Annotated in this window: 103 protein-coding genes and 1 pseudogene (1 of these 104 cut by a window edge); 50 read left to right on the forward strand and 54 right to left on the reverse strand. The window is 72.2% G+C overall.

Annotation, left to right across the window (positions count from 1 at the left end):
- Together nth and purC are read left to right on the forward strand one after the other, a co-directional pair.
- Window positions 1–611: the 3' portion of an endonuclease III gene (nth, locus tag LXM90_RS25475; RefSeq protein ID WP_376738865.1), read on the forward strand. The gene continues 277 nt to the left of window position 1, outside the view; 611 of the gene's 888 nt are visible here — the last part of the coding sequence; the start codon falls outside the window, past its left edge; its stop codon occupies window positions 609–611.
- Window positions 612–852: 241 nt separating this feature from the next.
- Window positions 853–1,647, forward strand: a complete 795-nt coding sequence (gene purC / locus LXM90_RS25480; protein WP_010684691.1) for a phosphoribosylaminoimidazolesuccinocarboxamide synthase — start codon at window positions 853–855, stop codon at window positions 1,645–1,647.
- A 6-nt stretch (window positions 1,648–1,653) separates the two neighbouring features.
- On the opposite strand, the gene LXM90_RS25485 is transcribed toward purC, so the two are convergent.
- From LXM90_RS25485 to LXM90_RS25500, 4 genes are read right to left on the reverse strand one after another with little or no spacing between them, the layout of a single operon-like run.
- On the reverse strand, window positions 1,654–3,288 hold the full coding sequence (locus LXM90_RS25485) for a glycosyltransferase (RefSeq protein WP_020092485.1): 1,635 nt from the start codon (window positions 3,286–3,288) through the stop codon (window positions 1,654–1,656).
- Complete coding sequence (locus LXM90_RS25490) at window positions 3,285–5,408, reverse strand: glycosyltransferase (RefSeq protein WP_020092486.1); 2,124 nt, start codon at window positions 5,406–5,408, stop codon at window positions 3,285–3,287. Before LXM90_RS25490 ends, LXM90_RS25485 begins: the two co-directional genes overlap by 4 nt.
- On the reverse strand, window positions 5,320–5,997 hold the full coding sequence (locus LXM90_RS25495; RefSeq protein WP_026604815.1) for a hypothetical protein: 678 nt from the start codon (window positions 5,995–5,997) through the stop codon (window positions 5,320–5,322). Before LXM90_RS25495 ends, LXM90_RS25490 begins: the two co-directional genes overlap by 89 nt.
- 23 nt (window positions 5,998–6,020) lie before the next feature.
- Window positions 6,021–6,554, reverse strand: coding sequence for an invasion associated locus B family protein (locus LXM90_RS25500; RefSeq protein WP_026604816.1), 534 nt, complete (start codon window positions 6,552–6,554; stop codon window positions 6,021–6,023).
- 186 nt (window positions 6,555–6,740) lie between these two features.
- Between LXM90_RS25500 and LXM90_RS25505 the strand changes: the two genes are divergently transcribed.
- Complete coding sequence (locus tag LXM90_RS25505) at window positions 6,741–7,115, forward strand: hypothetical protein (RefSeq protein WP_234081197.1); 375 nt, start codon at window positions 6,741–6,743, stop codon at window positions 7,113–7,115.
- A 29-nt stretch (window positions 7,116–7,144) separates the two neighbouring features.
- Here the strand turns inward: LXM90_RS25505 and LXM90_RS25510 are convergent, their stop codons facing one another.
- From LXM90_RS25510 to LXM90_RS25520, 3 genes are all read right to left on the reverse strand, one after another.
- Window positions 7,145–7,879 carry a M48 family metallopeptidase gene (locus LXM90_RS25510; protein ID WP_020092490.1) on the reverse strand — a complete coding sequence of 245 codons (735 nt, stop codon included), beginning with the start codon at window positions 7,877–7,879 and terminating at the stop codon, window positions 7,145–7,147.
- A 66-nt stretch (window positions 7,880–7,945) separates the two neighbouring features.
- Entirely contained in the window at window positions 7,946–8,497 is a 552-nt protein-coding gene (locus LXM90_RS25515) for an A24 family peptidase (RefSeq protein ID WP_042669679.1), read from the reverse strand.
- A gap of 207 nt (window positions 8,498–8,704) precedes the next feature.
- Window positions 8,705–8,869, reverse strand: coding sequence for a Flp family type IVb pilin (locus tag LXM90_RS25520; RefSeq protein WP_012320434.1), 165 nt, complete (start codon window positions 8,867–8,869; stop codon window positions 8,705–8,707).
- Window positions 8,870–9,167: 298 nt separating this feature from the next.
- On the opposite strand from LXM90_RS25520, the gene LXM90_RS25525 reads away from it, so the two are divergent.
- Window positions 9,168–9,662: a pilus assembly protein N-terminal domain-containing protein gene (locus LXM90_RS25525; protein ID WP_020092492.1), complete on the forward strand. Its 495-nt coding sequence runs from the start codon at window positions 9,168–9,170 to the stop codon at window positions 9,660–9,662.
- Window positions 9,663–9,775: 113 nt separating this feature from the next.
- Complete coding sequence (locus LXM90_RS25530) at window positions 9,776–10,423, forward strand: RraA family protein (protein WP_020092493.1); 648 nt, start codon at window positions 9,776–9,778, stop codon at window positions 10,421–10,423.
- Here the strand turns inward: LXM90_RS25530 and LXM90_RS25535 are convergent.
- A complete protein-coding gene (locus tag LXM90_RS25535) occupies window positions 10,399–11,313 on the reverse strand; it encodes a LysR family transcriptional regulator (RefSeq protein WP_020092494.1) in 915 nt (304 codons plus the stop codon). The genes LXM90_RS25530 and LXM90_RS25535 overlap by 25 nt on opposite strands.
- Window positions 11,314–11,432: 119 nt before the next feature.
- On the opposite strand from LXM90_RS25535, the gene LXM90_RS25540 reads away from it, so the two are divergent.
- Both LXM90_RS25540 and LXM90_RS25545 read left to right on the forward strand, forming a co-directional pair.
- A complete protein-coding gene (locus LXM90_RS25540; protein WP_020092495.1) occupies window positions 11,433–12,596 on the forward strand; it encodes a mandelate racemase/muconate lactonizing enzyme family protein in 1,164 nt (387 codons plus the stop codon).
- Window positions 12,597–12,649: 53 nt separating this feature from the next.
- Window positions 12,650–13,324, forward strand: coding sequence for a metallophosphoesterase family protein (locus tag LXM90_RS25545; RefSeq protein WP_020092496.1), 675 nt, complete (start codon window positions 12,650–12,652; stop codon window positions 13,322–13,324).
- A gap of 132 nt (window positions 13,325–13,456) precedes the next feature.
- Here the strand turns inward: LXM90_RS25545 and LXM90_RS25550 are convergent, their stop codons facing one another.
- The 8 genes from LXM90_RS25550 to hemA all read right to left on the reverse strand — a co-directional run bounded on the left by LXM90_RS25550 (window position 13,457) and on the right by hemA (window position 20,309).
- Window positions 13,457–13,840: a DUF423 domain-containing protein gene (locus LXM90_RS25550; RefSeq protein ID WP_020092497.1), complete on the reverse strand. Its 384-nt coding sequence runs from the start codon at window positions 13,838–13,840 to the stop codon at window positions 13,457–13,459.
- Window positions 13,837–14,490 (reverse strand): ribosome biogenesis GTP-binding protein YihA/YsxC, encoded by a 654-nt coding sequence (gene yihA, locus LXM90_RS25555; RefSeq protein WP_020092498.1) that lies wholly within the window; start codon window positions 14,488–14,490, stop codon window positions 13,837–13,839. The genes LXM90_RS25550 and yihA overlap by 4 nt, the downstream gene beginning before the upstream one ends.
- A 13-nt stretch (window positions 14,491–14,503) precedes the next feature.
- A complete protein-coding gene (gene yidC, locus LXM90_RS25560) occupies window positions 14,504–16,354 on the reverse strand; it encodes a membrane protein insertase YidC (protein ID WP_234081200.1) in 1,851 nt (616 codons plus the stop codon).
- Entirely contained in the window at window positions 16,344–16,964 is a 621-nt protein-coding gene (rnpA, locus tag LXM90_RS25565) for a ribonuclease P protein component (RefSeq protein ID WP_234081202.1), read from the reverse strand. Before rnpA ends, yidC begins: the two co-directional genes overlap by 11 nt.
- Window positions 16,965–17,043: 79 nt before the next feature.
- On the reverse strand, window positions 17,044–17,178 hold the full coding sequence (gene rpmH / locus LXM90_RS25570; protein WP_007558110.1) for a 50S ribosomal protein L34: 135 nt from the start codon (window positions 17,176–17,178) through the stop codon (window positions 17,044–17,046).
- 168 nt (window positions 17,179–17,346) lie between these two features.
- Entirely contained in the window at window positions 17,347–17,892 is a 546-nt protein-coding gene (locus LXM90_RS25575) for an adenine phosphoribosyltransferase (RefSeq protein ID WP_012320444.1), read from the reverse strand.
- Between the two features lie 70 nt (window positions 17,893–17,962).
- Window positions 17,963–18,760: an inositol monophosphatase family protein gene (locus tag LXM90_RS25580; protein ID WP_026604817.1), complete on the reverse strand. Its 798-nt coding sequence runs from the start codon at window positions 18,758–18,760 to the stop codon at window positions 17,963–17,965.
- Window positions 18,761–19,040: 280 nt separating this feature from the next.
- Entirely contained in the window at window positions 19,041–20,309 is a 1,269-nt protein-coding gene (gene hemA, locus LXM90_RS25585; protein WP_026604818.1) for a 5-aminolevulinate synthase, read from the reverse strand.
- Between the two features lie 347 nt (window positions 20,310–20,656).
- On the opposite strand from hemA, the gene LXM90_RS25590 reads away from it, so the two are divergent.
- On the forward strand, window positions 20,657–20,836 hold the full coding sequence (locus LXM90_RS25590) for a hypothetical protein (RefSeq protein WP_081636463.1): 180 nt from the start codon (window positions 20,657–20,659) through the stop codon (window positions 20,834–20,836).
- Window positions 20,837–20,922: 86 nt separating this feature from the next.
- Complete coding sequence (gene murA / locus LXM90_RS25595) at window positions 20,923–22,212, forward strand: UDP-N-acetylglucosamine 1-carboxyvinyltransferase (protein WP_020092503.1); 1,290 nt, start codon at window positions 20,923–20,925, stop codon at window positions 22,210–22,212.
- 48 nt (window positions 22,213–22,260) lie between these two features.
- Here murA and LXM90_RS25600 read toward each other — a convergent pair whose 3' ends face one another.
- Window positions 22,261–22,653 (reverse strand): hypothetical protein, encoded by a 393-nt coding sequence (locus tag LXM90_RS25600; protein WP_020092504.1) that lies wholly within the window; start codon window positions 22,651–22,653, stop codon window positions 22,261–22,263.
- 188 nt (window positions 22,654–22,841) lie between these two features.
- On the opposite strand from LXM90_RS25600, the gene LXM90_RS25605 reads away from it, so the two are divergent.
- The 4 genes from LXM90_RS25605 to LXM90_RS25620 all read left to right on the forward strand — a co-directional run bounded on the left by LXM90_RS25605 (window position 22,842) and on the right by LXM90_RS25620 (window position 25,615).
- Window positions 22,842–23,288 (forward strand): DUF2948 family protein, encoded by a 447-nt coding sequence (locus LXM90_RS25605; RefSeq protein WP_020092505.1) that lies wholly within the window; start codon window positions 22,842–22,844, stop codon window positions 23,286–23,288.
- A gap of 21 nt (window positions 23,289–23,309) precedes the next feature.
- On the forward strand, window positions 23,310–24,605 hold the full coding sequence (gene hisD, locus LXM90_RS25610; protein WP_020092506.1) for a histidinol dehydrogenase: 1,296 nt from the start codon (window positions 23,310–23,312) through the stop codon (window positions 24,603–24,605).
- 10 nt (window positions 24,606–24,615) lie between these two features.
- Entirely contained in the window at window positions 24,616–25,098 is a 483-nt protein-coding gene (locus LXM90_RS25615; protein WP_020092507.1) for a UPF0262 family protein, read from the forward strand.
- 106 nt (window positions 25,099–25,204) lie between these two features.
- Window positions 25,205–25,615, forward strand: coding sequence for a low molecular weight phosphatase family protein (locus LXM90_RS25620; protein ID WP_234083060.1), 411 nt, complete (start codon window positions 25,205–25,207; stop codon window positions 25,613–25,615).
- A 93-nt stretch (window positions 25,616–25,708) separates the two neighbouring features.
- Here LXM90_RS25620 and LXM90_RS25625 read toward each other — a convergent pair whose 3' ends face one another.
- Window positions 25,709–26,035, reverse strand: a complete 327-nt coding sequence (locus LXM90_RS25625; RefSeq protein WP_020092509.1) for a hypothetical protein — start codon at window positions 26,033–26,035, stop codon at window positions 25,709–25,711.
- 103 nt (window positions 26,036–26,138) lie between these two features.
- A complete protein-coding gene (locus tag LXM90_RS25630; protein ID WP_020092510.1) occupies window positions 26,139–26,813 on the reverse strand; it encodes a transglutaminase-like cysteine peptidase in 675 nt (224 codons plus the stop codon).
- 250 nt (window positions 26,814–27,063) lie between these two features.
- On the opposite strand from LXM90_RS25630, the gene LXM90_RS25635 reads away from it, so the two are divergent.
- From LXM90_RS25635 to LXM90_RS25655, 5 genes are all read left to right on the forward strand, one after another.
- Complete coding sequence (locus LXM90_RS25635) at window positions 27,064–27,633, forward strand: c-type cytochrome, methanol metabolism-related (protein ID WP_234081204.1); 570 nt, start codon at window positions 27,064–27,066, stop codon at window positions 27,631–27,633.
- A gap of 158 nt (window positions 27,634–27,791) precedes the next feature.
- Window positions 27,792–28,994, forward strand: a complete 1,203-nt coding sequence (locus tag LXM90_RS25640; RefSeq protein ID WP_020092512.1) for an FIST signal transduction protein — start codon at window positions 27,792–27,794, stop codon at window positions 28,992–28,994.
- Window positions 28,991–30,337, forward strand: coding sequence for a hybrid sensor histidine kinase/response regulator (locus tag LXM90_RS25645; protein WP_020092513.1), 1,347 nt, complete (start codon window positions 28,991–28,993; stop codon window positions 30,335–30,337). The genes LXM90_RS25640 and LXM90_RS25645 overlap by 4 nt, the downstream gene beginning before the upstream one ends.
- A 221-nt stretch (window positions 30,338–30,558) precedes the next feature.
- Window positions 30,559–31,986 carry an MFS transporter gene (locus LXM90_RS25650; RefSeq protein WP_020092514.1) on the forward strand — a complete coding sequence of 476 codons (1,428 nt, stop codon included), beginning with the start codon at window positions 30,559–30,561 and terminating at the stop codon, window positions 31,984–31,986.
- Window positions 31,987–32,054: 68 nt separating this feature from the next.
- Complete coding sequence (locus LXM90_RS25655) at window positions 32,055–32,852, forward strand: SDR family NAD(P)-dependent oxidoreductase (RefSeq protein ID WP_020092515.1); 798 nt, start codon at window positions 32,055–32,057, stop codon at window positions 32,850–32,852.
- 342 nt (window positions 32,853–33,194) lie between these two features.
- Here LXM90_RS25655 and LXM90_RS25660 read toward each other — a convergent pair whose 3' ends face one another.
- A complete protein-coding gene (locus LXM90_RS25660; protein ID WP_012320460.1) occupies window positions 33,195–33,554 on the reverse strand; it encodes an SWIB/MDM2 domain-containing protein in 360 nt (119 codons plus the stop codon).
- Between the two features lie 243 nt (window positions 33,555–33,797).
- Between LXM90_RS25660 and LXM90_RS31945 the strand changes: the two genes are divergently transcribed.
- The 3 genes and pseudogenes from LXM90_RS31945 to LXM90_RS25670 all read left to right on the forward strand — a co-directional run.
- The gene (locus LXM90_RS31945; protein WP_020092516.1) at window positions 33,798–33,920 is read left to right on the forward strand and encodes a hypothetical protein; all 123 of its coding nucleotides are present in this window, start codon (window positions 33,798–33,800) and stop codon (window positions 33,918–33,920) included.
- Between the two features lie 49 nt (window positions 33,921–33,969).
- The gene (locus LXM90_RS25665; protein WP_042669689.1) at window positions 33,970–34,455 is read left to right on the forward strand and encodes a DUF2721 domain-containing protein; all 486 of its coding nucleotides are present in this window, start codon (window positions 33,970–33,972) and stop codon (window positions 34,453–34,455) included.
- A gap of 118 nt (window positions 34,456–34,573) precedes the next feature.
- Window positions 34,574–35,004, forward strand: a pseudogene (locus LXM90_RS25670) (PRC-barrel domain-containing protein); the annotation flags it as partial.
- A 29-nt stretch (window positions 35,005–35,033) separates the two neighbouring features.
- Here LXM90_RS25670 and LXM90_RS25675 read toward each other — a convergent pair.
- Window positions 35,034–35,441, reverse strand: a complete 408-nt coding sequence (locus LXM90_RS25675) for a hypothetical protein (RefSeq protein WP_026604823.1) — start codon at window positions 35,439–35,441, stop codon at window positions 35,034–35,036.
- Between the two features lie 339 nt (window positions 35,442–35,780).
- Here LXM90_RS25675 and LXM90_RS25680 point away from each other — a divergent pair, with 339 nt between their 5' ends.
- The 7 genes from LXM90_RS25680 (at window position 35,781) to LXM90_RS25710 (ending at window position 44,398) form a co-directional block, all read left to right on the forward strand.
- Window positions 35,781–36,608: a PRC-barrel domain-containing protein gene (locus LXM90_RS25680; RefSeq protein WP_234083061.1), complete on the forward strand. Its 828-nt coding sequence runs from the start codon at window positions 35,781–35,783 to the stop codon at window positions 36,606–36,608.
- Window positions 36,605–37,981: an MFS transporter gene (locus tag LXM90_RS25685; RefSeq protein ID WP_020092521.1), complete on the forward strand. Its 1,377-nt coding sequence runs from the start codon at window positions 36,605–36,607 to the stop codon at window positions 37,979–37,981. The genes LXM90_RS25680 and LXM90_RS25685 overlap by 4 nt, the downstream gene beginning before the upstream one ends.
- Window positions 37,982–38,185: 204 nt before the next feature.
- Entirely contained in the window at window positions 38,186–39,955 is a 1,770-nt protein-coding gene (locus LXM90_RS25690) for an ABC transporter ATP-binding protein (protein WP_026604824.1), read from the forward strand.
- A 308-nt stretch (window positions 39,956–40,263) separates the two neighbouring features.
- Window positions 40,264–41,193: a glutaminase gene (locus LXM90_RS25695; RefSeq protein ID WP_020092523.1), complete on the forward strand. Its 930-nt coding sequence runs from the start codon at window positions 40,264–40,266 to the stop codon at window positions 41,191–41,193.
- Window positions 41,194–41,294: 101 nt separating this feature from the next.
- Window positions 41,295–42,704, forward strand: coding sequence for an MFS transporter (locus LXM90_RS25700; RefSeq protein ID WP_020092524.1), 1,410 nt, complete (start codon window positions 41,295–41,297; stop codon window positions 42,702–42,704).
- A 76-nt stretch (window positions 42,705–42,780) separates the two neighbouring features.
- Window positions 42,781–43,332 carry a Uma2 family endonuclease gene (locus LXM90_RS25705; protein ID WP_020092525.1) on the forward strand — a complete coding sequence of 184 codons (552 nt, stop codon included), beginning with the start codon at window positions 42,781–42,783 and terminating at the stop codon, window positions 43,330–43,332.
- Window positions 43,333–43,384: 52 nt separating this feature from the next.
- Entirely contained in the window at window positions 43,385–44,398 is a 1,014-nt protein-coding gene (locus tag LXM90_RS25710) for an adenosine kinase (RefSeq protein WP_020092526.1), read from the forward strand.
- Between the two features lie 54 nt (window positions 44,399–44,452).
- Here the strand turns inward: LXM90_RS25710 and LXM90_RS25715 are convergent, their stop codons facing one another.
- The 9 genes from LXM90_RS25715 to LXM90_RS25755 form a co-directional block, all read right to left on the reverse strand.
- Window positions 44,453–46,135 carry a methyl-accepting chemotaxis protein gene (locus LXM90_RS25715; RefSeq protein ID WP_026604826.1) on the reverse strand — a complete coding sequence of 561 codons (1,683 nt, stop codon included), beginning with the start codon at window positions 46,133–46,135 and terminating at the stop codon, window positions 44,453–44,455.
- 189 nt (window positions 46,136–46,324) lie between these two features.
- Entirely contained in the window at window positions 46,325–47,296 is a 972-nt protein-coding gene (locus LXM90_RS25720) for an NADPH:quinone oxidoreductase family protein (protein WP_020092528.1), read from the reverse strand.
- A 55-nt stretch (window positions 47,297–47,351) separates the two neighbouring features.
- A complete protein-coding gene (locus LXM90_RS25725; RefSeq protein ID WP_020092529.1) occupies window positions 47,352–49,439 on the reverse strand; it encodes a hybrid sensor histidine kinase/response regulator in 2,088 nt (695 codons plus the stop codon).
- 220 nt (window positions 49,440–49,659) lie between these two features.
- Window positions 49,660–52,818 carry a DNA polymerase I gene (gene polA / locus LXM90_RS25730; RefSeq protein WP_103984978.1) on the reverse strand — a complete coding sequence of 1,053 codons (3,159 nt, stop codon included), beginning with the start codon at window positions 52,816–52,818 and terminating at the stop codon, window positions 49,660–49,662.
- 22 nt (window positions 52,819–52,840) lie between these two features.
- Complete coding sequence (locus LXM90_RS25735) at window positions 52,841–53,200, reverse strand: DUF86 domain-containing protein (protein WP_026604827.1); 360 nt, start codon at window positions 53,198–53,200, stop codon at window positions 52,841–52,843.
- On the reverse strand, window positions 53,181–53,477 hold the full coding sequence (locus LXM90_RS25740; protein WP_020092532.1) for a nucleotidyltransferase family protein: 297 nt from the start codon (window positions 53,475–53,477) through the stop codon (window positions 53,181–53,183). Before LXM90_RS25740 ends, LXM90_RS25735 begins: the two co-directional genes overlap by 20 nt.
- Before the next feature lie 60 nt (window positions 53,478–53,537).
- The gene (locus tag LXM90_RS25745) at window positions 53,538–55,019 is read right to left on the reverse strand and encodes a UdgX family uracil-DNA binding protein (RefSeq protein WP_234081206.1); all 1,482 of its coding nucleotides are present in this window, start codon (window positions 55,017–55,019) and stop codon (window positions 53,538–53,540) included.
- Window positions 55,019–56,230 (reverse strand): putative DNA modification/repair radical SAM protein, encoded by a 1,212-nt coding sequence (locus LXM90_RS25750; protein ID WP_020092534.1) that lies wholly within the window; start codon window positions 56,228–56,230, stop codon window positions 55,019–55,021. Before LXM90_RS25750 ends, LXM90_RS25745 begins: the two co-directional genes overlap by 1 nt.
- 76 nt (window positions 56,231–56,306) lie before the next feature.
- Window positions 56,307–56,852 (reverse strand): regulatory protein RecX, encoded by a 546-nt coding sequence (locus LXM90_RS25755; RefSeq protein WP_020092535.1) that lies wholly within the window; start codon window positions 56,850–56,852, stop codon window positions 56,307–56,309.
- A 224-nt stretch (window positions 56,853–57,076) separates the two neighbouring features.
- On the opposite strand from LXM90_RS25755, the gene LXM90_RS25760 reads away from it, so the two are divergent.
- The 3 genes from LXM90_RS25760 (at window position 57,077) to grpE (ending at window position 62,057) form a co-directional block, all read left to right on the forward strand.
- A complete protein-coding gene (locus LXM90_RS25760) occupies window positions 57,077–58,495 on the forward strand; it encodes a TAXI family TRAP transporter solute-binding subunit (protein WP_020092536.1) in 1,419 nt (472 codons plus the stop codon).
- A 51-nt stretch (window positions 58,496–58,546) separates the two neighbouring features.
- Complete coding sequence (locus LXM90_RS25765) at window positions 58,547–61,339, forward strand: [protein-PII] uridylyltransferase (RefSeq protein ID WP_020092537.1); 2,793 nt, start codon at window positions 58,547–58,549, stop codon at window positions 61,337–61,339.
- A 103-nt stretch (window positions 61,340–61,442) separates the two neighbouring features.
- Window positions 61,443–62,057 (forward strand): nucleotide exchange factor GrpE, encoded by a 615-nt coding sequence (grpE, locus tag LXM90_RS25770; RefSeq protein ID WP_026604829.1) that lies wholly within the window; start codon window positions 61,443–61,445, stop codon window positions 62,055–62,057.
- A gap of 18 nt (window positions 62,058–62,075) precedes the next feature.
- Here the strand turns inward: grpE and LXM90_RS25775 are convergent, their stop codons facing one another.
- The 3 genes from LXM90_RS25775 to LXM90_RS31950 all read right to left on the reverse strand — a co-directional run bounded on the left by LXM90_RS25775 (window position 62,076) and on the right by LXM90_RS31950 (window position 63,534).
- Entirely contained in the window at window positions 62,076–62,447 is a 372-nt protein-coding gene (locus LXM90_RS25775) for a hypothetical protein (RefSeq protein ID WP_020092539.1), read from the reverse strand.
- Window positions 62,448–62,632: 185 nt separating this feature from the next.
- A complete protein-coding gene (locus LXM90_RS25780) occupies window positions 62,633–63,370 on the reverse strand; it encodes an outer membrane protein (protein ID WP_020092540.1) in 738 nt (245 codons plus the stop codon).
- Between the two features lie 35 nt (window positions 63,371–63,405).
- A complete protein-coding gene (locus tag LXM90_RS31950) occupies window positions 63,406–63,534 on the reverse strand; it encodes a hypothetical protein (protein ID WP_020092541.1) in 129 nt (42 codons plus the stop codon).
- A gap of 474 nt (window positions 63,535–64,008) precedes the next feature.
- Between LXM90_RS31950 and LXM90_RS25785 the strand changes: the two genes are divergently transcribed.
- Both LXM90_RS25785 and LXM90_RS25790 read left to right on the forward strand, forming a co-directional pair.
- A complete protein-coding gene (locus tag LXM90_RS25785; protein WP_020092542.1) occupies window positions 64,009–64,854 on the forward strand; it encodes a DUF6502 family protein in 846 nt (281 codons plus the stop codon).
- A gap of 11 nt (window positions 64,855–64,865) precedes the next feature.
- Complete coding sequence (locus tag LXM90_RS25790) at window positions 64,866–66,200, forward strand: DUF5666 domain-containing protein (protein ID WP_020092543.1); 1,335 nt, start codon at window positions 64,866–64,868, stop codon at window positions 66,198–66,200.
- Between the two features lie 195 nt (window positions 66,201–66,395).
- Here the strand turns inward: LXM90_RS25790 and ada are convergent, their stop codons facing one another.
- Complete coding sequence (gene ada, locus LXM90_RS25795; protein WP_234083063.1) at window positions 66,396–67,460, reverse strand: bifunctional DNA-binding transcriptional regulator/O6-methylguanine-DNA methyltransferase Ada; 1,065 nt, start codon at window positions 67,458–67,460, stop codon at window positions 66,396–66,398.
- A gap of 178 nt (window positions 67,461–67,638) precedes the next feature.
- Between ada and LXM90_RS25800 the strand changes: the two genes are divergently transcribed.
- On the forward strand, window positions 67,639–68,625 hold the full coding sequence (locus LXM90_RS25800; protein ID WP_020092545.1) for an alginate O-acetyltransferase AlgX-related protein: 987 nt from the start codon (window positions 67,639–67,641) through the stop codon (window positions 68,623–68,625).
- 147 nt (window positions 68,626–68,772) lie between these two features.
- Here the strand turns inward: LXM90_RS25800 and LXM90_RS25805 are convergent, their stop codons facing one another.
- Window positions 68,773–69,519 carry a YebC/PmpR family DNA-binding transcriptional regulator gene (locus tag LXM90_RS25805; RefSeq protein ID WP_020092546.1) on the reverse strand — a complete coding sequence of 249 codons (747 nt, stop codon included), beginning with the start codon at window positions 69,517–69,519 and terminating at the stop codon, window positions 68,773–68,775.
- 229 nt (window positions 69,520–69,748) lie between these two features.
- Between LXM90_RS25805 and LXM90_RS25810 the strand changes: the two genes are divergently transcribed.
- Both LXM90_RS25810 and LXM90_RS25815 read left to right on the forward strand, forming a co-directional pair.
- Window positions 69,749–70,789 (forward strand): SDR family oxidoreductase, encoded by a 1,041-nt coding sequence (locus LXM90_RS25810; protein ID WP_103984977.1) that lies wholly within the window; start codon window positions 69,749–69,751, stop codon window positions 70,787–70,789.
- A 34-nt stretch (window positions 70,790–70,823) separates the two neighbouring features.
- Window positions 70,824–71,798, forward strand: a complete 975-nt coding sequence (locus LXM90_RS25815) for an MBL fold metallo-hydrolase (RefSeq protein WP_020092548.1) — start codon at window positions 70,824–70,826, stop codon at window positions 71,796–71,798.
- Here LXM90_RS25815 and LXM90_RS25820 read toward each other — a convergent pair.
- Genes LXM90_RS25820 through LXM90_RS25835 form a run of 4 tightly spaced genes read right to left on the reverse strand, consistent with a single transcriptional unit; the run spans window position 71,759 to window position 75,187 of the window.
- Window positions 71,759–72,547, reverse strand: a complete 789-nt coding sequence (locus tag LXM90_RS25820) for an HAD-IA family hydrolase (protein WP_020092549.1) — start codon at window positions 72,545–72,547, stop codon at window positions 71,759–71,761. The two genes, LXM90_RS25815 and LXM90_RS25820, sit on opposite strands and share 40 nt — an antisense overlap.
- Window positions 72,541–73,227 (reverse strand): ribulose-phosphate 3-epimerase, encoded by a 687-nt coding sequence (gene rpe / locus LXM90_RS25825; RefSeq protein ID WP_020092550.1) that lies wholly within the window; start codon window positions 73,225–73,227, stop codon window positions 72,541–72,543. Before rpe ends, LXM90_RS25820 begins: the two co-directional genes overlap by 7 nt.
- A 20-nt stretch (window positions 73,228–73,247) precedes the next feature.
- On the reverse strand, window positions 73,248–74,108 hold the full coding sequence (locus LXM90_RS25830) for a phosphoribulokinase (protein WP_012320495.1): 861 nt from the start codon (window positions 74,106–74,108) through the stop codon (window positions 73,248–73,250).
- Window positions 74,109–74,131: 23 nt separating this feature from the next.
- On the reverse strand, window positions 74,132–75,187 hold the full coding sequence (locus LXM90_RS25835; protein WP_020092551.1) for a class 1 fructose-bisphosphatase: 1,056 nt from the start codon (window positions 75,185–75,187) through the stop codon (window positions 74,132–74,134).
- A gap of 182 nt (window positions 75,188–75,369) precedes the next feature.
- Here LXM90_RS25835 and LXM90_RS25840 point away from each other — a divergent pair, with 182 nt between their 5' ends.
- Window positions 75,370–76,317 carry a LysR family transcriptional regulator gene (locus tag LXM90_RS25840; RefSeq protein ID WP_026604832.1) on the forward strand — a complete coding sequence of 316 codons (948 nt, stop codon included), beginning with the start codon at window positions 75,370–75,372 and terminating at the stop codon, window positions 76,315–76,317.
- Window positions 76,314–77,558: an NAD(P)/FAD-dependent oxidoreductase gene (locus LXM90_RS25845; RefSeq protein ID WP_020092553.1), complete on the forward strand. Its 1,245-nt coding sequence runs from the start codon at window positions 76,314–76,316 to the stop codon at window positions 77,556–77,558. The genes LXM90_RS25840 and LXM90_RS25845 overlap by 4 nt, the downstream gene beginning before the upstream one ends.
- 336 nt (window positions 77,559–77,894) lie before the next feature.
- Here LXM90_RS25845 and LXM90_RS25850 read toward each other — a convergent pair whose 3' ends face one another.
- From LXM90_RS25850 to LXM90_RS25860, 3 genes are all read right to left on the reverse strand, one after another.
- Window positions 77,895–79,136 carry an MFS transporter gene (locus LXM90_RS25850; RefSeq protein ID WP_020092554.1) on the reverse strand — a complete coding sequence of 414 codons (1,242 nt, stop codon included), beginning with the start codon at window positions 79,134–79,136 and terminating at the stop codon, window positions 77,895–77,897.
- Window positions 79,137–79,217: 81 nt separating this feature from the next.
- A complete protein-coding gene (locus LXM90_RS25855; RefSeq protein WP_020092555.1) occupies window positions 79,218–80,132 on the reverse strand; it encodes an amino acid ABC transporter substrate-binding protein in 915 nt (304 codons plus the stop codon).
- Window positions 80,133–80,249: 117 nt separating this feature from the next.
- Window positions 80,250–80,885, reverse strand: coding sequence for a glutathione S-transferase family protein (locus tag LXM90_RS25860; RefSeq protein WP_020092556.1), 636 nt, complete (start codon window positions 80,883–80,885; stop codon window positions 80,250–80,252).
- Window positions 80,886–81,080: 195 nt separating this feature from the next.
- On the opposite strand from LXM90_RS25860, the gene LXM90_RS25865 reads away from it, so the two are divergent.
- The 4 genes from LXM90_RS25865 (at window position 81,081) to LXM90_RS25880 (ending at window position 85,591) form a co-directional block, all read left to right on the forward strand.
- Entirely contained in the window at window positions 81,081–81,461 is a 381-nt protein-coding gene (locus LXM90_RS25865; RefSeq protein ID WP_020092557.1) for a response regulator, read from the forward strand.
- Window positions 81,462–81,533: 72 nt separating this feature from the next.
- On the forward strand, window positions 81,534–83,507 hold the full coding sequence (locus tag LXM90_RS25870) for an AI-2E family transporter (protein ID WP_026604833.1): 1,974 nt from the start codon (window positions 81,534–81,536) through the stop codon (window positions 83,505–83,507).
- A 132-nt stretch (window positions 83,508–83,639) separates the two neighbouring features.
- Window positions 83,640–85,259, forward strand: a complete 1,620-nt coding sequence (locus tag LXM90_RS25875; protein WP_020092559.1) for a hybrid sensor histidine kinase/response regulator — start codon at window positions 83,640–83,642, stop codon at window positions 85,257–85,259.
- A 17-nt stretch (window positions 85,260–85,276) separates the two neighbouring features.
- Complete coding sequence (locus tag LXM90_RS25880) at window positions 85,277–85,591, forward strand: hypothetical protein (protein ID WP_020092560.1); 315 nt, start codon at window positions 85,277–85,279, stop codon at window positions 85,589–85,591.
- Between the two features lie 51 nt (window positions 85,592–85,642).
- Here the strand turns inward: LXM90_RS25880 and LXM90_RS25885 are convergent, their stop codons facing one another.
- A complete protein-coding gene (locus tag LXM90_RS25885; RefSeq protein WP_026604834.1) occupies window positions 85,643–86,533 on the reverse strand; it encodes a ketopantoate reductase family protein in 891 nt (296 codons plus the stop codon).
- 20 nt (window positions 86,534–86,553) lie between these two features.
- Window positions 86,554–89,637: an FAD-binding and (Fe-S)-binding domain-containing protein gene (locus LXM90_RS25890; RefSeq protein WP_020092562.1), complete on the reverse strand. Its 3,084-nt coding sequence runs from the start codon at window positions 89,635–89,637 to the stop codon at window positions 86,554–86,556.
- A 124-nt stretch (window positions 89,638–89,761) separates the two neighbouring features.
- On the opposite strand from LXM90_RS25890, the gene LXM90_RS25895 reads away from it, so the two are divergent.
- The 6 genes from LXM90_RS25895 (at window position 89,762) to rpmG (ending at window position 95,202) form a co-directional block, all read left to right on the forward strand.
- Window positions 89,762–90,100, forward strand: coding sequence for a hypothetical protein (locus LXM90_RS25895; protein WP_020092563.1), 339 nt, complete (start codon window positions 89,762–89,764; stop codon window positions 90,098–90,100).
- 137 nt (window positions 90,101–90,237) lie between these two features.
- A complete protein-coding gene (gene rnr, locus LXM90_RS25900; protein WP_234081208.1) occupies window positions 90,238–92,559 on the forward strand; it encodes a ribonuclease R in 2,322 nt (773 codons plus the stop codon).
- A gap of 23 nt (window positions 92,560–92,582) precedes the next feature.
- Complete coding sequence (locus LXM90_RS25905) at window positions 92,583–93,047, forward strand: DUF983 domain-containing protein (protein ID WP_020092565.1); 465 nt, start codon at window positions 92,583–92,585, stop codon at window positions 93,045–93,047.
- The gene (locus tag LXM90_RS25910) at window positions 93,004–93,747 is read left to right on the forward strand and encodes an NUDIX hydrolase (protein ID WP_020092566.1); all 744 of its coding nucleotides are present in this window, start codon (window positions 93,004–93,006) and stop codon (window positions 93,745–93,747) included. Before LXM90_RS25905 ends, LXM90_RS25910 begins: the two co-directional genes overlap by 44 nt.
- A 50-nt stretch (window positions 93,748–93,797) precedes the next feature.
- Window positions 93,798–94,928, forward strand: coding sequence for an MFS transporter (locus tag LXM90_RS25915; RefSeq protein WP_020092567.1), 1,131 nt, complete (start codon window positions 93,798–93,800; stop codon window positions 94,926–94,928).
- Between the two features lie 106 nt (window positions 94,929–95,034).
- Complete coding sequence (gene rpmG, locus LXM90_RS25920) at window positions 95,035–95,202, forward strand: 50S ribosomal protein L33 (RefSeq protein WP_020092568.1); 168 nt, start codon at window positions 95,035–95,037, stop codon at window positions 95,200–95,202.
- A gap of 390 nt (window positions 95,203–95,592) precedes the next feature.
- Here the strand turns inward: rpmG and LXM90_RS25925 are convergent, their stop codons facing one another.
- The 5 genes from LXM90_RS25925 to LXM90_RS25945 all read right to left on the reverse strand — a co-directional run bounded on the left by LXM90_RS25925 (window position 95,593) and on the right by LXM90_RS25945 (window position 103,418).
- A complete protein-coding gene (locus tag LXM90_RS25925; protein ID WP_020092569.1) occupies window positions 95,593–96,510 on the reverse strand; it encodes a LysR family transcriptional regulator in 918 nt (305 codons plus the stop codon).
- Window positions 96,511–96,586: 76 nt separating this feature from the next.
- Complete coding sequence (locus LXM90_RS25930; protein ID WP_051123735.1) at window positions 96,587–98,248, reverse strand: OFA family MFS transporter; 1,662 nt, start codon at window positions 98,246–98,248, stop codon at window positions 96,587–96,589.
- A 217-nt stretch (window positions 98,249–98,465) separates the two neighbouring features.
- The gene (locus LXM90_RS25935; RefSeq protein ID WP_020092571.1) at window positions 98,466–99,152 is read right to left on the reverse strand and encodes a hypothetical protein; all 687 of its coding nucleotides are present in this window, start codon (window positions 99,150–99,152) and stop codon (window positions 98,466–98,468) included.
- Window positions 99,153–99,463: 311 nt separating this feature from the next.
- A complete protein-coding gene (gene acnA / locus LXM90_RS25940; RefSeq protein WP_020092572.1) occupies window positions 99,464–102,163 on the reverse strand; it encodes an aconitate hydratase AcnA in 2,700 nt (899 codons plus the stop codon).
- A 436-nt stretch (window positions 102,164–102,599) separates the two neighbouring features.
- A complete protein-coding gene (locus LXM90_RS25945; protein WP_026604836.1) occupies window positions 102,600–103,418 on the reverse strand; it encodes a hypothetical protein in 819 nt (272 codons plus the stop codon).
- A 129-nt stretch (window positions 103,419–103,547) separates the two neighbouring features.
- On the opposite strand from LXM90_RS25945, the gene LXM90_RS25950 reads away from it, so the two are divergent.
- Window positions 103,548–104,948, forward strand: coding sequence for a leucyl aminopeptidase family protein (locus LXM90_RS25950; protein WP_020092574.1), 1,401 nt, complete (start codon window positions 103,548–103,550; stop codon window positions 104,946–104,948).
- Window positions 104,949–105,055: 107 nt separating this feature from the next.
- On the opposite strand, the gene LXM90_RS25955 is transcribed toward LXM90_RS25950, so the two are convergent.
- From LXM90_RS25955 to LXM90_RS25965, 3 genes are all read right to left on the reverse strand, one after another.
- A complete protein-coding gene (locus LXM90_RS25955; protein ID WP_020092575.1) occupies window positions 105,056–106,228 on the reverse strand; it encodes a M20 aminoacylase family protein in 1,173 nt (390 codons plus the stop codon).
- A gap of 99 nt (window positions 106,229–106,327) precedes the next feature.
- Entirely contained in the window at window positions 106,328–106,789 is a 462-nt protein-coding gene (cueR, locus tag LXM90_RS25960) for a Cu(I)-responsive transcriptional regulator (RefSeq protein WP_020092576.1), read from the reverse strand.
- On the reverse strand, window positions 106,786–109,260 hold the full coding sequence (locus LXM90_RS25965; protein WP_205833351.1) for a heavy metal translocating P-type ATPase: 2,475 nt from the start codon (window positions 109,258–109,260) through the stop codon (window positions 106,786–106,788). The genes cueR and LXM90_RS25965 overlap by 4 nt, the downstream gene beginning before the upstream one ends.
- A 174-nt stretch (window positions 109,261–109,434) precedes the next feature.
- Here LXM90_RS25965 and LXM90_RS25970 point away from each other — a divergent pair, with 174 nt between their 5' ends.
- Window positions 109,435–110,046, forward strand: coding sequence for a glutathione S-transferase family protein (locus LXM90_RS25970; protein WP_020092578.1), 612 nt, complete (start codon window positions 109,435–109,437; stop codon window positions 110,044–110,046).
- Here LXM90_RS25970 and LXM90_RS25975 read toward each other — a convergent pair.
- Together LXM90_RS25975 and LXM90_RS25980 are read right to left on the reverse strand one after the other, a co-directional pair.
- Window positions 110,028–111,299: an ATP-binding protein gene (locus LXM90_RS25975; protein WP_020092579.1), complete on the reverse strand. Its 1,272-nt coding sequence runs from the start codon at window positions 111,297–111,299 to the stop codon at window positions 110,028–110,030. The genes LXM90_RS25970 and LXM90_RS25975 overlap by 19 nt on opposite strands.
- A 19-nt stretch (window positions 111,300–111,318) precedes the next feature.
- Window positions 111,319–112,407 (reverse strand): lysylphosphatidylglycerol synthase domain-containing protein, encoded by a 1,089-nt coding sequence (locus LXM90_RS25980; protein WP_020092580.1) that lies wholly within the window; start codon window positions 112,405–112,407, stop codon window positions 111,319–111,321.
- Window positions 112,408–112,452: the final 45 nt, after the last annotated feature.

The raw sequence follows: 112,452 nt of genomic DNA on the forward strand, positions 1-112,452 counted from the left end.
TCTTCCGCCGCTTCCATGCGGCGGAGCCGGAGCCCAAGGGCGAGCTCCACTACGTCAATCCGTTCACGCTCCTCGTCGCCGTGGTGCTGTCGGCCCAGGCGACCGACCGCGGCGTCAACCTCGCCACCGGCCCGCTCTTCGCGGTCGCCGACACGCCCGAGAAGATGCTGGCGCTCGGCGAGGACCGGGTCCGCGACTTCGTGCGCACGATCGGGCTGTTCAACACCAAGGCGAAGAACGTCGTCGCCCTCTCGCGCATCCTCGTGGAAACGCACGGCGGCGCGGTCCCGGCGAGCCTGGAGGCCCTGCAGGTCCTGCCCGGGGTCGGTGCCAAGACCGCGAGCGTGGTGCTCAACATCGCCTTCGGGGTTCCGCGGATCGCCGTCGACACCCACATCTTCAGGGTCTCGAACCGGATCCCGCTCTTCGTCGGCGCGACGACCGACAAGGTCCAGGCCGGGCTCGAGGCGATCGTGCCGGATGCCTACCGACTCCACGCTCATCACTGGCTGATTCTCCACGGACGCTACACCTGCAAGGCGCGCAAGCCCGAATGCCCACGCTGCCTCATCGCCGACCTCTGCCGCTACCCGTCCAAGACGATCGATTGACGACCGCACGACGACGGCGAGACGCGCGCGCGACGGGTCGCGGAGGTCGTCCCGGGCACGTCCCGACCGGCCTCCGCAATCCCGCCCTGCGGGCTAACGCGTTGTGCTGGAAGCCCGCTTCCGCTAGTTTGGCGGCCGGTCGCCGGGGCCCTCGGGCAGAGGCCGTCCGGCGGCCCGACCTCGCGTCCGGTCGCCGCGCCGCGGATTCCTCCCCATCGTCGCGCATCAGGAGCCTCGGCCCATGGACTTCCTCAAACCACGGTACACGCCTATGAATCGCCGCCGTCGCATCTACGAGGGCAAGGCGAAGGTCCTCTACGAGGGGCCGGAGCCCGGCACGCTCATCCAGCACTTCAAGGATGACGCGACGGCCTTCAACGCGAAGAAGCACGAGGTCATCGACGGCAAGGGTGTGCTGAACAACCGGATCTCGGAGTTCGTCTTCCAGCACCTCAACGACATCGGCGTGCCGACGCACTTCATCCGCCGGTTGAACATGCGCGAGCAGCTGATCCGCGAAGTCGAGATCATCCCCCTCGAGGTCGTGGTGCGCAACGTCGCGGCCGGGTCGCTGGCGACGCGCCTCGGCCTGGAGGAAGGCACGCAGCTGCCGCGCTCGATCATCGAGTTCTACTACAAGAACGACGCGCTGAACGATCCGATGGTCTCCGAGGAGCACATCACCGCCTTCGGCTGGGCGACGCCCCAGGAGATCGACGACATCATGGCGCTGGCGATCCGCGTCAACGATTTCCTGTCGGGTCTCTTCCTCGGCGTCGGCATCCGGCTGGTCGACTTCAAGATGGAGACCGGCCGTCTCTGGGAGGGCGACATGATGCGGATCGTGGTCGCCGACGAGATCTCCCCGGATTCCTGCCGGCTGTGGGACATCAAGTCCTCCGACAAGCTCGACAAGGACCGGTTCCGCAAGGATCTCGGCGGCCTGATCGAGGCCTATACCGAGGTCGCCAAGCGGCTCGGCATCATGTCGGAGAACGAGAAGGTCCAGGGCGGCGGCCCGCGTCTCGTGCAGTAGGCCCGGTCAGGCGCCCGGCCGGCGCAGGGGCGCCGGTCCGGCCTCGGGAAACCCCGCGCGCAGCCGCGCGTGGGTCGAGAGTTCCGGGTCGAAGCCCGGGTGATAATGGGGGTCCTGCACCAGCAGCGACCCCCATCGCGTTCTCAGCGCCGCGATCTCGCGCACGTGGCGGGCCCGGGCCTCTCGGGTCCAGCGGCGGCTCGCCGCCTCGCGGTGATGGAGGACCGCCCCGGGGACCAGGAGCGTGCGGTAGCCGGCCGCGTTCAGGCGCAGGCAGAGATCGACGTCGTTGAAGTCGACCGCGAAGACCGCCTCGTCGAAGCCGCCGACCGCGCGGAACTTCGCCGCCTCGACGGCCAGGCACGCGGCGGTCACCGCCGACACCGTGTGGGTGACGCGCAGGGCCCCGAGGTAGCCGGGGGCATCGCCGGGAAAGTGCCGGTGCCCGTGGGTGACGAGGCCGCCGGTGCCGAGCACGATGCCGCCGTGTTGGATCCGGCCCTCGCCGTCGAGGAGCTTGGCACCGACCGCCCCCACGTCGGGACGGAGGGCCTCCCGGGCCATGCGGGACAGCCAGTCGGGCCGGAAGGCCTCGACGTCATTGTTGACGAAGACCAGCAGCCTGCCGCGGGCGCGGGCCGCGGCGGCGTTGTTCATCGCGGCGAAGTTGAACGGCCCGGGCCAGGGCACGACGTGCCCCCTCCCCTCCCCCTCCAGCGCCCGCAGGTAGGCCAGCGTCTCGGGCTCGCGACTGTCGTTGTCGCAGACGATGATCTCGGTCGACGGCCAGTCGGTGCAGCCTCGGAGGCTCTCGAGGCAGGGGCGCAGGAGATCCAGGCGATCGCGGGTCGGCACGATGAGGCTCGCCAAGGGCCGCTCGTCCGGCAGGGGATGCTCGACCTGCACGAGACCGTCGAGCCCGACGGCCACGCCAACGCCCTCCCGCCCTGTCCGGTCGAGGTGATCGCGCACCAGCGCGTGGTGGGGGACGCGCCCGGTTTCGCCGCCCCGCGTCGCGGTCGAGGCGCCGCGCCGGACCGACAGGATCTCCGGCAGGTGGCCGATGGCGCCGGGACCGAAGCGCTCCGCGATGCGGAATGCGGCCTCGGCGGGACTGCCGGGATCGTCGCCGGGCTCGAGGGCGCCGCGTCGGCAGGCCAGCACGGGTCCGAGATAATCGAGGGCCGCGAGCCGGTCGGCGTCGAAGACCGGCGGCAGAAGCGGCAGCACCGCGCCGCCGGGTCTCTCCTGCACCAAGGCGTCGCCGTACAGCGCCTGCAGGTCGGGCTCGCGCGCGAACGCGGCGGCGATCCGGCCGGGCGCACCGGCGACGAGGACCCCGTCGCCGATCAGGCGGATCGCGTCTCTTGGACCGGCCGGCGCGGAGGGGAAGCGGTCGAGGATCCCGGGCGGCAGGGCGAGCCGATGGTCGATCCCGATCAGGGCGGCGAGCGCCTGCCGGGCGCGCAGGCGCTTACCCGTCACGCGCGCGCGCAGGATCGCGGCCGCCGCCCGGGGATGCGCGAGGAGCTGGCGCGTCGCGCCCACCAGCGCGCGCCAGGAGCGGCGCGACGGTCCGAGATAGGTCGCGGCATCGTGGCCCGACGCGCCGTCCGATGCACCGTCCGACCGCGACGTCATTCCAGGTCCTCGCCGAACGTCGTGACCGACAGGGCGGGGTGGTAGAACGGATCGTGCCGGATCGCGGCCCGCCAGCGCTCGGAGAAGCGGGCGGCCTCCTGCTCGAAGCGGGCGCGCTTGGCCCCGACGGACGGACCGCGGCTGACGGATTCGAGATGGGCCAGCGTCGCGGCCGGCGTCCAGACCGTCTTCCAGCCGGCGGCGCCGAGGCGGAGGCAGAAATCGACGTCGTTGAAGTCGACCGGGAATGCCTCGGCGTCGAAGCCGCCCACCGCCAGATACTTCTCCCGCGCGACGGCGAGGCAGGCGGCCGTCACCGCCGAGACCTCGTGCGCCACCCGCAGCTGGCCGAGATGGCCGGGCGTGTCACCGGGCCGGCGGCGCAGGATGTGGCCGGCCCGGCCGCCGAGTCCGACGACGACGCCGGCATGCTGCAGCGTGCCGTCGCCGTAGAGAAGCTTCGCCCCGACGGCGCCGACCTCCGGTCGGTACGCCTGCCGGACCATGGCCTCGAGCCAGCTCGGCTCCAGCACGGCGACGTCGTTGTTCAGCAGGACGACGATCGTCCCGGACGCCGCGGCGACGCCGGCGTTGACCATCGCGGCGAAGTTGAAGGGCTGCGGGTCCATGAGGATCCGGACGCGCGGATCGCCGCGCAGGGTCGCGTAGTGGTCGAGCACCGCTGGATCGGTGGAGCCGTTGTCGACGATGATCAGCTCGATCGCCGCGTAGGCTGTCTCGTGGAGCACCCCGCGGCAGACGCGGGTGATCAGGTCGAGGCGGTCGCGCGACGGGATGACGACGCTCACCAGCGGCACCGGATCCGGCAGGGGCCACGCGAGGCGAACGGCACCGTCGTGGATTCCGGCGCGGAACACCGGCTGTCCGGACCGGTGCGCGTCCAGGGCCGCGGCCCGGGCCGACGGGTCGAGACCGTCTCCGGCGCTGCGGGCGAGGATCCGCGGGACATGCGCCACCCGCGCGGCGGTGGTCATCGCCGCGATCGCGATGGCCGGCGCGAGCGCGGCCATCGGGCCGACCGGGCGCGCCATGGCCGCGGCCAGCCACGCCCGCGACAGGAGCAGGGGAAACCCGGGATAGCCGGTCGCCAGGGCGAGGTCCGGGCTCCAGTCCGGCTTCAATTGCGGGCGACCGTCGGGGCCGACCGCGTCGCCGTAGGCGATGTCCGCTCCCGACAGGGCCTGGGCCAGCAGCGCCAGGGCCTCCGGGTCCGGGACGTCACCGGGGCGCAGCAGGCACAGGGCGTCCGCCTCGCCGGAAAGTTCGTCGAAGCCGGAAGCCGCATCCCAGGTTCGATGCGACAGCGGCCCGTCGACCGATGCGGGCGGCGTCCCCGCCCACGCGACCTGGATCGACTCGGGGCGGTGCGTCTGCGCGCTCAGCGCGTCGCGCGTGGCCGACAGCGGCGCCGCGTCCTCGGCTCGCGCGAGAACGACGCAGCGGATCCGCAGGGCGGAGGGCGCGACGCGGGCGGGCCGGGTCCGGGCGGCGGCCCAGGCCGGGAACCGGTCCATCGGGGTCACCGCGCAGGCGCCGCGCAGGATGTCGCGGTAGCGCCGTTCCGAGCCGCGGGCGCGCTCGTAGAGGGCGGAGACGCAGCGCCAGGGCCGGCGCAGGAGGCACTGCACGAGCACCTCGACCTCGCGCCGGGCGCCGACCCGCTCCAGGGCGAAGTCCGCACCGGCAGAGAGACGGATCTCCCGGGTATCGGAGGGGATCAGTCCGAGCCAGTGGGCGAGCCCCTGCGCGGCTCCCGGCAGGAGGAAGTCCTGGACCGTCTCGTCAGGCCCTCGCAGGACGCGGAGGATCGGGCGCCGGGGCGCATTCGTCGGATCGCCGGCATAGCTCAGCACGATCCAGCCGGCGGGATGGTCCGGGAGCACGAGGCGGCGATCGAAGACGGGATCGTCCGTGGATTCCAGCCGGAACCGGGTCTTCCGGCCGAGCCAGAGCCTGTCGCGGTCGGTCCGGGCAATCAGCGGGGTCGGATCGCCGAGGCGCGCCGCGGCGTCACTGGGCAGCGTCGCCTCCGCCGGGTGGCGCCGCGGCGACAGCCGGTTTGCGGCGGCGCGGTTTCGCGGCGGGCTTGCCGCCCGCACCCTTGCCGGTCCCGACACCCACCGCGATGTCGTAATCGGCCGTCATGGCGCCCGGAACCTGCAGCTCGTCGGCCACGACCGTGGCGAAGCCCTGCGCCTCTCCGGGCCCGACGATCACGCTGGCCCGCTCGGTGCGGCTCGAGACGGTCTTGCCGTCGTGGCGGATCTGGAACGTCACCGGCACATCGAACCGGCCCGGCGCGCCCGCCGGCCCGAGCAGGACGTTGATCTCGGCGCCCACCTTGACGGTGATCGAGCCGTCCTGACGCCGCGTGCATTCGCGGGCGAGACGGCCGAGGGAGAACTGGGTGCGCACCGTGTCGCCCGCGAGCGCGCGCGAGGCGGCCCCGCCCTCGGCGACCTCGACCGTCGGGCAATAGGCCGGGTCGAGGGCTTCGGGCTGCGACGGCGGCACCGTCGTGCCGCCGTACTTGAACAGGTTGGAGAAGATGTTGCCCTCCTCGGCCCGGCCCGGGGCCGGGGCGGCGAGCGACGCGGCGAGCACAAAGCCGCCGAGCCGGAGAGCGACGGTCCGGCGCCGGGCCATGTCCGGGGACCGCGTGAGGCTCCTGTTCCGATGTCCGATCATCGCACGGCTCCCGAACCGCACCGTCATTTCAGGCTGTCGAACCCGGCCGCGAAGCCCTTCATCGACAGCGGGATGCCGACGCCTTCCTCGGGCGTCTGGAACACGATGAAGGTGGCCTGCGTGCCGTTCTTGAACTGGCGGATCAGCCCGTCATCCATCACGACCTCGGCCACGCACCCGGTGGTGAGGCAGCGGACGAAGCCGGCGCGGCCGATATCCGTCTGGTCGATCTTCAGGCCGAGTCCGGACGGCAGGAGAACGCCCAGCGGCGCCACCACCCGCAGCAGGTAACCGCGATTGTCGGCGGTCTTGAGGACGATGACCACGAGGGTCAGGTTGGGCCTGTCCTCGGCGGCGAGATACTGGACGAGGGCGCACTGCTCGGCCTTCGCGCCGGCCGGCGTCTCGCAGCGCAGCTGCCAATCGTCGAAGGTCTTGCGCACCATGCCCTGAGCCGCGGCAGGCCCGGCGGGCGCCAGTGCCGCCGCTACGAGGGCGAGGAGAACCGGCAGCGCGGCGCGCCGGTAACGAACGAGCCTCGCGTGAAGCGGCACCACCGATCCCTTCGGAACGCTCCGGCCGAGGACCGGCGGGAGCCGTACAATCGGGCGTGTTCCGACCATGGTCCGCCCCGCGCTGTCAAGCGATGCGGGCGCGGTGTTGCGCGTCGGCGCTACCCGTAACGGTTTCAGCGGCCTAGATTGTGTTCGAACACTCCTCCAGCGCCGGATTTTGACGCCGTGATGCGCCCGCTCACTCTCTCGGCCGCCTGCCTGGTGGCCACCCTCGCGCAGGCGGGAGCCCAGTCCCTGCCGGTCGGAGAGACCACCTACATCGAACGCTCGCTGAACCACTCGGACACGCTGGTGATCGAGCATCCGCCCGTGGCGGCGAACCCGTCCGGCCGCCGCAACGGTCAGGCGGCCATCGCCGGCTACTGCAGGGACGGCGGCCTGGTCCGCCGCCGGGACGAGTTCGGCAACCCGGTGATCATCCGCCAGCGGGAGATCTGCGACAGCGTCGCGCCGCGCACCCTCAGCCCCGGGCAGGTCAATCCCCGCCCGAGCTGGCCGGCGGATGCCGTGGCGCGCCAGCGGGTGCTCCGCGTCAAGGGCTGAGGCGGGGCTGATGCGGGTCTGAGGTCGGCTCAGCCGTAGCGATGCAGGCCGGTGCCGTGGCGCTTGAGCCACGCTTCGGCAGCGTCGGTGTTCGGGCAGAGCGCCTGCACCAGCGCCCAGAAGCGCGGGGAGTGGTTCATCTCGCGCAGATGCGCCATCTCGTGGGCGACCAGATAGTCGAGCACCATCGGCGGCGCGAGGATCAGGCGCCACGAGAAGTTCAGCTCGCCGCGGGCCGTGCAGGATCCCCAGCGACTGCGGGTATCGCGCAGCGTGACCCGGACCGGCCGCTGCCCGAGCCGCGCCGCGTAGCGCTCGATCGCTTCGGTCAGGTCGCGCCTGGCCTCGCGGGCCAGGAAGTCGCGGACCCGGCGCGCCACGTGGGCGGCGTCGCACGACACCGACAGCACCGCCTCCCCCTCGACGGACTCGATGCGGACGGGACCGCTCCGGGTGCCGCGCTGGCTGATCCGGTGGGGCTCACCGCGGAGCGGCAGGCTGGCTCCGAGCTCGAAGAGCACGCGGGTCGGCACGCGCGCCAGGCGCGCGGCGATCCACTCCGCGTGGCTCGCCGCGAAGCGCTGCGCCGTGTTGATGGCGGTGCGGCTCGGCAGGGTGATCACGGCCTCGCCGGTGGCGGCCGACACGCGGAGCGTGATGCGGCGCGCGGTCGGCCGCCGACGGAGGGCGATGCGGAGGCTGGCCCCCTCGTGCTGGACCTCAAGATGATCGGGATCGGGGCGACGCAGCAGCGCGAGGGGCATGCGCGACTTCTAGCTGGGCCGGGCCCGGGGCTCCAGATCCCGCGTCTCCGAATCGCCGCGGCGGCCTCAGCTGGCGAGGGCCCGGGTCCAGACGTCGGTCTCGGGGAGGACGAGGAGCGCGGCGGCGGCCAGCGCGATCCCGTACGGGATCCCGGTCTTGGCGTCGTGCAGGTGCAGGGCGAACGGCATGCGCGCGATCCGGCCGGGCAGCGGATGCGTCCGCGCGAACAGGATCGCCAGGGTCAGGGCACCTCCGAACACCGAGGCCACCAAGAGGTAGTCGCCGAGGCCGTCGAAGCCGAGCCACAGGGCGGTGGCGGCCGCGAGCTTCGCGTCGCCGCCGCCGATGACGCCGAAGGCGAACAGCGTGAACGTGACGAGCAGGACGACCGCGCCGGCGGCGCAGTGGAAGCCGATCTCGGTCCAGCTCATCGAGCTCGTCAGGGCCAGCAGCGCGAACCCGGCCACGAGGGCGAGGGAGATCCGGTTCGGGATCAGCATGGTGAGCAGGTCGCTGGCGGCCGCGTAGGCCATCAGGAAGGGAAACAGGATCAGGAGACCGAAACCGGCCGGGCCCAGACCCGCCAGTCCCAGGCTTGCCGTCGCTGAACCGACCATCTCGGCGCCCATCTCGTCGCAGCCTGTCGCGTCACACAATGCGGTCAGCCCCGGCGGAGTGCCGGCCGGTCCGGACCTCGGATGTGCCGGGCGGCGAGCGCCGCCGCGAACAACGGCGATCCCGGCAGGCCGGGAACCCCCGCCTCTCTCCGGATTGCGAGGAGAGGCGGGATGTCTCGAACCTGCCGCAGATCGGACGGGTCTCGATCAGTTCAGGTTGCCGGAGATCTGGCTGAACTTGCTGGTCAGGCTGGTGCCGACCGTCTTCAGGGCAGTGATGATGGCCACGGCGATGAGGGCCGCGATCATGCCGTACTCGATCGCGGTGGCGCCGGACTCGTCCGAAGCAAAACGCGTGAACAGGGTCTTCATAGAGGGTGATCCTTCGATCAACACAGAGCGAGATAAAACTTGCGCGATGCCCGATGAAGAATTTTCAGGTCTCGATCGGCGGCCTGCACAGACTGCCGATTACGCCTTGAAAATCGGTTAAATCGATCCGGCACCGACCTAAAAGGCTGTCTCGCTGCGAGTTTGGTGAAGGTTGGGTTTCACCGATACGGCACAGTGCCGCGACTTGGTCTTGCTTAGCGCTTCCTTCACGGGTTCCGCGCTAGCCTCGGGCCTCGGGTAGGCTCTCTTCGACCACCCGCCGTCTTGAGGAACCCCGATGCGTCGCACCCTGTCGATCGCGGGCCGCGCCGGCCTCGTCGTCCTGCTGACGGGCGCCGCGGCCGCGGCCGGCCAGCCGGATCTCCTGCCCGTCGTGACCGTTCTCGTCGACAACGCCAAGGTGCTCCGCCTGCCGGAGAAGACGTCGACGGTCATCGTCGGGAACCCGATCATCGCCGAGGTGACGCCGCAGAAGAACGGCGTCCTCGTGCTCACCGGCAAGAGCTTCGGCTCCACCAACCTGATCGCCCTCGACAACGGCGGTGCCATGATCGCGGAGACGACCATCCGGGTCGAGGCGTCGCGGGACTCGACGATCACGGTGCAGCGCGGTCTCGATCGGGAATCCCTGTCGTGCACGCCGGGCTGCCAGCCGTCGGTGCAGCTCGGCGACTCGGCCAGCTACTTCGGTGCGACGAGCGGTCAGGCCGATGCCCGTCGCAAGCTCGCGACCGGCGGCGGCGCGGGCACGGTCCCGGCGGCCGATCACTGACCGGGCCGGGGTTCCATCGCGACATCGGCCGCGGCCTGGGGCAGGATCCCCCGGCCCTCGCCGATTCGCCGCGATGCCGCGGGGGCGCTGACGCCAGGGAGACGTCGAGGCCGATGTCCGCCATCACCCGCAATCCGCCGCCGCCCGCCGTCGACCCGGCCGTGCTGGCGGCCTTCCGCGATGTCTCGACGGCCACGATCAGCGACTGCCTGGCGCGGATGCCGGTCCTGGCCGGCCTGCGCCCGTTCCATCGCGGCGGGGCGCTCGTGGGAACGGCCTTCACGGTCCGCGTCCGGAGCGGCGACAACCTGGCCATCCATCAGGCTCTGGAAGAGGTCCGCCCCGGCGACGTGATCGTGGTCGACGGCGCCGGCGACACGAGCCGCGCGCTGGTGGGCGACATCATGAAGGCCATCGCCGAGAGCCGGGGCGTGGCCGGCTTCGTGATCGACGGCGCCGTGCGCGACACGGCGGCGTTCGCGGGCGCGGACTTTCCCTGCTACGCCCGCGACGCGACGCCGCGGGGGCCGTTCAAGACGGGCCCCGGCGCGATCAACGTGCCGGTCTGCGTCGGCGGCTGGACGGTGAGCCCGGGGGACGTGGTGGTCGGCGACGCCGACGGCGTCGTGTCGTTCCCGCCCGGCGACGCGGCCGCCCTGCTCGACGCCGTGCGGGCGCAGGCGGCCCGCGAGGCGGAGGTCCTGGAGCAGATCCGGGCCGGTCGCTACGACGGCCGCTACGCCCGGGTGGCGAAGGCCTGATCCGGCCGGGCGCCCTCGGGCGCCTGCAGGCGCCGCCACAGGGCATCGGCCGCGCCGCCTCGGCCCTCGCGCGTCCGGAACAGCCGGATCTCCACCGGAACGTCCAGCTCCTCCGGGCCTGCCCGCACGAGCTGTCCGCGGGCGATCGCCGCCTCCGCGAGCGTCACCGGGAGCCACGCGACACCGTCGCCCTCCTGGGCCATGGTCATCAGCGTCGCCGCCAAGTGCGACGTGAAGGCCGGCTCGTGGCCGGCCGCCACCCCGCTCGCCGCCAGGATCCGGCCGAGCCCCGAGGCCTCGCCGTAGGCGAGGTAGCGGACCGCCCCGGTCAGGGGCCAGAGCGGCGCCCCTTCGGACGCCGGTGCGCAGAGCGGCACGAGGCTGTCCGCGCCGACGCGGACCGACTCGCAGCGGCCATCGTCCAGGGGCGTGGGGAGGTCCGCGCGGTGGTGGCACAGGAGGAGTTGCACCTCGCCGGCCAGCAGGATCGCCTCGCAGGCCGCCATGCTGTCCGAGATCAGGTTGAGGGCGCCCAGCGTCTCGAAGGGTGCGTGCCGGCGGATCCAGCCGGGAAAGAACGTGAACGACAGCGCGTGCGTGGCCGCGATCGCGAGGCTCGCATCCGCGCGCGCGCCCGCGGCCCGCGCCTCGCGGCACGCCCGGTCCAGGCCCCGCATCAATTCCTCGGCGTGCGGGCGGAAGCCCGTTCCGGCGGCGGTCAGGTGCGCCCCTTGCGCGCTCCGCAGGAACAGCGGCGTCCCGAGCCACGCCTCGAGCGCGCGGATCCGTCGGCTGAAGGCCGGCTGCGTCACGTGCCGGACCTCGGCGGCCCGCGAGAAGGTCCGGTGCTCGGCGAGCGCGAGGAAGTCCCGCACCCAGTCCAGATCCATAGCGCCTCTCCGACAGGACGGGGCCGATGCCGCCCGCGCATCGCGCGCTCCGGAAACGGCATTGGCTGACCGGGGGCCGCCGACGCTATGGCACCGGGACGCACCGGGGAGAGTGAGCCATGCGCATCGTCGACGTCCGCGAGGTCACCAAGCCGATCGCATCGCCGATCCGCAACGCCTACATCGACTTCTCGAAGATGACCACGAGCCTCGTCGCGGTGGTCACCGACGTGGTCCGCGACGGCCGGCGGGTCGTCGGCTACGGCTTCAACTCCAACGGCCGCTACGGTCAGGGCGGCCTGATCCGCGAGCGCTTCCGTGACCGGATCCTGGAGGCCGACCGGGACAGCCTCCTCGTCGATGCGGGCGACAACCTCGACCCGCACCGGGTCTGGGCCGCGATGATGCGCAACGAGAAGCCCGGCGGCCACGGCGAGCGCTCGGTGGCTGTGGGCACCCTCGACATGGCGATCTGGGACGCGGCGGCGAAGATCGCCGGGAAGCCACTGTTCCGGATGCTCGCCGAGCGGAAGGGCGTCGCCGCCGACCCGCGGGTCTTCGTCTACGCGGCCGGCGGCTACTACTATCCCGGCAAGGACGATTCCGCCCTCCGCGCCGAGATGCGCGGCTATCTCGACCGCGGCTACACCGTCGTGAAGATGAAGATCGGCGGCGCACCGCTCGAAGAGGACCGGCGCCGGATCGAGGCCGTGCTCGCCGAGATCGACGGACGGGGCCGTCTCGCGGTGGACGCCAACGGCCGCTTCGATCTCGAGACCGCCATCGCGTACGCCCGGATTCTGCGGCAGTACCCGCTGTTCTGGTACGAGGAGGCGGGCGACCCGCTCGACTACGCGCTCCAGGCGGCGCTCGCGCCCTACTATCCCGGGCCGATGGCCACCGGCGAGAACCTGTTCTCGCACCAGGACGCGCGCAATCTCCTGCGCTACGGCAACATGCGGCCCGACCGCGACTGGCTGCAGTTCGACTGCGCGCTGTCGTACGGGCTCGTGGAGTACCTGCGCACCCTCGACGTGCTGGCCGAGTTCGGCTGGTCGCCCGCCCGCTGCATCCCGCATGGCGGGCACCAGATGTCGCTCAACATCGCGGCCGGCCTCGGCCTCGGCGGCAACGAGAGCTACCCGGACCTGTTCCAGCCCTACGGCGGCTTCCCCGACGGGGTTCGGGTCGAGGACGGCCACATCACCATGCCGGACCTGCCGGGCATCGGCTTCGAGGGCAAGTCGGACCTCATCGCGGAGATGCGCGCCCTCGCGGCGTAGCGCGCCGACCCGGGCGGCCTTGCGGAACGCGCCACCGCGTTGGACGATGGCGCATGGATTCCGGCCCCCTCACCTACGCGATCGGCGACGTCCACGGCTGCGCCGCCCTCCTCGACGCGCTGCTGGAGCGGATCGCCGACCATGCGGGCGACCGTCCCCACCGGCTGGTCTTCCTCGGGGACTACATCGACCGCGGCCCGGACAGCGCCGCGGTGCTCCGCACCGTGAGCCGCCTGAACTGGGCCGAGCCCGAGCGCGTCGTCTGCCTGATGGGCAATCACGAGCGGATGCTGCTCGACGCACTCCAGACGGAGAGCGCGGCCGCGCACTGGATGTTCAACGGCGGCGAGGCGACGCTCGATTCGTTCGGCGCGCGGGATCCTGCCGGCCTGCCCCGGGACACCCTCGACTGGATCGAGGCGCTCCCGACGCTGCACGGTGACGGCGCCCACTGGTACGTGCATGCCGGGCTGCGGCCCGGCACAGACGCCCTCGGCTCGGACGCGCACGATCGCCTCTGGATCCGCGAGCCGTTCCTCGAGGGCGACCACGATTTCGGACGGCACGTGGTCCACGGCCACACGCCGCAGCGGAGCGGGCGCCCGGAAGTGCGCCGGTTCCGCACCAACCTCGACACCGCGGCCGTCTACGGCGGCGCGCTGACCGCCGGGATCTTCTCGGACGCGCAGGGGCCGGCCCTGGAGTTCCTGCAGGTGAGAGCATCATAGGGCGCGACGGCGCCGTCTTTGCGAGCGGAGCGAAGCAACCCAGGGCAGCGCCGCATCGCGCGGCCCGGCGCCGCGTGGACTGCTTCGCTCCGCTCGCGAAGACGCTGGCCCGCGGGCCGCCGGCCGGACCTGTCAGACCCCGCGTCGCGCGGGCACCAGCGCGCAGAGGATCCCGGTGAGCCAGCCGCCCATCAGGGCGAAGCCGCCGGTGGGCGCCGCCATCGGGAAGAGCGCGTGCTGAAGCCATGCGCGCACCGAGAGGTCGCCGCAGAACAGGATCAGGCCGGCGACCAGCAGCCCGGCCGCGACGCGCGCGAGACCGGCCCGGACGAGGCCCGCGGCCCCGAGACCGACCAGCGCCAGGATGGCGGGGGCGTGGAACAGCAGGAACTGCGCCGCCGTCTTCAGCGAGTCCGCCCCGGGGATGTGCGCCGCGGCGGCGCTCAGCGCGACGCCGAGCAGCCCGGCCAGAGCGGCGAGCGCCGCGAGCGCGCGGTCGACACCCGCGAGTCTCACGCGCCGCGCTCCGCCAGGAGCCTAGCGATGGCCGCCCGCAGATCCGGTACGCCGGAATCGTCCCGGCTCGAGGTGAGGATCACCTGCGGGTAGGCGGCCGGCCGCTTGGCGAGCCCCGCCTCGATCCCGGCGATGCGGCTCGCGACCTCGCCCTTCTTGAGGGAATCGCCCTTCGTCAGCACGACCTGATAGCTCACCGCGGCCTTGTCGAGGCCGTCGAGGACGTCGGTGTCGATCGACTTGAAGCCGTGCCGGGCGTCGATCAGCATGAACACCCGGGCGAGGTTGGCGCGGCCCTTGAGGTAGGCGTGAATCAGCCGGGTCCACGCCTCGACCTTGGCCTTCTCGACGGCGGCGTAGCCGTAGCCGGGCATGTCGACCAGCGACAGGCGCTCGCCGATCCGGAAGAAGTTGAGCTGCTGCGTCCGCCCCGGCGTGTGCGAGGTCCGCGCCAGGGTGTTGCGCCCGGTGAGTGCGTTGATCAGGCTCGACTTGCCGACATTCGAGCGCCCCGCGAAGGCGATCTCGACGCCCTCCATGGGCGGCAGCCGGTCGAGGATCTGGGCGGCCGCGTAGAAGTCGGCCGGGCCGGCGAAGAGAAGGCGGCCGGCCTCGAGGAGGTCGGCCGCGTCGTCGTTGGTCTCGCTCACGGCGTCTCGCCCGTCAGCTCTTGGTGGCGGCCGCCTTGGTGCCGCCGCGCTTGAACGTTGTGCGGAGGTTGTCCCACAGCTCCACCTTCACGCCGTTGCGGCGCATGATGACGTATTGCTGGATCACCGACAGGGTGTTGTTCCAGGCCCAGTAAATCACCAGGCCGGCGGGGAACGAGCCCAGCATGAAGGTGAACACGATCGGCATGAATGTGAAGATCTGCGCCTGGACCGGGTCCGGCGGCGCGGGATTCATCTTCATCTGCACGAACATCGTGATGCCCATGATGATCGGCCAGACGCCCAGGTGCACGAAGTCGGGTGCCGGGAACGGCAGCAGGCCGAACAGGTTCACGATGCTCGTCGGATCCGGCGCCGCGAGGTCGCGGATCCAGCCGAAGAACGGCGCGTGGCGCATCTCGATGGTGATGAACAGGACCTTGTAGAGCGCGAAGAAGACCGGAATCTGGATCAGCACCGGCCAGCAGCCGGCGACCGGATTGATCTTCTCCTTCTTGTACAGCTCCATCGTGGCCTGCTGCTGCTTCATGCGGTCGTCCTTGTACCGCTCGCGGATGGCGGCCATCTCCGGCTGCACGGCCTTCATCTTGGCCATGGAGACGTAGGACCGGTTCGCGATCGGCAGGAACAGCAGCTTCAGGCAGAAGGTCACCACCAGGATCGAGACGCCGAAATTGCCGAACAGGTGGTAGAAGAAGTCTAGCGCCCGGAACATCGGCTTGGTGATGAAGAAGAACCAGCCCCAATCGATCATCAGATCGAAGTGCTTGATGCCGAGGTCCTTCTCGTAGTTGTTGATGACGTTGACTTCCTTGGCGCCGGCGAACAGCCGCTGCGTCGCGGTCGCCGAGGCGCCCGCCGCGAGATTCACGGCATCGCCGCGCACGCTGGCTTGGTAGACGTTGGTGGCACCGTCGGTCCGGTCGGTGAAGGCGCCGGTATAGGGCGCGTCCTGATCGGGGATCGCGGCCGCCGCCCAGTACTTGTCGGTGATGCCGACGAAGCCGCCGGTCACGCCGCTCCAGGCCTTGCCCTTGGTGTTGGCACCGCCGTAGGCGCCCTCCTTGGCGAGCTTGTCGTAGGTGAATTCCTGCAGGCCGTCGTTGCCGAGATAGCCGATCATGCCCTCGTGCAGGACGTAGTAGCCCTGGGTATGCGGCTTACCCCAGCGGGAGACGAGGCTGTACGGGTAGAGCGTGATGGCGCCCGAGCCCTTGTTCTCGACCTCGTCGCGGATCGTGAACATGTACTTGTCGTCGACCGCGATGATCCGCTTGAAGACGAGGCCGGCGCCGTTGTCCCAGGTCAGGGTCACGGGCATGCCGGGCGACAGTGTCTTGCCGTCGCTGGTCCAGAGGGTGTCGTTGGTCGGCAGCGGACCGGCATTGGCGCCGACCCAGCCGAACTCGGCGTAGTAGGGCGTCTCGGTCCCGGCCGGCGAGAACAGCACGATCTCGGGGCTCATGGGGTCGATGGTCTCGTGGTAGTTCCTGAGCGAGACGTCGTCGACGCGGCCGCCCTTCAGGGCGATCGAGCCGGAGAGCGCCGGGGTCTCGATCCGGACGCGCGGCGAGCGGGCCAGCGCCGCCTCGCGGGAGACCGGGCCGCCCTGGGCGGTCGGCAGCGTGCCGGGCGCGGGGGCCGCCGGGCCACCCTCCTTCGGGGACGGCGAGGGCACGCCGTCCGGGGTCACGCCCGGGGGCTGCTGCTGCGCGGCCTTGTTCTGCGCCTCGATCTGGCGCTGCTGCTCCATGCGCGGGCCGGCCACGAAGTACTGCCACCCGAGCAGCACCAGCAGCGACAGGCCGATGGCCACGAACATGTTCGTCTTGTCATTGCCCATCAGGGACACCGCCGCACGCGTTCGGAGTGGCAACAGGAACGTCGCCGGCCCCGGGGGACCTGCGCGCGCCTGTGATTCGGGGATCTCTGTCGCACCCCTGCGACGGGCCGATGTCGGCACCGCCGGGTGGGGCCGCCTGCGCGGAGGCGCGGCCGGCTTCGTGCGGGAGAGAGGACGACTGAGAAGTGGCCGTGTCAGGAGCCGGCTTGGAGCGCCGGCCGCCGGATCGACCGGGTGACCTGTCCCCGCGGGGCGCGGCCGGGCGGGTCACCGCGGGAATCGCGCGGCGCAGATCCTCGGCGAGGGCCTCGAAGGAGGCTTCGAGGGCGGGGCGGCGGGCGATCAGCACGATGTCGGCCGGAAGGCCCGCGAGCTCGCTCGGCAGATCGGACGCGACCAACCCCACGGCAGCGCGGAGTCGGCGGCGGATGCGGTTGCGCTCCGTCGCGTGGCCGACACGCTTCGTGATGGTGAAACCGAGACGGAGGCCGGGGCAGACGTCGGGGTTCCGAAGACGCCCCTGCGCGGTCATACGCTCGGTGTGGAAGCGACGCCCCTCGGCTGCCGCCAGGAAGTCGGGTCGTTTCTTGAGCCGCTCGATCGTCGCCATCGATGGTTCGATCCCGGCCGATACCACTTGCCTCGTGGCGCGGATGCGTCGGAGCGTCCGCGCCGGCGAGGATCAGGCCTCAGGCCGACAGGCGCTTGCGGCCATGGGCGCGACGGCGCGCGATGACCTTGCGGCCGCCGGCGGTGGCCATGCGCGCACGGAAACCGTGACGGCGCTTACGGACGAGCTTGCTCGGCTGGTAGGTTCTCTTCATGGCTCAGAGCCTTCAAAGGTCGAGGCGCGCTCGCGGGCAGCTATTGCTGCACCCGACCTTCACGCGTCCTGGTTGTCTGCAAACACGAAGGGCGCCCATGCGGGGCGCCACGTCGCGAGTGGCGGGCTTATGGCGGATGGGCCCCGCGAAGTCAACGTTTCGCGGGGCTCAATGACCCTCGAACTGCATGAGGGTGCGCACCTCGACGCCCAGGTCGCGCAGGCGCTGCGCGCCGCCGATCTCGGGCAGGTCGATGACGAAGCAGGCGGCCACGATCTCGGCGCCGATCTTCTGGAGCAGGTTCACGGCCGCGATCGCGGTGCCGCCGGTGGCGATCAGGTCGTCGACCAGCAGCACCTTGTCGCCGGGCCGTACGGCGTCGACGTGGATCTCGATCTCGTCGGTCCCGTACTCGAGGGCGTAGGCCATCGAGACAGTCTTGTGAGGCAGCTTGCCCTTCTTGCGGATCGGCACGAAGCCGCAGGAGAGCTGGTGGGCGATGGCCCCGCCCAGGATGAAGCCCCGGGCCTCGATGCCGGCCACCTGGTGGATCTGTCCGCCGGCGTAGGGATGCACCAGGGCGTCCACCGCCCGCCGGAAGGCACGCGGGTCGCTCAGCAGCGTGGTGATGTCGCGGAAGATGATCCCCGGCTTCGGGTAATCGGGAATCGAGCGGACCGATTCCTTCAGCGCGACGTGGCGGCGGGCTTCCATGCGTTCGGCCTTCCGTGGGGAACCGCGGGCTTAAAGCAGAAGCCCGACGGCCTGACCAGTCGGTGGCGGCTCAGGCCGCCTGGACCTTCTTGAGGATGGCGACGAGGTCCCGGTGAAGCCCCTCGTTGCCGCAGGCCACCGACCGGGGCGCCAGCGGCTCGGCCGCGCCGTCCGCCGAGGTCACGAAGCCGCCCGCCTCGCGCACCAGGATCACGCCGGCGGCGAAGTCGTAGGTCTGGAGGTCGCGCTCCCAGTAGGCGTCGAGGCGGCCGCAGGCCACGTAGGCCATGTCGAGGGCCGCCGAGCCCATCCGGCGGGTCCCGCCGGCCACCGCCATCACGGCGCCGAGCTCGCGCAAGAGGCGCGGGTGGCTGCCGCGACCGAGATAGGGCGTGCCGTAGCCCACCAGCGCGTCCGCCATGTCCTGGCGGCCGGAGACGCGCAGGCGCCGGTTGTTGAGATAGGCGCCCTTGCCGCGCTCGGCGACGAACAGCTCGTCCTTGATCGGGTCGAAGATCACGCCGGCCACGATCTGGCCCTCGCGCTCGAGACCGACCGAGACCGCGAAATGCGGCACGCCGTGCAGGAAGTTCGACGTGCCGTCGAGGGGATCGATGTGCCAGGTGTGGCTCTTGTCGGTCCCCTCGATGATCCCGTTCTCCTCGAGCACGAGGCTGTAGCCCGGACGCGCCTTCATCAGGGCGTCGCGCAGCACCTCCTCGGCCTTGCGGTCGGCCGCGGAGACGAAGTCGCCCGGACCTTTGCGCGAGACCTGCAGGTTCTCGACCTCGCCGTAGTCGCGGCGCAGGCCGCGCGCGGCCTTGCGCACGGCATCGACCATGACGGTCATGAGGGGTGAGGAGATCATAGGCGGACTTTTCGCGGATGAGGATTGGCGCCGTCGTTACAGGTCGGCGCCGGAAAAGACGAGATGGGGACGGGACATGGAAGCGCTGCGGGCCGCTGCCTCAGCGCGGAGCCGGCGCGGTCAGGCCGGCCTCAGCATACCGCCGCGCCCGTCTTTGCCAGCGGAGCGAAGCAATCCAGGGCAGCAGGCCGGCCGCAGATGTGGCATCCCTGGGTTGCTTCGCTCCGCTCGCAAAGACGGGCGCCCGCAACACGGCCCGGCCGGGACGGCGGCGCGGATCCTACTCCGCGGCCTCGACGAAGACGGTGCCGGCGCGGGGCAGGTCCAGGGCCTGCCAGGTCTCGCCCAGCGCCGCGGCGAGGCGCTCGATATGCGCCGCGTCGTGGAACGGCGACGGCGTGATCCGCAGCCGCTCGGTCCCGCGCGGCACCGTCGGGTAATTGATCGGCTGAATGTAGATCGCGTGGTGCTCCAGCAGATGGTCCGCCGCCGCCTTGCACAGCTCGGCATCGCCGACCATCACCGGCACGATGTGCGTCTCGGTCTCCAGGACCGGAAGCCCCGCCGCGCTCAGCGCCGCCTTCGTGGCCGCCGCCTGACGCTGGTGCGCCTCGCGCTCCGCGCTCGAGCGCTTCAGGTAGCGCACCGAAGCCCGCGCCGCCGCCGCCACTGCCGGCGGCAGCGCCGTCGTGAAGATGAAGCCCGGCGCGAAGCTGCGCACCGCGTCGCAGATCGCCGCCGAGGCGGTGATGTAGCCGCCCACGCAGCCGAAGCCCTTGGCCAGCGTCCCCTCGATCACGTCGACCCGGTGCATGACGCCGTCGCGCTCGGCGATGCCGCCACCGCGCGGGCCGTAAAGGCCGACGGCGTGGACCTCGTCGAGGTAGGTCATCGCGCCGTAGCGCTCGGCCAGGTCGCAGATCGCGCCGATCGGCGCCACGTCGCCGTCCATCGAGTAGACCGACTCGAACACGATCAGCTTGGGCCGGTCGCCGGCCTGCCGCAGCAATTCCTCGAGGTGGGCGAGGTCGTTGTGGCGGAAGATCGTCTTGGCGCAGCCGGAATGGCGCACGCCCTCGATCATCGAGTTGTGGTTGAAGGCGTCCGACAGGATCAGGCAGTCGGGGATCAGCTTGGCGATGGTCGAGATGCCGGCCTGGTTCGAGACGTAGCCGGAGGTGAAGACGAGGCCGGCCTCCTTGCCGTGCAGGTCGGCGAGCTCGCGCTCCAGGTCGACCAGCGGCGAGGTGTTACCGGCGATGTTGCGGGTGCCTCCGGCGCCGACGCCGCAGCGGGCGGCGGTCTCGGTCATGGCGGCGACCACCTCCTTGTGCTGGCCCATGCCGAGGTAGTCGTTGGAGCACCACACGGTGATCTCGGTGGTCTTGCCGTCCGGCTGGCGCCACTTGGCGGTCGGGAAACGCCCCGAGATCCGCTCGATGTCGGCGAACACCCGGTACCGCCGTTCCCCGTGCAGCTGATCCAGGGCCCCGCGGAAGTAGCGCTCGTAGCCGGATCCGGCGCGCGTCGATCCCGCTTGGGCGAGCATCGTGCTGGGCATCCGGGTGACGGTCATCGAGCGTCCTTCGCGTGTTCGGCCGCGCGGGCGACACCGCGTGAGCGGCGTCTCAGGCCCGCGATCGAGGTCCGGCCTCGGTCCAGTCCTTCGCGTGAGGGCCGCAAGATACGCGCGGATCTGGAACTGGTTCAAGGTAAGGTTCCGACATCGCAGCGTTGCATCCGTTGAGAGGCCCGCGTGAACCCGCTAGCGTCCGGCACGTTCTTCCGACCCGAACTTGGCTCCCGCCCCCTGCAACAGCTCATGTCTCCGACCGCAGATGGCTCGTCCGGCGTGGACCGCGCGGCCCCGACCTTGCGGCGACCAAGGGTCGCGCCGTGACAGACTCCAGGGACGAGCGGGCGGAGCGCCTCAAGGCCGCGCTGCGCCAGAACCTGCGCCGCCGCAAGGCGCAGGGCCGCGGGCGGGCCGAAGGAAGACCGTCTCCCGGCGCGGATCAGTCCTGCGCGCGGGAATCGGACGGAAACGGTCCTGATTCCGACAAATCCGGTCTATAGGGCACGGCCAAGCCTGGGCGCTGCCGCGCCCGCGATCAGCACGGCCGGCCGCGCGCCCTCGCGGGTGCGCCGCCCGAGGACACACGATGGACCGCATCCACATCACCGGCGGCGCGCCGCTCAACGGCGTGATCCCGATCTCGGGCGCCAAGAACGCGGCGCTGCCGCTGATGATCGCGAGCCTGCTCACCGGCGAGACGCTGGAGCTGATCAACGTGCCGCGGCTCGCCGACATCGCCGCGCTGACGCGGATCCTCGGCAACCACGGCGTGGACCACATGGTCGTGGGCAAGCGCCCCGGTCAGACCACCGAGACGGGCCAGACGATCCGGCTCACCGCCTCGAACGTCATCGACACCACGGCGCCCTACGAGCTGGTCTCGACCATGCGGGCGAGCTTCTGGGTGATCGCACCGCTGCTCGCCCGGTTCGGCGAGGCCAAGGTCTCGCTGCCCGGCGGCTGCGCCATCGGCACCCGGCCGGTGGACCTGCTGATCATGGCGCTGGAGAAGCTCGGGGCCGAGATCGAGATCGACGCCGGTTACGTCGTCGCCAGGACCAAGAACGGCCTGCGCGGGGCCGAGTTCGCCTTCCCGAAGGTGACCGTGGGCGGCACGCACGTGGCGCTGATGGCCGCCGCCCTGGCCTACGGGACCACGGTGATCGAGAACGCCGCCCGCGAGCCGGAGGTGGTCGACCTCGCGGAGTGCCTGAACAAGATGGGCGCCAAGATCCGCGGCGCCGGCACGCCGCGCATCGAGATCGAGGGCGTGGCCCGCCTGAACGGCGCCCGCCACGAGGTCCTGCCCGACCGGATCGAGACCGGCACCTACGCCATGGCGGTGGCGATGGCCGGCGGCGACGTCGTGCTCAAGGATACCCGGGCCGACCTGCTCCACTCGGCCCTCGACGTCCTGACGACCACGGGCGCGGAGATCACGCAGGTCGAGGGCGGGATCCGCGTGCGCCGCAACGGCGCCGGCATCGCGGCGGTCGACGTCACCACCGACCCGTTCCCGGGCTTTCCCACGGATCTCCAGGCGCAGTTCATGGCGCTGATGACGCTGGCGAAGGGCCAGTCGCACATCCGCGAGACCATCTTCGAGAACCGGTTCATGCACGTGCAGGAGCTGGCCCGCCTCGGCGCGAAGATCCGCCTGGAGGGCGACCTCGCCATCGTCGAGGGCGTGGACCGGCTGAAGGGCGCCCCCGTGATGGCGACCGACCTGCGCGCCTCGGTCTCCCTGGTGATCGCGGGCCTCGCCGCCGAGGGCGAGACCCAGATCAACCGGGTCTACCATCTCGACCGCGGGTTCGAAGCGCTGGAGGCCAAGCTCGGCCGGTGCGGCGCGCAGATCGAGCGCGTCCGGGCCTGAGCGGCAGCGCTCGGTCCGAGCCGGCCGGCGCGCGGCAGCGCCCGAGGCTCAGTCCTCGATCTGCCCGCGCCTGTAGCCGAAGCCGGGGATCTCGCAGCCGCAGGGCGCGTCGGGAGGCCCCGGGCGCACCCTGCACGTGCCGCGGGCCGTCACGCAGACGCTGTCGTCCCACCGGCGCCCGAAGTCGCCGCGCCAGCGCGGGCCGCGCCTGTCGTACGCATCGTCGACTGGCAACGGGGGCGGACGCCAGCCATACCCGTCATCCGCGGGCGGAGGCGGCGGACGCCCGCCGGGCGGCGGTGCGTAGAGATCCCGATCCGGCGCCGGACGACCGTAGATGTAGGGCCGTGCGTCCGGACCGACCTGCGCGACGGCGGGTCCGGCCGCCTGCATCCCGACGGTCAGCACCGCCACAACCGCGCGCTCGGTGAGTGCCGCCATATGAGACCCTGCCCCGGCTCGACCGCCGGCGCGTCTAAACGGCGACGCTGGCCCGAGCCTGTGCCCGGCCGGGATCGCGATCCCCAGACCAGCCGTTGCCCGAACGGGGCCGCGCCGCTACCTACGCCGTGCCGCGGACCGGCCCTCGCCGCCCGACCCGCGCCCCGTATTCCCCGAGGACCCTCTGCATGGAGCTGCTCAGGCTCGCCGCCCTCGACACCGAGGACCTGACCGTGATCTCGGCCCATCTGCAGGACGCGATCCTGCGACCGCAGGACCTGACCTTCCTCGCCGGCGAGCACCGCTTCCTCATGGCGGTGCGCCGCTTCGACTGGACGCCGAGCGCCCCGCCGCGCCGGCGCCTCGCCGGCCTGCACATCGAGCGCGTGCTGGGCGTGAAGAGCCGCGGCCTGAAGCCGGACGATGCGACGCCGATGAGCCTGCTCGCCCTCACCTTCGAGCCGACGGACGCGCCCTCCGGGCACATCGACCTCGTCTTCTCCGGCGGCGCGGCCCTGCGGCTGGAGGTCGAGTGCATCGAGGTCCGGATGAAGGATCTCGGCCCGGTCTGGGAATCGGCGAACCGTCCCGGGCACGACATCGACACCGATACGGCCGCCGGCTCGGCGGCCTGACGCGAGACAGAAGGCTTCCCGATGGTCCGGCTCGACAGCAGCGATCCGAATTTTGCCGCCGCCTTCGCGCGCCTCCTCACGGTGAAGCGCGAGATCGCCGAGGATGTGGACGAGGCGGTGCGCGGCATCATCGCCGACGTCGTCGCCCGCGGGGACGAGGCGCTGGTCGATTTCACCCGGCGGTTCGACCGGCTCGGCGCCGATTTCTCCGCCGCGCAGCTGCGGGTCACGGACGCGGAGATCGAAGCGGCCGTCGCGGCCTGCCCGCCGGACTCGCTGGAGGCCCTGCGCCTCGCCGCCGAGCGGATCGAGAGCTTCCACCGGGCGCAGCGGCCCGCGGATCACCGGGCCACCGACGCCCTCGGCGTCACGGCCGGCTGGCGCTGGACCGCGCTGGAATCGGTCGGCCTCTACGTCCCGGGCGGCACCGCGAGCTATCCCTCCTCGGTGCTGATGAACGCGCTGCCGGCGCGCGTCGCCGGGGTGCCGCGCCTCGTGATGGTGGTGCCCACCCCGGACGGCCAGATGAACCCGCTGGTCCTGGCCGCCGCGCAGCTCTCCGGCGTCCACGAGGTCTACCGGGTGGGCGGCGCCCAGGCGGTCGCGGCCCTCGCCTACGGGACCGCCACGATCGCCCCCGTGGCCAAGGTCGTCGGGCCCGGCAACGCCTGGGTGGCGGCGGCCAAGCGCCGGGTCTTCGGCCAGGTCGGGATCGACATGATCGCCGGCCCCTCCGAGGTGCTGATCCTGGCGGACGGCCACGCCAACCCCGACTGGATCGCCGCCGACCTCCTGGCCCAGGCCGAGCACGACGTGGCCGCCCAGGCGATCCTGATCACCGACAGCGCCGAACTCGCCGGCGCCGTCGAGGCGGCGGTCGAGCGCGCCCTCACCACCCTGCCCCGTCAGGAGATCGCCCGGGCGAGCTGGCGCGATTACGGCGCCGTCATCCGGGTCCGCACCTTCGACGAGGCCGTGCCCCTGGTCGACCGCCTCGCCCCCGAACACCTGGAGATCGAGACGCAGGACGCGGAGGCGCTCGCCGCCAAGGTCCGCAATGCCGGCGCGATCTTCCTGGGCTCGCACACGCCGGAGGCGATCGGCGACTATGTCGGCGGCCCCAACCACGTGCTGCCGACCGCGCGCTCCGCCCGATTCTCGTCCGGGCTGGGCGTGCTCGACTTCATGAAGCGGACGACGATCCTCGCCTGCACGCCGGAGAGCTTGCGGGCGCTCGGCCCGGCAGCGATAAACCTCGGCCGGTCCGAGGGCCTGGAGGGGCATGCCCGCTCCGTCGCGATCCGGTTGAACCTGTGAGGTTTTGGGGATGGCGGAGAAGCAGCGCGGGCCGAACCGCCTCGCGAAGGTGAGCCTGGACGAGGGGTCCATCGCCCGCGGCAATCCGGATCAGGAGCACGAACGGGCGATCGCCCTGTTCGACATCCTGGAGGACAATTCCTTCACCATCCCCGGGCGGGAGGGCCCCTACGCGCTCACGCTCGGACTCGTCGAGAACAAGCTGTCCTTCGCCATCACCACGGTGGACGGTGAGCCGGTGATGACGCACCTCCTGTCGCTCACGCCGTTCCGGCGGGTGATCCGCGACTACGAGATGATCTGCGAGAGCTACTACAACGCGATCCGCACCGCCTCACCGTCGCAGATTGAGGCGATCGACATGGGTCGGCGGGGCCTGCACAACGAGGCGTCCGAGACGCTCAAGCAGCGGCTCGAGGGGAAGGTCGACCTCGACCACGACACGGCGCGCCGCCTGTTCACCCTGATCTTCGCGCTGCACTGGAAGGGTTAGGCGCCCTCCGCGCCGACCGGCGATGGCTGAGCCCGCTCCCGAGCCTCCTCCCGAGCCTTTTCCCCACGCGCCCCCGAAGAAGCGGCGGGTGCAGTCCGTCCTGTTCATGTGCAACTACAACGCCGTGCGCTCCGTGGCGGCGGAAGCGATCGCGCGCGCCTATTTCGGCAAGTCCACCTACGTGCAGTCGGCCGGGGTGCGCTCCGGCGAGCCCACCGACCCGTTCATGGTCGCCGCCCTCGACGAGGTCGGCATCGACGCGAGCCGGCACCGCCCGCGCACCGTGGAGGAGCTGGAGGACTGGGAGGGCCTGAACTTCGACCTGATCATCACCCTCGCGCCGGAGGCGCACCACCGGGCACTGGACCTGACGCACACCCTCGCGGCCGATGTCGAGTACTGGCCGACTCCCGACCCGACGCTGCTGCAGGACGCCTCGCGCGAGCAGCGCCTCGACGCCTACCGCGACGTCCGCGACGGGCTGACCCGGCGAATCAAGGCGCGCCTGAAGGCATAGGCGGCAGGCCCCCGCGACGCTGCCTTGCTGGCCGACCTCACGCGCTTGGCGGAAACGTCCTTTCCCGATGGCCGCTGCCAGGAATCGCCGACGTCAGCCGCGGTTGCCGACCAGCCAAGCGCGCATCCGGCCGGCGAGGAGCGGCCGGGCGCGCCCGACATCCTCGTCGTCGAGCAGCGGCGAGGCCGCGAGGGTCGCGAGATAGGCGTCCTCGGCGGTCCGGCAGGCCCGGAAGGCGGCGTCGGCGGCGAGATCCCGGTCCGTCAGTGCGGCCTGGATCCGGAAGTTGCGGCTGACGCAGTCGCGCCACGCGGCGTGGCGGGCTTCGGTCTCGCTCGCGGCCCGGGCGGTGCCGCAGGCGGCGGCGACGAGGACGACCGCCAGAAGCGGGACCGGCGTCACGTGGCGGGCTCGCGGCATCGTTAAGGCACTCCGTCACCCGACAGAGTGGCGCCGCAGGGTTAGCGATCCGTTAAGGAACGGCGCATGCGGCCGAGGTTCCACTGCTCGCCGCGTGGCTTGTTCACCGGTTTGCGGTGGTGACCGGGGAGGTGACGCCGCCGAGGGAGACCCAGGCGACGGCGTCCTGGCTCTCGCGCTTGATGAACACGTAGCCGGTCTTGTGCCAAGGCAGGATCGCGCTGGTCTTGTTGTCGAGCACCAGGTCGCCCCGGTCGGTGATCAGGGTCAGCACGGCGTGGCCCTCGCCCTTCTCGTCGATCACCACGGTCATGCGCATCGCCCGCCGCGGCAGGCCGGCCTCGGCCAGCATGTGGCGCTTGAGCAGCTGGAAGTCCTCGCAGTCGCCGATGCCGTCCTCGGCCAGGTCCCAGCGGTCGGCCACGTGCAGGTGGTCCTGGTCGGTCATCGGCTCGATCGCCTTGTTGACCCGCCGGTTCACCGACACGATCGTCGCCCAGGTCGCCGGCGTCAGGCTGATCCGGGCCGGCTCGCCCCGGTCCAGCGCGCACTCCGCCGCGTAGGTCTGGCAGAACGTCACCCACGCCGCGATCGGCTTGGCATCGCCCTGCACCCGGGCGCCGGCCTCGGTGGGCAGGCTCGCCAGCGTCTGCGCCTGGGCCGGGGCGGCGAGCCCCGCGACGGCGAGGACAGCCAGGGCCGCCCGGCGGCTCCGGGAGAGCCGACGCGAGGCGGGTCCCTTGACCAGGCCCTGCATCATGGAAACCGCGAACCGCATCGCCGGGACCCAACCGTTAAGCTCTCGTTAACGAAAGCTCTCACGCCGGCGGGCCGGCGGCAATCCGCCGATTAACAAAAGGTTAATGCTGTGCGCAACGCGGATAAGCGCACTCTCGGCCGGTCATCGTGACGCTCACCGGCCGTGCGCGAAAACGTGAAGGCGCCTCAAGGTGTTCTCCGACGAGATCCGCCGTTATCCCGGCACCGCGCCACCAAGAAGAAGCCTGTGGGCGGCAGGAGGAAGACGTATGCGTTGCGTTGCAGACAGAGTGGCCGGCCTCGTCCTGGCCGGGCTCGCAGCGGGAACCCTGGGGATGCTGCCGGCCTCCGCCGCGGCTCCGACCACCGCCCCGCCCGCGACCGACCTGAAGAGCGAGGGGCCGACGCAGCCGGCCAAGGTCCAGGACGGTCAGTACACCGACAAGAACGGTAACCCGACCTACCACGTCACGGACGGCGGCAAGATGGTCGACTGGTACACCATGTCCGGCTACGTCCGATACAGCGCGAACTGCATGGCCTGCCACGGCCCCGACGGGCTGGGATCGACCTACGCGCCGTCGCTGGTCGACGCCCTCAAGGGCATGGACTACGCGCAGTTCGCCGGCATCGTCGTGGGCGGCAAGAGAGACGTGAACGCCTCGCAGGAGTTGGTGATGCCCGCCTTCGGCGAGAACAAGAACGTCACCTGCTACCTGCCGGACATTTACACCTATCTCCGCGCCCGCTCCGACGGGGCGCTCGGCCGCAACCGGCCGTCCGAGCACGAACCCAAGCCCTCGGCCTTCGAGAAGGCCGAGGATGCCTGCATGAAGTGAGCCCTCCCGGTCCGGCTTCCCGCGCGAACCGGACCGGGTCGACACGCCCCGTTGCACCGCTCGATTGCGCACGACATACTCCGCCCAAGACGCTGAAGAGCGGGCGCCAAGCCTGCCGAGGGGGTCGCAGGGGGTGGAACGTGGCTCAAGGATCGGGAGTGCGCCGCCATCTGTGCGGCATCTGGACGGCCTGGACGGACGCGGCCGGGGCCGCCGACGCGGCCGCGGAGGTGGCGCTCGCGGTCGGTGACACCGCCCTGTCGCAGGTCGTCGCGTTCTTCTCCGCCGATTACGATGCCGAGATCCTGGCCCGTGCCCTGGAGACCCGGTTCCCCGGCGTGCCGGTGGCCGGCTGCTCGATGTCGGGCGGCATCGCCCCGGCCGGCGGCCTCGACCGCGGGCTCGTCGTCATCGCGTTCCCGGCCGAGCGGTTCCGGATCGTCTCGACCGTCCTCGACGCCATCGACCACCTCGACGTGGAGCGGACCGCCTCGGCGGTCCGGGCGCTGCGCCGGACCCTGGACCCGCTGGACCGGTGCCGCGATGTCGACGCGGCCGGCACGGGCCACCGCTTCGCCCTGTCGCTGATCGACGGGCTCGCCAACGCCGAGGAGACCGTGGTCTCGGCGATCGCCTGGGCGCTCGACGGCATCCCGATCGTCGGCGGCTCGGCCGGCGACGACCTGCGCTTCCGGGACGCCGTCATGCTCCACGGCGGGAAGATCCACCGCAAGGCGGCGGTCCTGGTGCTCGTCGAGACCGACTTCTCGGTGGAGATCTTCAAGAGCGACAATTTCGAGCCGACGCGGACCAAGTTCGTGGTCACCGCCTCGGACGGCGAGCGCCGCACCGTGCACGAGCTCAACGCCGAGCCGGCGGCCCGGGAATACGCGATGGCGATCGGCCTCGACCCCGAGGGCCTGTCGCCGATGAGCTTCGCCGCCTACCCGCTCGCCGTGAAGGTCGGCGGCGAGTATTTCTGCCGCTCGATCCGGCGGATGAACGAGGACGGCTCGCTCAGCTTCTTCTGCGCGGTGGATGAGGGCGTGGTGCTGACCCTCGCCGAGCCGCGCGACATCGTCGCCTCGACCCGGGCGGAGCTGGCGCGCCTCGACGCCGTGCTCGGCGGCGTCGACCTCATCATCGGCTTCGAGTGCGTGCTCCGCCGCCTCGACGCCGAGAGCCGGCAGGTCCGCCACGGGATCGCCGACCTCTACCGCCGCTACAACGTCGTCGGCTTCGAGACCTTCGGCGAGCAGTACCGGGCGATGCACCTGAACCAGACCTTCACGGGCATCGCCATCGGCAAGACCCTCGCCGCGGGCGCGCCGGCCGCGGCCCCCGCCCCGGCCGCGTCGTGACCCTGCACCCGAACGGCCTCGAGACCGACGCGTCCCTGCACCGGCGGATCGAGAAGCTCGAGCGGATCAACGCCGCGCTGATGTCCCATGTGGAGCGCTCCATGGACCAGCGGGGCAGCGCCTACTCGCTGTTCCAGACGGCGATCATGCTCGAGGGCCGGGTCCGCACCCGCACCGAGGAGCTGACCGGGCTGATGCACCGGCTGGAGCGCTCCAACGAGGCGCTGGCCGCGGCCAAGGAGGAGGCCGAGACCGCCAACCGCTCGAAGACGCGGTTCCTGGCGGCGGCGAGCCACGACCTGCTGCAGCCGGTCAACGCCGCCCGCCTCTCGATCTCGGCGCTCGCCGACCTCGACGTGCCGCCGGAGGCGCGCACCATCGCCGGACAGGTGGAGCGGGGCCTGCAGACCATCGAGGACCTGATCAAGACGCTGCTCGACATCTCGAAGCTCGATGCCGGGATTGTCCGGCCGCAGGTCCAGCCCGTCTTCCTGCCCGACCTGCTGGCGGGGATCGCGGAGAGCTTCGAACCCTTCGCGCAGCGCAAGGGCCTGCGCCTGTCGGTGCACTGCCCGGACCTGACCATCACCAGCGACGTGGTGCTCCTGCAGCGGATCCTCCAGAACCTCGTCTCCAACGCCGTCCGCTACACCCGCACCGGCGGGATCGTCCTGGCGGCCCGGCGCCGGTCCGGCGGCGTCCGGATCGAAGTGACCGACACGGGCTGCGGCATCGCCGCCGAGGAATGCGAGCTCGTCTTCGACGAGTTCTTCCGGGGCGGCGACCGGCCGAGCAGCGGCGAGGAGCCGGGCCTCGGCCTCGGCCTGTCGATTGTCCGCCGCATGGCCCTCGCCCTCGATCATCCCCTGCGGCTGCGCTCCCGGGTCGGCCACGGCACCCGGGTGTCGCTGACGCTGCCCCTGAGCGCGGTCCCGGCCGCCGCGGCGCCGCCCGCCCCGGTGGCGACCCGGCTCTCGGGAGCCCACGTCCTCGTCGTGGAGAACGACGCCTCCACGGCCGACGCCCTCGCGCGCCTGCTCCAGAACTGGGATGCAAGGGTCTCGACCTTCCGCGACCTCGCGGGGGTGAAGGCCGCCGTCGCGGCGGGCGCCGGGGCGCCGGACATCCTGGTGCTCGACTACCATCTCGACGACGGCGCCTGCGGCCTCGACGTGGCCGCCTATCTCCGGGCGCTGCATACCGGGCCGCTCCCGGTCATCGTCACCACCGCCGACCATACCGGCGCGGTCGAGGAGCGCGTCACCGCCGCCGGCGCGGAGCTCGTGCACAAGCCGATCAAGCCGGCCCAGCTCCGCTCCCTGCTGACCTACATGCTGGCCTGAGCCCGATCGGGCGCCGCGACGCGCCGGCTCGCGCCGGATCCGAGCCGCGGGCGTCCGCGGCGAACACTCCCGTCCGCGCCGTGACATAGGACACACGGCACCCCTCGACGGGCCTCCCCGCCTGCGCGACAGGGAGTAGCATCCGCGGCGCGTCCCGTGCCCGGATGTCCCCCCGCCATCGACGTCACGGACCCGCCGGGACGCCGCAGGAGCGCGCACCCATGGCGCAGGTCCCGCACGGTCCGACAGGCAGCCCGCCGGGTCATCCTCAGGGCACCGCGCAGGGGCCCGTCCAGGACGGCCTGCCGCCGCGCGAGCGCGTCCTCGCCATGGCGGCGATCGGGCTCGCCATGACCATGGCGGTCCTCGACGGGGCCATCGTCAACGTGGCGCTGCCCGTCATGGCCAAGGACCTCGCGGTCCGGCCGGCCGACGCGATCTTCGTGGTCAACGCCTACCAGGTCGCCGTCACGGCGAGCCTCCTGCCGTTCGCGGCCCTCGGCGACATCTTCGGCTTCCGGAAAGTCTACCTGCCGGGGCTCGCGCTGTTCGTCGCCGCGTCGCTCGCCTGCGCGGTCGCGCCGAACCTGCCGATGCTGATCGCGGCCCGCATCGTCCAGGGCCTCGGTGGCGCGGCGATCATGAGCGTGAATATCGGCTTCGTGCGCTTCATCTACCCGCACCGGATGATCGGCCAGGGGGTCGCCAACGTCGCGCTGGTGGTGGCGGTGGCCTCGGCCGCCGGCCCGACCGTGGCGGCGGCGATCCTGTCGGTGGCGACCTGGCCCTGGCTGTTCCTCGTGAACATCCCCGTGGGCCTGCTGGCCCTGGCGGTGGCGTCCCGGACCCTGCCGGTCACACCGGCGAGCGGCCGCCCCTTCGACCTCGCGAGCGCGGTGCTCAACGCGCTGACCTTCGGCCTGCTGATCATCGGGATCGACGGTCTCGGCGATCCGGAGGCGCGCAGCGTCGCGATCGTCGAGCTCGCCGCCGCCCTGGTCATCGGCGCGGTGTTCGTCCGGCGCCAGATCCGGCTGCCCGCCCCGCTCCTGCCGGTCGACCTGCTGCGGATCCCCGCCTTCGCCCTGTCGATGGCGACGTCCGTCGCCTCGTTCTGCGCCCAGATGGTCTCCTACGTGGCGCTGCCCTTCTACTTCCAGGACGTGCTGCACCTCTCCAGCACCCAGACCGGCTTCCTGCTCACCCCCTGGCCGATCGCGGTCGCCGCGATGGCGCCGATCTCCGGCCGCCTCGCGGACCGCTACCCGCCCGGCATCCTCGGCGGCGTCGGGCTGGCCATGATGGCCGCCGGGCTCGTCAGCGTGACGCTCCTGCCCGCGGCCCCCGCCACCCTCGACATCGTCTGGAGGCTCACCCTGTGCGGCCTCGGCTTCGGCCTGTTCCAGTCGCCCAACAACAAGGTCATCGTCACCTCGGCGCCGCGCGAGCGGGCCGGCGGGGCGAGCGGGATGCAGTCGACGGCGCGGCTCACCGGGCAGTCGCTCGGCGCGGCCCTGGTGGCGGTGATCTTCGGCCTGACGCACGGGCTCGGGGCCGAGCGGGCCGTCACCATCTCGCTCTCCTGCGCGGTGGCGCTCTCGGTGATCGGCGGCTGCGCCAGCGTCCTGCGGCGGAGTCGGAGCGGCTAGACCGACCCCGTATGCCACCGCGGGCGCGGGACCGCGTTGACGCGACGAGTCACGTGCAGGAGCGTCCCATGGATCTCGATCTCTCCGGCCGGAAGGCCCTGGTCACCGGCTCGACCGGCGGCATCGGCTACGCCATCGCCAAGGAACTCCTCGATCTCGGCGCCGAGGTCGGCATCAACGGCCGCACGCCCGAGCGCGTCGAGGCCGCGCTGGCGAGGCTGCGGGGCGAGGCGCGGGCCGGCCGCGCCTTCGCGGCACCGGGGGATGTCGCGACCGCGGACGGCGTGTCCGCGCTCGTCCAGGGGCTGCCGGTCGTGGATATCCTGGTCAACAACACCGGGATCTTCGAGCCGAAGCCGTTCTTCGAGATCCCGGATGCCGACTGGCAGCGCTTCTTCGACGTCAACGTGATGAGCGGCGTGCGCCTGTCCCGGGCCTACACGCCCGGCATGGCGGAGCGCGGCTGGGGCCGGGTGATCTTCATCTCCAGCGAGTCCGGGATCAATACGCCGACCGAGATGGTCCATTACGGGATGACCAAGACCGCGCAGCTCGCGATTTCCCGCGGGCTCGCCCAGACGGTGGCCGGCAGCGGCGTGACGGTCAACAGCGTCCTGCCCGGCCCGACCCTGTCGGAGGGCGTCGCGGAGTTCATGACGCAGATGGCCGGCGGCGCGGCCGACGCCGACCTCGAGGCCATGGGCCGCCAGTTCGTCGCGGAGCACCGGCCCTCCTCGCTGATCCGGCGCCTCGCGCGGGTGGAGGAGGTGGCGAACCTCGTCGCCTATCTCTGCAGCCCGGCCGCGAGCGCCACCACCGGCGCAGCTCTGCGGGTCGACGGCGGTGTCCTGCAGGGCGTCGCCTAGGATCAGGCAGGGCCCGACCCCGGGATCAGGACCGGTCCGGGCATCACCCGCCGGTCTCGGAAGTGGTGGCCCGGTCGACCAACCCGCGGACGCGGCACCGCGATGGCCCGGCGAGAGCGCGCGAGGAAGCCCGCGATCCAGACCCGTGGATCCGGACCTGTGGACGCGCCCCGCTCCGCGGATCGCCCGAGCCCGCCGGAGCGACCGGCGGCTCTGGATAACGGGCTTTCGCCCGCGGCGCGCCGCGCCATGTCGGCCGGTCGGCCGGCCCGACTGGAGCGTCGCGGAGGCACCTAGAGCCGTCGGCCCAGACGAGACGCCGGACTTGGCTCTAGGTCGTGATCAGGCCTTCAGGTGGGCGGCGAGATGCTTGTTCATCTCGAACATGGAGCACTTGTCCTTGCCGAAGACCTTCTTGAGCTTGTCGTCGGCAACGATCTCGCGCTTGTTCTGCGGGTTCTGAAGATTGTTCTTCTTGATGTAGTCCCAAACCTTGCTGACCACCTCGCCGCGGGGCAGCGGGCTGGTACCGACGATGGCGCCGAGCTCGGCCGACGGCTTCAGCGGCTGCTGCAGAGCGTTGGGCTTGGTGCCGGCCGACTTGGCGGCAGCCGGCTTCGCAGCCTTCGCCGGGGCGGCCTTCTCCGCAGTCTTGGTGGTCTTGGCCGCCTTCGGCGCAGCCTTCTCGGTCTTTGTGGCCATAAACTTCCTCCGGTTCTCGGGCCGCAGGCCGGGGCATGATCGCCCCACGGCCGAGCCAGCATAGCAGCAACTAAGCGGTGCCGCCGCCGTTCCAAGGGGAAATTGCCTTTGCAGCCCCCTCATCCACAAGGCACGCACGAGAATCCCCTGTGGGATCGCCCGATCGACGCCGTGGTGAAGATTATTCGGTCCGATGCCGGGCGCGAAACCTGCTCTTAACAATCCTGCGCGCGAAGTACAGACATGTTCGCCCCGGCCCTCACGCTCGCGCTCCTGCTCGCCACCGGACTGGTCACCGGTCTCGGGTTGGTGATCCGCGCGGAGACGACGGCCTCCGGCACCGCGCCGGGGCGCGGACTGATCTGAGCGACCCGGGATTGCCGCGCCGGTCCGCCGGGTGCATCAGCCCGACCGCATGACCGACCCGATCACCCTCGCGAGCCTGGAAGGGACTGCCCACGTCGTCCAAGTGGCGCTCAGCCCCGTCTTCCTGCTGTCGGGCATCGCGACGCTCCTCAACGTCTTCGGGGCCCGCCTCGCGCGCGTGGCGGACCAGGCCGACCACGTCTCCGGATTGCTGGCGGGGGCCGGCGACGCCGAGCGCGTCCGCCTCGGTCAGCGCCTGGACCGCCTTCACCGGCGCTCCCTCGCGCTCGACGCCGCGGTGTTCCTGGCCGCGCTCGGCGGCGTGGCGACCTGCGGCTCGGTGCTGACGCTGTTCGTGGGCGCGCTGCGCGACAGCACGGTCGCGACCCTGCTGTTCGGCCTGTTCGGCGCGGCGATCCTGTGCACGCTGTGCGCCCTCGTGGCCTTCGGCTTCGAGATGCTGCTGGCGAACCGCTCGGTCCGCGACCGGATCAACCAGCGGCGGGCGAGCGCCGGCATGCCGCCCGACCGCTGAGCGCTCGGTGCGGGTCCGGACCCCGCGCCCCGCCGGCGGAACCGGTCCCGACCGGCGCGCTTAGTGAGCCGAGGGACCGCCGCGCGGGCACGACCCCGCGCGCGAACCGGGAGAGATCATGCCGACGGACCTGCCCAACGAGCGCACCCTGAGAAAGCCCGGCACGCTGGAGCTCGACCCCGCCGCCGGCGAAGGCGTTGCCATCGACGAGACGCCGCGGCTGATCGCGTCCAACAGGGTCGAGGGCACCGCCGTCTACGACCGCAGCGGCCGCCACCTCGGCGTCATCCACAATATCATGGTGGACAAGATCTCCGGACAGGTCGCCTACGCGGTTCTGGCCTTCGGGGGCTTCCTCGGGCTCGGCGAGACCCACCACCCGCTGCCCTGGAAGGCGCTGAGCTACAGCACCGAACTCGGCGGCTACGTGGTCGATCTCGAGCCCGGCGTGCTCGCGGAGGCGCCGAGCCAGGCGGCCGGTTAGGCCCGGCTCGTCGACCCGCGCTGTCGGGCGCGGATCACCCCGCGTCGCGGCGCGCGGACGCTTCGCTGCGGAGGGAGCCCCGGGACGTGCCGGCTCAGAACTTCCCGCCGAGGCCGACGCTGCCGCCCGGCGACAGCATCGGGCCCATCGAGCCGCTGCCGCCGCTGCCGCCGACGGCCGCGTTGCCGCCGTCGAGATCCTCGCGCCGGATGCGGCGCTCGCCGCTGTCGGCCGTCCGCGTGGCGCCGCCGGCGGTCTTGGGAATCGCGAGCTGCCTCGTCGGCGCCGTCTGGAGAGGCTGACCGTCGGCATCGACCGCGGCGTTGCGCGGCTCGCGGTTCGGCAGCGAACCGCGCAGCGACGGCGGCAGCCCGACCTCCGTCGCCGGCATCACGCCTCCGCCTCCGCCGAGCGCCTGACAGCCGGCCACGAGACCGGACAGGGCGGCACCGAGCGCGAGGCCGCGCGCTGCCGCGCATCGCGACGTGGTGAGGGTCGACATCGTGTAGTCCTCGACAGTGGCCACGGTGCCATCCGCGGCTCGCGTGGGTTTATGCGCGGTTGTCTACGCTGGGGATGCGGCGAAAACCAGACAGCGCCGCGGGACGCCGGGGGATGACGCCGCCCCCTCGGACCGTGCGGGCGCCCCGCGCGGCCCGAGCCTTGCTGCGAGGCCGCCACGGTCCATAACTTCGCCCAGGTCCTGCGGCACGACGCCATCCGCGGGCGGGATCCTGCCGGCGGCGGACCCGGAACCGGCCGAATGCGGTCGTGGACGCGCCGGCACGCCGGCGCGGCCCGGCCTTTCCTCAGAGGACGAAGCGTGTTCAGAACCAACCGGATGATCGCGGCCGTGACGCTCGCCCTCTGGGCGTCGGGGGCCGCGGCGCAGGCCCAGGTGAGCGGCAGCGAGGGTCCTGCCGGTCAGGCCGCGCCGCAGAGTCCGGCCGCGCCGCCATCCGCACCGCCGGCCCAGACGCCGGCCCAGACCCCGGGCCAGACGCCGGCCCCGGTACCGACCCCGACGCCACCGCCCGCGGCGACCCCGGCCGCCCCGCCCGCCAGCCCGCCGGCTGCCGCGGGCGCGCCGCCCTCCGCGGCCCAGGCCCAGCAGCAGGGGACACCCGCCACCGTCCTCGACACGCAGGATTACGAGAGCCTGCTCGGCCGCAGCGTGCGCAGCGCCGGCGGCGACGAACTCGGGCGCGTCATCGACATCATCATCGACAAGGAGGGCCATCCCCGCGCCGCCATCATCGATTTCGGCGGCTTCCTCGGTGTGGGAACCCGCAAGATCGCCGTGGACTGGCGCGCCCTTCGCTTCACGCCGGACGGCGGGAAGGAGCGCAAGCTGTCGGTCGCGCTGACCCGCAATCAGGTCCGCGTCTCCCCGGAATACAAGGCCGGCGAGCCGATCGTGGTCCTGGGCCCCGCCAGCCCGGCCGCGCCCGCGGCCGAGGGCGAGCAGGCGGCCGCGCCGACGGCGGGCTCCGCGACGCCGCCGCAGTCGGCCCCGGCCCCGGCCCCGGCCCCGGTCCCAGCCGCGCCGGCGCCCGGCAACGCGGCCTCGGGCGCTGCGGCGCCGGCCGCCGCGACCCCGCCGACCCCCGCCGCGCCTGTGCCCGCGCCCGCGCCCGCCCCGCCCCCGGAGAAGGCACCGGATAAGTGACGGTGGCCCGGTTGAAGGTCAGAACCGCCGCCGCCCCCCGCGAGCGCGACGTGCCCCGGCAGGACATCCGTTCCCGTCCGACCCGCCTGAAGGATCAGGCGGCCGAGGCCGCGCGCGCACCGGCAGGCTCGGCGGTCCACGGCGAACGCGCGATCTCGTCGGCGAGCCGCTACGGCCTCGACGCCTTCGCGTTCTTCGTCGCGAACCTGCAGACCGGGTTCGGCCCGTTCCTGGCGGTCTACTTCTCGCAGGCCAAGTGGACCCAGTCCGACATCGGCTTCGCCCTCACGGTCGGCAGCCTCGTGGCGCTCCTCGGCCAAGTGCCGGGGGGCGCCTTCGTCGACGTCGTGCGCTCGAAGCGCTTCGCCGCCGCCGTGGCGGTCATCGGGATCGCCGGCAGCGCCTTCGCGCTGGCGGTCTGGCCGAGCTTCCTGATCGTGCTCCTGGCGATGGCGCTCCACTCGGCCGCGAGCTGCGTGCTGACGCCGGCCATCGCGGCGATCAGCATCGGTCTGGTCGGGCGCGCCCGGGCCGGCGAGCGCCTCGGCCGGAACGCGAGCTTCGCCGCCCTCGGCAACGCCCTCGGCGCGGCCGGCATGGGCGCCATCGGCTACTACCTGTCGAACGGCGCCGTCTTCTACCTCACCGCCGCCCTCGGGATCCCGACGGTGATCGCGCTGGCGCGCATCCGCGCCCAGGACATCGATCCGGGCGTGTTCAAGGAGCCGGCCCCGGCCCAGGCGGTGCCGGCCTCGACGGCGCCCGCGTCCGGCCAGGACGGCATCCGCGCGCTCCTGACCAACCGCGGCCTCCTGTGCTTCGCGGCCTGCATGGTGCTGTTCTTCCTCGCCAACGCCGCGATGCTGCCCCTCGTCGGCAGCGTCCTGACCCTGCGGGCGAGCGAGACCGCGACCGCGCTCGTGGCGGCCTGCATCATGGTCCCGCAGGCCGTCCTCGCGGTGAGCGCCCCGGCGGTCGGCCGGGCCGCCGAGCGTTTCGGCCGCTACCCGGTGCTGCTGTTCGGCTTCGGCGCCCTCCCGGTCCGCGGCCTGCTGCTCGCCTACACGACCAACCCCTACGGCCTCGTCGCCATCCAGGTGCTCGACGGGATCTCGGCCTCGGTGCTGGGCGTGATGGTGCCGCTGATCGTGTCGGACCTCACCCGCGGCACCGGCCGCTTCAACCTCGCCCTCGGTGCGGTCGGGACCGCCATGGGCATCGGCGCGGCCCTCTCGACCTCGCTCGCCGGCATCATGGCCGACCATCTCGGCAGCCACAGCGCCTTCCTGGGGCTCGCGGTCGTCGGCTTCGCGGCCTTCATGCTGGTGGCGCTGATCATGCCGGAGACGCGCCAGCCGGAGCGCGCGGCCTGACCCGGCGCGGCATCGGATTCGCTTGGGTGTTTCCAAGCCGCTCAAGCGGCGTTCAGGTTCTGCGGATAAAAGCGCGGCGAAGGTGCGAGCCGGTGAAACATATGGCAACGCTCTCGCGTTGCCGCTGCGGGTCAGACTGCGCCCGCGCTGCACTCCGCCTCAGCCCGTAAGCCAAAGCCGCGCGAATACGGAATGGTCACCGCGATGGAAGAGCTGCACCGATACGCCGACAGGCCCTTCGCCTTCGTCGGACGGTATCTCCGGCGCCGCTGGCTGCCGCACCTGGTCATCCTGATCTCGGTGCTCGGCGCCGTCGGCTTCTCGGTCTCCACCGACTACGCCCTGAAGGGCGTGGTCGACGCGCTGACGAAGGGTCCCGGCCCCGACAACACCGTGATCTGGGGCGCCCTGGCGGTCCTGATCGCCTTCATCGCCGCCGACAACATGCTCTGGCGCGTGGCCGCGCTGACCGGCGCCTTCACCTTCGTGGGCATCACGGGCGACATCCGGCGCGACCTGTTCCGGCACCTGACCGGCCACTCCCCGACCTTCTTCTCCGACCGCCAGCCGGGCACCCTGGCGTCGCGGATCACGGCGACCTCGAACGCGATCTTCACGGTCGAGAACATGTTCGTGTTCAACGTGATGCCGCCGACGGTCGCGGCCTTCGGGTCGATCGCCTACATCGCCACCGTCAACCTCACCATGGCGGGCATCCTGGCGGGCGTGTTCGCCGCCGTCGTCGTGCTGATGTTCAAGATGGCCGCGGCCGGCAAGCCGCTGCACCACGACTTCGCCGCCAAGGCCGCCTCCGTCGACGGCGAGATGGTCGACCTCGTCGGCAACATGTCGCTCGTGCGCGCCTTCTCGGCGTTCAAGCGCGAGGGCCAGCGCTTCGAGGGCACCGTCGCCACCGAGATGCGCGCCCGCCGCTCCTCGCTGCTCTACCTCGAGAAGCTGCGCATCGTGCACGCGGTGCTCACCGTGCTCGCCGTGTTCGGCCTGCTCTACTGGGCGATCCAGATGTGGGAGGCCGGCCAGGCGACGAACGGTCAGGTGGTCCTCGTCTGCACGCTCGGCATCCGCATCCTCGCCGCGACTCGCGACCTCGCGGTGGCGCTGGTCGACGCGACCCAGCACACCGCCCGCCTCTCCGAGGCGCTGCACACCCTGCTCCAGCCCCACGACCTCGTGGACCATCCGGAGGCGCAGCCGCTCAGCGGCCAGGGCGCCAAGATCGAGTTCGAGCACGTCGCGTTCAGCTATCCGGACGGGCGCCCCGTCTTCACCGACTTCGACCTCGTCATCGAGCCCGGCCAGCGCGTCGGCCTCGTGGGCAGGTCGGGCGGCGGCAAGTCGACCCTGTTCTCGCTGATCCAGCGCTTCTACGACGTGCAGAGCGGCGCGATCCGCATCAACGGGCAGAACATCGAGCGCGTCACGCAGGAATCCCTGCGCGAGGCCATCACGGTCGTGCCGCAGGACGTCTCGATGTTCCACCGCTCCCTGCGTGAGAACATCCGCTACGGCCGGCCCGAGGCGACCGACGAGGAGGTCTGGCAGGCGGCCGAGGCGGCGCACTGCACCGACTTCATCAAGGCCCTGCCGGAAGGCTTCGACACGATCGTGGGCGATCGCGGCGTGAAGCTCTCGGGCGGCCAGCGCCAGCGCATCGCCATCGCCCGGGCGATCCTGAAGAACTCGCCGATCCTGCTGCTCGACGAGGCGACCTCGGCGCTCGACGCCGAATCCGAGCAGGCGATCCGTCACGCCCTCGCCAACCTGATGAAGGGCCGGACCGTCATCGCGATCGCGCACCGTCTCTCGACGCTGCAGGATTTCGACCGGATTGTCGTGCTCGACGGCGGCCGCATCGCGCAGGACGGCTCGCCCGACAAGCTGACCCATCTCGACGGCTTCTTCCGGGAGCTGATGAAGAAGGAATCGATGGCGATGGCGCTCGCCGCCGCGTGATGATCCTTCTCGCCGAGCGGACGCACCGCAGCCGTCTTTGCGAGTGCAGCGAAGCAATCCAGTGAGGCACGCGATGCCCGAGCGTGGCGCATCCCTGGGTCGCTTCGCTGCGCTCGCGATGACGGTGCGGATCGAGTGACGGCCCGGCGGCCGGCGCTCGCCGGCTGATCATCGCGCGGGCACGGCCGCTCCGGTTCCCACGCCCGCCCGGCACTGCTAGATCACCCCGCGGCCGGACCGGACCTTGCATCGCCTGAGACGTCGCGAACCGGCCCGGTTCCGACGCAACGCGACGCCCGAGCCCGACCGTGCCCGACCTTGCCCACGTCATCCGGGAGATCTCCGAGGAGATGGCCCAGCGCCCCGACCGGGGCGCGGTCGCGGACTACATCCCGGAGCTGGCCCGGGTCGATCCCGGCCAGTTCGGCCTGGCGGTGATCGACGCCGAGGGGCAGGTCTTCACCGGCGGCGACAGCGAGACGCCGTTCTCGATCCAGAGCGTGTCGAAGGTGTTCACGCTCACCCTCGCCCTCGGCATGGTCGGCGACCGCCTCTGGAAGCGCGTCGGCCGCGAGCCCTCGGGCAACCCGTTCAATTCCATCGTGCAGCTGGAGCGGGAGCGCGGCGTGCCGCGCAATCCCTTCATCAACGCGGGCGCGATCGCGGTCACCGACGTGATCCTCTCGGGCCACGAGCCCCGCGAGGCGCTGGGCGAGATCCTGCGCTTCATGCAGTTCCTGGCCCAGGATTCCAGCATCACCATCGACGAGACGGTGGCGGCCTCGGAGAAGCGCACGGGCTTCCGCAACACCGCGCTGGCCAACTACATGAAGTCGTTCGGCGTCCTCGACAATCCGGTCGACTACACGCTCGGCGTCTACTTCCACCACTGCGCCATCGCGATGAACTGCCGCCAGCTCGCGCGGGCCGGACGGTTCCTAGCGCATAACGGCGTCAACCCGTCGACCGGCCACTCGGTGGTCTCGGCCGAGCGCGCGCGCCGCATCAACGCGATCATGCTGACCTGCGGCCACTACGACGGGTCGGGCGAGTTCGCCTATCGCGTGGGCCTGCCGGGCAAGAGCGGGGTCGGCGGCAGCATCCTGGCGATCGCGCCCGGCAAGGCGTCCATCGCCGTCTGGTCGCCCGGCCTCGACGCGGCGGGCAATTCCCATCTCGGCCGCATCGCCCTGGAGCGGCTGACGCAGCGCATGGGCTGGTCCGTCTTCGGCGCCTGACGGCTCCGCCGCGCGGCCCGCGTCGCGCCCCCTTGCGCGCTGCACGCTTCCGCGGCACTGCGCCGGCGGGGCGCCGCGGCGCCGAGACGAGGCTCACCTGCATGGCGACGCGTACGGCAGTCCAGGCTTCCGATGAGGGTCTCGATCCCGGCGCCATCCTGGCCCGTCTCGACCGGCTCCCGGCGACGCCGACGGTCTGGCGCCTCGTGATGCTGCTCGGGCTCGGCTTCTTCTTCGAACTCTACGACCTGCTGTTCACCGGCTACGTCGCGCCGGGCCTCGTCAAGGCCGGGATCCTGACGCCGACGACTCCGGGCCTGTTCGGTGCCAGCGGTGTCGCGAGCTTCGTCGCGGCCCTCTTCACCGGCCTGTTCATCGGCACCATCGCCTGCGGCTGGCTCGCCGACCGGTTCGGCCGGCGGGCGATCTTCACGTGGTCGCTGCTGTCCTACACCGCCGCCAACGTGGTGATGGCCTGCCAGAGCGACGCCTTCGGCCTCAATCTCTGGCGCCTGATCGCCGGGATCGGCCTCGGCCTGGAGATGGTGACGATCGGCAGCTACCTGTCCGAGCTGGTGCCGAAGGCGATCCGGGGCCGGGCCTTCGCCCTGTGCCAGGGCATCGGCTTCACCGCCGTGCCGGTCGTGGCGTTCCTGTCCTACCTGCTGATCCCGGCGGCGCCCCTCGGCATCGACGGGTGGCGCTGGGTGGTGCTGATCGGCGCCTCGGCGGCGATCGTGGTCTGGTGGATGCGAGCGGGCCTGCCGGAGAGCCCGCGCTGGCTCGTCGAGCACGGCCGTCTGGCGGAGGCCGAGGCGGTCCTGCGGCGGCTGGAGGCGCGGATCGCGGCCGAGCACGGCGGCGCGCTTCCCGCACCGGCCGCGCCGGAGCCGGTGCAGCCGCGCGGCGCGTTCCGCGACATGTGGGTCCAGCCCTACCGGCGCCGCGCCCTGATGATGGCGGGGTTCAACGTCTTCCAGACGGTCGGCTTCTACGGCTTCGCCAACTGGGTGCCGACCCTCCTGGTGGCCCAGGGCATCACGGTGACGTCGAGCCTCGCCTACACGGCGCTGATCGCGCTGGCCGCCCCGGTCGGGCCCCTGATCGGCCTCGCCATCGCCGACCGGTTCGAGCGCAAGCACGTCATCGTGGCCGCCGCCCTCCTCTACATCGCTTGCGGCCTGGCCTTCGCGCAGACGCGGGACGTCACCGTCATCGTGGCGCTCGGCATCGGCCTGACGCTGGCCTCGAACGTGATGTCGTACAGCTTCCACGCCTATCAGGCCGAGCTGTTCCCCACGGGCATCCGGGCCCGGGCGGTCGGCTTCGTCTATTCCTGGAGCCGCTTCTCGGCGATCTTCACCGGCTTCGTCATCGCGTTCGTGCTGCGGGAGGCCGGGACGCCGGGCGTGTTCCTGTTCATCTCGGCGGCGATGCTGGCCGCGGGCCTGCTCGTCGGGCTGCTGGGTCCCCGGACGCGGGACGTCGCGCTGGAGAAGATCGCGGGGTGAGGCCCGTGAGGAGCACAGCTCCCGGCAAGCCGAATCCGTGCTAACCTCGGGCATGGTCGCTCAGCCGAGATCCCGGATGACGGTCGACGAGTTTCTCGCCTGGGCCGAGGGGCAGCCGGGGCGATTCGAGCTGGTCGATGGCGAGGTGTTCGCGATGTCACCGGAGCGGGCCGGACATGCGTTGGTCAAGTTCGCAGCACAGACAGCCCTGAATCGCGCGATCAGAGCCTCCGGTGTCGTCTGCCACATGATGCCCGACGGCATGACGGTCCGCATCGACAGCACGACGACATTCGAACCGGATGCATTGGTCTATTGTGGGCCCCGGATGGATCTCGATGCCATCGAAGTGCCGGATCCCGTCATCGTCGTCGAGGTTCAGTCGCCGGGCACACGCGCGGTGGACTCGGGCCTGAAATTGACCCGCTACTTCGGTCTGGAGAGCGTCATCCACTATCTGATCGTGGATCCGGTGAAGCGTCTCGTCATCCATCACCGCCGCGCGCAGGGCGGCCTGATCGAGACCCGCATCGCGACCCGGGAGACGCTGGATTTGACGCCCCCCGGCCTGCGCCTGCCCGTGCCCGAGCTGTTCGCCGACCTCGCGCCCGCCGACGACGGCGCTTGATCCGATCCGAGGCGGATGCCACAGCGGCGCGAACGCGAATCAGGACGCCCGGATGACTGCACCCCTCGATCTCCTCGTGCTCGGCAACGCGATCGTCGACGTGATCGCCCGCACGGACGACGCCTTCCTGTCGGCGCAGGGCGTCACCAAGGGCGCGATGCAGCTCATCGACGAGCCGCGGGCCGAGGCGCTGTTCCAGGCGATGGGACCGGCGACGATCGTGTCGGGCGGCTCGGGCGCCAACACCGCGGTCGGCGCGGCGCTCCTCGGGGCCAAGACCGGCTTCGTCGGCAAGGTCCGGAACGACGAGCTCGGCGGCCTGTTCAGCCACGACCTCAAGGCGACCGGCGTCGACTTCGCCGTCCCGGCCGCCGCCGAGGGGCCGGCCACCGCCCGGTGCTTCGTGCTCGTGACGCCGGACGGCGAGCGCACGATGAACACGTATCTCGGCGCCTGCCAGGGCCTGTCGCCCGACGACGTCGACAAGGCGCTCGTGAGCTCGGCCCGCGTCGTCTATCTCGAGGGCTACCTGTGGGATCCGCCGGCCGCCAAGGATGCGTTCCGCAAGGCCGCTCAGCTCGCCCATCAGGCGGGCAACGCCGTCGCGCTGACCCTCTCGGACGCGTTCTGCGTGGGCCGCTACCGCGACGAGTTCCTCGGCCTCGTGCGGGACGGCAGCATCGACATCCTGTTCGCCAACATGGCCGAGCTGCAGAGCCTCTACGAGACCGACGATCCCGAGGCCGCCGTGGCGGCCCTGCGCGATGAGCGCAACGCCCGCGGCCGGCACCTGCTCGGCCTCGTCACGCGCTCGGCCGACGGCGCCCTGGTGGTTCAGGGCGGCGAGGTCCGGGCCGTCGAGGCGAGCCCGGTCCAGACTGTGGTCGACACGACCGGCGCGGGCGACCTGTTCGCGGCCGGCTTCCTGGCCGGGCACGCCCGCGGGCTCGACAACGTTGCCAGCGCCCGCCTGGGCACGCTCGCGGCCGCCGAGGTCATCCAGCATATCGGCGCCCGCCCGCAGGCGGACCTGGTCGGCCTGGCCAAGGCGCGCGGGCTCCTCTGAGCCGGCGCGCCGGGCGCGCGGCCGGAGGTCCGCGTTTGCGCCGATCCCGCGCGCTCAGGCCGCGCGGACGGTCGCGAGGAAGCGCGTCACCTCGTCCCTGAGGTGGCCGGACCGGTTCGACAGCTCCGAGGCTGCCGTGAGAACCTGATCGGCCGCCGCTCCGGTCCCCTTCGCCGCGTCGGCGACGCCCGTGATGGTGCTGGTGACGTCCGCTGCCCCCTGGGCGGCCTGGGAGACGTTGCGGACGATCTCCTGCGTCGCGGCGCCCTGCTGCTCCACGGCGCTGGCGATCCGCGTCGCCACCGCGCTGAGTTCCTGAACCCGACCGCCGATGCGTCCGATCGCCGTGACGGCGTCGCCGGTGGAAGACTGGATCCGGGCGACGTGGCCGCCGATCTCGTCGGTTGCCCGCGCGGTCTGACCGGCCAGTTCCTTGACCTCCGCGGCCACGACGGCGAAGCCGCGGCCCGCCGCGCCGGCCCGCGCCGCCTCGATCGTGGCGTTCAGCGCGAGGAGATTCGTCTGCTCGGCGATGGTCGAGATCAGGGTCACGACATGACCGATCTGGATCGCCGCCCCGTTCAGATCCTGAACCAAGTGAGCGGTCGCTGCGGCGTCCGCGACCGCCGACTGTGTCAGTTCCGTCGAACCCGCGACCTGGCGGCCGATCTCCTGGACGGAGGCGCCGAGTTCCTCGGCCGCCGCCGCCGCGACGCTGACGGTGCTGGCGGCGCGTTCGGCCGCGCTCGCCACCCGGATGGAGCGATCGGCGGTGTCGGCGGCCGCCTCGTTCATGGCCGAGGCCGTGTCCTGCAGCGCGGCGACGGCGGTCGAGACCGTGCCGATGATGCCGCCGACCGTGCCCTCGAAGGCGTCGGCGATCCGGTGCATGCCGCTCCGCCGCTCCGCCTCGGCCGTGGCGCGGGCCTGTGCGGCGTCGTGTTCGAGCGTGCGCGCCCGGATCAGGCCGTCCTTGAAGACCTGGACGGACGCCGCCATGACGCCGATCTCGTCCCCGCGCTCGGAACCGCCGACGGCCGCGTCGAGGTCGTCGGCCGCGAGCCGGCCCATGGTTCCGGCCAGGGACCGGATCGGGCGGGCGACCCGGTGCCAGACCCACCAGACCGCCGCGCCGGTCAGGAGCAACCCGATGACCGCGAGCGCGACGGTGACGGACCACGCCGTCCGGAACGCGTCCTCGGAGCGCTGGACCGAGACGTTCGTGCCCTCGGCGGTGACCTGGGCGAGATCCGCCAGGGCATCGAAGGCGGCCACGAGCGGCGGGCGGGCGGGCGCGATGGCGTCGCGGGCCGCGTTCCGGTCGCCGCGCCTGAGCGGCGCGAGGATCGCCTCCTGGGCGACGCGATAGACCTTCCACCGCCCCTCGAACGCGTCCCAGAGCGCGCGCTCCCGGGGCGTCGTCGCGCGCGCGCGGTAGCTCTGGAAGGCCTCGGGGATGGACCGATCCATCTCGACGAACTCGGCATCGAGGCCCCGGTTCTCACCGTCGTCGACGGCGACCACCTTGCGGATCGTCGTCGTGTGGTACCGCAGCATCAGGAATCGAATCGTATGGAGATCGTTGTCCTTGCGCACCCAGACGTCGCGGGTCTCCACGGCGGCGGCGTTGATGGCCTGTATCTGCATCAAGCCGACGGCCGAGCTTGCCAGGAAAAGCAGAAATCCGACGATCGAGGGCAGTATCAGCTTCGATACGATACTTCTTCGCAGTCTCATCTCGGGCACCACAGAGAACGACAACGTCGCGTCGGGATGCATGAAGATGAAAGACAGATTTTTCCGCAACCTCTACTGCGGCAGCGATCTGCGCCGCAGATCGGCGCGGAACGCATAGCGCGTCGCCCGCCGACGCCGCGCTGCGGGTCGCGCGCCGATCCGGGCTGAGGCGGGCGGCCGCGCCCCGGGTCAGGGCCGCAGCAGCACCTTGCCCACCGCCGCGCGGCGGGTCAGGAGGCCGAAGGCCTCCGGGTACTCCGCCAGCGGGTAGACGCCGTGGACCTGCGCGGTGAGCCTGCCCGCGGCGACCCAGTCGAGGAGCCGGCGCTGATCGGCCCGGTGCGCCTCCGGCTCTCGGTCCAGGAAGGCGCCCCAGTGGACGCCCTGCACGTCGAGTTCCTTGAGGAGCATCAGGTTCAGCGGCAGCCGCGGGATGGCGCCGGCGGCGAAGCCGATCACGAGGAAGCGCCCGCGCCAGCCGAGCGCCCGCAGGGCCGGCTCCGCGTAGGCGTCGCCGACCGCGTCGTAGACCACGTCGATCCCGCCGCCCGAGATCCGGCGCAGCTCGTCCTTGAGCGTCGCCGGGTCGTAGACCACGCCCGCCTCGGCGCCGTGGGCGCGGGCGACCGATAGCTTCTCCTCCGAGGAGGCGCAGGCGATCACCCGGGCGCCCATCAGCCGGCCGAGCTCGACGGCGGCGAGGCCGACGCCCCCGGAGGCGCCGAGGACCGCCAGCCACTCGCCGGGCCGCAGGCGCGCGCGGTTCGCCAGGGCGTGCAGCGAGGTGCCGTAGGTGATGGTCAGCCCGGCCGCCTGCTCGTCCGGCACGGCGTCCGGCACCGGCGTGAGCCGGGCGGCGTCGAGGGCGATCAGCTCCGCGCAGCAGCCGTGCCCGGCATGGACGATCACCCGCTCGCCCACGGACACGCCCGCGGCGCCCTCGCCCAGCGCCTCGACCACGCCGACCCCCTCGCCGCCCGGCGAGAACGGCAGGGTCGGCTTCACCTGGTAGCGCCCGGCGGTGATCAGCGTGTCGAAGAAGTTCAGGGCCGCCAGCCGCATCCGCACCAGCGCCTGCCCGGGGCCCGGCACCGGGTCGGGCCGCTCGACGATCTCCAGATGCTCCGGCCCGTCGAGCCTCGTGCACAGCAGCGCCCGCATGGCGTCCCTCCTCCCCGGCGTTTCCCGGCCGATCAGGCCCGAACCGACGGTGCGGTCAAGCCGTTCCGATCATCTCGCGGATGCGGGCGCCCAGCACCTCCACCACGAACGGCTTGGTGATGACCTGCATCCCGGCCTCGAGGGGCCCGTTGCCGAAGACCGCGCTCTCGGCGTAGCCGGTGACGAACAGGACCTTGAGGCCCGGCCGCGTGAGCCGCCCGGCCTCGGCCATCTGGCGCCCGTTCATGCCCCCCGGCAATCCGATGTCGGACACCAGCAGGTCGATGCGCACGTCGGATTGCAGCACTTTGAGGCCGGCCGCGCTGTCGGCGGCCTCGATCGCCGTGTAGCCGAGATCCTCCAGCACCTCGGTGACCAGCATGCGGACGGTCGGCTCGTCGTCGACCACCAGCACGGTCTCGCCCGGCGCGGCCCGCGGCGGCGCGCCGACGGCGGCGTGCGCGTCCTCCTCGGCGACCGCGCCGCGGTGGCGGGGCAGGTACAGGCAGACCGTCGTGCCCCTGCCGACCTCCGAGTGGATCCGCACCTGGCCGCCGGATTGCTGCGCGAAGCCGTAGATCATCGACAGGCCGAGGCCGGTGCCCTGCCCCAGGGGCTTCGTGGTGAAGAACGGCTCGAACACCTTGCCGACGATCTCCGGCGCCATACCGCTGCCGGTGTCGGTGACGCACAGCGACAGGTACTGGCCCGGCGGCATGTCGTGGCGCCGGGCGGCGCGCTCGTCGAGCCACGCATTGGCGGTCTCGATCGTGATGCGCCCGCCCTCCGGCATCGCGTCCCGGGCGTTGATGCACAGGTTGAGGAGCGCGTTCTCGAGCTGCGGCGGGTCGACCAGGGCCGGCCAGAGGCCGGGCGGCGCCACGACCTCGACCACCACGGCGGGGCCCACGGTGCGGCGGATCAGCTCCTCCATGCCGGCCACCAGCCGGTTCACGTCGGTGGGCTTCGGGTCGAGGGTCTGGCGACGCGAGAAGGCGAGCAGCCGGTGGGTCAGCGCCGCGGCCCGTTTCGAGGCCCCCTGCGCGGCGTTGATGTAGCGGTCGACGTCCATGACGCGGCCCTGGCCGAGCCGGGTCTGGATCAGCTCCAGCGAGCCGGAGATGCCGGCGAGCAGGTTGTTGAAGTCGTGGGCGATGCCGCCGGTCAGCTGGCCGACCGCCTCCATCTTCTGCGACTGGCGCAGGGCCTCCTCGGCGGCGGCCAGGGCGTCGGCGCGCTCGCGCTCCGCGGTGAAGTCGCGGCCGACGGCGTTGATGACGCCCTCCCCGGGCCGGGCCGCCCAGCTGATCCAGCGATAGCCGCCGTCCCGGTGGCGGTAGCGGTTGTCGAAGCGCGCGAGGCTCGACCCCGCGGAGAGCTGGCGCGCGCCCTCGACGGTGCGGTCGAGATCGTCCGGGTGGACGAAGGCGATGAGCTTCGTTCCGATCAGCTCGTCCGGGCGCCAGCCCAGCACCTCGGTCCACGCTGGGTTCACCGCGGTGATCGTCCCGTCGAACAGGCAGCGCAGCATCATGTCGGACGAGAGCGTCCACAGGGCGTTGCGGTCGGCCGTGCGCTCCTCGACCTGCTGCGCCAGCGTGGCGTTGAGTTGGCGCAACTCGGCCAGGGCGGCCTCCAGCCGGCCCTGGCTCTCCTTGAGGGCGGCGTCCGCCAGGACCCGGCCGGTGGTCTCGTTGGTGAGGATGAACAGGCCGGCGACCCGGCCCTCGGCGTCGAGAACCCGCGAGTACGAGAAGGTCCACCACGTCTCCCGGGCGCCGCGGTCGGTGTCGAGCTGCCACGGCAGATCGACGAAGCGCTCCGGACGGCCCGCCATGGCGGCGTCGATGATCGGTTTGGCCTGATCCCAGGCATCGGCCCAGACCACGTCGAACCGCTCGCCCATCGCCCAGGGCAGCCGCGGACCGAGCAGCGGGAAGTAGGTGTCGTTGAAGAAGAAGTGGAGGTCGGGCCCCCAGGCCAGGATCATCGATTCCGGCGAGTTGAGGACGAGCGACAGGGCCGCACGGAACTCCGCCGGCCACGTCTCCGGAAGCCCCAGGGGATGACCCGACCAGTCGCGCGCGCGGATCATCCGCGCGGCCTCGCCGCCGCCGGAGAGGAAGGGGAAGGGGTCGGTCACGGGCTCTGAGCAATGCAGGTCATGGGCGTACGGCGTATGACCGTCTTCGGCGGCATCTCCAAGCTGCCCGGTCGCGGTTCGACGACGTCGTCTCAGCGCGCCGCCGTCCTCGCGAGCGGAGCGAAGCGACCCAGGGCTACGGGACGTCGGCAAGCGCGGCGCCGACGGGATCGCCTCGCTCCGCTCGCGAAGACGGCCGGCTGAGCCTCGGTCCGACCCGTCAATGCGCCTCCTGCCAGTTGCCCGCCGCGTTGGCCTCGACCACCAGCGGCACCTTCAGGGTCAGGGCCGGCGCCGGCGCCTCCTCCATGACGCCGCGGATGATCGGGATCGTCCGCTCCACCTCGTCCTCGGCCGCCTCGAACACCAGCTCGTCGTGCACCTGCAGCAGCATGCGCGCCCTGAGCTTCTTCGCGGCGAGGGCCGCCTCCATCCGCGTCATGGCCCGCCGGATGATGTCGGCGGCCGAGCCCTGGATCGGCGCGTTGATCGCTTGCCGCTCGACGCTGGCGCGCTCGGAGGGGTTGTTGGAGCGGATCTGCGGGTAGTGGCACACGCGGCCGAACAGGGTGGTGACGTAGCCCTTGTCGCGGCAGCTCTTCTTGGTGGTCTCGATGTAGTCCCGGATGCCCGGGAACTGCTCGAAATACTGCTTGATGAACGCCGAGGCCTCCTCGCGGCCGATGCCGAGCCGGTCGGCGAGGCCGAAGGCCGAGATGCCGTAGATGATGCCGAAGTTGATGGTCTTCGCCCGGCGCCGCAGGTCGGGCGTCATCGCCTTGAGCGGCACGCCGAACATCGCCGAGGCGGTCGCCGCGTGGATGTCGATCCCGTCCTCGAACGCTTTCCGGAGCTCCGGGATGTCGGCCATGTGGGCCAGCAGCCGCAGCTCGATCTGCGAGTAGTCGGCCGAGATCAGCCGGTTGCCGGGCGCCGCCACGAAGGCGCGGCGGATCCGGCGACCCTCCTCGGTGCGGATCGGGATGTTCTGCAGGTTCGGCTCGGAGGAGGACAGCCGGCCCGTGGTGGTCGCCGCCAGCGAGAACGAGGTGTGGACCCGCGCCGTCTCGCGGTCGGCATGGGCCTGGAGCGCGTCCGTGTAGGTGGATTTCAGCTTCGAGAGCTGCCGCCACTCCAGGATCTTCTTGGGCAGCTCGTGGCCCGCCTGGGCCAGCTCCTCCAGCAGGGTCGCGGGCGTGGCCCACTGGCCCGACGGCGTCTTCTTGGCCCCCGGCAGACCCATCTTCCCGAACAGGATGTCGCCGATCTGCTTCGGCGAGCCGACCGAGAATTTCTCCCCGGCATCCTCCTGGATCTCCTCCTCCAGGCGGACGAGGATCTGCGAGAAATCCCCGGACAGGCGGCTCAGCATCTCCCGGTCGACGCGGATGCCGCGCTGCTCCATCCGGGCGATCACCGGCAGCAGGGGCCGCTCCAGGGTCTCGTAGACGGCGACCCGGTGCTCGGCCACGAGGCGCGGCTTCATCATCCGCCACAGGCGCAGGGTCACGTCGGCGTCCTCGGCCGCGTAGGCGGTGGCCTTGTCGATGGCGACGCGGTCGAACGTCACCTTGTTGCGGCCGGTGCCGGCCACGTCCGAGAAGGTGATCGGCTGGTGGCCGAGATGCCGGCGGGCCAGCTCGTCCATGCCGTGGCCGCCCTTGCCGGCGTCGAGCACGTACGAGATCAGCATCGTGTCGTCGAACGGCGCGACCTCGATGCCGTAGCGGGCGAGCACCACCCAGTCGTATTTGAGGTTCTGGCCGACCTTCAGGACGCCGGGGTGCTCGAGGAGCGGCTTCAGCCGGGCGACGGCCTCCTTCAGGGGGATCTGGCCCGGCACCGGCTCGACCACGTCGGAGGGCGCGGCGCCCTCGCCGAACAGGTCGGTGGCGTCCGCCTGCACCTTGGCGGCCTGGACGTGGGCCAGCGGGATGTAGCAGGCCCGGCCGGTGGCGACCGCCAGCGAGACGCCGACGAGGCCGGCCCTGTGGGCATCGAGCGAGTCGGTCTCGGTGTCGACCGCGATCACGCCGGCCTCCTCGGCCTCGGCGATCCAGGCGTCGAGCTGCTCCAGCGACGAGACCGTCTCGTAGGCGGCGGTGTCGAACGGCGCCACGGATTCCGCGGCCCGTGCCGCCACCACGTTGCCGGGTGTCGCCTCGACGGGCGCCCGGGGCTTGGCGGGCGCGTCCGGCAGGTCGAGGTCGGCGAAGGGATCGATCTCGCCGCCCTCCGGCGGGGCGGCGCCCGGCGGTCGCTCGGCCCCGGCGGCCGCGGTCTCGGGATCCGGCGGCACGGAATCGCCGAAGAACGGCACCGCGTCGCTGCCCCCGGCGGCGTTGCCGTAGCCGTGCGGCCGGGCGCCCGGCAGGAGGCGCGGATCGGGCTTCACCGCCTCGGGATCGACGTGCAGCATCTGGGCGATGCGGCGCGTCAGCGTGTTGAACTCCATCGCCTTCAGGAAGCCGACCAGCTTCTCGGGATTGGGCTGGGGCACGCAGAGGTCGTCCAGCGGCACCGGGACGGGCACGTCCTCCATCAGCGCCACGAGCCTGCGCGACAGCTTGGCCTGATCGACGTTGGCGAGCAGCGTCTCCCGCCGCTTGGGCTGCTTGATCTCGCCCGCCCGCTCCAGCAGGGCCTCGAGGCTGCCGAACTCCTTGATCAGCGCCGCGGCCGTCTTCAGGCCGATGCCGGGCACGCCCGGCACGTTGTCGGAGGTGTCGCCGATGAGCGCCAGCGCGTCGCCGATCTGGTTCGGCTGCAGGCCCTCCCACTTGGCGACGATCGCCTCGACGTCGAGGTTGCGCTCGGGCCGGTAGCCGGGCTTGCCCTTGGCACCCGACTCGAAATCGTAGAACCGCACCTGCGGCCCGACGAGCTGCATCAGGTCCTTGTCGGACGAGACGATGATGACGCCCGCGCCCCGCGCCTCGGCCTGGCGGGTGTAAGTGGCGATGAGATCGTCGGCCTCGTAGCGCTCCAGCTCCACCGCGTGCAGGCCGAAGGCGCGCACCGCGTCGCGCATCAGCGGCATCTGGCGCTTCAGGTCGTCGGGCGCGTCCGGGCGGTGGCCCTTGTAGTCGGGGAACATCTCCTTGCGGAACGAGCCCTCCGACTTGTCGAAGACGATCCCGAGATGGCTCGGCATGGTGCCGGCGGCGCCGTCCTGCAGGAACTGCGCGATCTTGGTGCAGAACAGCCGCACGGCGCCGGTGGGCAGCCCGTCGGAGGGGCGCGAATTGTACTTCTGGTCCTGGTTGATCGACTGGAAATAGGCCCGGAAGATGAAGGACGAGCCGTCGACCAGGATCACCTGATCGCCGGGTCCGACGGGCTTGGTCTCGGGGCTCGAGTCGGGCTTCGAGTCGGTCATGGGCTCAGGCGGCTCGGGGCGATCAGGAGTCGGGCGCGCGGTCCAGCTCGGCGCGGCAGGCCGCGACGAGGACGGGCAACTCGTGGTGGACGGTGAGCCAGACGATGTCCAGCGTCACCCGATGATAGCTGTGGCGATAAAAGTTCCCCGCATCCGCGATCTGACGCCACGGCACGGCGGGATATCGGGCTCTCGTCTCGGCGCTCAATCGGCGGCTCGCCTCCGAGATGATCTCCAGGCAGCGCACGACCGCGAAGTGGGTGCGTTCGTCTGCCTCGAACGTCTCGAGCGTGAATCCCGCCACGAAGCGGGCAACGCGCTCCGCGTTGGCGATCATGTCGGCGCAGGCGGCCCGCTCGCGTTCAGAAGGCGGAAATGGCATCGCGCTCCGCGTGCGTGCGAACCCGATCCTTCAGGGCCGCCCGATCCGCCACGTCGACCCGGATCGGAAAGAGATCATCGATGAAGTGGCACAGGCCGACATAGCCGAAGAGACCGCCCACGACGGACACATCGATCTCGATCATCACGTCGAGATCGCTGTCGGCCCGCGCCTCCCCCCGGGCGACCGAACCGAACAGAGCCGCGTGGAGAACGCCGCGGCGGCGCAGTTCCGCCTCGTTGGCGCGCAGGATATCGAGGGCGGCGAGCTTGTCCATGGCGGCGGGACCGGAGGGAATCGGCGGCCGCCAGCATAGCAGAAGCGCGGCAGAGGAGGATCAGGCCGCCAACTCGCGCCCGAGCGCCTCCACCCGGCGCAGGTCGTCCACGAAGGCCGCGTAGGCCTCCGCCTTCGCCTCGTCCGGCAACCGGAGCAGGTAGGACGGGTGGACCGTGATGAAGCCCTGGAATCGGTTGTCGTGCCGGTCGAAGCGGAACGGGCCGCGCGCCCGGGTGATCGGGATCGCCTTGCCGGTCAGCGCCAGCAGGGCGGTCGCGCCGAGCGCCACGACGAGCTTCGGGCCGACGAATTCGAGCTCCCGGTCGAGCCACCACCGGTAATGGCTGACCTCGCCGGCTGTCGGCTTCTGGTGGATGCGGCGCTTGCCGCGCTCCTCGAACTTGAAGTGCTTGACCGCGTTCGTCAGGTAGCTCGCGCCCCGGTCGAGCCCGGCCTCCGCCATGGCGCGGGAGAGCAACTGGCCGGCGGGCCCGACGAAGGGCCGGCCTTGCCGGTCCTCCTGGTCGCCGGGCTGCTCGCCCACGAAGGCCACCGTCGCCCCGACCGACCCCTCGCCGAGCACGGCCTGGGTGGCCCCCGGAACCAGCGGCTCGGTCCGGCGGATGATCGCGTTCAGCTCGTCGAGGCTCTTGGGATCCTGGTCGGCCATGGCGGCGACGGCCCGGGCGGGTTCGCGGCGTGTGGGCAAGGTCGGCTCCCTCTCGATCATGGCTTCGGTTCGCCCGGCCGCCGCCCGGACCAGGGCCGGGATCGCAGCCGTCTCGGGCATGTTGTGCCAGTACTTCTTGGGCATCTCCGCCCGCATCGCCTTCAGGTTGGTGCGGGCCGGGTTGAACGTGCTCTCGTAATAGGTCTGCCAGCCGGCCTCGAAGCCGTCGCCCTCCGGAAGATGGGCGCGGTCGCCGGGCGGCCCCAAAGTCAGGGTCTCGGTGTCCCAGTGGGCCGAGCCCTCGGGCGTCAGGATCGACCAGCGCATCCCGCGGAAGCGGTCGACGAAGAACGGTGCCGCCGCCTCGAGGATGTGGTGGTCCGGCTCGAACCACGCGACGTAGCGCTCGCCGTCCGGTCCCTCCGCCCGGCGGAAACGCAGGAAGGCGTGCATCTTGTGGAGGTCGCGCCCGATCGCCTTCGCCATCCGGTGCAGGCGGTGGACCAGCGGGTCGCTGCCGATCTCCATCAGGTGCCGCTCGCCGCGGCAGACGCGCCAGATCAGCGCGTAGAGCAGGCCGTAGCGCTCCGGATCGCGGTGGGGAATGACCTGCGGGATCAAGGTGGCGACGGCCTTCGGCAGGACAAGCGGCGTCCCGGCGGCCTGCTCCGCGTCGCCGCCGAACAGGCCGGGCGCATCCGTCACCGACCACGTCACGGCCTCGGGGGCGACGCCCTGCGCGACGAGGCTCCGGGCGGCTTTGCGGAAACCGTCGAGATCGGCGCCGGGGCGCAGCGCGACGGCGCGCGGCGACCGCGCATCCCCTCTCTCCACGGAGGCAGACGGAAACGGCGCGTGCCCCGCCCCCATCAGAACAGGCTCAGCTGCGCCGCGGGCTCGACCAGCCGCGTCCGCAGGTCGAGCCGGTCGGTGAGCCCGACCGGCCGATGGTCGGCGGCCACTAGGAACGGCCGCGCCCGCTTCAATCCGGAGGTCAGCCGGGCGACGTCATCGAGGCGCAGGGTCGCGTGGCGGCGCGCCCTGACGATCTTGTCGACCGCCCGCGCCCCGAGCCCCGGCACCCGCAGCAGCCATTCCCGGTCGGCGCGGTTCACGTCCACGGGGAATTTGTCCCGGTGCTTCAGCGCCCAGGCGAGCTTCGGGTCGATGTCGAGGGCGAGCATCCCGCCCTCGGAGGCGTCGGCCACCTCGTCGGGGGTGAATTCGTAGTACCGGAGCAGCCAGTCGGCCTGGTACAGCCGGTGCTCGCGCTGGAGCGGCGGCGGCTTCGGCGGCAGGATCGCTGAGCCGTCCGGGATCGGACTGTAGGCAGAGTAGTAGACCCGCTTCAGGCCAACGCTGCCGTAGAGGAGCGCGCTCTTGCGGATCAGGGCCTCATCGGTGGTGGTGTCCGCCCCGACGATCACCTGCGTCGAGTGGCCGGCCGGCGAGAAGCGGCGCTTCTCGGCCTTGGCCTGCACGATGCGCTCGCCGATCTGCGCCATCGCCCCCTGGATCGCGGCGCCGTCCTTCTCGGGCGCGAGCCGCTCCAGGCTCGCCTCAGTCGGCAGCTCGACGTTGATCGAGAGCCGGTCGGCGTAGAGGCCCGCCTCCTCGATCAGCCAGGGGCTCGCCTCCGGGATCGACTTAAGGTGGATGTAGCCGGCGAAACCGTGGTCGCGCCGGAGCGACTTCGCCACGCGGGTCAGCAGCTCCATCGTGTGATCCGGCGACTTGATGATGCCGGAGGAGAGGAACAGCCCCTCGATGTAGTTGCGCCGGTAGAAGTTCAGGGTGAGGTTCACGACCTCCTCCACGGTGAACTTCGCCCGCCGCACGTTCGAGGAGCGCCGGTTCACGCAGTAGGCGCAGTCGAACAGGCACCAGTTCGTCAGCAGGATCTTGAGGAGCGAGACGCACCGCCCGTCGGGCGTGTAGGCGTGGCAGATCCCGGCGCCGGTGGTCGACCCGAGCCCGTCCTTGCCGGCCGCCCGCTTCGGCGCGGCCGAGGAGGCGCAGGAGGCGTCGTACTTGGCGGCGTCCGCGAGGATGCGCAGCTTCTTGGCCAGGGTCTCGTCCATCGAACAGACAATGAACAACGTGGCCGAAGGTGCAAGGCCGGCGCGGCGTTCACCCCGGGCCGCGATGCCGCACCCGTCACGCAGGCGCGTCGGGCTCGCCGGATTCGTCGGGCTCCCGGTCGACCACACGGCGGGCGAGGCCGTAGGCGAAGCCGGCCCGGGCCAGGGCGGCGAGGTCGCGGTCGCGGTGCGTCGCCCGCTGGTCCGGTCGGCGATACGGTCCCAGGCGTCGCCGCTTGGCGTAGGCCTGGGCGGCCTGCTCCTCGATCGCGTCCGCCTCCCCGTCCGGCAGGGCGTCGCGCTCAGCCAGCATGGCGGCCTCCACGACGTCGCGCGGGATCCCCTTGGCGGCGAGCTTGGCCGAGACGCCGCGGGTCGAGGTGCCGCGACGCCGCAGGGTGGCGAGGCGGGTATCGGCGAAGCGCGCGTCGTCCACGAGGCCGGCCGACACCGCCCGCGCGACGGTCGCCGTCACGAGGTCGGCGAAGCGTTCGGGATCCTCGCCCCGGGCCCGCGCGCGCTTCTGGACGCGGCGCGCGAGCGTCCGGCGCAGCATATCGGTCGAGGCGCTGTAGCGCTCCAGATAGTGGAGCGCCGCACGCTCCAGCCAGGCCGGGCTCACGGGGCCGGGCGGCTTGATCTCGCGGTCGCGACCTTCTGGCGCGGATCCTGCAACGAATGGAGATTTCACCGGTTCTTCACGATCTCGACAGGTTTGCGTTCCATGACTCAGGTATGGAACGCGCGCAACGCGACAGGCTCGGCCATGGCCCGAACCACCGTTCTTCGCCCGGCACTCCGCAGGGCCGATGGCGCCTGCGGCTGCACGGCGCGGCGGCCGTACTGATGCGGCGCGAGTGGCTCCTGGTCCTCGTGGCCCTGGGGCTCGCCGCGGCCGCGGCCGCGATCGTCTACCTGTCGCGCCCGAACACCCTGACGGTGGCGGTCGGCCCCCAGGACGGGCCCGAGGCCGCGCTGATCGAGGCCTATGCCGGCGCCCTCGACCGGGCCCGGGAGGACGTCCGTCTCAAGGTGGTGCGCTACGGCGACGTGCGCGACAGCGCCCTGGCACTCCAGCGCAACAAGGCTGACCTCGCGGTGGTGCGGCCGGACGTGTTCCTGCCCGAGAACGGGCTGACCCTGGCGATCCTGCACGACGAGGCCCTGGTCATCGCGGCGCCGGAGGCGGCCGATCTCGACGACGTGCCGGCCCTGGCGCGCAAGCGGCTCGGCATCGTGGTCCGTCACAGCGCTGACCTGTCGTTCCTCACGAACCTCCTGTCCTTCTACGACCTCGTGCCGGACATCGTGGGCGAGGACGCGCCGGAGGCCGGCCACGCCGCCGAGGCGGAGCCCGGCCACGTGGTCGTGGTGCCGCTGAAGGTCGGTGACGTCACGGCCGCACTCACCGAGAAGCGGGTCGACGCGGTGGCGGTGATCGCGAGCCCGGCCTCCAAGCCGGCGGCCGCGGTCGTCCGCGCCGTCGAGCTGGGCGCGCCGGACCGCAAGATCGGCTTCGTCTCGATCCCGGACGGCGACGCGATCCTGCAGCGCTTCCCCGAGCTGCAGTCGGTGACGATCCCGGCCGGCACCTTCGGCGGCCGCCCGAAGCGGCCCGACGAGGAGGTCAAGACCGTCGGCGCCTCCTATCGCCTGATGGCCCGCGGCACGGTGAGCCGCGTCGCGGTCGCCTCTGCGACGCAGCACCTGTTCGAGTGGCGCTCGCGGCTCGCCTCGACCGCGCCGGTGGCCAAGCTGATGAAGGCGCCGGACTTCGACACGACGGTGGCGGCGACCTCGGCGCGCCTGCCGAACCACCCCGGCGCCGTCGACTATTTCGAGCGCGAGCAGCAGACCTTCCTCGACCGCTACGAGGACTACATCTACCTGTTCGCCTTCTTCGGCGGCACGATCGGCTCCGGCTTCGCGTGGCTCGGCCAGCGCCTCGCCCGCAAGCGCCGGGAGCGGGTCGACTTCGTCCTCGACCGGCTCCTCGACATCATGCGCGAGGTGCGCGCGGCGACCAGCGCCGCCGAACTCGACGCGATCGCGATCGAGACCGACGGGCTGGTGGCGGACGTGGTCTGCTACGCCCGCGAGCGCAGCATCGACGCGCGGACGGTCAGCGCGCTGATCCTGGCGGTCGACGGCGTCCACGCGGCCATCGCCGACGCGCGGCGGCAGACGAGCGAGACCGAGCCCCGGGCGGCGACCCGCAACCGCACGGCCCGGCTGCTCGCCCTCGATCTGCCGGCCGCGGAGTAGCGGCGGGCGCCGCATGGCTGGCGGCTTAGGGATATCATGCTAACGGGAACCATGTTCGATCCCGTCGCCGCCCTCGATACGGTTCTCGAGAACCTCGACCGCGAGGCCCGCGAGCCCACGAAGCTCCGGGCCGCGCTGGTGCCGCAGCTGCGCCGGGTGATCGAGGAGGGCCACCGGGCCGCCGAGGCGCAGCTCCTCGAGGACCGCAACGGGCTGCTGTGCGCGCAGACCCTGTCGAATCTTACCGACGCGGTGGTCCGGGCGATCCACGACGCCGTGGTCTGGCGGCTCTATCCCAACGACAACCCGTCGACCGGCGAGCAGCTCGCGGTGGTCGCCACCGGCGGCTACGGCCGGGGCACGATGGCGCCGGGATCGGACATCGATCTGCTGTTCCTGCTGCCCTACAAGCAGACCGCGTGGTCCGAGAGCGTCGTCGAGGGGATGCTCTACGTCCTGTGGGACCTGAAACTGAAGGTCGGCCACGCCACCCGCTCGGTCGAGGAGTGCCTGCGCGAGGCGCGGGCCGACATGACGATCCGGACGGCCCTGCTGGAGGCGCGGTACCTGTTCGGCACCCGGGTGCTCTACGAGGAGCTCGTGACGCGCTTCGACGCCGAGCTGGTGGTCGGATCCGCCGCCGAGTTCGTCGAGGCGAAGCTGCGCGAGCGCGACCTGCGCGTCTCCAAGGCCGGCACCTCGCGCTACCTCGTCGAGCCCAACGTCAAGGACGGCAAGGGCGGCCTGCGCGACCTCAACACGCTGTTCTGGATCGCCAAGTACACCTACCGGGTCCGCGACCAGATCGAGCTCGTCAGCGCCGGCCTGTTCACCCCGGAAGAGTACGCGCTGTTCGAGCGCTGCGAGGAGTTCCTGTGGCGGGTGCGCTGCCACATGCACTTCGCCACGAAGCGCGCCGAGGAGCGCCTGTCCTTCGGTCTGCAGCCGCGGATCGCCGAGCGCTTCGGCTACGAGGCCCGGGGCGGCCTCTCCGGCGTCGAGCGCTTCATGAAGGCCTATTTCCGCATCGCCAAGGATGTGGGCGATCTCACCGCCATCGTCTGCGCCGAGCTGGAGGCGCGCCACGCCAAGCGCACGCCGGTTCTCGACCGCTGGATCGGCCGGTTCCGCGACCGGTTCCGGGCGACCGCCATGGAGGCGGAGGATTTCTGGATCGACCACGGCCGGGTGAACCTGCGCGCGGAGGACGCCTTCGAGCGCGACCCGGTCAACCTCATCCGGCTGTTCTGGCTCGCCGACCGGCACAACCTCGCGATCCATCCGGACGCCAAGCGGCTGGCCAACCGGTCCCTGCGCCTCGTCAACCCGTCGCTGCGCGTGGACCCCGAGGCGAACCGACTGTTCGTCGAGATCCTGACCTCGCGGAACGCGCCGGAGGAGGCGCTGCGCGAGATGAACGAGGCGGGCGTGCTCGGCCGCTTCATCCCGGATTTCGGCCGCATCGTCGCGATGATGCAGTTCAACATGTACCACCACTTCACGGTGGACGAGCACCTGCTGCGCACGGTCGGCGTGCTGGCGGACATCGAATCGGGCCGGGCCCAGGAGACCTACCCGCTGGTCTCGCGCCTCGTGCACTCGATCCACAACCGCACCGCGCTCTACGTGGCGATCCTGCTGCACGACATCGCCAAGGGCCGCCCGGAGGACCACTCGATCGCCGGCGCCGCCATCGCCGAGAAGCTCTGCCCGCGCTTCGGCCTGAACCAGGCCGAGACCGAGACGGTGCGCTGGCTCGTGGAGCACCACCTGCTGATGTCGATGACCGCGCAGAGCCGCGACCTCTCGGATGCCAAGACGATCGAGCGCTTCGCCGCGAGCGTGCAGAGCCTGGAGCGGCTGAAGCTCCTGACCATCCTGACGGTGGCCGACATCACCGCCGTCGGCCCCGGCGTCTGGACCGCCTGGAAGGGCACCTTGGTCCGCACCCTGTACGACGAGACCGAGGTCTACCTCTCGGGCGGCCATTCCGAGATCGCCCGCACCGACCGGGTGCGCCTCGTGCAGATGGGCCTGCGGGAACAGCTGCCCGGCTGGGGCTCGGAGGAGTTCGACGCCTACGCGGCCCGCCACAGCCAGGCCTACTGGCTCAAGGTCGACGGCACGCGCCAGCTCAAGAACGCGATCTTCCTGCGCGACGTCGTGCGCGACGGGCGGACCAGCGCGACCGACGTCGCCCTCGATCCCGTCCGGGGCGTGACCGAGATCACGGTCTACTCGCCGGACCATCCCCGCCTGCTCGCCATCGTCACCGGCGCCTGCGCCGCGGCCGGCAGCAACATCGTCGACGCGCAGATCTTCACCACCACGGACGGGTTCGCCCTCGACACGATCTTCATCTCGCGCGCCTTCGAGCGGGACGACGACGAGCTGCGTCGGACCAAGCGCATCACCGCGGCGATCGAGCGGGCGCTGAAGGGCGAGATCAAGATCGCCGACCTCGTGGCCGACAAGCACCCGCCGACCAGCACCCGCGCCAAGACCTTCCCGGTGCCGCCGGACGTCATCATCGACAACGCCCTGTCGAGCCGGGAGACCGTGGTGGAGATCACCGGCCTCGACCGGCCGGGCCTGCTCTACGAGCTCACCACGGCCTTCAGCCGGCTGTCGCTCAACATCACGTCGGCGCATGTGGCGACGTTCGGCGAGCGCGCCGTGGACGTCTTCTACGTCACCGACCTCACCGGCACGCGGGTGACGCAGCCCGACCGGCAGGCCGCGATCCGGGCCGCCGTGATGGACGTGTTCGCCCACGACGTCGCGACGCTGAAGGCCGAGGGTCTGGAGGCGCTGGTGGCGGCGCCGCCGCCGCGCGAGGCGTGAGCGTACGGGTTGATTTCGCGGCCCCGTGGCCAGATATCAGCGCCGATTCCACCATCCCTCACCGATTCCCGCCCACGACTGAAACGTGATGACGAGCAACGACATGCCTCAGGATGACCAGCGCCAGACCACGGTCGAAGCCGGTGCCGGCGCGGCCCAGGATCCCGCGCCCGCGGGTCAGGGCAGCGAGTCGGCCACCGTCGATCCGGTCGCGGAGGCCCTGGCCTTGCTGACCGCCGAGCGCGACGAGCTCAAGGACCGGACGCTGCGCACCCTCGCCGAGATGGAGAACCTGCGCCGCCGGACGGAGCGCGAGGTCGCCGACGCGCGCGCCTACGCGGTGACCAACTTCGCCCGGGACGTGCTCAACGTCGCCGACAACATCCGCCGCGCCCTCGACAGCGTTCCGGCCGACGCGAAGGCCACGGCCGACGGCGCCCTGAAGGGGCTGATCGACGGGATCGAGCTCACCGAGCGCGACCTCGGCAAGACCCTCGAGCGCCACGGCGTGAAGATCGTCGAGCCGCAGGGCCAGAAGTTCGACCCGAACCGCCATCAGGCGATGTTCGAGGTGCCGAACGCGGAGGTTCCGGCCGGCACCGTCGTGCAGGTCGTGCAGGCGGGCTACGTCATCGGCGAGCGCGTGCTGCGCCCGGCCCTGGTGGGCGTCGCCAAGGGCGGCCCGAAGGCAGCCGCCAACCCGGCCGACGCCGCCTGAGCGGCCCCGTGGTGCGCCCTACTGGCAGGGCAGCGCCGCGGCGAAATCCGAGATGAACTGCGCGGTCTGGCGGGTCCGGGCCGGCGCCGCCGGATCGCGGGCGACGAGCCCCGCCTCGACGCGGAGGCGGCCGTTGCAGGCGCAGGTCGGCAGCGTTCCCGCGGCCGGCTCAGGCGAGCACGCGTCGTGGTGCGCGCAGGCGAGATCCAGCGCGTCGATCGGCGGGTAGCCGGGCCCGCGGCTGCCGGGGCCGCAGAAATTCCCGTAGATCAGGATGGCGCCGCGCCCGTCGGGCCCGGGTGGCACGATCTCCTGCGCCCGCGCCGGGACGGTGCAGGCCGCGAGCGCGACGGCGAGCAGCATTGTCGTGAGGGAGGTCGAGCTGGGCATGCTCACGGCCGATCCTGTCGGAGAGAATCCGCGGTCCCGCGGGGCTGCACCCGCGCGGTATCCGGCCTCACCGACATCCCTCGGCCATGGACAGGCTCGCGCGGCCGACAGATTCGCGAAGCCGAATGCAGGGCATTGCGACCCAGCTTGACCGCTCCGTCAAGCTATCGCCCAACGAATATTGCTCAGAATCGGTAATTCACACCGGCCCGAACCACCGCAAACCCGGAGTCCTGTTTGCCGGCACCATAAAACGCCGGAACACTGGCGTTGTAGTACGTGGCGGCGTTCGTTCCGCGGCCGAGATGGAGGTAGAGCGCCTCCACCTTGGCGGAGAGCTTCTCGGTGAAGGCGTACTCGATGCCGCCGCCGGCCGCGTATCCGGTCCGGTCGGTCGACGGCAGGGTGTAGGGGTAGGCGCCCGCGTCGGTCGCGCGCGCCCCGCCGCCGTAAGCGAAACCGCCGGTCCCGTAGACGAGGACCCGGTCGAACGCGTAGCCGAGCCGGGCGCGGACCGTGCCGAAATAGTCGAGGCTCGGTCGGACACTGTAATACGGCGTGGTGCCGAGATAGGCGGCGTCCGCCTTGGCGAAGGCCGCGCCCTGGATGTCGGCCTCGACGCCGACGACGGCGCCGGAGCCCGGCGTGAATTGGTAATTGTAGCCTATCTGGCCGCCGCCGGCGAAGCCGCCTGACCGCCCGCCGCCCGTGACGGTGCCGTAGGTCGGGTCGGTGAAGCCGCCGCTCCCGGTCGGGAATGCGTATCCCGCATTCACGCCGGCATAGATGCCCGTCCAGGTGAAGACCGGGAGCGACGGCAGTGGCGGCGGCGGCGCGCGGCGGGGCAGGTCGGCCGCCTGGGCGGCGAGGGCCAGGCAGCCGCATGCGGCGCCCGCGAGGGCTGCGGAGGTTCGTGCGTTCATGGAAATCTCGTTCGGCGCGCGGCGGAGCCGCGGGATCAGAGGGCCAGGAGGAGCAGCCCGACGACGGTCACGGACAGGATCAGGCAGAGGGCGAGATCGAGAATGGCCGCTCCACCGCAGGTCGGCGCGGTTCGTGCGCGGTCGATACCGGACAGGGCGATCAAGAGCGGACCTCGCGGTTCTCTTCCGTGCGTGCCGCGACCCTCACGGTTCTCGCGGCGCGTCGGGGCCCGACGGCGCCCGAGGGTGCCGCCGCCCCGCCTGAGGGGGTGGCGGGAGCGGCGGCCTGCGGCGCCCTCGGTGAACCGGCGCGGTGGACCGTTTCCGCGACGGCGACCCCGAGGACGGGCAGTGTGAGCGCGGCGACGACGCAGACGAGGCGTCGGAGCCGCGGAAGGGGATCACCCAGGCTTGCCCGTCGCGCCTGGGCGGTGGGAAGCGTGAGCGGCGGCAGGGGCATCGCCACGAGCGTTCGCGTATCAATCGTCATCGGCCGGCCCCGCATTTCGTGGGAAATTTGACCACGAAATGGTTTTACGTGTGCAAAAATCCCACGTCAACGCGAAATCGAGGGACCAGCGTGCGCCTTCGCACGCGGTGGGATTGTGTCCCACAGCGTGAGCCGTCACGATGCGGCCATGTCTGATACTGCCGATACACCGCGGGAGGGCGCCAGCCTGCACGCGCCGCTGGCGCGGCTGCTGCGCCCCCTCGTGCGCCTGCTCGTCGCCCGCGGCATCACCTTCCCAGCACTCACCGACCTGCTGCGCGAGCTGTACGTGAACGTCGCCGAGTACGACTTCGCCCTCACCGGAAAGGAGCAGACCGACAGCCGCGTCTCCCTGCTCACCGGCATCCACCGCAAGGAGGTTCGGCGCCTGCGAGGCGCCGGTGCTCCGGTCAGCGCCGTCCCGGCGGTCGTCTCCCGCACCAGCCGGATCATCGCCCGCTGGATCGCCGACCCGGCCTTCACCGACGCGCAGGGCCAGCCCCTGAAACTTCCGCGCACGGCCGAGGGCGGCGCACCCTCGTTCGAGTCGCTGGTCGCGGGCGTGACGCGGGACCTGCGGCCGCGCGCCGTCCTCGACGAGTGGCTCGATCGCGGGCTGGCCTTCACGGATCCGCAGGACCGGATCGTGCTGGCCGAGGCCGCCTACGTACCGAGGGGCGACGGCGCCGAGGGGCCCCAGCTCTACTATTTCGGCCGCAACCTGCACGACCATATCGCCGCCGCCGTCGCCAACATCTTCGGAGACGCGCCGCGCTTCCTCGAGCGGGCGGTCCACTACGACGGGCTGTCCGAGGACCTCGCGACCCGGCTCGAGGCGCGCGCCCGCGAGATCGCCATGGAGGCGCTGCAGCAGGCCAACCGGGAAGCGCACGCGGCCTGCCAGACCGATCCCGGCGGCACGCATCGCTGGAACTTCGGCCTGTACGTCTACACCGAAGCGGCGCCGCCGGCGCGGCGAGCGGACGAGCGGTGAGAGGCCGGCCGGTGCGCGCCACGCTCAACCGCCGGTTCGTCCTGCGCCTGCTCGCGGGCGCCGCGACCGTTCTGCCCGGCACCGTCCGGTCGCAGGAATCCCCGCGCGATCAGGGCATCGGCGGGACCGGCATGATGCGGACCGACGCGCCGAAGAGCGGGCCCCTCGGCGAGGGCGACCGCGGCATCGGCGGCACCGGCGTGATCGGCACGATCCGACGCTTCGGCTCGATCGTCGTCAACGACCTGCGCATCGCCTATCCGCCCGAGGTGGAGGTGCATATCGACGGCACGGCCGCGAAGGCCGCCCACCTGAAGATCGGTCAGGTCGTCCACGTGGTGGCGCGGCCCGAGGGCGGCGGACTCGCCACGGGACGGATCGACGTCACGAGCGAAGTGGTCGGGACGGTGGAATCGGTCGCGCCTGGGCGGCTCGTAGTGCTCGGCCAGCGGGTCTCGACCACGGGTCTCGGCGGCGCGTGGCAGCCGGGCGCGCGAGTCGCGGTGAGCGGGCTGCGCCGGCCCGACGGCGTGATCGTGGCGAGCCTGATCGAGCCGCGGGACACCGGGCCCGACCGCGTCGCCGGCCCGGTGCGGCGGGTCGCGGGCGGCCTCGGGATCGGCGGCCTCCGCCTCGCGGGCGCCGACGCCCTGCCGCCGGGCCGGCGCGCCCTGGTGACGGGCCGTGCGGCGAACGGCGTGCTCACCGTGACCAACGCCGCGCAGGTCGGTCTGCCCTTCCCGCCGGGTCTGAAACAGGTCTCGATCGAGGCCTATATCGGCCGGGATAGCGGCAGGCTCGACGTCGGCGCGGGCTACGCCGTCGCGGGCCGCCCCGGCGCGCAGGTTCCGCGCACCGGGAGCGTGCGGGCGGTGCTGACCGCGGCGATCGCGCGGGACGGGGACCTGACGGTGGAGCGGCTGCGGATCGAGGACCGCATCGCGCCCGAGCCGCAGCGGCCGGACGCCCCCCGGTTCGAGCGGGAGCGCGACCGGCTCGACCTCCGCAACCTCCCCGACGAGGCGCCCGGCCGCTTCGGCGCCGAGCCCGGAGGCCGCCAGGGCGGCCTGGGCGGCATCGGCGAACCGCGCGGCCCCGCGATCGACACCCGGCCGGGGGGCGCGGTCGTCCCCGGATCGGAGGGTACCGGCGGATTCGGAGCGCCGCGCGGCGGCTTCGGCGGCACGCCGCCGGCAGGCCCCGGGGCGTTCCCGGGCGGCCCCGGGGGCTTCGGCGGCTCGCCCGGGGGCCCCGGCCCGGGCCCGGGCGGGGGCGGCTTCGGCGGCGGTGGTTTCGGCGGCGGTGGTTTCGGCGGGCCTGGCGGTCCGGGCGGCGGCCGGCGCTAGAGCCGCGCCCGGTCGGGACGACAATGTAGCCGGGCCCGTGCCGAGCGAGGCGTGGGTCCTCTCTCCCCTGCGGGAGAGGGGTGTGGGGCGGCTGTCTCGACCGGATCGGCCTTCGTCCCGCACCGTCGCAACGCAATCGGAGGCGGCTCTAGAACAGACCGCGCGGAGCGCGGACGCGCGCGGGACGGAGGGACTTCAGGCCTCCGCCTCCCGGTCGAGCAGCGCGCGCTTGCGCGCGACGCCCCAGCGATAGCCCGACAGGGCACCGTCCGAGCGCACGACGCGGTGGCAGGGGATGGCCACCGCGACCGGGTTCGCCCCGCAGGCCTGCGCGACCGCGCGCGTCGCCGTCGGCAGGCCGATCGCCCGGGCGATCTCCGCGTAGGTCGCGGTGGATCCCACCGGGATCTTGCGCAGCGCCGTCCAGACCCGCTGCTGGAACGCCGTCCCGCGGATGTCGAGGGGCAGGTCGAGGCCGCTGCCCGGCGCCTCCACGAGCCCGATGACCCGCGCCATCCAGCCCTCGAAGGCCGGGTCGCCGCCCTCGATCTCCGCGGCGGGGAAGCGGTCCTGGAGATCGTGCAGGAGCGGCTCGGGCGCGTCCCCGAGGAGGATCGCGCAGACGCCCGCCTCGGTGGCGGCGACGAGGATCGCGCCGAGGCTGCAGGCGCCGATGCCGAACCGGATGCGCAGGTCCGCGCCGCCCGTCCGGTAGGCGGCGGGCGCCATGCCGAGGCGCGGCGCGCCCGCCGCGTAGAACCGGCTCGCGGCGGCGTAGCCGGCCTCGTACAGCGCCTCCGTCACCGAGGCGGCCCCGGGCAGCCGCCGCGCCACGGCGGCGGCGCGGTGGGCGGCCGCGTAGGCTCTGGGGGTCACGCCGGTGGCGTCCTTGAACACCCGGTGGAAGTGGTAGGCGCTCAGGCCGGCGGCGCTGGCGAGCGCGGCGAGGGACGGAACCGTCTCCGCCGTCTCGATCAGGCGGCAGGCGCGGGCGACCGCCTCGGCCCGGCGCTCGGCGAGGGCGGGCTCGTCCGGGCGGCAGCGGCGGCACGGCCGGAAGCCGGCAGCCTCGGCCTCAGCGCAGGTCCGGTGGAAGCTGACATTCTCGGGCCGCGCCGCGCGCGCGGCGCAGCTCGGGCGGCAGTACACGCCCGTGGTGCGGACCGCGTACACGAAGGTGCCGTCGGCCCGCGGGTCGCGGGCGGCGAGGGCGGCCCAGCGCTCGGCATCGCCAGGGTCTGTCGCGGGAACGGGGCTCATGGCAGCCGTACTATGCGGCTTGGCGCGGGCCTTGAGGAGGGGCATGACGGGGCCTGCCGGGTGGTGGATGACGCGTGCGGCACTCTGCCGGTCCGCCGCCGCACCGGCATCCCGCGCCTTGCGGCCGAATTCGACATCGGCGGCCGCCGGAACGGGCGACCCGCCTCACGAGTGCGCCATGGCTTCGAGCACGCCCGATCACATCCATGTCGGCCAGGACGGCTGGCTGTTCCTGAAGACGGGCACGAACGACGTGCTCGGCCAGTACGAGCGGCCGGAGGAGACGACCGAGCTGATCTGGCAGTGGCGCAGCCTCGTGACGACGCGGGAGCGGCGCCTGCGCGCCCAGGGGATCCTGTACCGCCACGTCGTCGCCCCGGAGAAGCTGATGATCTACGATCACCGGCTCGACGGGCTCACCATCCGGCCGAGCGCGTCGCCGGCCTACCGCCTCCTCCACAGCGAGCCCCCGGCGGGCCGCTTCCCGGGTCCGGTCGGGCTGTACGCGGCCTGGCGCCGGCGGAAGCGCTGGCGGCAGACCTGCATCGATCTGGTGACGCCGATGCGGGCGCAGCGCGACGCGGCCGACCTCTACTGCCGGACCGACACCCACTGGTCCGCCGACGGCTGCTATCTCGCCTACGCGGAGATCTGCCGGGCGCTGGGCGCCGAGCCGCGGCAGGACCTGCGAGAGCGGCCGTCCTTCGAGACCGACCACGACGGCGATCTGGGGAGCGCCTTCGATCCACCCCGGCAGGCGCGCTCGCGCACCGTCCTGATGCAGCAGAACGCGGTCCGGACCTACGGCAGCCCGATCGTCGAGGCCCGGGAGAAGGCCGGCCTGCTGCACACGCTGCATGTCGGTGCGCACGTGATCTACGGGAACGCCAAGGCCACCGACCCGCGCCGGCTGGTCTTGTTCGGCGATTCCTTCTCGCACGTCATGCCGTACATGCTGACGATCATGCTGGCCGAGACGTTCCGCGAGGTGCACTTCGTCTGGAGCACCTCGCTGGACTGGCCGTATATCGAGCGCGTCCGGCCCGACATCGTGCTGACCGAGGTGGCCGAGCGCTTCATGGTGCAGCTGCCCGACGACACCTTCTCGGTGGAGCGCTACGCGCAGGACCGCTTCGGGGCCGAACTCGCGGCCGCGGGCGCCTGACGGGCGAGCCCGGAACTCGGGAGGGCGAACACGTCGCCACCCCCGACTTCGCCAGTCCGGGATTGCCGAGCGGGATCCGGAGCGCGAGCGGGCGCCCGGCATGGCTGCGACCGGGACTGTCCGTTCCCGGCTCGCCGGCCGTGCCCCTCACGCCTGCAGCTTGGCCACCAGCGCGTCCGACAGGGCGAAGTTCACGTAGACGTTCTGGACGTCGTCCTGGTCCTCGATCACCTCGACGAGGCGGATGAGCTTCTCGCCGGTCTCGTCGTCGACGTTGATGGTGTTCTGCGCCTTCCAGATCAGGCCCGTGCGCGCGGGCTCGCCGAAGCGCGCCTCGAGGGCCTTGGTGACCTCGCCGTAGGAATCCTGGGCGCAGATGACCTCGTGTCCGTCCTCGCCGGAGCTGACGTCGTCGGCGCCGGCCTCGATCGCCGCCTCCAGCATCGTGTCGGCGTCGGCCACGGAGGCCGGGTAGACGATCACGCCAACGCGGTCGAACATGAAGGCGACGGCCCCGGTCTCGGCGAGGCTGCCGCCGGACTTGGTGAAGGCCGAGCGCACGTCCGAGGCGGTGCGGTTGCGGTTGTCGGTCTGTGCCTCGACGATCAGCGCGGCGCCGCCGGGCCCGTAGCCCTCGTAGCGGATGTCCTCGTAGTTCTCGCCGTCGGCGCCGGCGGCCTTCTTGATGGCGCGCTCGATATTGTCCTTGGGCATGTTCTCGGCGCGGGCCGCCAGGATCGCGGCGCGCAGGCGCGGGTTCATCGCCGGGTCGGGCGTGCCGAGCTTGGCCGCCACCGTGATCTCGCGGGCGAGCTTGCCGAACACCTTCGAGCGGACCGCGTCCACCCGGCCCTTCCGGTGCATGATGTTCTTGAACTGCGAATGGCCTGCCATGACGGTTCGGACTTTTGTTCGTTGGCGCGGGCGGGCGTGCGGAACCCCGCCGTCGCGGCTGTGAGGTCGCGCCGTATATAGGCCGCCGCCTTCGGACGAAGCAACGCGGCCGCTGCCGGTCGGCGCGACACGGGCCGATACGGCCCCGCGGGCTTCGCAATCCCGTGACCGCGGAAAAAGTCGCCGTCTCGGGCGTTGGCGCTGGACTTCACGCGCAGCTGGGAACCCGATGTCGAGCCGGAACGGACGCAGCACGGTCATGGTCACGGGCGCGAGCGCCGGCGTCGGCCGGGCTGTCGCCCACGAATTCGCCCGGCACGGCTGGAACGTGGGGCTGATCGCGCGCGGCCCGGCGGGGCTGAGGGGCACGATCCGCGATGTCGAGCGGGCCGGCGGCCGGGCCCTGGCCTTTGCGGCCGACGTCGCCGACGCGGAGGCCGTCGCCCAGGCCGCCGACGCGCTGGCCGAGGCGTTCGGCGGCATCGACGTCTGGGTCAACAACGCGATGGTGACGGTCTACGCGCCCGTTCAAGAGACGAGCCCGGACGAGTTCCACCGCGCCACCGCGGTGACCTATCTGGGGCAGGTGCACGGCACGCTGGCGGCCCTCCGCCACATGGTCCCGCGCGACCGGGGCACGATCGTGCATGTCGGCTCGGCGCTCGCCTACCGGTCGATCCCGCTCCAGGCAAGCTACTGCGCCGCCAAGGCCGCCGTGCGGGGCTTCGTCGATTCCCTGCGCAGCGAGCTGCTCCACGACCGCAGCCGAGTCCGCCTGACGATGGTACAGCTTCCGGCCGTGAACACGCCGCAATTCGACTGGGCGCGCTCGCGGCTGCCACGCAAGCTCGAGCCGGTGCCGCCGATCTACCAGCCGGGGGCCATCGCCCGGCACGTCTTCCGGGCGGCGCACGACGCGCCCCGGGAAGTGTGGATCGGGGCCTCGGCCTGGAAGGCGATCATCGGAAACATGCTGATCCCGGGCTGGATCGACGGCTACCTCGCCCGGCACGGCTATCGCGGGGAGATGACCGGCGTGCAGGCGCAGAAGAACCGACCCGACAACCTCTACGACCCGGTGGACACCGATCCCGGCGCCCACGGCCGCTTCGACTCCCGCGCGACCAGCGACGTCGCCGCGGCCGACCCGCGCTGGCTCAAGTTCGGGATCGCGGCCGCGCTCGGCCTCGTGGCCGGGACGATGCTGTTCGCCACCGAGGCGCACGGGCGGGCGGACGCCCGCGCCGATCGCCGGCCGGGCAGACGCTAGGACACGGGCCAACGCGGGTTTCAAGGAGGATCCGATGCCGGGCACGAACCGTCGCGATCTGGTGCGGGCCGCGCTCGCCGGAGGGGCCGTCCTGGGTCTCGGCGGCCGCGCCCGCGCCACCGCACCCTTCGGCGGAGCGCAGGCGCCGGGCTTCTACCGGACGCGTGTCGGCAGCTGCGAGGTCACGATCCTCAACGACGGGGCGCGCAGCTTCCCGATGCCGGACCGCTTCGTGCGCAACGTTCCCCGGGACGAGGCGCTCGGCGCCGCGCGGGCGGCCTACATGCCCCCCGGCCAGGTGACGGTGCCGTTCAACCCGACGCTGATCAACACGGGCGCGCAGCTCGTCCTGATCGATACCGGCAACGGCCCGGTGCCGGGCGCGCCCGTCGGCCGCCTCGCGGCGAACCTCGCGGCGGCCGGGATCAGGCCCGAGGACATCGACCTCGTCCTGCTCTCGCACCTCCATCCCGACCACACGAACGGCCTCAAGCGGGCGGACGGGTCCCTCGCCTTCGCGAACGCCGAGATCCGGGCCGCCGCACCCGACTGGGCGTTCTGGATGAGCGACGCCAACATGGCCCGCGCCGCCGACCCGGTGACGCAGGGCTACTTCGCCAACACCCGCCGGGTGCTCGGCGACCTGAAGGACCGGATCGGCACCTTCGCGTGGGACGAGGAGATCGTGCCCGGGATCACCGCCCTCGCCGCCCCCGGCCACACGCCGGGCCACACGGCCTTCGCGGTCGCCTCGGGTGCGGACCGTCTGCTGATCCAGTCCGACGTGACCAACATCCCGGCCCTCTTCCTGCAGCACCCGGACTGGCACGTGATGTACGATCACGACGCCGATCAGGCGCAGGCGACGCGCCACCGCTTCTACGACACGGCCGCGTCCGAGAGGGCCCTCGTGGTCGGCTACCACTTCCCCTTCCCGTCGCTCGGCCACGTGGAACGGGACGGACGGGGCTACCGGCTCGTGCCCATCGCCTGGACCGGCGTGCTCTGACCGCCCCGGGATTCGTGCCACCGGATCAGGGAGGCCAGATCCACGACCCCGCCCGGCCATTCGACGCCCGCGAGGTGCCGGTGCGGCCGGTCCGGCTCGCCGAGATCCGAGACGGCCGAGAAGGCGCCGTCGAGCCGGTGGCTCTCGGTGTAGCGGCTCCGGGTTGCCAGGACCGGCAGCCCGGCGGCTCGGGCCGAGCTGATGCCGGCGGCCGAATCCTCGAAGGCCACCGCCTCGGAGGCCGGGATCTCCAGGCCGGCGAGCGCCAGCAGGAACACGTCGGGGGCGGGCTTCTTGCGGCTCGCCTCGTCGCCGGCCGCGATCACGTCGAAGGGCGCTGCGTCCGGCGGGAAATTGGCGGCGAGGAGCCGGTCGACGTTCGGGCGGCTCGTCGTGGTGGCCACCGCGAGCCGGACTCCCGCGGCCCGGGCCTCGGCGATCAGCCGGGCGATCCCGGGGCGCAGCGGCAGGCCGTTCCGCGCGACGAGGTCGCCGTAGGCGCGCGTCTTGATGGCGTGGATCTCCGGCGCGCGGGCGTGGAGCGCGGCGGCTTCCGCCGGGTGCTCGGTGTCGATGTAGTGGGCGAGCCGCTCCTTGCCGCCCATGACGGCCAGCAGGTCGGCGTAGAGCGCCTCGTCCCACCGCCAGGGCAGGCCGAGCTCCGCGAAGGCGCGGTTGAACGCCTGCCGGTGCAGGTCCTCGGTCTCGGCGAGGGTCCCGTCGACGTCGAAGATCAGCGCCTTCAGCACGACAGGTCGCGACCGGAGGCGCCCTCCGCGCCCTCGCGGATCGCCGCGATGCGCTCGGCGTAGGCGTCCGGGCCGCCGCTGAACACCGCGTTGCCGGCCACGAACGTGTCGGCGCCGGCGCGGCTCGCGACCTTGACCGTCTCGGGGTCGATCCCGCCGTCGACCTGGATGCGGATGTCCCGGCCCGCCACCATGGCGCGCACCCGCGCCACCGATTCCATGGCGCCCTTGATGAAGCTCTGGCCGCCGAAGCCGGGATTGACGGTCATCACCAGCACGAGATCCACGAGGTCGAGCACCGGCTCGACCATGGCGGCCGGCGTGCCCGGGTTGATCGCCACGCCGGCGCGCTTGCCGAGGTCGCGGATGGTCTGGAGCGAGCGGTGGATGTGCGGCCCGGCCTCAGCGTGGACCGTGATGCCGTCGGCCCCCGCCTGCGCGAAGGCCGCGAGGTACGGATCGGCCGGCGCGATCATCAGATGCACGTCGAAGTACTTCTGCGTGTGCGGCCGGAGCGCTTTCACCACCGGCGGCCCGAAGGTGATGTTGGGCACGAAATGCCCGTCCATCACGTCGAGATGGATCCAGTCGGCCCCGGCCGCGTCCACGGCGCGGGTCTCCTCGGCCAGCTTCGAGAAGTCGGCGGATAGGATCGACGGGGCGATGACGGGTGCGAGCATGGGAGGCTTTCGGGGTCGGCTCAGGCCAGCCGGCGGCGGCGCTCGACGAGCTGCATGATCATCGGCGTCAGGATCAGCTGCATCGCCAAGTCGAGCTTGCCGCCGGGGATCACGATGGAGTTGGCCCGGCTCATGAAACTGTCGTGAATCATGGAGACGAGATACGAGAAGTCGATCCCCTTCGGGTCCTTGAAGCGGATCACGACCATCGATTCGTCGGCGGTGGGGATCCAGCGGGCGATGAACGGGTTCGACGTGTCGACCGTCGGCACCCGCTGGAAGTTGATGTCGGTGAACGAGAATTGCGGGCAGATAGTCTGCACGTAGTCGGGCATGCGCCGCAGGATCACGTCGGTCACCGCCTCGGTGGAGTAGCCGCGGAACGAGCGGTCCCGGTGCAGCTTCTGGATCCATTCGAGGTTGATCACCGGCACGACGCCGATCTTCAGGTCGGCGTAGCGGGCGATGTCGACGTCCTGGTCGGCCACGCAGCCGTGCAGGCCCTCGTAGAACAGGAGGTCGGAATCGGGCGGGAACGTCTCCCAGTCCGAGAAGCTGCCCTCCGGGATGCCGTAGGCCTGCGCGTCGTGCTGGTCGTGGGCGTAGTGACGGGTCCGGCCGGTGCCGGACTCGGCGTAGCTGCGGAACACCGCCTCCAGCTCCGGCAGGAGGTTGGCCCGCGGCGCGAAGTGGGACAGCGTCGGCTCGTTCGCCATCATCGCCCGCATCGTGTCGCGGTCGAAGGCGTGGAAGCCGTCACCCTCGATGAAGACCGCCCGCACGTCCTCGCGGCGGAAGATCTGCTCGAAGGTGTTGCGCACCGAGGTGGTCCCGGCCCCGGAGGAGCCGGTCACCGAGATGATGGGGTGCCGCGCCGACATGCCTTTACGACTTCACGGTGCGGCTATGACCGCATCAGGCCGCGCTGGCCGAAGAGCGGCGAGCGGCCGGCATCGGGCTTGCCTCCGGCATAGTAGGTGGCGACGCACGCCACTTCCTCGGTCGAGCCGCAGACCAGCGGCGCCCGCTCGTGGATGCCGGTGGCCACGAGGTCGAGGATCCGCGTCTGGCCGTCGGTCGCCGCGCCGCCGGCCTGCTCGACCAGCATGGCCACGGGCGCGACCTCGTAGAGCAGCCGCAGGCGGCCACGGGCGTAGTTCTTCCGGGCGTCGCCCGGGTAGAGGAACACACCGCCGCGGGTCAGCACGCGCTGGATGTCGGCCACCAGCGAGGCGAGCCAGCGCATGTTGTAGTCCTTGTCGCGCGGCCCCTCGGTGCCGCGCTGGCAATCCTCGATATAGGCCTTCACCGGCGCGTCCCAGTGCCGAGCGTTGGAGGCGTTGATGGCGAATTCCTTGGTGGAGGCCGGCACCGACATCGCCGGGCTCGTCAGCTTGAACCGGCCCTCGGCGCGGTCGAGCACGTAGGACTGGGTGCCGTCGCCGAGCGTCAGGATCAGCGCCGTGGCCGGGCCGTAGGTGACGAAGCCCGCGGCGATCTGCGTCGAGCCGGGGGTGGTGAACGAGGCCAGCGGGTTCGCCGGATCCTTGATCGACGGCCGGATGCCGAAGATCATGCCGACGGCCATGTTCACGCCGATGTTGGAGGAGCCGTCGAGGGGGTCGATGGCGACGGCGAGCGGGGCGTCCGGGTTCAGACGCATCACCTCCTCGGCCTCCTCGGAGGCGACCTCGGCGACCGGCGCGCCCCGCAGCGCCGCGGTCACGCTCTCGTGAGCGATGACGTCGAGGGCCTTCTGGACGTCGCCGTCGCTGTTGTGATCGCCGGCCGCCGCGAGGTCGCCGCTGAGCGCGCCGCGCCCGATCCGCTCGCTGATCTCCACCGCCGACCGCGCCACGGCCGCGATCACCGCGGCGGCGTCCTTCAGCGCCGGATTGGCGTCCACGGCCTGCGCCAGGCAGGTCTCGAGGGGCGTCCCGATCGCCGCTGAAATTGCCATCGGCCTACTCCTCCTGCTCGGATCCCGTCCGCGGGGATCGCGCGTTCCGCGCCGGCTCTGTAGCGGCCGCTTGGCTGCCAAGATAGCGGTCTCTGTCTCCGGATCGACAGGAACCCGCGGCGGGGCCTTCAAGATTTCTGTGCGATCTTGTGCCATAGGACGAAAAAAACGAGATGTCCGCCATGCGCAACCTCTCCCTCAAGCAGCTTCAGGCGGTCGCTGCCGTGGCCCGCCTCGGCACCATGACCCGGGCTGCGCAGGAGCTGAACGTCACCTCCGCCGCCCTCTACGCGCGCATCCGCCAGCTGGAGGAGGAGGCCGGGCTGCTGCTGTTCGACCGGACGCCGGGGGGCCTCAAGCCGACGGATGCCGGCCGCGAGATGCTCTGGGCGATCGACAGCATCAACACGGTGCTGGAGACCTGCACGGACCGCCTGCGCACCCTGCGCGGCGCGGAGGGCGGCCGCGTGGCGCTCGGCGTCGTCTCCACCGCCAAGTACTTCGCCCCGCAGGTGATCGCGGGCTTCGTCAAGAAGCATCCCGGCGTCGAGATCAGCCTGTCGGTGCGCAACCGCGGCCAGACCGTGGAGGCGCTGCGCGGCTACGAGATCGACTTCGCCCTGATGGGCCGCCCGCCCCGGGACTTCCCGATCGAGGCCGCCACCTTCGGGCCGCACCCGATCGTGCTGATCGCGCCGCCCGGCCACCCCCTGGCGGGCCGGACCGACCTGAACCGCGAGGACCTCGCGGACCAGCCGTTCTTCCTCCGCGAAGAGGGCTCGGGCACCCGCATGGTCTTCGAGGAGTTCATGAGCGGCGTCCTGGTCAAGCGGGCGCCGCTGGACATCGACACCGGGTCGAACGAGACGATCAAGCAGGCGGTGATGGCCGGGCTCGGGATCGCGCTGCTCTCGGTGCACTCCGTGGCGGCCGAGCTGGAGAGCGGGCGCCTCGTCCTCCTCAACGTCAGGGGCCTGCCGATCCGGCGCGACTGGTACGCGGTCCGGCGCGCCGACAAGGTGCTGGGCCCGGCCGCCTCCGCGGTCTGGTCCTACCTGATGTCGGAGGGCGCGCGCTGCCTGCCGGGCGTCGCCCAGAGCGGTCTGGTGCTGGCGGGAGCCAAGGCGTGAGCGCCGCTGCCGGCGTCGTCGTGGCCGGGGCCGGGCAGGCCGGCTTCCAGCTCGCCGCGTCCCTGCGGGAGGGCGGGTTCCGCGACCCGATCACCCTGGTGGGCGACGAGACCGCCCTGCCCTACCAGCGGCCGCCCCTCTCGAAGGCCTACCTCGCCGGCAAGACCGACCGAGAGGGCCTGTTCCTGCGCCCGCCCGGCTTCTTCGCCGAGCACGCCATCGCGCACCGCCCGGGGCTCCGCGCCGTCGCGATCGACCGGGACGCGCGCCGCCTGCAGCTCTCGGACGGCACCGACCTCCCCTACGACCACCTCGTGCTCGCCACCGGCGCGCGCAACCGCCCCCTGCCGGTCCCGGGCGCCGAACTCGCGGGCGTGCGCCAGCTGCGCGGTCTCGCGGATGCCGACGCCCTGAAGGCGGCAGTCGCCGAGGCCCGGGCGGTCGTCATCATCGGGGCCGGCTTCATCGGGCTCGAATTCGCCGCCGTCGCGGCCGCGCGCGGCCTCCCGGTGACGGTGGTCGAGGCGGCCGAGCGGCCCATGGCCCGGGCGGTCTCGTCCGAGATGGGCGAATTCTTCCGCCGCGCCCACGCCGCGATGGGCGTGCGCTTCGCCTTCGGGGCGGGCGTGACGGCGATCGTCGGGCGGGACGGCCGCGCCACCGGCGTCGCCCTGGCGGACGGCAGCGAACGCGCGGCCGATCTGGTCCTCGTGGGGATCGGCGTCCTGCCGAACCGGGAGCTCGCCGCGGAGGCCGGCCTCCCGGCCGAGGACGGCGTGCGGGTCGACGCGTTCCTGGCGACGCCCGACCCGGCCATCTCGGCGATCGGCGACTGCGCCCGCTTCCCGATCCCCTTCGCCCGCGGGCTGACGCCGGACGGGACGGTGCGGATCGAGTCCGTGCAGAACGCCATCGACCAGGGCCGCTGCCTCGCGGCCCGCCTCACCGGCAAGCCCGCCGCCTACGGGGCGCTGCCGTGGTTCTGGAGCGACCAGGGTCCGCACAAGCTGCAGATCGCGGGCCTGTCGGGACCCGGCGATGCCGGCGTCGTCCGCGGGACCGGCGACGCCTTCTCGGTCTTCCGCTTCCGCGACGGGCGCCTGAGCGCGGTGGAATCCGTCGACCGCGCGGGTGACCACATGATCGCGCGGCGCCTGCTCGCGGCCGGGACGCCGCTGACGCCCGACAAGGCGGAAGATCTAGGCTTCGACCTCAAGGCGCTGGCGATGGGGCGGGTCTGAGAGCTGCTCCGCGTCATCGCGAGCGTAGCGAAGCGACCCAGAGCAGCGCGACATCGGGAGGCGTGGCGCGACACTGGATTGCTTCGCTGCGCTCACAAGGACGACCTCGCGCGGTTCAGACTAACTCTCGGAAAACCATGGAACGGCTGGACGCCGCTCTGAATCGTCCGAGCACCATGCCCTTTCCCCGGCGCATGGAGCACCAGCGGAATGCGACCCGGGATCCAGCGCAAAACGTCGCGAAGCGTCGATATGCGGTGCCGCTTTCGCGGCGCTTCGTGTGCTGGTTCCCGGATCGCCTTCCACTGCGTTGCGGGCGTCCGGGAAAAGGCGCGCTCAGCCGGTAAACGGGACTGGTCCCGGCTTCTGCCGCAGGGCGATGGCGGTGGCGATCCCGAGCGCCAGGATGGTGACGGCGCATCCGAGCAGGGCCCCGAGCTGCCCGAACCGGAGCAGCGCCTGCCCGATCACCGCGACGCCGAGCGCCTGGCCGCAGAAGAACGAGAAGGCGTGGAGCGCCACCGCGGAGGCGCGGGCCTTGGGCGCGACCTCGGTGACCTGCGTCTGGTAGGTGTTGTGCAGCATGTAGAAGCCGAGGCCCATGGCGGTGAGCGCGGCGCAGTCGACCTGCCAGGAGCCCGCGAGCCCGACCACGGTGAGCGACGCGCCGCAGATCAGGCCGCCGCCGATCAGCATCCGCGGCAGGCCGAGCAGCCGCACCAGCAGCCCGACCAGGGCCGAGTAGAGCAGGCCGCCGACCGCGAACCCCGCCAGCACCAGCCCGGCCTCGCGCGGGCCGCCCTCCCCCCGCGCCTCGATCAGCGGGGCGAGGTGCGGGAACACGCCGAAGATCGCGATGGCCTCGATGAACACCGCCGAGAACAGCACCCGCGCCCGGGGATTGCCCAGGATCGTGCGGTAGCGCGTCACCGCCTCGCCGAAGGCGGGGCGGCGGGCCGGAGCCCGGCCGGCCCGGTCGAAGCCGAAGACGGTCGCCGCGCAGGCCAGGGCCGCCACCGCGGCGATGACCGCGAAGACGCCGCGCCAGCCGATCGCCGCCTCGATCAGGCCCGCGAAGGTCGAGCCCGAGAGCTGGCCGAGGATCACCGCCACGAGGAAGCGCCCGATCGCCACCTGGCGACCCTCCATCGGCACGCGGTCGCCCAGGAGCGCGAGCGAGAGCGGGATGCAGCCGCCCGCGGCAGCCCCCGCGAGCATGCGGAGGCCGAACAGGCTGCCGATGTCCGGCGCGACGCTGCACAGGGTCAGCGCGACGGCGAGCACCGCGAGGCAGGTGCTCATCACCCGCTCTTTGCCGAGCGCGTCGCCGATCGGGCCGAGCACCGGCTGGATGAACGCGTAGGGCAGTGCGAAGGCGGTGGAGAGGAGCGCCACCGTGTGGGCGTCGCTCGCGAGATCCCGGGCGAGCACGCCGACGAGGGGCTCGACCGAGCGGAGCGCGAAGGTGCTGCCGAACCCCGCGCAGGCCAGCACGACGATCAGGCGCGGGATCGACGTGGCCGGCGCCGCGGCGACGGCCGCGCTGGACGGGAGAGCCGGCTCTGTGCTGTCGGTCATGGCACGCTTCGCGACGCGGGCGGGATCAGACCCGCGGCATCGCATCTCCCTCGCCGGAGCGGAACCCCGCCGCGCGACAGATCAGTGCGCGTAGAACGCGGGATCCGGATTGTCGGTCGGGTGCGCGAAGGCCCAGCGCAGGGCCGACGACAGCGGCACGTTGTAGGTCAGGCCGCGCGGCGGCACGGGCTTCAGGAACCAGCGGTCGTAGAGCGCCGTGATCTCGGGGCTCCGGTAGAGATCGGCCGTCGCCCGGTCGACCACCGCCTTGAAGGCCGGGTCGTCCTTGCGCAGCATGATCCCGTAGGGCTCCGGATTGGACAGGGTCTCCTCGCTGACTGCGTAGGCGGCGGGCTCCTTGGACTGGGCCGCGACCACGCTGAGCTGCACGTCGTCCATGACGAAGGCCGAGGCTCGGCCGGTCTCGACCATGAGGAAGCCCTCCGGGACGTCCTTGGCGGCGATCACCGTGATGCCGAGCTTGCGCTCGTTGTTGGCCTTGATCAGCATCAGGATGTTGGTCGAGCCGGCGACCGACGAGACCGTCTTGCCGCGCAGGTCGTCCAAGCTGGCGATGTGCTGGTCCTTCCGGGAGACGAAGCGGGTCGCCGTCAGGAAGTGCGTGTTGGTGAAGTCCACCTGCTTCTTGCGCTCGGCGTTGTTGGTGGTCGTCCCGCACTCCAGATCGATCGTGCCGTTGGTCATCAGCGGGATGCGGGACGAGGAGTTGACGAACTCCATCCCGACCTCGAGGCCCGGCATCTTCAGTTCGCGCTTCACCGCGTCGGCGATCCTCAGGCAGATGTCGACCGCGAAGCCGACGACCTTCTGGTCCTGGTCCAGGTAGCTGAACGGGGTCGCGGTATCGCGCACGCCGAGGACCAGCCTGTTGCTGTCGTGGATCTTCTTCAGCGTGCCGGTGAGCTCGGCGGCTCGTGCGGCGCCCGCGGGGGCGCCGAGGAGGAGCGCGGCGATGAGGGGAGCGAGCAGACGCATGGGCCGACGGGTTCCGGTCGCGCGAGGGGCCGCCCGCGGGGTGCGCCGGCGGCGGGAGACCGGACCGCGCGCCGGGGCCGGCCCCCGGCGCGAGCCCCAGCAAGAGTCCGGCCGCGGTCAGGTCGACGCGGCCGCCTGGTGCGCCTCTGCGAGCTGCGCGTCCGCGGCCGCGACCTTCCGCGAGGCCGGGCGGGACCGGATGCGCTCCACGTAGGCCGCCAGCACCGGGTCGGGCGCGACGAGGCCGAAGCCCGTCGTCCAGCCGAGGGCGCCGCCCCACAGCACGTCGACGGCGCTGAAGCGCGCGCCGAGCAGGTACGGGCCGGGCGTCAGGGCCTCCTTCACCCGGGCGATGACGCTGTCGTAATCGGCGTAGGCCGACAGGGCGCGCGGGCCCGGCTCCCGCTGGAGGTGCCGGTCGATCACCGCGGGCTCGAAGCACGACCCGTAGAACACCATCCATCGCAGATAGGTGGCGCGGTCGGGCTCGGTCGGCGCCGGGGCGAGCCCCGCCTCGGGGAACAGGTCGGCGAGGTAGAGGTAGACGGCCGCCTGCTCGGTCACGAGGGCGTCGCCGTGGCGGATCGCCGGCACCTTCGCCATCGGGTTGACGGCGCGATAGGCGTCCTGGAGGTGCTCGCCGGCGCGCATGTTGAGCGCGTGCAGCCGGTACGGGACCCCGAGTTCCTCGAGCAGCACGCGGACGCCCGACGAGCGGGTATTGGGCGAATGATAGAACTCGATGTCAGGCATACTGGCCATTCCGCCCCGTCCGAGGATTGTCGATTCGTTGGCGTCCACGCTCTTACCCGCGGACCGACGGGTCAACCGCGGACCGGAGGCCACTTCTCCAGGGACCGGAATCGCGGCAGGAACGTTGGGCGATTGTGCGTTGCCGCGCGTTGGGCCTCCGACCGGCACGACGCGAGCCGGGGGTTACGAGTTCTGATGGCGAAGATTCTGCTGGTCGAGGACCACGAAGAGATCTGGGACTTCCTCTCGCGCCGCCTCAAGCGGCGCGGCTACGAGGTGATGCTCGCGCATGACGGCGAGGCCGGCGTCCGGCAGGCGCGCTCGGGCCAGCCCGACGTGATCCTCCTCGACATGAACCTGCCGGTCCTCGACGGCTGGTCGGTCGCCCGGACGCTGAAATCCGGCACCGACACCCGGGCGATCCCGATCATCGCGCTCACGGCCCACGCCATGTCGGGCGACCGCGACAAGGCCATCCAGGCCGGCTGCGACGACTATCACCCGAAGCCCGTCGATTTCTCGAAGCTGCTCAGCCAGATCAGCGCCGCCCTGGGCGAGACCGCGCAGGCGAGTTGAGCCGGCAGCGGACGCGCGACCTGCGGCCCCGAGATCTGCGGCCCCGAGACCTGATGTGAGTGGAGCGTGTCCGTGAGCGAGGATCCCGTCACTGCCCAGCGCCTGCGGCAGGGCCTGCCGATCTTCGTGGCGCTGGCGTCGCTCCTCCTCGTGGTCGCCACGATGGCGGCCCTCTACCTCGGGCGCGAGATCCTCGTGCCGGTGACGCTGGCGATCCTCCTGAGCTTCGTCCTCGTGCCGGCGGTGCGGATGCTGCGGCGGCTGCGCGTGCCCCGCGCGCCCGCGGTCCTGCTGGTCGTGGTGATCGTCTTCGGCGCCCTGTTCGGCATCGGCAGCCTGATCGCCAGCGAGGCGTCCCAGCTCGCCTCCGACCTGCCGCGCTACACCCAGGTGATGCGCACGAAGATCAAGGATCTGCGCGGGGCGACGGCCGGGACCGGCACGCTCTCGCGGATCGTCGACATGGTGCAGGATCTCAGCGCCACCCTGCAGCCGCCGCCGGCCGCGGAGGTCCGCGGCGAGCCGGGATCGCGCACGCACCCGCTCACGGTCGAGCTCACCCCCGCCCGCGCGAGCGTCGTCGACACGCTTCAGACCTTCGCGGGCCCGATCCTGCACCCGCTGGCGACGACCGGGCTGATCCTGATCTTCACGATCTTCATCCTGCTCCAGCGCGAGGACCTGCGGAACCGGGCGATCCGGCTCGCCGGCGGCTCGGGCGATCTGCGGCGCACGACGGCGGCGATCGACGACGCCACGAGCCGGCTGAGCCGGTTCTTCCTGGCCCAGCTCGCCCTCAACATCGCCTTCGGGCTGGTGATCGGCATCGGCCTCTGGCTGATCGGCGTGCCGAGCCCGACCCTGTTCGGTGTCCTCGCCGCGATCCTGCGGTTCGTGCCCTATATCGGCGCGGCGATCAGCGCCCTGCTGCCGCTGATCCTCGCGGCCGCCGTCGATCCCGGCTGGAGCATGGTGATCGCCACCGCGGCCCTGTTCCTCGTGGTCGAGCCGATCTGCGGCCACGTGATCGAGCCGCTGCTCTACGGGCACTCCACCGGCCTCTCGCCGGTCGCCGTCATCCTGGCCGCGACGATCTGGACGTTCCTGTGGGGCCCGATCGGCCTCGTGCTGGCCACGCCCCTCACCGTCTGCCTCGTGGTGCTCGGCCGGCACGTGGAGCGGCTCTGGTACCTCGACGTGCTGCTCGGCGATCAGCCCGCCCTGTCGCCGCCCGAGATCTTCTACCAGCGCATGCTGGCCGGCGATCCGGTCGAGGCGATCGACCAGGGCTGGCAGTTCCTGAAGGAGCGCGCCCTCGTCACCTACTACGACGAGGTCGCCCTCGCGGGCCTCCTGCTGGCGCAGGAGGACCTGTCCCGCGGCACACTGGATCGGGAACGGCAGGCGGAGGTCGGTGCCGCGATCGGGACGGTGGTGGACCGCCTCGGCACGGCCCCGGTCGCGCGTCGGCCACGGCGCGGATCCGGCCGCGGCCCCGACACCGAGACCGCGGCGGCGCTCGCCGCCGTCGGGCCCGACCGGCAGGTGGCCGGCATCGTCCTCGAGCGCGAGGACCTCGCGCCCAACTGGCGCGGCGAGACGCCGGTCCTGTGCGTGTCGAGCCGCGGCCCGTTCGACGAGGCGGCGACGCTGATGCTGAGCCAGATCCTCGCGCGCCACGGGCTGGCCTCGCAGATCCTGTCCATGGCGGCGATCCGCGCCGGCGAGCGGCCGGAGAACCCGGACGGCCTCGCGCTGATCTGCTTCTCCTACCTGGAGCCGGTGAGCCTGTCGCAGATCCGGTTCACCGTCCGGCAGGCCCGGGCCGCGGTGCCGGGTGTCCGCATCCTGGTCGGCTTCTGGCGCGAGCGCGATCCGGCGACCCTGGAGCGCCTGCGCCGGGCGACCTCGGCGGACTTCCTGGTGACGTCGCTGAACGAGGCGCTGTCGGCGGTGCTGGGCGCCTGCCGTGAGGCCGCGCCGCCCCGGCTCGTCCCGGCCCCCGTGGGCGCGCCTTCCGAGGCGGCGCGGCCGGCCGCGGCATGAGCCCTTCGCGCGACACCGCCGCTGGGGATACAAGGTCGACTTCGGCCGTCCGGCCGCTAGTCTCGCGCACGCCTCGCGTGATCGACCGGGCGCAGAGGTCTTTCCCGGCCAGGAAGGTGACGACCGCCTCGCATGTCTGAGACGCCAGAAACACCGCCCTCCGGGCCGAGTCCCCCGATCCGGGACGGCGCCCCGAGCGACATCACCGATCGCAAGAGCGACATCTTCTTCGCGGCCGTCGAGACGACGCGGATGCCGATGATCGTCACCGATCCGCGCCAGCCCGACAACCCGATCATCTTCGCCAACCGGGCGTTCCTGGCGATGACCGGCTACACGCCGGAAGAGCTGATCGGGCGCAACTGCCGCTTCCTCCAGGGTCCCGACACCGACCGCGAGAGCGTCGCGCAGGTCCGCGCGGCGATCGCCGAGAAGCGCGAGTTCGCCACCGAGATCCTGAACTACCGCAAGAACGGCTCGACTTTCTGGAACGCCCTGTTCGTCTCGCCGGTCTACAATGCCGACGGCGAGCTCGTGTACTACTTCGGCTCGCAGCTCGACGTCTCGCGCCGCCGCGACGCCGAGGAGGCGCTGGGCCAAGCCCAGAAGATGGAGGCGCTCGGCCAGCTCACCGGCGGCATCGCGCACGATTTCAACAACCTGCTGCAGGTGATCGTCGGCTACGTCGACATCCTGGCGGCCGGCCTGGAGAAGCCCGACGCCGACCGCGCGCGGCTCGGCCGCGCCACCGAGAACATCCGGCAGGCGGCCGAGCGCGCCACGACGCTGACGCAGCAATTGCTGGCCTTCGCCCGCAAGCAGCGGCTGGACGGCCGCGCGGTCAATCTCAACACCCTGATCGAGGGGATGGGCGAGATGGTCGCCCGCTCGGTGGGCGAGGCCGTGAAGGTCGAACTCGACCTCGCGCCCGATCTCTGGAACTGCCGCGTCGACCCGACCCAGGCCGAGGTCGCGATCTTGAACGTGCTGATCAACGCTCGCGACGCGATGCCGGAGGGCGGCACCGTCCGGATCTCCACCGAGAACAGCGAGATCGCCGCGCGCGGCCGGGAGATCGGGCCGCTGCGCGACGGCCGCTACGTCAGCATCGCCATCAGGGACAGCGGCACCGGCATCCCGCCCGCCGTGCTCGCCCGGGTGATGGACCCGTTCTTCACCACCAAGGAGGAGGGCAAGGGGACGGGTCTCGGCCTGTCGATGGTCTACGGCTTCGCCAAGCAGTCGGGCGGCGCCGCGCAGATCGAGTCGGCGGTGGGGTCCGGCACGACGGTGCGCCTGTCGTTCCCAGCGACCGACGGCGACGTCAACGCCCCCGCGAAGGTCTCGCTGCGGGCCGTGGACCGCCAGGGCACCGAGACGATCCTGATCGTCGACGACCGCGAGGACGTGGCCGAACTCGCCCGCACCATCCTGCGGGACTTCGGCTACACGACGCTGGTCGCGAGCAATGCCCGCGAGGCGCTGGAGATCCTGGACTCGAGCGGGAAGGTCGATCTGCTCTTCACCGACCTGATCATGCCGGGGGGCATGAACGGTGTGCTCCTGGCCCGCGAGGCCCGGCGCCGCCAGCCCAAGCTCAAGGTGCTGCTCGCCACGGGCTACGCGGAGGCGAGCCTGGAGCGAACCGATATCGGCGGCTCGGAGTTTGATCTCCTGAACAAGCCCTACCGGCGCACGGAGCTGGTCCGCCGCGTGCGCGCGATCCTCGACGGTCCGACCGGGGTGGGCTGAGCTTCGGGAGACGGCCCATGTCCCAGGGCGACAAGTCGAAATACACCGACAAGCAGAAGCGCAAGGCCGAGCACATCGCCGACTCGTACGAGTCCCGCGGCGTGCCGGAGAAGGAGGCGGAGGCCCGGGCCTGGGCCACCGTCAACAAGGACGACGGCGGCGGCAAGAAGCCGGGCGGCTCGGGCCGCGGCAAGGCCACCGGTCACCCGGCCGCCCACAAGGGCGGCGCGTCCGGCGGCAAGGCCTCGGCCGGACGCACGGCCGCGGAGCGCTCCGCCTCCGCCAAGAAGGCCGCCGCGACCCGCAAGGCCAACGCCGCCGCGCGGGCCTGACCGCCCGTCGCGAGCCGGACCGCCGGCCTCCGTGCCGGTGCGGGGCCGATCTCAGTCCCGCCGCTCGGCGAGCTTGACCAGCGCGTGCAGCAGCCGGTTCGCCGGCGTCGGGATTCCGTGCGCCGCGCCCCGGCGCACGATGGTGCCGTTGAGGTGGTCGATCTCGCTCGGCCGGCCGCGGGCCAGGTCCTGGGCGGTGGACGAGCGCTGTCCGGCCATGGCGGTGCTGAGCGCCATCACGTCGTCGAGGATGCCGGGCGACACGGACACACCCTCGGCCTCCGCGACGCGCGCGCATTCCTGGACGACGTCCGCGATGACCGCGGCCACGCCCTCGCCCTCCACCAGGCGGCCGTAGGGCAGCTGCGTCAGGGCCGACAGGGCGTTGTAGGCGCAGTTGATGATCAGCTTCGCCCAGAGCGCGTCGACGGCCTTCGCCGAGACGGTGGTCGGGATGCCGGCCGCCGCGAACGCGGCGGCGACGTGCCCGCTCGTCTCGGACGCGCCGAGGATCAGGTCGCCGCGCCCGTTGTGCCGGACGTGGCCGGGGCCGGCCATCGCGGTGGCGACGTAGACCGCCACCGGCACCACCGGCCGGCCCAGCACGGCGGCGAGCCGCTCGGCGTTGTCGACGCCGTTCTGGAGGCTGAGGACCGTGGCGGCCGGATCGAGGTGGTGGGCGATCATCGCGCCCGCCGCCTCGGTGTCGCCCGACTTCACGCAGACCAGCACGAGGTCGGCGCCCGACACTCCCGCCCCCGTATCGGTCGCCCGGACGGGCACGGAGGCCGTCCCGGCCGCGCTCTCCAGCACGAGACCGTCCTTCTCGACCGCCTCGACCAGGGCGGGACGGCCGATCAGCGTCACCGCGTGGCCGGCCCGCGCCAGGAGGAACCCGTAGTAGCAGCCGACCGCGCCGGCCCCCACGACGGCGACGGTCATGGCGGGGCTCACGGCGGCGCTCACGGTGCCACCGCCGCGGCGCGCTCGGGGTGGAAGGGCGCGGCGCCCGCGTCGGCCGCGCGGACATGCTCGAGCAGCGCCTGGGCCGGGTGCCGCAGCCGCACGCCGTCGATAAGCTTGGCCTGCGAGCGGCAGGAATAGCCGTCCGCCAGCAGGGTGCAGCCGGGCGCCTCGGCGACGTGGCGGGCCCAGCTCAGGCCGTAGATCGCCTCGGAGGTGGCGCGGTGGCGCGCCTCGTGACCGTAGGTCCCCGCCATGCCGCAGCAGCCGGCGGCCGGCACCTCAAGCCGCAGGCCGAGATGGGCGAACACGACCTGCCAGTCCCGCACCGCGCCCGGCGCGTTGGTGCGCTCGGTGCAGTGGGGCAGCAGCCGCATCGTGCGCCCGCCCTGCCCCGGCGCGATCCGGTCGAGCCGGGCGGCGAGCCATTCCTGCAGGAGCTGGACCTTCGGGAGATCGCCGCCCAGCGCCTGCGCGTACTCGGACCGGTAGGTCAGCGTCATCGACGGGTCGATCCCGACCAGGGGCACGCCGTGCCCGGCGAGGTCGCGCAGCAGCGCGGCGTTCGAGCGGGCGACGGCGGCGAACCGCGCCAGGAAGCCGTGTACGTGCAGCGGCTTGCCGTTCGGCCGGTAGGGCACCAGCCAGGGCCGGAAGCCGAGGGCGGCGAGGAGGTCGCAGCTGTCGGCCACGACTTCCGCGTCGAAGTGGCTGGTGAAGGCGTCCTGCACCACCAGCACGGACCGCGCGCGCTCCTGCGGGTCCAGCCGGGCCAGGGCGTCCGGAGTCGAGACGGCGACGCCGCGTTCCGCCAGCCGCGCCGTGAGGTCGACGGGCGACAGGGCCGGGATCGCCACCAGCCCGGCCCGGGCCAGGATCAGCCGGGCCAGCGGGTTGGCGAGGACCGCGTTGCTCAAGCGCGGCGCCCGCGCCGCCAGCGGCAGCAGCGGCTCCAGCGCCGCCACGAGATGGTCCTTCAGCGGCCGCGCGTAGCGCGTGTGGTAGAGCGCCAGGAACTTCGCCCGGAAGGTCGGCACATCGACCTTGATCGGGCAGGACCCCGTGCAGGACTTGCAGGCGAGGCAGCCGTCCATCGCCTCCTTGACGGCGTGGGAGAAGTCGTCGGCCTCGGACCGGCCGCGGAGGCGGCTCCGCAGGGTCGCCGCCACGTCGGAGAGCCACCCGGCGGGCTGCCGCGCCAGCTCGGCGGCCGGATCGATCCCGGCCTCCGCGGCGCGGCGCAGCCACTCGCGCATCAGCGAGGCGCGGCCCTTGGGGGAGTGGCGCCGCTCCCGCGTCGCCTTCCAGGACGGGCACATGGCCTCGTCCGCGTCGAAGCTGAAGCAGGCGCCGTTGCCGTTGCAGTGGAGCGCTTCGTCGAAATCCTCCCGGACCGGCGCCGGGATGGTGCGGTCCCGCTCGCCCCGGCGCGGCACGCCGTCGATCCGGGTCAGGCCCGCACCCATGGCCGAGGCGATCTTGCCCGGGTTCATCCGGTCGTCCGGGTCGAAGGCGCGCTTGACCGCCTCCAGCGCGGGCATCAGCGGCCCGAACGTCGCCGGCACGAATTCCGACCGGAAGCCCTTGCCGTGCTCGCCCCAGAGCAGGCCGCCGTACTTGGCGGTGAGCGCGACCACCCCCTCCGTGACCTCGCGGATCAGGCCGTTCTGCGCCGGGTCCTTGAGGTCGATGGCCGGCCGCACGTGCAGCACGCCGGCATCGACGTGGCCGAACATGCCGTAGCGCAGCCCCTTGCCGTCGAGGAGCGCGCGGAACTCCGCGATGTAGTCGGCGAGCCGCTCCGGCGGGACCGCCGTGTCCTCGACGAACGGGATCGGGCGCGCGTCGCCCTTGGCGGCGCCGAGCAGGCCCACCGCCTTCTTCCGCATGGTCCAGAGCCGCTCGATCGCGTCGCCCCGGGCGATGGTGAAGCCGGTGCGCCTCGTGTCGGTGCCGCGCTCGGCCTCCAGCGTCCCGGTGAGCCGCGCGAGGGCCGCCTCCACGGTCGCGGCGTCGTCGCCGACGAACTCCACGAGGTTGATGCCGTCCACCGGCCGCCCGGCCGGATCGTCGGGGAAGAAGGCCCGCACCTCGGCCCAGATCGGGTCCTTGCGGGCCAGCGCCAGGACCGTGGAATCGATCGTCTCCACCGAGGCGGCGCCGAACGGCAGCAGCGCCTGCGCGTCGCGCAGCGCCGCGTCGAAGTCGATGTACGAGAGCGCGATCAGCACGGCGGCCTTGGGGATCGGCAGCACGTTCAGCCGCGCCTCGGCGATCAGCGCCAGCGTGCCCTCGGAGCCGCAGATCACGCTCTTGAGGTCGAACCGGCCGCCCGCGTCGCGCAGATGCGCGAGGTCGTAGCCGGTGAGGCAGCGGTTGAGCTTGGGGAAGCGCTCGGCGATGAGCGCGGCGTTCTCGGTGACGACGGCGTCGACGGTGCGGTGGATGGCGCCGACGCGGTCGTCGCGGCCCTTGGCGGCGTCGAGCCCGGCCGGGTCCAAGGGCTCGGCGGTCCAGACCGTGCCGTCGGTGAGCACGCAGGTCAGCGCGAGGACGTGGTCCCGGGTCTTGCCGTAGAGGCACGAGCCCTGCCCGCAGGCATCGGTCGAGATCATCCCGCCGATCGTGGCGCGGTTCGAGGTGGAGAGCTCCGGCGCGAAGAACAGGCCGTGCTTGGCGAGCTCCCGGTTGAGCTGGTCCTTCACCACCCCCGGCTCGACCCGGACGACGCGGTTCGCGACGTCGATCTCCAGGATGCGGTTCATGTGCCGCGAGGTGTCGACCACGAGGCCGTGGCCCAGCGACTGGCCGTTGGTGCCGGTCGCCCCGCCCCGGGGCCGGATCACGATCTCGGCGAAGCGCGGATCCGCGAGGAGCTTGGCGACGCGCACGAGGTCGTCGCGGGTGCGCGGAAAGGCCACGGCCCCCGGCGCCACCTGGTAGATCGAGTTGTCGGTGGAGAAGACCGTGCGGTCGGCGTCCGAGAGCGTCAGGTCGCCCTCGAAGCCGCGCAGGCGCAGCTCGGCGCAGGCCGCGGCGTAGAGCGGCACGGCCTCGGTGTGGCGGGTCAGGACCGGGATCATCCGCGCCTTCTACACCCGGCGGATCGCGGGAGACCATCGGCGGCGGGACGGGGCGCGCTGGCATCCGGCTTGCCACGCACCCGCGACCTCCTGCGACCTCCCGCAATCTCCGGAACGGATGCCCATGAACGCGAGCCTCGAACGGGTCAGGGACGCCCTGGCCGAGCTGATCAAGGCCGCCCTCCTCTCGGACGACGGCCTGAGCGACGCCTGCCGCGCGGCCGGCCGCGCCAGGCTCGCCGCCCTCGCGGGCGATCTGCCCGAGCCCGAGAGCCTGCGGATGGACGGCGCCTGGACGCTCGCCGTCCAGGCGGCGGAGAGCCCGGAACTCGCGCCGCTAGAGGGACGGGTGAACCTGACCCTGCCGCGCGCCTGCCCCTTCACCCTGGACGAGCTCCTCGCACCCGGCCTCGACGTGGATCAGGCCGTGGCGCGCATCCGCAAGAGTGCCTCGACCGGCTGATCGCGCCTGTTGAGGAGTGCCGGCACGGCGTTGCCGCGCGCGGGCCGGACACCCATGTTAGCCTCACAGGACCGACGCCTCGGTCCCGCGCCCGCACGCGGGTCCCGTCTATCGCAGAACTCTCCGGCACCCCCCTTTTGGCACGACGCACCACCGCCCCGGCGGCCGAGCCCGCCGCTCCGCAGCCCTTCCCCACCCGTGAGCAGATCCTCGCCTTCGTGGCCGAGTCGAAGGAGCGCGTCGGCAAGCGGGAGATCGCCAAGGCCTTCGGCATCAAGGGGGCCGCCAAGATCGACCTGAAGCGCGTCCTCAAGGAGATCGAGGAGGACGGCGCCCTCGACCGCGGCCGCGGCGGCCTCGCCCCGGCGGGTCACCTGCCGCCGGTCGTGCTGGCCGACATCCGCTCCCGCGACCGTCACGGCGATTTCCTGGCGGTCCCGGTGGAGTGGACCGGCACCGGCAAGCCGCCCGCCATCGTGCTGACGCAGCCCCGCGGCCCCCGGAAGGGCAACCGCCCGGCCCCGGGCATCGGCGACCGCGCCCTGATCCGGGTCGAGCGCGACGCGGAGGGCGGCTACACCGGCCGGGTCGTCAAGGTCATCGGGAAGAACAAGGCCGAGATCATCGGTGTCTACCGGGCCGGCGCGCAGGGCGGCCGGATCGTGCCCGTCGAGAAGCGCTCGCAGGGCCGCGAGATCCTGATCCCGCCCGGCGAGGAGGGGCAGGCCCGCGACGGCGACCTCGTCAGCGTCTCGCTGGAGCGCGAGACCCGGTTCGGCCTGCCGAAGGGGCGTGTGCGGGAGCGGCTCGGCTCGCTCGGTTCCGAGAAGGCGGTGAGCCTGATCGCCCTGCACCTCCACAACATCCCGCACGTCTTCGCCGACGCGACGCTGGCGGAGGCGGATTCCGCCAAGCCCGCCACCCTGAAGGGCCGCGAGGACTGGCGCGACCGGCCGCTCGTGACCATCGACCCGCCGGACGCCAAGGACCACGACGACGCCGTCATGGCCGAGGCCGATCCCGACCCGGCCAATCCCGGCGGCTTCGTCCTCACCGTCGCCATCGCGGACGTGGCCGCCTATGTCCGGCCGGGCTCCAGCCTCGACCGGGAGGCGCTGGAGCGGGGCAACTCGGTCTACTTCCCCGACCGGGTCGTGCCGATGCTGCCCGAGCGGATCTCGAACGACCTCTGCTCGCTCCGCGAGGGCGAGGACCGGCCGGCGCTGGCGGTGCGGATGGTCATCGCCGCCGACGGCGAGAAGCGCCGCCACGGGTTCCACCGGGTGATGATGCGCTCCCGCGCCAAGCTCGCCTACGCGCAGGCGCAGGCCGCCATCGACGGGCAGCCGGACGACGCGACCGGGCCGCTGCTGGAGACGGCGCTCCGCCCCCTCTGGGCGGCCTACGCGGCCCTGCGCGCGGCCCGCGACCGCCGCGGGCCCCTGGCCCTCGACCTGCCCGAGCGCAAGGTCGTCCTGAGCCCCGAGGGCGCGGTCGACCGGGTGATCGTGCCGGAGCGCCTCGACGCCCACCGGCTGATCGAGGAGTTCATGATCCAGGCGAACGTCGCCGCCGCGGAGACGCTGGAGCAGGCGCGCCAGCCCCTGATCTACCGCGTCCACGACGAGCCCGCCCTGGAGAGGATGCGGGCGCTCGGCGAGGTCCTGGCCTCGGTCGGCATCAAGCTGCCCAAGGAGGGGGCGCTGCGCCCCGCCCTGTTCAACCGGATCCTCGCCACGGCGGCCGAGACGGAGCACGGGGTCTTCCTCAACGAGGTGATCCTGCGCAGCCAGGCCCAGGCCGTCTACGCGCCCGAGAATCTCGGGCATTTCGGCCTGAACCTGCGCCGCTACGCGCACTTCACCTCGCCGATCCGGCGCTACGCCGACCTGATCGTGCACCGCGCGCTGATCACCGCCTGCCGGCTCGGCTCGGACGGGCTCGCGAGCGACATCTCCCTCGGCGAGCTGGCGCAGATCGGCGAGCAGATCTCGGCGGCCGAGCGCCGCGCCATGGCGGCCGAGCGCGAGACGATCGACCGCCTCATCGCCCACCACCTCGCCGACCAGGTCGGCGCGACCTTCGCGGGCCAGATCGCCGGCGTCACCCGGGCCGGCCTGTTCATCAAGCTCGACGAGACCGGCGCGGACGGCTTCGTGCCGGTCTCGCAGCTCGGCGCCGATTATTTCCGCCACGAGGAGGGCCGCCACGCCCTGGTCGGCGAGCGCACCGGAGAGACGTTCCGCCTCGGGGACAGGGTCGAGGTGCGGCTCGTGGAGGCCGCGCCGGTGGCCGGGGCGCTGCGCTTCGAGCTGCTCAGCGAGGGCCGGACCCGCTCCGGCGCCCGGTCCGCCGGGTCGGGGAAGAAGTCCGGCGGGCGGCCCTTCAAGGCCGCGCCGCCCGGTCGCCCCGCCGGCATCCGCAACACCGGGTCGCGCCACCGCGGCTCGCGCCGCTGACCCGGGCGGTGTAGAGCCAGGGCATGGCCGCCGACGCGATTCCCGAGCGCACCCGCCTGATCCCCGCGATGGCCCGCGGCTTCGTCGGCCGCTGCCCGCATTGCGGCCAGGGCCGGATCTTCGGCCGCTTCCTCAAGGTGCGGCCGGAATGCGACGTCTGCGGCCTGGAGTTGCACCACCACCGGGCCGACGACCTGCCGCCCTACGTGGTGATCTTCATCGTCGCCCACATCGTCGGCTACCTCATCCTGGAGACCGAGAGCGCCTACGATGTGCCGCTCTGGGTCGAGATGGGCGTGTGGCCGGTCTTCACCCTCGTCTTCGCGCTGGCCCTGCTCCAGCCCGTGAAGGGCGCCGTCGTCGGGCTGCAATACGCCCTTGGCATGCACGGCTTCGCCACGCTACCGCGGAGCCGCCCCGCCCCGGGGCTTGAGGAGACGCGCCTTGCCGGAGCCGCAGCGGGAGCCCCCGATCGTCACAGCTCCTGAGCGGAAGCCCGCCGCGGCGCGCCTGCGGCCGCGCGACGCCGCGACCATGATCGTGATCGACCGGCGCGGACGGGGCGGCCCGAAGGTCCTGATGGGCCGGCGCAACCCCAACCTCGCCTTCATGCCGGGCAAGTTCGTCTTCCCGGGCGGCCGGATCGAGCTCGGCGACCGCCACATGCCGGTGGCCGGGGCGCTCCCGGACTACGCCGAGGCGGCGCTGACCCGGCAGGTGTCCCGACCCCCGCACCATCTCGGCCGGGCGCTGGCGCTCGCCGCGATCCGCGAGACCTACGAGGAGACCGGTCTGCTCCTCGGCACGACCGAGCACGGTGCGCCCGAGGACGTCCCGGCGGGCTGGGAGGGCTTCGCCCGGCACGGCGTCCTGCCCGACCTCGAGGCGCTGCACCTCGTCGCCCGCGCGATCACCCCGCCGAAGCGCGTGCGCCGCTTCGACACGCGCTTCTTCACGGTCGACCGCCGGATGGTGGCGGCCGAGGAGCCGGGGCGGGTTCAGGCCGACGCCGAGTTCACCGAACTTGCCTGGGTGCAGCTCGACGCGGCCCGCAAGCTCGACCTCCCCTTCATCACCCGCGCGATCCTCGACGAGCTGGAGGCGCAGATCGCCGTCGATTTCGCGCCCTACCGGATGATCCCCTTCCATTACGAGCGCTACGGGCGGCGCGAACGGGTGGCCTTGTGAGCGGTCCGGACGGATTGCAGGACGGGCGGCGGGGGATCAGTTCGGAGGACGTGGCGGCGATCTCGGCGGCCGTGACCTGCGTCACCGTCGTCGGCATCGGGCTCAGCCTGTCGATCCCGCTCCTCTCGATCGAGATGGAGCGGCGCGGCGCGTCGAGCACGCTGATCGGGCTCAACACCGCGGTGGCGGGCATCGCCAGCATCTGCACGGTGCCGTTCGTGCCGCGCCTCGCCGCGCGGGTCGGCGTCGCCCCGCTGCTCGGCCTGGCGCTCCTCGTCGGGGCGATCAGCCTCGCGCTGTTCCCGATGCTGCCGGGCATCGCCCTGTGGTTCCCCCTGCGCTTCGTCTTCTCGGCAACGCTCGGGGCGCTGTTCGTCCTCTCCGAGTACTGGATCAACGCCGCCGCCCCGCCGGAGCGGCGCGGCCTGGTGATGGGCATCTACGCCACCGTGCTGGCGGCGGGCTTCGCGGTCGGACCGCTGCTGCTGGCCCTGGTCGGGACCGAGGGGCTGGCGCCCTACGCGACGGGGGCCGCCCTCATGCTGGCCGGCGGCCTGCCCATCGCGCTGGCCCGCGGCCTGTCGCCGACGATCGAGACGGGCTCCGGCCGCGGCATCCTCGGCTACGTCCGGCTCGCCCCCGGCGCCCTGGCGGCGGCCCTGGCCTACGGGGCGGTGGAGACCGGCATCTTCGCCATCCTGCCGCTCTACGGCCTGCGCCTCGGCTACGACGCGCAAGGGGCGGCCGGCCTCGTCAGCCTGATCGCGCTGGGCAACGTGCTGTTCCAGATCCCGTTCGGCTGGCTCGCCGACCGCCTCGACCGGGGCGCGGTGCTTCTCGGCGCGGGCCTCGCGGGGGCGGCGGGCTCGGCCCTGATCCCGCTCGCGGCCGGACATCCGGCGGCGTTCGGCCTGCTGCTCCTCGTCTGGGGCGGCATCGCCGGCACCCTCTACACGGTCGGCCTCGCGATGCTGGGCGACCGCACGCCGCCGAACGACCTCGCGGGCGCCAACGCGGCCTTCGTGGTGCTCTACAATGTCGGGCTGATGCTGGGGCCGCCGGTGATCGGCGGCGGGCTCGATCTGGTGCCGCCGAACGGGTTCGCGCTGGCGCTGCTCGCCCTGTTCCTGGCCTTCGCGGGCTGGCTCGCCGTCACGGAGCGCCGGCGCGTCCGCTCTTGACCTGTCGGGCCTGATCGGGCATTCACCCGCCCGTATTCGGCCGGGCTCTCCCGGCCATTTGCGTTTCGCTCACGCGGAATGCCGCACCCTGCAGGAGCGCCGCGCCATGGCCAAGGCCGTCACCGTCAAGATCAAGCTCGTCTCCACCGCCGACACGGGCTATTTCTACGTCACCAAGAAGAACTCCCGCACGCAGACCGAGAAGCTGACGATGCGCAAGTACGACCCGGTCGCGCGCAAGCACGTCGATTTCAAGGAAACCAAGATCAAGTAAGGCCGCGGGCCGCTTCGCGGCCTGACCGCCCACGGGAAGCCGCTCCGGAGACGGGGCGGCTTTTTCCTTGCCCGGCGCGTTCCCGCGCACGGCGTCGCCGGGATCTCCCGAACCGCGACCTGACCGGCCGACAGCCCGGCGCCAGCACGACTCGTTAACCGTCGCTCGTCCCGGACGCTGCCCGACCCGCCGGCCGATCACCGGCCCGCGTTCTCGGCCAGCTCGGCGGTTGGAGGGCGGGTTCGATGCAGCGGATCCTGCTGGCGATTCTCATCACCGCGGCAATCCTCGCGCTCTGGCGCGTCCTGACGCTGCCGGTGTACGCGCTCCGGGCGACCCGCGGCTTGCTCGCGGAACGCCGCGTTCCGGCCCGCGCCCGGAGCCGACCGCTCAGGAAGGGCCCGGCGCGGCCAGATCCGGATCGAGCGTCCGTGCCAGGGACCGCGCGATAGCCACGAGCGCCGTCACCATCGGCGTGGACGGCTCGCGCCGCGGGGCGACGAGGCCGATCGTGTGCTCCAGGTCGGGTGCGGTGATCGGGATCGTGCGCACGCCCTCCATGGGGCCCAGGGCGTCGACCAGGATCTCCGGCATGATCGAGGCCCAGCGCAGGGTGCGCACGTGGGTCAGCAGCACGATCATCGAGTTCGACTCGAGGGTCGCGGCGGGATCCGCACCCGCCTCGCGGATCTGCTGGTCGATGATCCGCCGGTTCTGCATGTTCGGCGTGAGCAGGCAGAGGGGCAGGCGGCTGGTCTCGGCCCAGGTGACGCTGGTGCGACCCTCGAAGGGCCCGCCGATCGCCGTCACGAGGCGGTAGCGCTCCCGGTAGAGCGGGACGGAGATCACCCGCCCGAGGGGCTCGTTGTCGAGGTAGGTCAGGCCCGCATCCGCCTCCAGGTTCTCGATCAGCGAGAAGATGTCGGCGGAGGTGGCCGATTCGACCGTCAGCCGCACGTCCGGGTGCCGCTCGCGGTAAGGCGTCGTGAGGTTCACGATCATCGGCAGCGCCGTCGGGATCGCCGCGATGCGGAGATGGCCGGTCAGGCCCCGGCGCAGGCCCGTGACCTCCTCGTGCATGGCCCGCGCGTCGGCCACGATGCGCCGCGCCCATTCGAGGACCCGCTCGCCCTCGGGGGTGAAGCCCTGGAAGCGGGAGCCGCGCAGCACGAGCTGCACGCCGAACCGGTTCTCCAGCTGCTTCACGCCGGCCGAGAGAGTCTGCTGAGTCACGCCGCAGGCTTCGGCGGCGTGCCCGAAATGCTGCTCGCGGGCGAGCGCGAGCAGGAAGTCCAGCTTGTCGATCACGACGAAGGCATCCCGGCACGGCGAGGCGCCGGAAACCTAGCGGCCCGCCGGGCCCGCCACAACCGAGCGTGCCCGCTCAGCGGAACAGGATGAACGCCTTCGACAGGGTGATGCCGATGCCCCAGACGATCGGGATGCCGACCACCGCCCAGGCCAGCGCGGCCCCCGCGCTGAAGCCGCCACGGCCGATCCCGAAGGAGCCGGACGGCCCCGAGGCCGTGGCGCCGGCGCGGACGTCCAGGGAGGCCCGCTCGGAATCGGACATGAACCAGCGTTGCGCCAGGGGCCGGACGAGCAGGTTGCAGAGGAAGCCGACCGCCAGGAAGCTCGCCAGCACGTACATGGTCCGGCCGTAGAGATCGGCCCCCTGCACGCCCGCGGCGACCTGCGCCTCGCGGATCTTGGTGATGACGAAGGGCCCGACGATGCCGGCCATCGACCAGGCGGTGAGCAGGCGCCCGTGGATGGCGCCCACGAACTGCGTGCCGAACACGTCGGCGAGATAGGCCGGCACGGTCGCGAAGCCGCCGCCGTACATGGACAGGATCACGCAGAAGATCGCGACGAACAGCGCCTGCGAGCCGATGCCGGCGGCCCAGGGTGCCGCCGCGTACAGGAGGCCGCCCAGGGCAAAGAAGATCGCGTAGGTGACCTTCCGCCCGATGCGGTCCGACATCGAGGCCCAGAAGAACCGGCCCAGGATGTTGAAGAGTGAGAGCAGGCCGACGAAGCCGGCCGCGATGGCCGCGACCTGCGCCTTCTGGCCGGCGTCGAGGGCCGAGAAGCCGGTGCCGGGCAGGCCGATCAGCTCGCCGCCGAAGATCTCCTGGAGCATCGGCGAGGCCAGCGCCAGCACGCCGATGCCGGCCGACACGTTGAGGAACAGGACGAGCCAGATCATCCAGAACTGGACGGTCTTGTGGGCGTCGCGCAGGTGGACGTGCCCCGAAGCGATCATGGCGTTCTTGGCGGTCGGGCTGGTCCAGCCGTCCGGGCGCCAGCCGGCCGGCGGCACCCGGTAGCCGAACGCGCCGCCCAGCATGAACAGGATGTACCCCACGCCCATCACCGCGAGGGTCTGCCAGACGCCGGCCGAATCGGCGGTCCGGAAGCTCTTGATCAGGCTGTCGGCCAGGGGCGAGCCGATCATCGCGCCGCCGCCGAAGCCCATGATCGCCATGCCGGTCGCCATGCCGCGCCGGTCCGGGAACCACTTGATCAGGGTCGAGACCGGCGAGATGTAGCCGAGCCCGAGGCCGATGCCGCCGATCAGGCCCATGCCGAGCCAGACCAGCCAGAGCTGGTGGATGTAGACGCCGAAGGCGCCGATCAGGAAGCCGCCGCCCCAGCAGAGGGCCGCCGCGATGCCGGCCTTGCGCGGTCCGGCTCGCTCCAGCCAGCCGCCGAACAGGGCGGCCGAGAGACCGAGCACGACGATGCCGATGGAGAAGACCGTGACGAGGTCGCTGACCCGCCAGTCGCAGGTGGTGGTGAACAGGGCCGTCATCACGCCCATGTCGGGGCAGGCGGCGGGCGCCGGCTTGCCCACGGAGAGCGCCCGGGTCAGCGGCAGCCAGAACACCGACAGGCCGTAGGCCATCCCGATGCAGAGATGGATCGCCAGCGCCGCCGGCGGCACCAGCCACCGGTTGAAGCCCGGCTTGGCGACGATCCGCTCGCGCGACAACAGACTCGGCGTTCCCTCAGGCGCGATCGCGCCTGCCACTCCAGCACCCATGATGGACTCCTCCGCCGCGGCCTCGTTGGCGGGCCTCGCGGCGGCGGACGATGCGCGATTTGTGTGCAGGGTGCCAGCGCGCGACACGCTGAGACGTCGATTTTAATCCAGTCCGGCGCCGACTGTATGCGGATTCCTCGTCAACGCGCCGTCCGGAGGCCGTATGGACCGCCGCTGCGGGCGCCGGTCTGTCCGGCGCCCGCAGCGGCTGCCGCCCTCACATGGGCGGGGTCAGGCCGTCCTTGCCGACCGCCACGAGCTTGCCCTCGGCCTTGCTGCCGTCCTTGGCGACCACGGCGAACACCTTCGACCCGGGGGTCAGGATCGCCTTGTCGGCGGGCTCGAAGGCCACGATCGGCGCCGAGGCCGGCACCACGATCTCCTTGGAGCCGTCCTTGCCGTAGCTCACCGTCAGCGTGCGCTCGCCGCCCGAGGCCGCCTTGTCGGCCTTCACGGTGCCGTTGGTCATCGCGCTCTTCACCTTCGGGGCGTTCGGCGACTCGGCCTTCACGGTGCCGTTGGTCATCGCGCTCTTCACCTTGGCGCCGGCGCCCGCGGTGTGGTCGGTGATCGAATCCCAGCCGTAATGGCCCTCGCCCGTGCCGCGCATCGACTCGGGGAAGAGCACGACCTCCAGGGCGGTCATCGGGTTCTCGCCCTTGGTGGCGGTGCCGATGAAGACGCCGTCCTTGATCGCGTCGAGGCTCGACGGGACAACCCAGGCGAACTTGGCGCCGCTCACGTCGACGGTCTCGGTCTTGCCGTCGTCGGTCTTGATCGTGACCGTGCCGCCGTCGGCCTTGTCGACGGTCCCGCGGACGCGCTCGACCTGCGCGGCGAAGGCCGCACTCGACAGCAGGGCCGTCAGGCCGGCGGCGACGAGTGTCTTGCTGAGGTGCTTCATCGGGGTCCCATCCTGGCTTCAGGAGCCGGGTTATGGGGCGGCCCGCGCGCGAAACAAGGTTGCGCGCAAGCGAAACGACCTGCTCGGCGACAGAAGCGAGGTTATCAGTCACCACCGTTTTTGCGAGCGGAGCGAAGCAATCCAGCCGGCGCAAGGACTTCCTCCGTCGCGCTGCCCTGGATCACTTCGCTGCGCTCGCGATGACGGGGTGGCGCGTCGGACGACGGCACCGACCGAAAACGAGTCAGGCGGCACCCGGTGGGCGCCGCCTGATTACCGCGCGGGCAGCGGGGACGCTGCCCTCCGGAGGCTCACGCCGCGAGCGAGCGCAGCACGTAGGGCAGGATGCCGCCGTTGCGGAAGTACTCGAGCTCGTCGAGCGTATCGATGCGGCAGGTCAGCGGGACCTGCTTCACCGAGCCGTCGGCGGACTTGATCTCCGCGGTGAGCGTCTGGCGGGGCTTCAGCTCGCCGGCGAGGCCCTTGATGGTGACGGTCTCGTCACCCTTCAGGCCCAGCGACTGCCAGCTCGTGTCGCCCTGGAAGACCAGCGGCACCACGCCCATCCCGACGAGGTTCGAGCGGTGGATGCGCTCGAAGCTCTCGGCCACCACGGCGCGGACGCCGAGCAGCTTCGTGCCCTTCGCCGCCCAGTCGCGCGACGAGCCGGTGCCGTACTCCTTGCCGGCGAAGATCACGAGCGGCGTGCCCTGTTCGGCGTACTTCATCGCCGCGTCGTAGATGAACATCTTCTCGCCGGACGGCTGGAAATGCGTCCACCCGCCCTCGACCACGCCGCCGGAGGCGTCCTTCACCATCTGGTTCTTGATGCGGATGTTGGCGAAGGTGCCCCGCATCATCACCTCGTGGTTGCCGCGCCGCGTGCCGTACTGGTTGAAGTCCTGCACGCGCACTTGGTGCGACTGCAGGTACTCGCCGGCCGGCGAGGCCGCGCGGATGTTGCCCGCCGGCGAGATGTGGTCGGTGGTGATCGAGTCGAGGAACAGGCCGAGGATGCGCGCACCCTCGATGTCCTCGACGGGCTTCGGGGTCTTCTCCATGCCGACGAAGTAGGGCGGGTTCTGCACGTAGGTGGAGCCCGGGTTCCACGCGAAGGTCTCGGCCTCGGTGACCTCGACGTCCTTCCAGTTCTGGTCGCCGCCGAACACGTCCGCGTAGCGGGACTTGAACAGCGCGGAGGTGATGTTCTCCTCGATGAACTGCTGGACCTCGGCCGAGGACGGCCAGATGTCCTTGAGGTAGACGGGCTTGCCGTCCGAGCCCTGGCCCAGCGGCTCCGTGGTGATGTCGATCTGCAGCGAGCCGGCCAGCGCGTAGGCCACCACGAGCGGCGGCGAGGCGAGGTAGTTCGCCCGCACGTCAGGGTTCACGCGGCCCTCGAAGTTGCGGTTGCCCGAGAGCACCGCCGCGGCGACGACGTCGTTGTCGTTGATCGCCTTCGAGATCGCCTCCGGCAGCGGGCCGGAATTGCCGATGCAGGTCGTGCAGCCGAAGCCCACGAGGTTGAAGCCGAGCGCGTCGAGCGGCTCCTGCAGGCCGGACTTCTCCAGGTACTCGCCGACCACCTGCGAGCCGGGCGCGAGCGAGGTCTTCACCCACGGCTTGGAGCGCAGGCCCTTGGCGACGGCGTTGCGGGCGAGCAGGCCCGCGCCGATCATCACCGAGGGGTTCGACGTGTTGGTGCAGCTCGTGATCGCGGCGATCACCACGTCACCGTGCCCGATGTCGAAGTTGGTGCCCTCGACCGGGTAGCGGCGCGCGAGGTCGGCGGCCTTCTTGAACTCGGTCTCCATCGAGGCGGCGAAGCCGAGCTTGGCGCCGTCGAGCAGCACGCGGTCCTGCGGGCGCTTCGGGCCGGCGAGCGAGGGCCGGACCTGGCCCATGTCGAGCTCCAGCGTGTCGGTGAAGACCGGGTCGGGTGTCCGGGCGTCGCGCCACATACCCTGCGCCTTGGCGTAGGCCTCGACCAGGGCGATCCGGTCGTCGGAGCGGCCGGTGACCTTCAGGAAGTCGATGGTCTTCTGGTCGACCGGGAAGAAGCCGCAGGTCGCGCCGTACTCGGGGGCCATGTTGGAGATCGTGGCCCGGTCGGCGACCGCCATGTCGTCGAGGCCGGGGCCGTAGAACTCCACGAACTTGCCGACCACGCCCTTCTTGCGCAGCATCTGGGTGACGGTGAGCACGAGGTCGGTGGCGGTGGTGCCCTCGGGCAGCTTGCCCGAGAGCTTGAAGCCCACGACCTCGGGGATCAGCATCGAGAGCGGCTGGCCGAGCATGGCCGCCTCGGCCTCGATGCCGCCGACGCCCCAGCCCAGCACGGCCATCCCGTTGACCATGGTGGTGTGCGAATCGGTGCCGACGAGCGAGTCGGGATAGGCGACGTCGGCGCCGTTCTCCGACTTCGTCCAGACGGTCTGGGCAAGGTATTCCAGGTTCACCTGGTGGCAGATGCCGGTGCCCGGGGGGACCACCGAGAAGTTGTCAAAGGCCGACTGGCCCCATTTCAGGAAGGTGTAGCGCTCGCCGTTGCGCTCGTATTCGAGGGCGACGTTGTCGGCGAGCGCCTTCGGGGTGCCGAACTCGTCGACGATCACCGAGTGGTCGATGACGAGGTCCACCGGCACCAGCGGGTTGATCTTCTGCGGGTCGCCGCCGAGCGCCACCATGGCGTCGCGCATGGCCGCGAGGTCGACCACCGCCGGGACGCCGGTGAAGTCCTGCATCAGCACGCGGGAGGGGCGGAACGCGATCTCGACCTCGGCCTTGCCCTTCTGGTCGAGCCAGGCGACGGCGGCCTCGATGTCGGCCTTCTTGACCGAGCGGTCGTCCTCGTAGCGGAGCAGGTTCTCCAGGATCACCTTCATGGAGAAGGGCAGCGCGGCCGCCGAGGCGAGGCCGTTCTTCTCGGCCGCGGGAATGGAATAGTAGGTGTAGGTCTTGCCGCCGGCTTCGAGCGTCTGGCGGGCCTTGAAGCTGTCGAGTGAGGGCACGGCTGGTTCTATCCTCGCTGCGGGTTGTCGAACACGCGCAGGCAAGACCTGCGCTACGAGATCCGTGTTCGGCCTGTGTAGCGCCCGACGGGCGCGCGCCGCCCCGGGAGTGCCCGGGCAGGACGATGCGCGGGGGCGATTTGGACGCCCGTGATGCCGCGCGGCGCAGCCGCGGAGGGATATAGAACTTTTCGAATCTGACCGCTACCGGGTCGTCATGACAGGTGCGTTTTCCTGTCGGGGACCGTGGCGGCGACTGGGCGCGCGCCGCGGAGGCCTGCGCGACTCGCGCATCTCCAGCGGGCATCGACGGTGGCGGCCGAGCGCGACAGGCCCCCTCTCCCGAGCGGGAGCGGAGAGCCGCACGGGTGTTGCCGGTGCTGCTGCGTACGTCCGCGAGCCCGCAGAAGGGCGGGAGTCGCGGGGCGCGGGCGCCCTACCCTTGCCCGGGCACGCCCGCGACGGACAGGGCCTTCGATCGATTCGGCTGGGCCGCGAGCCTGCGCAGGGACGCGACGTTCGTGGCCGCCTCCTCGGCGCTCATGTCGCGGCGCAGGACGGCCTCGGCATCGGCGAAGCGGCCCTTGAGGCCGAGCACCATGGCGAGGTTGGCGCGCACCCGCGCGTCGGCGCCGGGCTGGTCGGCGGCGAGGCGGAGGGTCTGCTCGGCCTGATCGAGGTTGCGCGACAGCGCGTAGGACAGGCCGAGATTGGACAGGAGCGAGGGCTCGTTCGGGCGGATCTTGAGGGCGGCCTCGTAGAAGCCCTGGGCGCGGGCCTGCTCGCCGAGCTGGGCGGAGGCCGAGCCCTGCGCCGACAGGATGCGCCAGTCGGGATTGGCGGGCGTGTGCGCGTTGGAGAGCACGTCGATCGCCTCGCGGAAGCGGCCCGCCTCGACCAGCGACTTTCCGTAGGCACCGAGCAGGGCCTGGTCGCGCGGGTTGCGCAGGGCGGCCTGCTGCAGCACCGCCGAGGCCTGGCCGATCTGGTCTGTGGCCCGCAGGGCGCGGGCGTAGGCGATCGCCGTGCGCCCGTCGGCGGGGTCGGCGTTGTAGCGCTCGGCCAGCCGGTCGATGTCCTGCCGCGAGGGCGCTGCGGCGGCCGCGGACGGCCCGCCGAGGGGGCCGATCGACCCGGTCGTCTCGGGCGAGCGGGTGTTGCAGCCGGCCAGGCCCAGCGCGACGACGGCGGCCGCGAGGGCGGCGCGGCGTCCGGGGCGTGCCTGGGATCGGGTGACCCGGAACAGGGCCGTCATCATGGTGCGCTCCGCCGGCATCGGGACCGGACGCGATAGCACGCGCTTCACGCTCCCGGCCGGCCGGTGATAGAGCGTTAACCCTAATCACCGGTTAAGCCGCCGGTCCGGGCGGCACGCGAGAGGCACATGACCCAGGCCGAGATTCCGGCGACGACCCGCGGGCTCCTGCCCGGCGACACCCAGGCCGTACCGGTGACGCTGGTCACCACCGGGGGCTGGGCGGCGGTCGAGTCCGGCCTGGAGCCCGCCCAGCGGAGCTTCGCCAGGGCCATCGGCTTCAAGCCGAAGGCGGGCAGCCTCGCGCTCCTGCCCGGCCCGGACGGCGGCCTCGCGCGCGTCCTGTTCGGCCTCGGCGATCCGGAGGCCGCGGCCTACGACAGGCTCCTCGCCGGCAAGCTGCCGGGGCTGCTGCCGGAGGGGACCTTCCGCCTGGACAACGCTCCCGAGCCGGCCGAGGCCGCCCTCGCCTGGCTGATGGGGAGCTACCGCTTCGGCCGCTACCGGACCGGCGGCGGCACGAAGGCCCGGCTCGCGGCGCCCGCCGGCATCGACGCGGCCGAGGTGGAGCGGATCGCCGCCGCGGTGGCGCTGGGCCGGGATCTCGTCAACACGCCGGCCAACGATCTCGGACCCGCCGAGATCGAGGCGGCCGCCCGGGCGGTGGCCGCGCGCCACGGCGCCTCCGTCGCCGTCACGGAAGGCGGGGCCCTCGCCGAGGGGTACCCGCTGATCCACGCGGTCGGCGCCGCGTCGCCCCGGGCCCCGCGGCTGATCGACCTGACCTGGGGGCCGGCGGACGCGCCGCGCGTGACCCTGGTCGGCAAGGGCGTCGCCTTCGACACCGGCGGCCTCGACCTGAAGCCGTCGGCCGCGATGCTGCTGATGAAGAAGGACATGGGCGGCGCCGCCGCGGCGCTGGCCGCCGCCGACATGGTCATGGGCGCGGGCCTGAACCTGCGCCTGCGCCTGCTGATCCCCGCGGTGGAGAACGCGGTCGCGGGCAACGCCTTCCGCCCCGGCGACGTGCTGCCGAGCCGGGCCGGGCTCAGCGTCGAGATCGGCAACACCGACGCGGAGGGCCGGCTGATCCTCGCCGACGCGCTCGCCCTCGCGGACGCGGATTCCCCCGACCTGATCCTCGACTTCTCGACCCTGACCGGCGCGGCCCGGGTGGCCCTCGGGCCGGACCTACCGGCCTTCTTCACGGAGGACGACGCGCTGGCCGAGGCGGTGGCGCGGGCCGGCCGGGCGGCGATCGACCCGGTCTGGCGCATGCCGCTGCACGCGCCCTACGCGAGCCTGCTCGATTCCAAGGTGGCCGACCTCAACAACGTCTCGGGCGGGCCGTTCGCGGGAGCGATCACCGCGGCCCTGTTCCTGCGCCGCTTCGCGCCCAACACGAAGGCGCACGGCCATTTCGACCTCTACGGCTGGAACCCCTCCGCCAAGCCCGGCCGGCCGGAGGGCGGCGAGGTCCAGACGGCGCGGCTGACCTACGCGCTGCTCAAGGCCCGCTACGGCAGCTGATCGCCTCCCGTCATCGCGAGCGCAGCGAAGCGACCCAGGGCTGCGCAACCTCTAACGGCGTGGGCTGGGTCGCTGCGCGCGCGATGACGGTGCGGCTGGGGGCGCGCTCAGGCGGTGCGCGGCAGCCCGGTCTCGATCAGGCGCGCCCACAGGGACGCCCCGTACGGCGCGGCCGCGTCGTTGAAATCGTAGTGCGGGTGGTGGAGCGAGGCGCTGTCGCCGTTGCCGATGAACATGTAGGCGCCGGGACGGCGGGCGAGCATGTAGGAGAAGTCCTCGGCGGTCATCATCGGCGCCACCGTCCGGTCGACGTTCTCCTCACCCACCAGCGCCTCAGCGACGCCGGCCATGAAATCGGTCTCGGCGGGATGGTTCTCGGTCACCGGGTAGCTCGCCCCGTACGCGACCCCGCCCCGCGCGCCGAAGCCGCCGGCGATCTCGGCCACCAGGGTCTCGATCCGCGCCTTGATCTCGCCGCGCACGGCCTGGGACAGCGTGCGCATGGTGCCGCGCATGGTGACGGTCTGCGGCAGGACATTGAAGGCCTCGCCGGCCTCCAGCGCGCAGACCGAGACCACGGCCGACTGCACCGGGTCGAGGTTGCGCGACACGATGCTCTGCAGGGCGATGATCACGTGGCTCGACACGAGCACGCTGTCGACGGCGTTCTGCGGCAGGGCCGCATGGCCGCCCCGTCCCTCGATCGTGATCGTGAAGCGATCGGTCGAGGCCATGATCGGCCCCGGCCGGATCGCGAAGGTGCCGACCGCCATGCCGGGGATGTTGTGCATCCCGTAGACCGACTCGACCCCGAACCGCTCCATCATTCCGTCGTCGACCATCGCCTCGCCGCCGCCGCCACCCTCCTCGGCGGGCTGGAAGATCAGCACGGCCGCCCCGTCGAAATCCCGGGTCTCGGCGAGGTACTTGGCGGCGCCGAGGAGCATGGTCGTGTGACCGTCGTGGCCGCAGGCGTGCATCTTGCCCGGCACGGTGGAGCGGTAGGGCAGGTCGCGCACCTCCTGGATCGGCAGGGCGTCCATGTCGGCGCGCAGGCCGATGGCGCGGTTGGAGCTGCGTCCCCGGCCGCGGATGACGCCCACCACCCCGGTCCGACCGATGCCGGTGACGACCTCGTCGCAGCCGAAGGACCGCAGCGTCTCGGCGACGAAGCCGGCGGTGCGGTCGACGTCGTAGAGCAACTCGGGATGGGCGTGCAGGTCGTGCCGCCACGCCGTCATCGTGTCGGCGAAGGCGCGGATCCGTTCGAGGACGGGCATCGGGGCGGGGCTCTCGTGGCCTTGGCTGGTGGGCCGGACCAGCAAAGCCGGGGCCAGAGCCGCCGTCAACGGCCAAGCTCGGTATCCGCGGCGCCCCGCTCACGCCGCACCCGGCCCCGTGATCCCGCGCCCGCGCCGCCGCGGCGCGGGTGGATGGTCGCCCGCGGCGAGGTCGTCCAGGATCGGGCAGTCCGGCCGCGCGTCGCCGCAGCAGGCCTCCGCCAGGTGCTCCAGCGTCCGGGCCATGCCCTCCATCTCGGCGATGCGGCGGCGCAGATCGGCGATCTGCTCCTGCGCGATCGCCTTCACCCCGGCGCTCGGCCGGGCGCGGTCGCGCCAGAGCGCCAGGAGATCCGCGATCGCGTCCACGCTGAAGCCGAGATCGCGGGCGCGGCGGATGAAGCGCAGCGTGTGCAGGTCCGCCTCGCCGTAGTGGCGGTAGCCGGATTCGGACCGGGCGGCCGGCGGCAGCAGGCCGGTCGCCTCGTACCAGCGGATCATCTTGGCCGAGACGCCGGTCCGGCGCGCCGCCTCGCCGATCGTGAGGGTCGCCGCGCTCATGCCGGCCTCGCGGCCAGCGCCGGCCCCTCGGCCGCCGCGGGACGCCCGCCGGCCCGGCGCAGCCGCAGGGCGTTGCCCAGGACGAACACGCTCGAGAAGGCCATGGCGCCCGCGGCCAGGATCGGTGACAGGGCCGGGCCGCCGAACGGCACCAGCACGCCGGCCGCCACCGGGATCAGCGCGGCGTTGTAGGCGAAGGCCCAGAACAGGTTCTGGCGGATATTGGCCATCACCGCCCGCGACAGCGCCAGGGCCTCGACCAGGGCCTCCAGATCGCCCGACATCAGCACCACGTCGGCGCTCTCGACGGCGATGTCGGTGCCGGTGCCGATCGCCAGTCCGACATCGGCCTCGGCCAGCGCCGGCGCGTCGTTGATGCCGTCGCCCACGAAGGCCACCGGCCCGTGTTCCGCCCGGAACCGCTGGACCGCCTCGACCTTCCCGCCGGGCAGCACCCCGGCGGCCACGGCGTCGATGCCGAGGCTCCGCGCCACGCCGGCGGCGGTGACGGGATCGTCGCCCGTGACCATCGCCACCGCGAGGCCGCGCGCCTTCAGGGCCGCGACCGCCGCGCGGGCGCCCGGCTTCACGGGATCGGCCACCGCCAAAATCGCGGCGTGGCGGCCGTCGAGGACGAGGTGGATCGGGCTCCGTCCCGCGCCCGCCAGCGCCTCGGCCCGGGCGGCGAGATCCGGGTCGAGGGCGACGCCGAGGCGCTCCAGGTAGCGCGGCGCGCCGAGGGCCGCGGCCCGGCCCGCGACCCGTCCGGCAATCCCGAAGCCCGCCACCGCCTCGAAGCTGTCCGGTTCCGGCAGGTCCAGGCCGCGCTCGCGGGCCGCCGCCACGACGGCGCCGGCCAGCGGGTGCTCGGAGCGGGTCTCCAGAGCGGCGGCGAGGGCCAGCACCGCGTCCTCCGCGACGCCCGCGGCCGGGACGATCTCGGTGAGCCGGGGGCGGCCCTCGGTCAGGGTGCCGGTCTTGTCGAGGGCCACCACCCGCACGTCGCGCAGGCCCTGCAGCGCCGCGCCGTCGCGGAACAGCACGCCGCGCGCCGCCGCGCGCCCGGTGCCGACCATGATGGCAGTCGGCGTCGCCAGCCCCATGGCGCAGGGGCAGGCGATGATCAGCACCGCGACGGCGTTGACCAGGGCCGGACCCAGCGCCGGGGCCGGCGCCAGCGCCAGCCAGGCCAGGAAGGTCACCGCGGCGATGCCGATCACCGCCGGGACGAACCGCCCGGTGACGCGGTCGACCAGCGCCTGGATCGGCAGCTTGCCGCCCTGGGCGCGCTCCACCATGGCGGCGATTTGCGCCACCACGGTGGCGCCCCCCACGGCCTCGACCCGCAGGTCGAGGCTGCCGCGGCCGTTGAGCGTCCCGCCGACCACGGGATCGCCCGGGCCCTTGCGCACCGGCGCCGGCTCGCCCGTCACCATGCTCTCGTCGACGTGGCTGGTGCCGGAGACCACGGCGCCGTCCGCCGCCACCCGCTCGCCCGGACGCACCCGGACGACGTCGCCGAGGCGCAGGGCGTCGAGGGGAACCTCGGTCTCCGCGCCGTCGCGGATGACCCGGGCGGTCTTCGGCGTCAGGTCCATCAGCCGCGCGATCGCCTGGCCGGTGCGCCCCTTGGCGCGGGCCTCCAGCGTCCGGCCGAGCAGGATCAGCGTGACGATCAGGACGCTCGCCTCGAAGTAGAGGTGCGCCGCGCCGGCCGGCAGGAGGTCCGAAGCCAGGGTCGAGACCAGCGAGTACAGGTAGGCGGCGCCGGCCCCGAGGGCGACCAGGGCGTTCATGTCGGGATGGCCGCGCAGGAGGCCCGGGACGCCGCGCAGGAAGAAGCGCCGCCCCGGGCCGGCGAGGACCAGGGTGGCCAGCGCGGCCTGGACCAGGGCCGTCACCGGGCCGCCGTGCAGCGCGGGCAGGAGGTGGCCGCCCATGTCGAGGACCACGACGGGCGCCGACAGCAGGGCGGTGACGATCAGGTCGCGGCGCAGGGCGCGCCCCTCTTCCGCCTGACGGGCGGAAGGGTCGACCGGGTGGCCGGCCTCGACCGGCCGGGCCTCGTAGCCGGCCGCCTCCACGGCCGCCACCAGCGCGTCCATCGGCACCACCCCCTCGGGATGGCGGATCGCGGCCCGGCCGGCGGCGAGGTTGACGCTGGCGCCGGTCACCCCCGGCACGGCGGCCAGCGCCCGCTCGACGCGGCCGACGCAACTCGCGCAAGACATCCCGTCCACGGCCAGCAGGCTCTGCGTCTCTGGGACGGGGTAGCCGGCATCCGCGAGCGCCGTCGCGACGTCGCCCGGGCTCGTCGCCCCGTCGAGGACGAGGCTGGCGCGGTGGGTGGCGAGGTTCACCGCCACGTCACGGGCGCCGGGCAGCGCCGCGAGGGTGCGCTCGACGCGGCCGACGCAGGAGGCGCAGGACATGCCCTCGACGGGGAGGGTCAGGGCGACGGATCTCGACATGGCGGTGGTCCGGTTGGAAGCATCCATGCCCGGTCAGATGGAGCTTCCCATGATGGGAAGGTCAAGGGTTCGCGGGCAAGGCTCCGGATCCGGCCGGTCGATGCGGGCCGCGGCCGTTGTAGAATCGCGCCCGTCCGGCCAAGGTCACCGCCCACCGGAGCGACGGGGACACCGATGAGCGAGCCGCTGACGATCTACGGCGACCCGGGTTCCGGCAACTGCCTCAAGGTCAAGTGGGTCGCGGCGCATCTCGGCATCCCGGCGGTCTGGCGCGACGTCGACGTCCCCGGCGGCGGGACGCGCAAACCCGAGTTCCTCGCCCTGAACCCCGCCGGCCGCGTGCCGATCGTCGTCCTGCCCGACGGCACCGTGCTGTCGGAATCGAACGCGATCATCGTCTACCTCGCGGAAGGCTCCGCGCTGGTCCCCGCGGAGCCCCTGCCCCGCGCCCGGATGCTGCAGTGGATGTTCTGGGAGCAGTACAGCCACGAGCCCTACATCGCGGTCCGCCGCTACCAGCTCCACTACCTCAAGCGGGCGCCCGAGGATCTCGACCCGAAGCTCGCGGAGCGCGGCGCCGACGCCCTGCGGCTGATGGAGGACACCCTCGGGCGCTCGGCCTTCATGGCGGGCGAGATCCTGACCCTCGCCGACGTGGCGCTCGTCGCCTACACGCGCATGGCCCACGAGGGGGGCTTCGACCTCACGGACTACCCGGCGATCCGCGCCTGGGTCGGGCGGGTCGAGACCGGGCTCGGGATCGGCTCCTATACCGGGCCGGCCTGATCGGCCGCGAACCGAGGCGGCGCGGCGCCGTACTCGGGCAGGCTGACCCGCACGGTCGTCCCCTCGCCGGTCGCGCTCTCGATGGCGAGGCGGCCGCGGTGGCGATTGAGGCTGTGCTTGACGATGGCGAGCCCCAGCCCGGTGCCGCCGCGGGCGCGACTCGAGGTGACGTCGACCCGGTAGAAGCGCTCCGTCAGCCGCGGGATGTGCTCGGGCGGGATGCCCGGCCCGTCATCGGCCACCGACAGGACGACGCGGCGCCCGAGGCGCGGGTCGTCCTCGCGGGCGAGCCCGACGCTGATCTGGCCGCCGCCGTACTTCACGGCGTTCTCGATCAGGTTCTCGATCACCCGCGCCAGCTCGTCGGCGTCGCCGGGGACCGCGTAGGGGCCCGCACCCTCCTCCAGCCGGATCGTGGCGCCCCGCGCCTCGGCGGGCGGGCCCTGGGCGTCGACCATCTGGCGGGCGAGCGCCCCGAGATTGACCACCGCGGTGGGGGCGACGTGCTCGCGCAGCTCGATCCGCGACAGCGACAGCAGGTCGTCGATCAGCCGCGTCATCCGCAGGGCCTGGACGCGCATGATCTCTAGGAAGCGCTCCCGGGCCTGCGCGTCGTCGCGGGCCGGCCCCTGCAGGGTCTCGATGAAGCCGATCAGGGTGGCGAGCGGCGTGCGCAGCTCGTGGCTGGCGTTGGCGACGAAGTCGACCCGCATCGCCTCCAGGCGCCGGGCCGCGGTGAGGTCGCGCAGGAACAGCAGCGCGCTGACGCCGGACCCGTCGGGCATCGGCAGGGCGCCGATCTGGACATCGAAGGTCCGCTCCAGCGGCACCCGGGTCGACAGCGCGACGCGGCGCGGGAGGCCCGAACTCAGCACCGCCTCGATGCCGTCGAGGACCTCCGGGTCGCGGAGCGCGAAGGACAGCGGCCGGGCCTGGTGGAGGGCCGGCAGGAGCGCCCGGGCGGCGGGATTGGCCTCCAGCACCAGGGTGCGCCGGTCGACCAGGATGACCGGGTCCGGCACGTGGGCGAGCAGCGCCTCGGCGACGGCGTGGCGCGGCGTGGTGGTGGCCGGGCGCGGCACGGGCGCCTCGCGGCCGCGTCCGCCGAGCCAGCCGCCCAGGCAGACCGCCGCGAGGCCGATCAGGATCAGCGGGAGATCGAGCCGCCCGGCCAGGGCGGTGGCGAGCCCGAGCAGGCCCGCGGCGATCGCGGCGCCGGTCCAGGCGGGGGAGCTGCGCAGGCGGCCGGACATGGCGGGCGCGGCCGGCCGATCAGCGGGGCTCGGACTCGTCGTGCCACGCCCGGCCGGACGGGCCGGCGGTGCCCTCCGGAGGCCCGGGATCGCGGGCGCCGCCCGCGCGCTTGACGATCTCGTACAGTCCGAGCATCGCCAGGGCGGTCACGAACGGCACGACGTAGTAGCAGCCCCGGAACAGCAGCAGCGAGGTCAGCACCTCGTTGCGCGGCAGGCTCGACAGGGCGAGCAGGATCGTCGCCTCGAACACCCCGATCCCGCCCGGCGCGTTCGACGCGATCCCCAGCATGGCGGCGAGCACGTAGATCGCCAGGAAGGTGGTGAAGCCGAGCGTCGTCTCCTGCGGCAGCAGGACGTAGAGCACCGCCGCCGCCGCGCAGACGTCGCCGATCCCGACGATCATCTGGCCGATGGAGACCGAGGCGCCCGGCAGTTCCAGGCGCCACTGCTTGACGGTGATGCTGCGCTTCTTGGCCGAGACCCAGGCGAGGTAGCCGAGCACCAGGGCGAGCGCCGCGAGGCCGACGCCCTGGTTGATCCGGATCGACGTGAAGGCGAGGCCGGCGAGCTGGCCGGCCTCGATGATCAGGCTCAGGCCCAGCACCACGCCCATGCCGAGCCAGAAGGTGAAGCCGGCGATGACGGTGAGCGCGGCGATCTTGGCCGTCGAGAGCCCCTGCCGGGCGTAGATCCAGTAGCGGATCGTCCCGGCAGTGAGCAGCGGGAAGCCGAGAGTGAAACTCACCGCGTAGCTCGTGAAGGAGGCGAGCGCGGTGATCCGGTACGGCACCTTGATCTTGAGCTGGCGCAGGGCCAGCGCGTCGTAGCCGGTCAGGAACAGGTAGCTGATGCCGACGAACAGGAAGGCGAGCCCGAGCTGCTCGGCGGTCGCCGCCGCGATGGCGCTGCGCACCTCCGCCCAGCTGACGCTCTGCACGAGCTTCCACAGGACGCCGAGGGAGACGGCGAACAGCACGATGCTGGCCGCCGTGCCGATCCAGGCATAGCGGCTGCGCCGGCTCTTCCGCTTCGAGCCCGCTTCGGCATCGTGCTGGACCGGCTCGACCGGCTCGGCCGGGCTCCGGTGCTGTCCCTGAAAATTCATGCCGATCGGCGTCCGCCCTTCCGGCTGCGCGGCCCGGCCCGAAGG

Origin of the sequence: Methylobacterium oryzae (genome assembly GCF_021398735.1) — a bacterium.
Taxonomy (GTDB): Bacteria; Pseudomonadota; Alphaproteobacteria; order Rhizobiales; family Beijerinckiaceae; genus Methylobacterium.

Coding starts and splice junctions, on each gene's coding strand:
- LXM90_RS25780 (WP_020092540.1), bottom strand. CDS start 63,370: ATGAACGCACGAACCTCCGCAGCCCTCGCGGGCGCCGCATGCGGCTGC.
- yidC (WP_234081200.1), bottom strand. CDS start 16,354: ATGGGCAATGACAAGACGAACATGTTCGTGGCCATCGGCCTGTCGCTG.
- LXM90_RS25630 (WP_020092510.1), bottom strand. CDS start 26,813: ATGCGGTTCGCGGTTTCCATGATGCAGGGCCTGGTCAAGGGACCCGCC.
- LXM90_RS25760 (WP_020092536.1), top strand. CDS start 57,077: ATGCGGCGCGAGTGGCTCCTGGTCCTCGTGGCCCTGGGGCTCGCCGCG.
- LXM90_RS25635 (WP_234081204.1), top strand. CDS start 27,064: ATGCGTTGCGTTGCAGACAGAGTGGCCGGCCTCGTCCTGGCCGGGCTC.
- LXM90_RS25580 (WP_026604817.1), bottom strand. CDS start 18,760: ATGATCTCCTCACCCCTCATGACCGTCATGGTCGATGCCGTGCGCAAG.
- LXM90_RS25840 (WP_026604832.1), top strand. CDS start 75,370: ATGCGCAACCTCTCCCTCAAGCAGCTTCAGGCGGTCGCTGCCGTGGCC.
- LXM90_RS25515 (WP_042669679.1), bottom strand. CDS start 8,497: ATGGTCGGTTCAGCGACGGCAAGCCTGGGACTGGCGGGTCTGGGCCCG.
- LXM90_RS25485 (WP_020092485.1), bottom strand. CDS start 3,288: ATGACGTCGCGGTCGGACGGTGCATCGGACGGCGCGTCGGGCCACGAT.
- LXM90_RS25895 (WP_020092563.1), top strand. CDS start 89,762: ATGAACGCGAGCCTCGAACGGGTCAGGGACGCCCTGGCCGAGCTGATC.
- LXM90_RS25835 (WP_020092551.1), bottom strand. CDS start 75,187: ATGGCAATTTCAGCGGCGATCGGGACGCCCCTCGAGACCTGCCTGGCG.
- LXM90_RS25690 (WP_026604824.1), top strand. CDS start 38,186: ATGGAAGAGCTGCACCGATACGCCGACAGGCCCTTCGCCTTCGTCGGA.
- rpmH (WP_007558110.1), bottom strand. CDS start 17,178: ATGAAGAGAACCTACCAGCCGAGCAAGCTCGTCCGTAAGCGCCGTCAC.
- LXM90_RS25880 (WP_020092560.1), top strand. CDS start 85,277: ATGTCCCAGGGCGACAAGTCGAAATACACCGACAAGCAGAAGCGCAAG.
- LXM90_RS25530 (WP_020092493.1), top strand. CDS start 9,776: ATGTCCGCCATCACCCGCAATCCGCCGCCGCCCGCCGTCGACCCGGCC.
- LXM90_RS25535 (WP_020092494.1), bottom strand. CDS start 11,313: ATGGATCTGGACTGGGTGCGGGACTTCCTCGCGCTCGCCGAGCACCGG.
- purC (WP_010684691.1), top strand. CDS start 853: ATGGACTTCCTCAAACCACGGTACACGCCTATGAATCGCCGCCGTCGC.
- polA (WP_103984978.1), bottom strand. CDS start 52,818: ATGACCGACTCGAAGCCCGACTCGAGCCCCGAGACCAAGCCCGTCGGA.
- LXM90_RS25955 (WP_020092575.1), bottom strand. CDS start 106,228: ATGCCCGTCCTCGAACGGATCCGCGCCTTCGCCGACACGATGACGGCG.
- LXM90_RS25930 (WP_051123735.1), bottom strand. CDS start 98,248: ATGGGTGCTGGAGTGGCAGGCGCGATCGCGCCTGAGGGAACGCCGAGT.
- LXM90_RS25660 (WP_012320460.1), bottom strand. CDS start 33,554: ATGGCCACAAAGACCGAGAAGGCTGCGCCGAAGGCGGCCAAGACCACC.
- LXM90_RS25875 (WP_020092559.1), top strand. CDS start 83,640: ATGTCTGAGACGCCAGAAACACCGCCCTCCGGGCCGAGTCCCCCGATC.
- LXM90_RS25715 (WP_026604826.1), bottom strand. CDS start 46,135: ATGAGACTGCGAAGAAGTATCGTATCGAAGCTGATACTGCCCTCGATC.
- LXM90_RS25600 (WP_020092504.1), bottom strand. CDS start 22,653: ATGGCGGCACTCACCGAGCGCGCGGTTGTGGCGGTGCTGACCGTCGGG.
- LXM90_RS25680 (WP_234083061.1), top strand. CDS start 35,781: ATGATCGCGGCCGTGACGCTCGCCCTCTGGGCGTCGGGGGCCGCGGCG.
- LXM90_RS25745 (WP_234081206.1), bottom strand. CDS start 55,019: ATGGGGGCGGGGCACGCGCCGTTTCCGTCTGCCTCCGTGGAGAGAGGG.
- rpmG (WP_020092568.1), top strand. CDS start 95,035: ATGGCCAAGGCCGTCACCGTCAAGATCAAGCTCGTCTCCACCGCCGAC.
- LXM90_RS25720 (WP_020092528.1), bottom strand. CDS start 47,296: ATGCGGGCGCTGCTGTGCACGAGGCTCGACGGGCCGGAGCATCTGGAG.
- LXM90_RS25885 (WP_026604834.1), bottom strand. CDS start 86,533: ATGACCGTCGCCGTCGTGGGGGCCGGCGCGGTCGGCTGCTACTACGGG.
- LXM90_RS25860 (WP_020092556.1), bottom strand. CDS start 80,885: ATGCCTGACATCGAGTTCTATCATTCGCCCAATACCCGCTCGTCGGGC.
- LXM90_RS31945 (WP_020092516.1), top strand. CDS start 33,798: ATGTTCGCCCCGGCCCTCACGCTCGCGCTCCTGCTCGCCACCGGACTG.
- grpE (WP_026604829.1), top strand. CDS start 61,443: ATGCCTCAGGATGACCAGCGCCAGACCACGGTCGAAGCCGGTGCCGGC.
- LXM90_RS25525 (WP_020092492.1), top strand. CDS start 9,168: ATGCGTCGCACCCTGTCGATCGCGGGCCGCGCCGGCCTCGTCGTCCTG.
- LXM90_RS25830 (WP_012320495.1), bottom strand. CDS start 74,108: ATGTCGGCGCGGCACCCCATCATCTCGGTGACCGGCTCCTCCGGGGCC.
- cueR (WP_020092576.1), bottom strand. CDS start 106,789: ATGAGCGCGGCGACCCTCACGATCGGCGAGGCGGCGCGCCGGACCGGC.
- LXM90_RS25765 (WP_020092537.1), top strand. CDS start 58,547: ATGTTCGATCCCGTCGCCGCCCTCGATACGGTTCTCGAGAACCTCGAC.
- LXM90_RS25545 (WP_020092496.1), top strand. CDS start 12,650: ATGGATTCCGGCCCCCTCACCTACGCGATCGGCGACGTCCACGGCTGC.
- LXM90_RS25855 (WP_020092555.1), bottom strand. CDS start 80,132: ATGCGTCTGCTCGCTCCCCTCATCGCCGCGCTCCTCCTCGGCGCCCCC.
- LXM90_RS25945 (WP_026604836.1), bottom strand. CDS start 103,418: ATGACGGCCCTGTTCCGGGTCACCCGATCCCAGGCACGCCCCGGACGC.
- LXM90_RS25965 (WP_205833351.1), bottom strand. CDS start 109,260: ATGTCGAGATCCGTCGCCCTGACCCTCCCCGTCGAGGGCATGTCCTGC.
- LXM90_RS25805 (WP_020092546.1), bottom strand. CDS start 69,519: ATGGCAGGCCATTCGCAGTTCAAGAACATCATGCACCGGAAGGGCCGG.
- LXM90_RS25700 (WP_020092524.1), top strand. CDS start 41,295: ATGGCGACGCGTACGGCAGTCCAGGCTTCCGATGAGGGTCTCGATCCC.
- LXM90_RS25970 (WP_020092578.1), top strand. CDS start 109,435: ATGAGCGAGCCGCTGACGATCTACGGCGACCCGGGTTCCGGCAACTGC.
- hisD (WP_020092506.1), top strand. CDS start 23,310: ATGGTCCGGCTCGACAGCAGCGATCCGAATTTTGCCGCCGCCTTCGCG.
- LXM90_RS25785 (WP_020092542.1), top strand. CDS start 64,009: ATGTCTGATACTGCCGATACACCGCGGGAGGGCGCCAGCCTGCACGCG.
- LXM90_RS25665 (WP_042669689.1), top strand. CDS start 33,970: ATGACCGACCCGATCACCCTCGCGAGCCTGGAAGGGACTGCCCACGTC.
- hemA (WP_026604818.1), bottom strand. CDS start 20,309: ATGCTCGCCCAAGCGGGATCGACGCGCGCCGGATCCGGCTACGAGCGC.
- LXM90_RS25735 (WP_026604827.1), bottom strand. CDS start 53,200: ATGCCATTTCCGCCTTCTGAACGCGAGCGGGCCGCCTGCGCCGACATG.
- LXM90_RS25655 (WP_020092515.1), top strand. CDS start 32,055: ATGGATCTCGATCTCTCCGGCCGGAAGGCCCTGGTCACCGGCTCGACC.
- LXM90_RS25750 (WP_020092534.1), bottom strand. CDS start 56,230: ATGGACGAGACCCTGGCCAAGAAGCTGCGCATCCTCGCGGACGCCGCC.
- ada (WP_234083063.1), bottom strand. CDS start 67,460: ATGAGCCCCGTTCCCGCGACAGACCCTGGCGATGCCGAGCGCTGGGCC.
- LXM90_RS25620 (WP_234083060.1), top strand. CDS start 25,205: ATGTGCAACTACAACGCCGTGCGCTCCGTGGCGGCGGAAGCGATCGCG.
- LXM90_RS25510 (WP_020092490.1), bottom strand. CDS start 7,879: ATGCCCCTCGCGCTGCTGCGTCGCCCCGATCCCGATCATCTTGAGGTC.
- LXM90_RS25615 (WP_020092507.1), top strand. CDS start 24,616: ATGGCGGAGAAGCAGCGCGGGCCGAACCGCCTCGCGAAGGTGAGCCTG.
- LXM90_RS25540 (WP_020092495.1), top strand. CDS start 11,433: ATGCGCATCGTCGACGTCCGCGAGGTCACCAAGCCGATCGCATCGCCG.
- LXM90_RS25495 (WP_026604815.1), bottom strand. CDS start 5,997: ATGATCGGACATCGGAACAGGAGCCTCACGCGGTCCCCGGACATGGCC.
- LXM90_RS25980 (WP_020092580.1), bottom strand. CDS start 112,407: ATGAATTTTCAGGGACAGCACCGGAGCCCGGCCGAGCCGGTCGAGCCG.
- rpe (WP_020092550.1), bottom strand. CDS start 73,227: ATGCTCGCACCCGTCATCGCCCCGTCGATCCTATCCGCCGACTTCTCG.
- rnpA (WP_234081202.1), bottom strand. CDS start 16,964: ATGGCGACGATCGAGCGGCTCAAGAAACGACCCGACTTCCTGGCGGCA.
- LXM90_RS25815 (WP_020092548.1), top strand. CDS start 70,824: ATGCCGGGCACGAACCGTCGCGATCTGGTGCGGGCCGCGCTCGCCGGA.
- LXM90_RS25850 (WP_020092554.1), bottom strand. CDS start 79,136: ATGACCGACAGCACAGAGCCGGCTCTCCCGTCCAGCGCGGCCGTCGCC.
- LXM90_RS25705 (WP_020092525.1), top strand. CDS start 42,781: ATGACGGTCGACGAGTTTCTCGCCTGGGCCGAGGGGCAGCCGGGGCGA.
- LXM90_RS25575 (WP_012320444.1), bottom strand. CDS start 17,892: ATGGAAGCCCGCCGCCACGTCGCGCTGAAGGAATCGGTCCGCTCGATT.
- LXM90_RS25905 (WP_020092565.1), top strand. CDS start 92,583: ATGGCCGCCGACGCGATTCCCGAGCGCACCCGCCTGATCCCCGCGATG.
- LXM90_RS25775 (WP_020092539.1), bottom strand. CDS start 62,447: ATGCCCAGCTCGACCTCCCTCACGACAATGCTGCTCGCCGTCGCGCTC.
- LXM90_RS25950 (WP_020092574.1), top strand. CDS start 103,548: ATGACCCAGGCCGAGATTCCGGCGACGACCCGCGGGCTCCTGCCCGGC.
- LXM90_RS25810 (WP_103984977.1), top strand. CDS start 69,749: ATGTCGAGCCGGAACGGACGCAGCACGGTCATGGTCACGGGCGCGAGC.
- LXM90_RS25935 (WP_020092571.1), bottom strand. CDS start 99,152: ATGAAGCACCTCAGCAAGACACTCGTCGCCGCCGGCCTGACGGCCCTG.
- LXM90_RS25740 (WP_020092532.1), bottom strand. CDS start 53,477: ATGGACAAGCTCGCCGCCCTCGATATCCTGCGCGCCAACGAGGCGGAA.
- LXM90_RS25865 (WP_020092557.1), top strand. CDS start 81,081: ATGGCGAAGATTCTGCTGGTCGAGGACCACGAAGAGATCTGGGACTTC.
- LXM90_RS25520 (WP_012320434.1), bottom strand. CDS start 8,869: ATGAAGACCCTGTTCACGCGTTTTGCTTCGGACGAGTCCGGCGCCACC.
- LXM90_RS25890 (WP_020092562.1), bottom strand. CDS start 89,637: ATGATCCCGGTCCTGACCCGCCACACCGAGGCCGTGCCGCTCTACGCC.
- LXM90_RS25605 (WP_020092505.1), top strand. CDS start 22,842: ATGGAGCTGCTCAGGCTCGCCGCCCTCGACACCGAGGACCTGACCGTG.
- LXM90_RS25975 (WP_020092579.1), bottom strand. CDS start 111,299: ATGTCCGGCCGCCTGCGCAGCTCCCCCGCCTGGACCGGCGCCGCGATC.
- LXM90_RS25625 (WP_020092509.1), bottom strand. CDS start 26,035: ATGCCGCGAGCCCGCCACGTGACGCCGGTCCCGCTTCTGGCGGTCGTC.
- LXM90_RS25800 (WP_020092545.1), top strand. CDS start 67,639: ATGGCTTCGAGCACGCCCGATCACATCCATGTCGGCCAGGACGGCTGG.
- murA (WP_020092503.1), top strand. CDS start 20,923: ATGGACCGCATCCACATCACCGGCGGCGCGCCGCTCAACGGCGTGATC.
- LXM90_RS25710 (WP_020092526.1), top strand. CDS start 43,385: ATGACTGCACCCCTCGATCTCCTCGTGCTCGGCAACGCGATCGTCGAC.
- LXM90_RS25675 (WP_026604823.1), bottom strand. CDS start 35,441: ATGTCGACCCTCACCACGTCGCGATGCGCGGCAGCGCGCGGCCTCGCG.
- LXM90_RS25505 (WP_234081197.1), top strand. CDS start 6,741: ATGCGCCCGCTCACTCTCTCGGCCGCCTGCCTGGTGGCCACCCTCGCG.
- LXM90_RS25650 (WP_020092514.1), top strand. CDS start 30,559: ATGGCGCAGGTCCCGCACGGTCCGACAGGCAGCCCGCCGGGTCATCCT.